General features: G+C 62.6%; 102 protein-coding genes, 1 tRNA gene, 1 pseudogene and 1 riboswitch (2 of these 105 running past the window's edge). Of the genes and pseudogenes, 56 read left to right on the top strand and 48 right to left on the bottom strand.

Annotated elements, in window-relative coordinates:
- The 9 genes from nusA to NKI52_RS12755 all read left to right on the top strand — a co-directional run.
- Nucleotides 1-1,355 carry the 3' portion of a transcription termination factor NusA gene (gene nusA, locus NKI52_RS12795; protein ID WP_023676901.1) on the top strand. Its footprint begins 241 nt before the window's first position, so only the last 1,355 of its 1,596 coding nucleotides appear in the window; the start codon falls outside the window, past its left edge; the stop codon is at nt 1,353-1,355.
- Nucleotides 1,356-1,393: 38 nt separating this feature from the next.
- Nucleotides 1,394-2,044, top strand: a complete 651-nt coding sequence (locus NKI52_RS12790; protein WP_352455116.1) for an RNA-binding protein — start codon at nt 1,394-1,396, stop codon at nt 2,042-2,044.
- Nucleotides 2,041-4,608, top strand: a complete 2,568-nt coding sequence (infB, locus tag NKI52_RS12785) for a translation initiation factor IF-2 (RefSeq protein WP_352570339.1) — start codon at nt 2,041-2,043, stop codon at nt 4,606-4,608. The genes NKI52_RS12790 and infB overlap by 4 nt, the downstream gene beginning before the upstream one ends.
- Before the next feature lie 123 nt (nt 4,609-4,731).
- Complete coding sequence (rbfA, locus tag NKI52_RS12780) at nt 4,732-5,157, top strand: 30S ribosome-binding factor RbfA (RefSeq protein WP_023676904.1); 426 nt, start codon at nt 4,732-4,734, stop codon at nt 5,155-5,157.
- On the top strand, nt 5,157-6,110 hold the full coding sequence (gene truB, locus NKI52_RS12775) for a tRNA pseudouridine(55) synthase TruB (RefSeq protein WP_352455118.1): 954 nt from the start codon (nt 5,157-5,159) through the stop codon (nt 6,108-6,110). The genes rbfA and truB overlap by 1 nt, the downstream gene beginning before the upstream one ends.
- Nucleotides 6,111-6,243: 133 nt before the next feature.
- Complete coding sequence (gene corA, locus NKI52_RS12770) at nt 6,244-7,338, top strand: magnesium/cobalt transporter CorA (protein ID WP_023676906.1); 1,095 nt, start codon at nt 6,244-6,246, stop codon at nt 7,336-7,338.
- Between the two features lie 140 nt (nt 7,339-7,478).
- Nucleotides 7,479-7,790: a 30S ribosomal protein S15 gene (gene rpsO / locus NKI52_RS12765; RefSeq protein WP_352698258.1), complete on the top strand. Its 312-nt coding sequence runs from the start codon at nt 7,479-7,481 to the stop codon at nt 7,788-7,790.
- Nucleotides 7,791-8,208: 418 nt separating this feature from the next.
- Nucleotides 8,209-10,356, top strand: coding sequence for a polyribonucleotide nucleotidyltransferase (gene pnp, locus NKI52_RS12760; protein ID WP_292654001.1), 2,148 nt, complete (start codon nt 8,209-8,211; stop codon nt 10,354-10,356).
- A gap of 89 nt (nt 10,357-10,445) precedes the next feature.
- A complete protein-coding gene (locus tag NKI52_RS12755; protein WP_352455121.1) occupies nt 10,446-11,459 on the top strand; it encodes a class I SAM-dependent methyltransferase in 1,014 nt (337 codons plus the stop codon).
- 36 nt (nt 11,460-11,495) lie between these two features.
- Here the strand turns inward: NKI52_RS12755 and fabI are convergent, their stop codons facing one another.
- From fabI to fabA, 3 genes are all read right to left on the bottom strand, one after another.
- Nucleotides 11,496-12,308, bottom strand: coding sequence for an enoyl-ACP reductase FabI (gene fabI / locus NKI52_RS12750; protein ID WP_023676910.1), 813 nt, complete (start codon nt 12,306-12,308; stop codon nt 11,496-11,498).
- Between the two features lie 13 nt (nt 12,309-12,321).
- Nucleotides 12,322-13,542, bottom strand: coding sequence for a beta-ketoacyl-ACP synthase I (gene fabB / locus NKI52_RS12745; RefSeq protein ID WP_352570342.1), 1,221 nt, complete (start codon nt 13,540-13,542; stop codon nt 12,322-12,324).
- Between the two features lie 122 nt (nt 13,543-13,664).
- Nucleotides 13,665-14,183, bottom strand: coding sequence for a 3-hydroxyacyl-[acyl-carrier-protein] dehydratase FabA (gene fabA / locus NKI52_RS12740; protein ID WP_023676912.1), 519 nt, complete (start codon nt 14,181-14,183; stop codon nt 13,665-13,667).
- A gap of 240 nt (nt 14,184-14,423) precedes the next feature.
- Here fabA and irrA point away from each other — a divergent pair, with 240 nt between their 5' ends.
- Together irrA and NKI52_RS12730 are read left to right on the top strand one after the other, a co-directional pair.
- Nucleotides 14,424-14,855, top strand: coding sequence for an iron response transcriptional regulator IrrA (gene irrA / locus NKI52_RS12735; protein WP_023676913.1), 432 nt, complete (start codon nt 14,424-14,426; stop codon nt 14,853-14,855).
- Between the two features lie 10 nt (nt 14,856-14,865).
- The gene (locus NKI52_RS12730; protein WP_023676914.1) at nt 14,866-15,225 is read left to right on the top strand and encodes a DUF4260 domain-containing protein; all 360 of its coding nucleotides are present in this window, start codon (nt 14,866-14,868) and stop codon (nt 15,223-15,225) included.
- 80 nt (nt 15,226-15,305) lie between these two features.
- Here NKI52_RS12730 and NKI52_RS12725 read toward each other — a convergent pair whose 3' ends face one another.
- Nucleotides 15,306-15,863 carry an SH3 domain-containing protein gene (locus NKI52_RS12725; RefSeq protein ID WP_023676915.1) on the bottom strand — a complete coding sequence of 186 codons (558 nt, stop codon included), beginning with the start codon at nt 15,861-15,863 and terminating at the stop codon, nt 15,306-15,308.
- A 157-nt stretch (nt 15,864-16,020) separates the two neighbouring features.
- On the opposite strand from NKI52_RS12725, the gene NKI52_RS12720 reads away from it, so the two are divergent.
- A complete protein-coding gene (locus tag NKI52_RS12720) occupies nt 16,021-17,022 on the top strand; it encodes a 2-hydroxyacid dehydrogenase (RefSeq protein WP_023676916.1) in 1,002 nt (333 codons plus the stop codon).
- Between the two features lie 64 nt (nt 17,023-17,086).
- Here NKI52_RS12720 and NKI52_RS12715 read toward each other — a convergent pair whose 3' ends face one another.
- The 9 genes from NKI52_RS12715 to NKI52_RS12675 form a co-directional block, all read right to left on the bottom strand.
- Entirely contained in the window at nt 17,087-17,575 is a 489-nt protein-coding gene (locus NKI52_RS12715) for a GNAT family N-acetyltransferase (RefSeq protein ID WP_023676917.1), read from the bottom strand.
- Nucleotides 17,572-18,333, bottom strand: a complete 762-nt coding sequence (locus NKI52_RS12710) for a molybdopterin-synthase adenylyltransferase MoeB (RefSeq protein ID WP_031211813.1) — start codon at nt 18,331-18,333, stop codon at nt 17,572-17,574. Before NKI52_RS12710 ends, NKI52_RS12715 begins: the two co-directional genes overlap by 4 nt.
- 76 nt (nt 18,334-18,409) lie before the next feature.
- Nucleotides 18,410-19,558 carry a DNA replication/repair protein RecF gene (gene recF / locus NKI52_RS12705; protein WP_023676919.1) on the bottom strand — a complete coding sequence of 383 codons (1,149 nt, stop codon included), beginning with the start codon at nt 19,556-19,558 and terminating at the stop codon, nt 18,410-18,412.
- A 26-nt stretch (nt 19,559-19,584) separates the two neighbouring features.
- Entirely contained in the window at nt 19,585-20,703 is a 1,119-nt protein-coding gene (gene dnaN / locus NKI52_RS12700; protein ID WP_023676920.1) for a DNA polymerase III subunit beta, read from the bottom strand.
- Between the two features lie 199 nt (nt 20,704-20,902).
- Nucleotides 20,903-22,375 (bottom strand): chromosomal replication initiator protein DnaA, encoded by a 1,473-nt coding sequence (gene dnaA / locus NKI52_RS12695; protein ID WP_352698153.1) that lies wholly within the window; start codon nt 22,373-22,375, stop codon nt 20,903-20,905.
- Nucleotides 22,376-23,290: 915 nt separating this feature from the next.
- Nucleotides 23,291-23,557 (bottom strand): 30S ribosomal protein S20, encoded by a 267-nt coding sequence (rpsT, locus tag NKI52_RS12690; protein WP_023676922.1) that lies wholly within the window; start codon nt 23,555-23,557, stop codon nt 23,291-23,293.
- A 160-nt stretch (nt 23,558-23,717) separates the two neighbouring features.
- Nucleotides 23,718-24,491 carry an enoyl-CoA hydratase gene (locus tag NKI52_RS12685; RefSeq protein ID WP_023676923.1) on the bottom strand — a complete coding sequence of 258 codons (774 nt, stop codon included), beginning with the start codon at nt 24,489-24,491 and terminating at the stop codon, nt 23,718-23,720.
- A gap of 24 nt (nt 24,492-24,515) precedes the next feature.
- Entirely contained in the window at nt 24,516-25,406 is an 891-nt protein-coding gene (gene mutM, locus NKI52_RS12680; protein ID WP_352698151.1) for a bifunctional DNA-formamidopyrimidine glycosylase/DNA-(apurinic or apyrimidinic site) lyase, read from the bottom strand.
- On the bottom strand, nt 25,399-26,640 hold the full coding sequence (locus NKI52_RS12675; protein WP_352570350.1) for a phosphopentomutase: 1,242 nt from the start codon (nt 26,638-26,640) through the stop codon (nt 25,399-25,401). The genes mutM and NKI52_RS12675 overlap by 8 nt, the downstream gene beginning before the upstream one ends.
- A 159-nt stretch (nt 26,641-26,799) precedes the next feature.
- Here NKI52_RS12675 and NKI52_RS32730 point away from each other — a divergent pair.
- Nucleotides 26,800-26,928, top strand: a pseudogene (locus NKI52_RS32730) (phosphate/phosphite/phosphonate ABC transporter substrate-binding protein); the annotation flags it as partial.
- 102 nt (nt 26,929-27,030) lie between these two features.
- On the opposite strand, the gene NKI52_RS12670 reads toward NKI52_RS32730, so the two are convergent.
- From NKI52_RS12670 to NKI52_RS12660, 3 genes are all read right to left on the bottom strand, one after another.
- Nucleotides 27,031-27,651: a TadE/TadG family type IV pilus assembly protein gene (locus tag NKI52_RS12670; protein ID WP_023676926.1), complete on the bottom strand. Its 621-nt coding sequence runs from the start codon at nt 27,649-27,651 to the stop codon at nt 27,031-27,033.
- 30 nt (nt 27,652-27,681) lie between these two features.
- Nucleotides 27,682-28,242 carry a TadE/TadG family type IV pilus assembly protein gene (locus NKI52_RS12665; RefSeq protein ID WP_352455127.1) on the bottom strand — a complete coding sequence of 187 codons (561 nt, stop codon included), beginning with the start codon at nt 28,240-28,242 and terminating at the stop codon, nt 27,682-27,684.
- Between the two features lie 152 nt (nt 28,243-28,394).
- Nucleotides 28,395-28,817, bottom strand: a complete 423-nt coding sequence (locus NKI52_RS12660) for a pilus assembly protein N-terminal domain-containing protein (protein WP_352455128.1) — start codon at nt 28,815-28,817, stop codon at nt 28,395-28,397.
- Between the two features lie 343 nt (nt 28,818-29,160).
- On the opposite strand from NKI52_RS12660, the gene NKI52_RS12655 reads away from it, so the two are divergent.
- The 9 genes from NKI52_RS12655 to NKI52_RS12615 all read left to right on the top strand — a co-directional run bounded on the left by NKI52_RS12655 (nt 29,161) and on the right by NKI52_RS12615 (nt 38,224).
- Nucleotides 29,161-29,331, top strand: a complete 171-nt coding sequence (locus NKI52_RS12655; protein ID WP_023676929.1) for a Flp family type IVb pilin — start codon at nt 29,161-29,163, stop codon at nt 29,329-29,331.
- A gap of 148 nt (nt 29,332-29,479) precedes the next feature.
- A complete protein-coding gene (locus NKI52_RS12650) occupies nt 29,480-29,998 on the top strand; it encodes an A24 family peptidase (protein WP_023676930.1) in 519 nt (172 codons plus the stop codon).
- A 189-nt stretch (nt 29,999-30,187) separates the two neighbouring features.
- Complete coding sequence (gene cpaB / locus NKI52_RS12645; protein WP_023676931.1) at nt 30,188-31,003, top strand: Flp pilus assembly protein CpaB; 816 nt, start codon at nt 30,188-30,190, stop codon at nt 31,001-31,003.
- Complete coding sequence (locus NKI52_RS12640) at nt 31,000-32,529, top strand: type II and III secretion system protein family protein (RefSeq protein WP_352589099.1); 1,530 nt, start codon at nt 31,000-31,002, stop codon at nt 32,527-32,529. The genes cpaB and NKI52_RS12640 overlap by 4 nt, the downstream gene beginning before the upstream one ends.
- Nucleotides 32,530-32,543: 14 nt before the next feature.
- Entirely contained in the window at nt 32,544-33,278 is a 735-nt protein-coding gene (locus NKI52_RS12635) for a CpaD family pilus assembly protein (RefSeq protein WP_352589101.1), read from the top strand.
- Between the two features lie 55 nt (nt 33,279-33,333).
- Entirely contained in the window at nt 33,334-34,617 is a 1,284-nt protein-coding gene (locus tag NKI52_RS12630; RefSeq protein ID WP_352621909.1) for a CpaE/TadZ family protein, read from the top strand.
- A 29-nt stretch (nt 34,618-34,646) separates the two neighbouring features.
- Entirely contained in the window at nt 34,647-36,155 is a 1,509-nt protein-coding gene (locus tag NKI52_RS12625; RefSeq protein WP_352455132.1) for a TadA family conjugal transfer-associated ATPase, read from the top strand.
- Between the two features lie 29 nt (nt 36,156-36,184).
- Nucleotides 36,185-37,198 (top strand): type II secretion system F family protein, encoded by a 1,014-nt coding sequence (locus tag NKI52_RS12620; RefSeq protein ID WP_023676935.1) that lies wholly within the window; start codon nt 36,185-36,187, stop codon nt 37,196-37,198.
- Nucleotides 37,199-37,207: 9 nt separating this feature from the next.
- The gene (locus NKI52_RS12615) at nt 37,208-38,224 is read left to right on the top strand and encodes a type II secretion system F family protein (protein WP_352698149.1); all 1,017 of its coding nucleotides are present in this window, start codon (nt 37,208-37,210) and stop codon (nt 38,222-38,224) included.
- Between the two features lie 116 nt (nt 38,225-38,340).
- Here NKI52_RS12615 and NKI52_RS12610 read toward each other — a convergent pair whose 3' ends face one another.
- Nucleotides 38,341-39,162: a tetratricopeptide repeat protein gene (locus NKI52_RS12610; protein WP_023676937.1), complete on the bottom strand. Its 822-nt coding sequence runs from the start codon at nt 39,160-39,162 to the stop codon at nt 38,341-38,343.
- A gap of 122 nt (nt 39,163-39,284) precedes the next feature.
- Here NKI52_RS12610 and NKI52_RS12605 point away from each other — a divergent pair, with 122 nt between their 5' ends.
- The 5 genes from NKI52_RS12605 to pdeM all read left to right on the top strand — a co-directional run bounded on the left by NKI52_RS12605 (nt 39,285) and on the right by pdeM (nt 45,246).
- On the top strand, nt 39,285-40,649 hold the full coding sequence (locus tag NKI52_RS12605; protein WP_023676938.1) for a leucyl aminopeptidase family protein: 1,365 nt from the start codon (nt 39,285-39,287) through the stop codon (nt 40,647-40,649).
- A gap of 69 nt (nt 40,650-40,718) precedes the next feature.
- Entirely contained in the window at nt 40,719-41,069 is a 351-nt protein-coding gene (locus NKI52_RS12600; RefSeq protein WP_023676939.1) for a MarR family winged helix-turn-helix transcriptional regulator, read from the top strand.
- Nucleotides 41,032-41,943: a C40 family peptidase gene (locus NKI52_RS12595; protein ID WP_084641121.1), complete on the top strand. Its 912-nt coding sequence runs from the start codon at nt 41,032-41,034 to the stop codon at nt 41,941-41,943. The genes NKI52_RS12600 and NKI52_RS12595 overlap by 38 nt, the downstream gene beginning before the upstream one ends.
- Nucleotides 41,944-42,010: 67 nt before the next feature.
- Nucleotides 42,011-44,533: a ligase-associated DNA damage response DEXH box helicase gene (locus tag NKI52_RS12590; RefSeq protein WP_023676941.1), complete on the top strand. Its 2,523-nt coding sequence runs from the start codon at nt 42,011-42,013 to the stop codon at nt 44,531-44,533.
- Nucleotides 44,530-45,246, top strand: coding sequence for a ligase-associated DNA damage response endonuclease PdeM (pdeM, locus tag NKI52_RS12585; protein WP_352680465.1), 717 nt, complete (start codon nt 44,530-44,532; stop codon nt 45,244-45,246). Before NKI52_RS12590 ends, pdeM begins: the two co-directional genes overlap by 4 nt.
- Nucleotides 45,247-45,248: 2 nt before the next feature.
- Here pdeM and NKI52_RS12580 read toward each other — a convergent pair whose 3' ends face one another.
- The 3 genes from NKI52_RS12580 to NKI52_RS12570 are packed head-to-tail and all read right to left on the bottom strand — an operon-like array spanning nt 45,249 to nt 49,857.
- Complete coding sequence (locus NKI52_RS12580) at nt 45,249-46,184, bottom strand: dimethyl sulfoxide reductase anchor subunit family protein (protein ID WP_023676943.1); 936 nt, start codon at nt 46,182-46,184, stop codon at nt 45,249-45,251.
- 11 nt (nt 46,185-46,195) lie between these two features.
- Nucleotides 46,196-46,930 (bottom strand): 4Fe-4S dicluster domain-containing protein, encoded by a 735-nt coding sequence (locus NKI52_RS12575; protein WP_352455137.1) that lies wholly within the window; start codon nt 46,928-46,930, stop codon nt 46,196-46,198.
- Nucleotides 46,927-49,857, bottom strand: a complete 2,931-nt coding sequence (locus NKI52_RS12570; RefSeq protein ID WP_352698146.1) for a molybdopterin oxidoreductase family protein — start codon at nt 49,855-49,857, stop codon at nt 46,927-46,929. The genes NKI52_RS12575 and NKI52_RS12570 overlap by 4 nt, the downstream gene beginning before the upstream one ends.
- 282 nt (nt 49,858-50,139) lie before the next feature.
- Here NKI52_RS12570 and NKI52_RS12565 point away from each other — a divergent pair, with 282 nt between their 5' ends.
- Nucleotides 50,140-51,042, top strand: a complete 903-nt coding sequence (locus NKI52_RS12565) for a LysR substrate-binding domain-containing protein (protein ID WP_352698144.1) — start codon at nt 50,140-50,142, stop codon at nt 51,040-51,042.
- A 5-nt stretch (nt 51,043-51,047) separates the two neighbouring features.
- On the opposite strand, the gene NKI52_RS12560 is transcribed toward NKI52_RS12565, so the two are convergent.
- From NKI52_RS12560 to NKI52_RS12545, 4 genes are all read right to left on the bottom strand, one after another.
- Nucleotides 51,048-52,304, bottom strand: coding sequence for an Hsp70 family protein (locus NKI52_RS12560; protein ID WP_023676947.1), 1,257 nt, complete (start codon nt 52,302-52,304; stop codon nt 51,048-51,050).
- Nucleotides 52,305-52,412: 108 nt separating this feature from the next.
- Nucleotides 52,413-53,204, bottom strand: coding sequence for a TIGR02186 family protein (locus NKI52_RS12555; RefSeq protein WP_352589111.1), 792 nt, complete (start codon nt 53,202-53,204; stop codon nt 52,413-52,415).
- Entirely contained in the window at nt 53,204-54,127 is a 924-nt protein-coding gene (locus tag NKI52_RS12550; protein WP_023676949.1) for a sulfite exporter TauE/SafE family protein, read from the bottom strand. Before NKI52_RS12550 ends, NKI52_RS12555 begins: the two co-directional genes overlap by 1 nt.
- 192 nt (nt 54,128-54,319) lie before the next feature.
- A complete protein-coding gene (locus NKI52_RS12545; RefSeq protein ID WP_352646410.1) occupies nt 54,320-58,180 on the bottom strand; it encodes a peptidoglycan-binding protein in 3,861 nt (1,286 codons plus the stop codon).
- Between the two features lie 552 nt (nt 58,181-58,732).
- On the opposite strand from NKI52_RS12545, the gene NKI52_RS12540 reads away from it, so the two are divergent.
- From NKI52_RS12540 to NKI52_RS12510, 7 genes are all read left to right on the top strand, one after another.
- Nucleotides 58,733-59,194: a MerR family transcriptional regulator gene (locus NKI52_RS12540; RefSeq protein WP_023677331.1), complete on the top strand. Its 462-nt coding sequence runs from the start codon at nt 58,733-58,735 to the stop codon at nt 59,192-59,194.
- 237 nt (nt 59,195-59,431) lie between these two features.
- Nucleotides 59,432-61,228, top strand: a complete 1,797-nt coding sequence (locus NKI52_RS12535; protein ID WP_352589117.1) for an acyl-CoA dehydrogenase — start codon at nt 59,432-59,434, stop codon at nt 61,226-61,228.
- 238 nt (nt 61,229-61,466) lie between these two features.
- Nucleotides 61,467-62,636 (top strand): acyl-CoA dehydrogenase family protein, encoded by a 1,170-nt coding sequence (locus NKI52_RS12530; protein WP_023677334.1) that lies wholly within the window; start codon nt 61,467-61,469, stop codon nt 62,634-62,636.
- Between the two features lie 31 nt (nt 62,637-62,667).
- Nucleotides 62,668-63,876: an acetyl-CoA C-acetyltransferase gene (locus tag NKI52_RS12525; RefSeq protein ID WP_352589120.1), complete on the top strand. Its 1,209-nt coding sequence runs from the start codon at nt 62,668-62,670 to the stop codon at nt 63,874-63,876.
- Nucleotides 63,877-63,888: 12 nt separating this feature from the next.
- Nucleotides 63,889-66,108 carry a 3-hydroxyacyl-CoA dehydrogenase NAD-binding domain-containing protein gene (locus NKI52_RS12520; RefSeq protein ID WP_352698142.1) on the top strand — a complete coding sequence of 740 codons (2,220 nt, stop codon included), beginning with the start codon at nt 63,889-63,891 and terminating at the stop codon, nt 66,106-66,108.
- Between the two features lie 82 nt (nt 66,109-66,190).
- Complete coding sequence (locus NKI52_RS12515) at nt 66,191-66,835, top strand: S24 family peptidase (RefSeq protein ID WP_352448637.1); 645 nt, start codon at nt 66,191-66,193, stop codon at nt 66,833-66,835.
- 11 nt (nt 66,836-66,846) lie between these two features.
- Nucleotides 66,847-67,686 (top strand): thermonuclease family protein, encoded by an 840-nt coding sequence (locus NKI52_RS12510; RefSeq protein ID WP_352621877.1) that lies wholly within the window; start codon nt 66,847-66,849, stop codon nt 67,684-67,686.
- Here NKI52_RS12510 and NKI52_RS12505 read toward each other — a convergent pair.
- On the bottom strand, nt 67,649-69,304 hold the full coding sequence (locus tag NKI52_RS12505) for a lysine--tRNA ligase (protein WP_352576974.1): 1,656 nt from the start codon (nt 69,302-69,304) through the stop codon (nt 67,649-67,651). The two genes, NKI52_RS12510 and NKI52_RS12505, sit on opposite strands and share 38 nt — an antisense overlap.
- Nucleotides 69,305-69,550: 246 nt before the next feature.
- Here NKI52_RS12505 and NKI52_RS12500 point away from each other — a divergent pair, with 246 nt between their 5' ends.
- Nucleotides 69,551-69,961, top strand: coding sequence for a tellurite resistance TerB family protein (locus NKI52_RS12500; RefSeq protein ID WP_352576976.1), 411 nt, complete (start codon nt 69,551-69,553; stop codon nt 69,959-69,961).
- Between the two features lie 14 nt (nt 69,962-69,975).
- Here the strand turns inward: NKI52_RS12500 and NKI52_RS12495 are convergent, their stop codons facing one another.
- Entirely contained in the window at nt 69,976-70,827 is an 852-nt protein-coding gene (locus NKI52_RS12495) for an ABC transporter substrate-binding protein (protein WP_352576977.1), read from the bottom strand.
- Between the two features lie 271 nt (nt 70,828-71,098).
- Here NKI52_RS12495 and NKI52_RS12490 point away from each other — a divergent pair, with 271 nt between their 5' ends.
- The 3 genes from NKI52_RS12490 (at nt 71,099) to NKI52_RS12480 (ending at nt 73,331) form a co-directional block, all read left to right on the top strand.
- Nucleotides 71,099-71,830: a helix-turn-helix transcriptional regulator gene (locus NKI52_RS12490; protein WP_023677341.1), complete on the top strand. Its 732-nt coding sequence runs from the start codon at nt 71,099-71,101 to the stop codon at nt 71,828-71,830.
- Between the two features lie 97 nt (nt 71,831-71,927).
- Nucleotides 71,928-72,566, top strand: coding sequence for an acyl-homoserine-lactone synthase (locus NKI52_RS12485; RefSeq protein WP_023677342.1), 639 nt, complete (start codon nt 71,928-71,930; stop codon nt 72,564-72,566).
- Between the two features lie 15 nt (nt 72,567-72,581).
- Entirely contained in the window at nt 72,582-73,331 is a 750-nt protein-coding gene (locus tag NKI52_RS12480; protein WP_023677343.1) for an enoyl-CoA hydratase-related protein, read from the top strand.
- A 24-nt stretch (nt 73,332-73,355) separates the two neighbouring features.
- Here NKI52_RS12480 and ppk2 read toward each other — a convergent pair whose 3' ends face one another.
- A complete protein-coding gene (gene ppk2, locus NKI52_RS12475; RefSeq protein ID WP_352698139.1) occupies nt 73,356-74,258 on the bottom strand; it encodes a polyphosphate kinase 2 in 903 nt (300 codons plus the stop codon).
- A gap of 197 nt (nt 74,259-74,455) precedes the next feature.
- Here ppk2 and NKI52_RS12470 point away from each other — a divergent pair, with 197 nt between their 5' ends.
- The 3 genes from NKI52_RS12470 to NKI52_RS12460 all read left to right on the top strand — a co-directional run bounded on the left by NKI52_RS12470 (nt 74,456) and on the right by NKI52_RS12460 (nt 77,687).
- On the top strand, nt 74,456-75,718 hold the full coding sequence (locus tag NKI52_RS12470) for a sensor histidine kinase (RefSeq protein ID WP_352589135.1): 1,263 nt from the start codon (nt 74,456-74,458) through the stop codon (nt 75,716-75,718).
- Between the two features lie 118 nt (nt 75,719-75,836).
- Entirely contained in the window at nt 75,837-76,562 is a 726-nt protein-coding gene (phoU, locus tag NKI52_RS12465) for a phosphate signaling complex protein PhoU (RefSeq protein WP_352589138.1), read from the top strand.
- A 117-nt stretch (nt 76,563-76,679) separates the two neighbouring features.
- Complete coding sequence (locus NKI52_RS12460; protein ID WP_352621868.1) at nt 76,680-77,687, top strand: magnesium and cobalt transport protein CorA; 1,008 nt, start codon at nt 76,680-76,682, stop codon at nt 77,685-77,687.
- Between the two features lie 83 nt (nt 77,688-77,770).
- On the opposite strand, the gene NKI52_RS12455 is transcribed toward NKI52_RS12460, so the two are convergent.
- Nucleotides 77,771-78,295, bottom strand: coding sequence for a GcrA family cell cycle regulator (locus NKI52_RS12455; protein ID WP_023677348.1), 525 nt, complete (start codon nt 78,293-78,295; stop codon nt 77,771-77,773).
- A 355-nt stretch (nt 78,296-78,650) separates the two neighbouring features.
- Between NKI52_RS12455 and NKI52_RS12450 the strand changes: the two genes are divergently transcribed.
- The 3 genes from NKI52_RS12450 (at nt 78,651) to NKI52_RS12440 (ending at nt 81,949) form a co-directional block, all read left to right on the top strand.
- On the top strand, nt 78,651-79,850 hold the full coding sequence (locus NKI52_RS12450) for an aspartate aminotransferase family protein (RefSeq protein WP_023677349.1): 1,200 nt from the start codon (nt 78,651-78,653) through the stop codon (nt 79,848-79,850).
- Nucleotides 79,851-79,864: 14 nt separating this feature from the next.
- On the top strand, nt 79,865-80,776 hold the full coding sequence (argF, locus tag NKI52_RS12445) for an ornithine carbamoyltransferase (protein ID WP_031211966.1): 912 nt from the start codon (nt 79,865-79,867) through the stop codon (nt 80,774-80,776).
- 162 nt (nt 80,777-80,938) lie between these two features.
- Nucleotides 80,939-81,949: an Hsp33 family molecular chaperone gene (locus NKI52_RS12440; protein ID WP_023677351.1), complete on the top strand. Its 1,011-nt coding sequence runs from the start codon at nt 80,939-80,941 to the stop codon at nt 81,947-81,949.
- A 6-nt stretch (nt 81,950-81,955) separates the two neighbouring features.
- Here NKI52_RS12440 and apaG read toward each other — a convergent pair whose 3' ends face one another.
- The gene (apaG, locus tag NKI52_RS12435) at nt 81,956-82,348 is read right to left on the bottom strand and encodes a Co2+/Mg2+ efflux facilitator ApaG/CorD (RefSeq protein ID WP_023677352.1); all 393 of its coding nucleotides are present in this window, start codon (nt 82,346-82,348) and stop codon (nt 81,956-81,958) included.
- A 226-nt stretch (nt 82,349-82,574) separates the two neighbouring features.
- On the opposite strand from apaG, the gene NKI52_RS12430 reads away from it, so the two are divergent.
- The gene (locus tag NKI52_RS12430; protein WP_352621865.1) at nt 82,575-83,729 is read left to right on the top strand and encodes a glycosyltransferase; all 1,155 of its coding nucleotides are present in this window, start codon (nt 82,575-82,577) and stop codon (nt 83,727-83,729) included.
- A gap of 36 nt (nt 83,730-83,765) precedes the next feature.
- Here NKI52_RS12430 and NKI52_RS12425 read toward each other — a convergent pair whose 3' ends face one another.
- Entirely contained in the window at nt 83,766-84,956 is a 1,191-nt protein-coding gene (locus NKI52_RS12425) for an O-succinylhomoserine sulfhydrylase (protein ID WP_352457731.1), read from the bottom strand.
- Nucleotides 84,957-85,025: 69 nt separating this feature from the next.
- Nucleotides 85,026-85,103, bottom strand: a riboswitch (SAM riboswitch).
- A 135-nt stretch (nt 85,104-85,238) separates the two neighbouring features.
- On the opposite strand from NKI52_RS12425, the gene NKI52_RS12420 reads away from it, so the two are divergent.
- Nucleotides 85,239-86,333, top strand: coding sequence for a 2'-deoxycytidine 5'-triphosphate deaminase (locus NKI52_RS12420; RefSeq protein ID WP_352698137.1), 1,095 nt, complete (start codon nt 85,239-85,241; stop codon nt 86,331-86,333).
- A 16-nt stretch (nt 86,334-86,349) separates the two neighbouring features.
- Here NKI52_RS12420 and NKI52_RS12415 read toward each other — a convergent pair whose 3' ends face one another.
- The 5 genes from NKI52_RS12415 to chvE form a co-directional block, all read right to left on the bottom strand.
- A complete protein-coding gene (locus NKI52_RS12415; protein WP_352698135.1) occupies nt 86,350-86,802 on the bottom strand; it encodes a hypothetical protein in 453 nt (150 codons plus the stop codon).
- 27 nt (nt 86,803-86,829) lie between these two features.
- On the bottom strand, nt 86,830-87,822 hold the full coding sequence (gene araD1 / locus NKI52_RS12410; RefSeq protein WP_292659523.1) for an AraD1 family protein: 993 nt from the start codon (nt 87,820-87,822) through the stop codon (nt 86,830-86,832).
- 191 nt (nt 87,823-88,013) lie between these two features.
- Entirely contained in the window at nt 88,014-89,306 is a 1,293-nt protein-coding gene (gene mmsB / locus NKI52_RS12405; RefSeq protein ID WP_352576990.1) for a multiple monosaccharide ABC transporter permease, read from the bottom strand.
- Nucleotides 89,303-90,835 carry a multiple monosaccharide ABC transporter ATP-binding protein gene (gene mmsA, locus NKI52_RS12400; RefSeq protein WP_023677359.1) on the bottom strand — a complete coding sequence of 511 codons (1,533 nt, stop codon included), beginning with the start codon at nt 90,833-90,835 and terminating at the stop codon, nt 89,303-89,305. The genes mmsB and mmsA overlap by 4 nt, the downstream gene beginning before the upstream one ends.
- A 99-nt stretch (nt 90,836-90,934) precedes the next feature.
- Nucleotides 90,935-91,999, bottom strand: a complete 1,065-nt coding sequence (gene chvE / locus NKI52_RS12395) for a multiple monosaccharide ABC transporter substrate-binding protein (protein WP_023677360.1) — start codon at nt 91,997-91,999, stop codon at nt 90,935-90,937.
- A 316-nt stretch (nt 92,000-92,315) separates the two neighbouring features.
- Here chvE and NKI52_RS12390 point away from each other — a divergent pair, with 316 nt between their 5' ends.
- Nucleotides 92,316-93,305, top strand: coding sequence for a LysR family transcriptional regulator (locus tag NKI52_RS12390; protein WP_352448650.1), 990 nt, complete (start codon nt 92,316-92,318; stop codon nt 93,303-93,305).
- 312 nt (nt 93,306-93,617) lie between these two features.
- Here the strand turns inward: NKI52_RS12390 and NKI52_RS12385 are convergent.
- Nucleotides 93,618-93,691, bottom strand: a tRNA-Gly gene (locus NKI52_RS12385).
- Nucleotides 93,692-93,821: 130 nt separating this feature from the next.
- Here NKI52_RS12385 and NKI52_RS12380 point away from each other — a divergent pair.
- On the top strand, nt 93,822-94,085 hold the full coding sequence (locus NKI52_RS12380; protein WP_023677362.1) for a DUF6460 domain-containing protein: 264 nt from the start codon (nt 93,822-93,824) through the stop codon (nt 94,083-94,085).
- A gap of 4 nt (nt 94,086-94,089) precedes the next feature.
- Here the strand turns inward: NKI52_RS12380 and NKI52_RS12375 are convergent, their stop codons facing one another.
- Nucleotides 94,090-94,992 (bottom strand): histone deacetylase family protein, encoded by a 903-nt coding sequence (locus NKI52_RS12375; RefSeq protein ID WP_352698132.1) that lies wholly within the window; start codon nt 94,990-94,992, stop codon nt 94,090-94,092.
- 50 nt (nt 94,993-95,042) lie between these two features.
- Here NKI52_RS12375 and NKI52_RS12370 point away from each other — a divergent pair, with 50 nt between their 5' ends.
- Nucleotides 95,043-96,467, top strand: coding sequence for an MATE family efflux transporter (locus NKI52_RS12370; RefSeq protein ID WP_352698256.1), 1,425 nt, complete (start codon nt 95,043-95,045; stop codon nt 96,465-96,467).
- A 3-nt stretch (nt 96,468-96,470) separates the two neighbouring features.
- On the opposite strand, the gene NKI52_RS12365 is transcribed toward NKI52_RS12370, so the two are convergent.
- Together NKI52_RS12365 and NKI52_RS12360 are read right to left on the bottom strand one after the other, a co-directional pair.
- Nucleotides 96,471-97,547: a quinone-dependent dihydroorotate dehydrogenase gene (locus NKI52_RS12365; RefSeq protein ID WP_352698130.1), complete on the bottom strand. Its 1,077-nt coding sequence runs from the start codon at nt 97,545-97,547 to the stop codon at nt 96,471-96,473.
- Nucleotides 97,544-97,894: a DUF952 domain-containing protein gene (locus NKI52_RS12360; protein ID WP_352698129.1), complete on the bottom strand. Its 351-nt coding sequence runs from the start codon at nt 97,892-97,894 to the stop codon at nt 97,544-97,546. The genes NKI52_RS12365 and NKI52_RS12360 overlap by 4 nt, the downstream gene beginning before the upstream one ends.
- A 126-nt stretch (nt 97,895-98,020) precedes the next feature.
- Here NKI52_RS12360 and NKI52_RS12355 point away from each other — a divergent pair, with 126 nt between their 5' ends.
- Nucleotides 98,021-98,452 (top strand): hypothetical protein, encoded by a 432-nt coding sequence (locus NKI52_RS12355; RefSeq protein WP_023677367.1) that lies wholly within the window; start codon nt 98,021-98,023, stop codon nt 98,450-98,452.
- Nucleotides 98,453-98,570: 118 nt separating this feature from the next.
- Nucleotides 98,571-99,233 (top strand): response regulator transcription factor, encoded by a 663-nt coding sequence (locus tag NKI52_RS12350; RefSeq protein WP_031211969.1) that lies wholly within the window; start codon nt 98,571-98,573, stop codon nt 99,231-99,233.
- A gap of 3 nt (nt 99,234-99,236) precedes the next feature.
- On the opposite strand, the gene NKI52_RS12345 is transcribed toward NKI52_RS12350, so the two are convergent.
- The gene (locus NKI52_RS12345) at nt 99,237-102,725 is read right to left on the bottom strand and encodes a PAS domain-containing hybrid sensor histidine kinase/response regulator (RefSeq protein ID WP_352698127.1); all 3,489 of its coding nucleotides are present in this window, start codon (nt 102,723-102,725) and stop codon (nt 99,237-99,239) included.
- A gap of 234 nt (nt 102,726-102,959) precedes the next feature.
- On the opposite strand from NKI52_RS12345, the gene mscL reads away from it, so the two are divergent.
- A complete protein-coding gene (mscL, locus tag NKI52_RS12340; RefSeq protein ID WP_352635705.1) occupies nt 102,960-103,382 on the top strand; it encodes a large conductance mechanosensitive channel protein MscL in 423 nt (140 codons plus the stop codon).
- A 111-nt stretch (nt 103,383-103,493) separates the two neighbouring features.
- Nucleotides 103,494-104,660, top strand: a complete 1,167-nt coding sequence (locus NKI52_RS12335) for a pyridoxal phosphate-dependent aminotransferase (RefSeq protein WP_352698125.1) — start codon at nt 103,494-103,496, stop codon at nt 104,658-104,660.
- A gap of 53 nt (nt 104,661-104,713) precedes the next feature.
- Here the strand turns inward: NKI52_RS12335 and hemA are convergent, their stop codons facing one another.
- Nucleotides 104,714-105,991: a 5-aminolevulinate synthase gene (gene hemA / locus NKI52_RS12330; RefSeq protein WP_352448656.1), complete on the bottom strand. Its 1,278-nt coding sequence runs from the start codon at nt 105,989-105,991 to the stop codon at nt 104,714-104,716.
- A gap of 265 nt (nt 105,992-106,256) precedes the next feature.
- Here hemA and galE point away from each other — a divergent pair, with 265 nt between their 5' ends.
- Nucleotides 106,257-107,252 carry a UDP-glucose 4-epimerase GalE gene (gene galE, locus NKI52_RS12325; protein WP_352572219.1) on the top strand — a complete coding sequence of 332 codons (996 nt, stop codon included), beginning with the start codon at nt 106,257-106,259 and terminating at the stop codon, nt 107,250-107,252.
- Between the two features lie 43 nt (nt 107,253-107,295).
- Nucleotides 107,296-108,546: a D-amino acid dehydrogenase gene (locus NKI52_RS12320; protein WP_352572218.1), complete on the top strand. Its 1,251-nt coding sequence runs from the start codon at nt 107,296-107,298 to the stop codon at nt 108,544-108,546.
- A gap of 36 nt (nt 108,547-108,582) precedes the next feature.
- On the opposite strand, the gene NKI52_RS12315 is transcribed toward NKI52_RS12320, so the two are convergent.
- The 7 genes from NKI52_RS12315 to NKI52_RS12285 all read right to left on the bottom strand — a co-directional run.
- Nucleotides 108,583-109,953, bottom strand: a complete 1,371-nt coding sequence (locus NKI52_RS12315; protein WP_352572217.1) for an FGGY-family carbohydrate kinase — start codon at nt 109,951-109,953, stop codon at nt 108,583-108,585.
- On the bottom strand, nt 109,950-110,267 hold the full coding sequence (gene rhaM, locus NKI52_RS12310) for an L-rhamnose mutarotase (RefSeq protein ID WP_352448660.1): 318 nt from the start codon (nt 110,265-110,267) through the stop codon (nt 109,950-109,952). The genes NKI52_RS12315 and rhaM overlap by 4 nt, the downstream gene beginning before the upstream one ends.
- Nucleotides 110,267-111,268, bottom strand: coding sequence for an ABC transporter permease (locus NKI52_RS12305; RefSeq protein WP_352448661.1), 1,002 nt, complete (start codon nt 111,266-111,268; stop codon nt 110,267-110,269). Before NKI52_RS12305 ends, rhaM begins: the two co-directional genes overlap by 1 nt.
- The gene (locus NKI52_RS12300; RefSeq protein WP_352572216.1) at nt 111,265-112,242 is read right to left on the bottom strand and encodes an ABC transporter permease; all 978 of its coding nucleotides are present in this window, start codon (nt 112,240-112,242) and stop codon (nt 111,265-111,267) included. The genes NKI52_RS12305 and NKI52_RS12300 overlap by 4 nt, the downstream gene beginning before the upstream one ends.
- Nucleotides 112,239-113,780 carry a sugar ABC transporter ATP-binding protein gene (locus NKI52_RS12295; protein ID WP_352541323.1) on the bottom strand — a complete coding sequence of 514 codons (1,542 nt, stop codon included), beginning with the start codon at nt 113,778-113,780 and terminating at the stop codon, nt 112,239-112,241. Before NKI52_RS12295 ends, NKI52_RS12300 begins: the two co-directional genes overlap by 4 nt.
- Before the next feature lie 83 nt (nt 113,781-113,863).
- Nucleotides 113,864-114,859: a rhamnose ABC transporter substrate-binding protein gene (gene rhaS, locus NKI52_RS12290; RefSeq protein WP_352448664.1), complete on the bottom strand. Its 996-nt coding sequence runs from the start codon at nt 114,857-114,859 to the stop codon at nt 113,864-113,866.
- Nucleotides 114,860-114,914: 55 nt separating this feature from the next.
- A protein-coding gene (locus NKI52_RS12285) for a DeoR/GlpR family DNA-binding transcription regulator (protein WP_352572215.1) crosses the window boundary here: on the bottom strand, nt 114,915-115,343 show its 3' portion. It continues 381 nt past the right edge of the window; only the last 429 of its 810 coding nucleotides appear in the window; its start codon lies beyond the right edge, outside the window; it ends in the stop codon at nt 114,915-114,917.

Raw genomic sequence — 115,343 nt, 5'->3', positions numbered from 1 at the left:
CCATTTCCTCGGCGCGCGAGCGCAATCCGGACGCCCAGCTCGGCGATTTCATTGCCGAACAGCTACCGCCGATGGATTTTGGCCGCATCGCCGCCCAGTCCGCCAAGCAGGTCATCGTGCAGAAGGTGCGCGAGGCCGAGCGCGACCGGCAATATGATGAATACAAGGACCGTATCGGCGAGATCGTCAACGGTACCGTCAAGCGCGTCGAATACGGCAACGTCATCGTCGATCTCGGCCGCGGCGAAGCGATCATCCGCCGCGACGAGCTGATTCCGCGCGAAAACTACAAGTATGGCGATCGCGTCCGTGCCTATGTCTATGACGTACGCCGCGAACAGCGCGGCCCGCAGATATTCCTGTCGCGCACCCATCCGCAGTTCATGGCGAAGCTGTTCACCATGGAAGTGCCGGAAATCTACGACGGCATCATCGAGATCAAGTCGGTCGCCCGCGATCCGGGTTCGCGCGCCAAGATCGCTGTCATCTCGCGCGACAGCTCCATCGATCCGGTCGGTGCCTGCGTCGGTATGCGCGGCAGCCGCGTCCAGGCGGTCGTCGGTGAATTGCAGGGCGAGAAGATCGACATCATTCCGTGGTCGCCATCGGCGGCGTCCTTCATTGTCAATGCATTGCAGCCGGCGGAAGTCGCCAAGGTCGTGCTCGACGAGGATGCCGAGCGCATCGAGGTCGTCGTTCCCGACGATCAGCTGTCGCTGGCCATCGGCCGCCGCGGCCAGAACGTCCGTCTTGCCTCGCAGCTGACCGGCTGGGATATCGACATCCTGACCGAGCAGGAAGAGAGCGAACGCCGCCAGAAGGAATTCGTCGAACGGTCGTCGCTGTTCATGGAAGCCCTCGACGTCGACGAGATGGTCGGCCAGGTGCTCGCTTCTGAAGGCTTCACCAGCGTCGAGGAGGTCGCGTATGTCGACTCCGGCGAAATCGCGTCGATCGACGGCTTCGACGAGGACACGGCTTCGGAAATCCAGACTCGCGCCCGCGAATATCTGGAGAAGATCGAAGCCGAGCATGACGAGAAGCGCAAGGCGCTCGGCGTCAAGGACGAGCTGCGCGAGATTCCCGGCATCACCACCGCCATGATGGTGACGCTCGGCGAGGACGGCGTGAAGACGATTGAGGATTTCGCCGGCTACGCCGCCGACGACCTGACCGGTTGGAAGGAACGCAAGGACGGCGAGACGAAGGTATTCCCGGGTGTGCTCGCCAACCACGGCGTATCACGCGCCGATGCCGAGCAGATGGTCCTGGCCGCTCGCCTGAAGGCTGGCTGGATCACCGAAGACGAGCTTGCCGCCGAGGGCGTGCCGGCTGACGAAACCGTCGGTGCGTGAGGTGAAACCGCATCGCACCGAACCCGCCCTTGGACGAGATGAACGATCGCACCTGCATCGTCACCCGCAGGCAAGCCGAACCGGATGAACTGATCCGTTTCGTCGTCGGCCCGGATTCGGCCGTCGTTCCGGACATCAAGAGAAACCTGCCCGGCCGCGGTTGCTGGGTGACGGCCGACCGCCTACATATAGAAAAGGCAGCGGCCAAAAACCTGTTTGCCCGTGCTTTTAAGGCGCAGGTGAGCGTGCCGGCCGATCTTGGCGGCATGGTCGACGCGCTGCTTTCCAGGTCCGCTCTGGGCATGCTTGGCCTGGCCCGCAAGGCGGGCGCCATAGCGCTCGGAGCGACCAAGGTCGAGAGCGCCGTGCGCGGCGGACTTGCACTTTTCGTGCTCCACGCGACCGAGGCTTCCGACGATGGCGTCCGCAAGATAAGCCAGGCGCGACGGGCAACCGTCCACCTCGGCGGGCCTGCGATCCGCGCTTACAAACTTTTCTCCGAGGCCGAGTTGAGCTTGGCATTGGGGGGTACAAATGTGATACATGCTGCCGTTCTCGCGGGAGACGCGGGCAGGGCGGTCCAGAAGCGCATGGTTGCGCTCGACCGATATCGGGGCGGTTCCCCGGACGATCTGGCAATGCTTGCGGCCGTTGCTGACGAAGATGATGCCGCAGAGGATATGGAATGAGCGATACGAAATCGGGCGACGACAAGACGCTGAGTGTTACGCCGAAGAAGACCTTGACGCTGAAGCGCCCCGGTATGGAACAGGGCACGGTGCGCCAGAACTTCTCACACGGCCGCACCAAGTCGGTGGTCGTCGAGACCAAGAAGCGCAAGTTCTCGCTGCCCGGCGACAAGCCGGAGCCGGCGGCAGCGCCTGTGTCCGTCTTCACGCCGAAGCCGGTCGCGGCAGCGCCCGCCGTGCAGGAAGCTCCCAAGGCGCCTCCCCCTCCGCCGCCGGTCGAACGCGGCGGCATGGTGCTGAACGAGTTGTCGCGCCAGGAAATGGAAGCACGCCGCCGGGCTCTCGAGGGCTCGAAGGTCCGCGATGTCGAGGATCGCCAGCGCGCCATCGAGGAAGCCAAGCGCCGCAGCGAGGACGAAGAGCGCCGCCGCCGCGAGCGCGAGGAATCGGCTCGCCGTCAGGCCGAGGAAGAGGCACGGCTGCAAGCCGAGGCCGAATCCCGCCGCCGTGCCGAGGAAGAGGCGCGCCGCCGTGCGCCGCTCGCCGCCGAACTGGCAACAGTCGATGACGAGGAAGAGGTCAAACCGAAGCGGGCCGGTGCCGGCGCACCAGTGCGCCGTCTGGTCACGCCGGAAGTGGCGCGTCCGGCCAAACCGACCAAGGGCGAGGAAGACCGCCGCCGCGGCAAGCTGACGCTGAATTCGGCGCTTTCCGACGAGGATGCGCGCGCCCGCTCGCTCTCGTCGATGCGCCGCCGTCAGGAGAAATTCAAGCGCGCGTTGCATAACGAGCCACGCGAGAAAGTCATGCGTGAAGTGATCCTGCCCGAAACCATCACCATCCAGGAGCTGGCGCAGCGCATGTCCGAGCGCGCTGTCGACGTGGTCAAGTTCTTCATGAAGCAGGGCCAGATCCTGAAGCCTGGTGACGTCATCGACGCCGACACGGCCGAACTCGTCGCCACCGAATTTGGCCACACGGTCCGCCGCGTCGCCGAGTCCGACATCGAAGAGGGCTTGTTCAACATCGCCGATCGTCCCGAGGACCTGCAGCCGCGTCCGCCGGTGGTAACGATCATGGGTCATGTCGATCACGGCAAGACCTCGTTGCTCGATGCCATCCGCAATGCCAACGTCGTCTCCGGCGAGGCCGGCGGCATTACCCAGCATATCGGCGCCTATCAGGTCGAGAAGAACGGTCACAAGGTTACCTTCATCGACACGCCCGGCCACGCCGCCTTCACGGCGATGCGTGCCCGCGGTGCCCAGGCGACCGATATCGCCATCCTCGTGGTGGCAGCTGACGACAGCGTCATGCCGCAGACGATCGAATCGATCAATCACGCCAAGGCGGCCGGCGTTCCGATCATTGTGGCGATCAACAAGATCGACAAGCATGACGCCGACCCGCAGAAGGTGCGTTCGGAACTGCTGCGCCACGAGGTGTTCGTCGAATCCATGGGCGGTGAGGTGCTGGATGTCGAGGTGTCGGCGACCAAGGGCATCAATCTCGACAAGTTGCTCGAAGCGATCCTGCTGCAGGCCGAAATCCTCGACCTGAAGGCCAATCCGGACCGCACCGCCGAAGGCGTGGTCATCGAAGCCCAGCTCGACAAGGGCCGCGGCCCAGTCGCTACCGTGCTGGTGCAGACCGGCACGTTGATGCCGGGCGACATTCTCGTCGCCGGCAACGAATGGGGCCGGGTACGCGCGCTCGTCAATGATCGCGGCGAGCAGGTCAAGGAAGCGCCGCCGGCAATGCCGGTGGAGGTGCTCGGCCTGCAAGGCACGCCGCAGGCCGGCGACCGCTTCGCCGTGGTCAACAACGAGGCCCGCGCCCGCGAGATCACCGAATACCGCCAGCGTCTGGCACGCGAGAAGGCGGTTGCCAGGCATGCCGGCCAGCGCGGTTCGCTGGAGCAGATGATGTCGCAGTTGCAGACCAGCGGACTGAAAGAATTCCCGCTGGTTATCAAGGGCGACGTGCAGGGTTCGATCGAGGCGATCAACGCGGCGCTGGACAATCTCGGCACCGACGAGGTGCGTGCGCGCATCGTCCATGCGGGAGCCGGCGGTATCACCGAAAGCGACGTGTCGCTGGCGGAGACCTCGGGGGCCGCGATCATCGGCTTCAACGTTCGCGCCAATGTGCAGGCGCGTGCGGCAGCGGCCGCGGCAGGCATCGAGATCCGCTACTACTCCATCATCTACAATCTCGTGGATGACGTGAAGGCGGCGCTCTCCGGCCTGCTCTCGCCGGAGCGTCGCGAGACCTTCATCGGCAATGCCGAGATCCTCGAGATCTTCGACATCACCAAGGTCGGCAAGATCGCCGGCTGCCGTGTCACCGAAGGCAAGGTCGAGCGTGGTGCGGGCGTGCGCCTGATCCGCGACAACGTCGTCATCCACGAAGGCACGCTGAAGACCCTGAAGCGCTTCAAGGACGAGGTTTCGGAAGTTCCGGGCGGCCAGGAATGCGGCATGGCCTTCCAGAACTACGAGGACATGCGCGTCGGTGACGTCATCGAGTGCTTCCGCGTCGAGATGGTGACCAGGACGCTCTGAGCTCGAACGTTCGAGTTCGGGCATCCATCGAGACCGGGCGGTGGTCGAAAGACCGCCGCCCAAACCATATGAGACATGTGGTGCGGTCCTATCCCGCGCCCCACGATTTCAGGATAGAGAAAAATGCCCCGTTCAATCACATCAGGCCCATCCCAGCGCATGCTTCGCGTAGGCGAGCAGGTGCGCCATGCTCTGTCGGAAACCTTGCAGCGCGGCGAGATCCTCGATCCGCTGATCGAGAACACGGTGGTTTCGGTCTCGGAAGTGCGCATGTCGCCCGATCTCAAGATCGCCACCGCCTTCGTTTCGCCGCTCGGCGCCAAGGATGCCGGGGCGGTGATCGAGGCGCTCAACAAGCATGCGAAGTTCGTGCGCGGCCGCGTCTCCGGCGCGCTGCGCCAGATGAAGTACATGCCGGAATTCCGCTTCCGGCTCGACACCAGCTACGACAATTTCCAGAAGATAAACGAGTTGCTGCACTCGCCCGAAGTGGCGCGCGATCTCAGCGCCGACGACAAAGACAAAGACGACCGGAAGGACAGCGAATAGTGGCGCGTCGCGGCAAGAAGAAGGGCCGGCCGATCTCGGGCTGGCTGGTACTGGACAAGCCGGTCGGCATGGGCTCGACTGAAGCCGTCTCCAAGATCAAATGGCTGTTCCAGGCGGAAAAGGCCGGCCATGCCGGCACGCTCGACCCGCTGGCGTCCGGCATGCTGCCGATCGCGCTCGGCGAAGCGACCAAGACCGTGCCATACGTCCAGGACGGCGCCAAGGTCTACCGCTTCACGGTTGCCTGGGGCGAGGAGCGTTCGACCGACGACCTCGAAGGCCCGGCGACCAAAAGCTCGGACCGCCGTCCGGCGGAAGCCGACGTACGGGCGCTGCTTTCGAAATATACCGGCGTCATCATGCAGACGCCGCCGCAATTTTCGGCGATCAAGATCGCCGGCGAGCGCGCCTACGACCTTGCCCGCGATGGCGAGACGATCGACATTCCGGCACGCGAGGTCGAGATCGGCCGGCTCGATCTGGTCGAGCACATGGCCGATCGCACCATCTTCGAGGTCGAATGCGGCAAGGGCACCTATGTCCGCTCGCTGGCGCGCGACATGGGCCGCGACCTTGGCTGCTTTGGTCACATCGCCGAGCTGCGGCGGGTCGAGGTCGAGCCGTTCACGCAGGAAGATTTCGTTACCCTGGCCGAGCTGGAAGCCGCCCGCTTCGGCGAGCAGGGCGAGCCGCAAGAAGCAGACGCCCCGATCGACTTCGGTGCCATCGATGCACTTCTGGTCGACACCGCCGCCGCGCTCGAATGCCTGCCGCAGGTCGCGATCAGCGATGATGCGGCAACCAAAATCCGCCTCGGCAATCCGGTCATCATTCGCGGCCGTGACGCGCCGGTAGAAGCGGAGGAGGCCTGCGCCACCGCGCGCGGCAAGCTGGTCGCCATCGGCGCCATCGAGCAAGGCATGTTCAAGCCAAAGCGGGTCTTTATCGGGTAACAGCTGTCTCTCGGCGCATGATCTCCAACCGGATTCTATTTTGGGAAAGGATCATGCGCTAAATCAACAGGGCGACGGCGTCGTTTGCCGTCCGAAGGGATGCGCGGCACCGACGCTGCATTCGAGGGGGCACATGGCAAAGGCTGAGACGGGCAGGAAGCGGGCGGTGCTCAACACACGGCGGCCGCCCGTCGGGGCTTCGCCCGGCACGCTGATCGCCGACCCGGCGGCACGCCGTTCCGAGCTTAGGCTGACATTGATCTCGCCCGAAAAGTTCAAGACCATCGACAATGCCAGCATCGACGACGTCAACACCCATTGCCACAATTGGCCGGTTATCTGGCTCGATTGCACAGGCCTCGCCAACATCCAGCTGATCGAGGAGATCGGCCGGATCTTCAACCTGCATCCGTTGGCGCTGGAAGATGTCGTCAACACCGGCCAGCGGCCGAAGGTGGATTTCTTCGAGGACCATGCCTTTGTCGTCGTCAGGATGATCGACGATGTCACCGCGCATCGCTACGAACAGATCGCCGTCTTCTTCGGCAGGAACTTCGTCGTCACCTTCCAGGAACGCGAAGGCGACCCGTTCGATCCCGTGCGCAAGCGGATCGCAAGCTCGGTGCCCAACCGCTTGCGCTCGCGCGGCGCCGACTATCTCGCCTATGCTTTGATCGACGCCATCGTTGACAGCTATTTCCCGCCGATCGAGGCTGCCGGCGAATTGGTCGACAGCATTGAGGACCAGATGCTGAACCAGGCGCACAAGCATCAGATGCGGCAGCTTCACGAATTGCGGCGCGATGCCAATGTGCTGAAGGGCGTGCTTTGGCCGATGCGCGACGCGCTGGCGACCATGATCCGCAACGACGTCTCTTATGTGAAGGCCGAAACCAAGATATTTCTGAACGACACGCTCGATCATTCGCTGCGATTGATCGAACTGGTCGAAACCCAGCGCGACATGCTGACCGGCCTGATCGAGATGCACTTGTCGCTCAGCCAGGCGCGCACCAACGACGTCATCAGCTATCTGACGATCGTCTCGGTGATCTTCATGCCGCTTACCTTTCTCGTCGGCGTATGGGGCATGAATTTCGACCCCGACACCTCGCCCTGGAACATGCCGGAGCTGAAAGCCTATTACGGCTATCCCCTGTCGCTCGTCTTCATGGCGCTTGTTGCGGTCGGGCTCTTTGCGTACTTCAAATGGAAGAAATGGCTCTGACTAGGCGGAAGTGCCCGTTTATGCAGCAAAAAGCCGGCTTGTGAATTAGGCTGGCCTTTTTGTCGGAATTGCACTATATGCGCCGCAGCCTCGCGCTTTGACGCGTTGCTTGCACCGGCCCCTGCTGGACGACATCCCGGCTGAGGGCGTCCCGTTTCCTCAAACAGACAAGGAAAAACACGATGTCGATTACTGCCGAACGCAAGAAGGAATTGATGGGCGAATTCGCAACCGCCAAGGGCGATACCGGGTCTCCGGAAGTCCAGGTGGCCATCCTTTCGGAGCGCATCAAGAACCTGACCGACCATTTCAAGGACCACAAGAAGGATAGCCATTCCCGCCGTGGTCTGCTCGCTCTCGTTTCCCAGCGCCGCAGCCTGCTTGATTATCTCAAGCGCAAGGACGACGCGCGCTATCAGACGCTGATCGAGAAGCTCGGTCTGCGCCGTTGACGAATTGACCGGCGGGTTCTTTCGAGAGCCCGCCGGTCGCGCATTGGAGCATCGGGTCATCCAAGGCTCCATGAAGGAAGTAGGAAGGAAGTAGAGCGCCGCGCATCGGTTTGGATGCGCAAAGGACGCTCTGAAGTTTAGATTTGCGCAGGATATTTTCCGAAAACCTGGTTTTCGGGTTCACGCGCAAGGCCACTCGGATCGATTGGCCAACCCGGTTTCGAAACAGCAGAGGGCCGCTCGAAACCGCCCATGGACGGTCATGGGGCAGGATTGCAGGACGCTCGTGCGGCACCGCGCCGAATAAGCCGAGCCTCCCGTTGTCTTGCCCGTGGCTGCCCGAGAAAGGAAGCCAAGGGAAAGGGGCATCCGCGCACGCTGAAACGGCGCGGCCCTTTCCGCATACGAAGGACAAGACATGTTCAATTACCACAAAGTGGAAATCGAATGGGGCGGCCGCCCGCTCATTCTCGAAACCGGCAAGATCGCGCGTCAGGCTGATGGCGCGGTGCTGGCCACCTACGGCGAAACCAAGGTTCTCGCCACCGTCGTCTCGATGAAAGAGCCGAAACCCGGCCTCGATTTCTTCCCGCTGACGGTCAACTACCAGGAAAAGACTTACGCCGCCGGCAAGATCCCGGGTGGTTATTTCAAGCGTGAAGGCCGTCCGAGCGAGAAGGAAACGCTGGTTTCCCGCCTGATCGACCGCCCGATCCGCCCGCTCTTCGCCGAAGGCTACAAGAACGACACCCAGATCGTCGTCACCGTCGTCCAGCACGATCTCGAAAATGACCCGGACATCCTGTCGATCGTCGCCACCTCCGCCGCCCTGACCTTGTCCGGCGTGCCGTTCATGGGCCCGGTTGGCGGCGCCCGCGTCGGCTACATCAACGGCGAATATGTGCTCAACCCGCATGTCGACGAGATGCAGGAATCGAAGCTCGACCTGGTCGTCGCCGGCACCGCCGACGCCGTGCTGATGGTCGAGTCCGAAGCCAAGGAACTCGGCGAGGACCTTATGCTTGGCGCCGTCATGTTCGGCCACAGGGGCTTCCAGCCGGTGATCGACGCGATCATCAAGCTGGCTGAAGTCGCGGCCAAGGACCCGCGCGACTTCACCGCGCCGGACTATTCCGCACTTGAAGCCGAGATGCTCAAGATCGTCGAAGGCGAGCTTCGCGACGCCTACAAGATCACCGACAAGCAGAAGCGCTATGCCGCCGTCGACGCCGTCAAGGCGAAGGTCAAGGCCGCGTTCGCGCCGGCAGAAGGCGAAGAGGCCAAATACACGTCCGAACAGATCGGCACCGTGTTCAAGGAGCTCCAGGCCAAGGTCGTGCGCTGGAACATCCTCGACACCGGCTCGCGCATCGACGGCCGCGACCTGAAGACGGTCCGCAAGATCGTCTCGGAAGTCGGCGTCCTGCCGCGCACGCACGGCTCGGCGCTGTTCACTCGCGGCGAGACCCAGGCACTGGTTGTCGCCACGCTCGGCACCGGCGAGGACGAGCAGTATGTCGATTCGTTGACCGGCATGTACAAGGAGAAGTTCCTCCTGCACTACAACTTCCCTCCCTATTCGGTCGGTGAAACCGGCCGCATGGGTTCGCCGGGCCGCCGCGAAATCGGCCATGGCAAGCTCGCCTGGCGCGCCATCCGGCCGATGCTTCCGACCGCCGACCAGTTCCCCTATACGTTGCGCGTCGTTTCGGAGATCACCGAGTCCAACGGCTCGTCGTCAATGGCTACCGTCTGCGGCACCTCGCTGGCTCTGATGGATGCCGGCGTGCCGCTTGCCAAGCCGGTCGCCGGCATTGCGATGGGCCTGATCAAGGAAGGCGAGCGCTTCGCCGTGCTCTCCGACATCCTTGGCGACGAGGACCACCTCGGCGACATGGACTTCAAGGTTGCCGGCACCGCCTACGGCATCACCTCGCTGCAGATGGACATCAAGATCGAGGGCATCACCGAGGAGATCATGAAGATCGCCCTCGACCAGGCCAAGGATGGCCGTCAGCACATTCTCGGCGAAATGGCCCACGCGCTGTCCGGCGCACGTGCCGAGCTCGGCGAGTTCGCGCCGCGCATCGAGGTCATGCACATCCCGACCGACAAGATCCGCGACGTGATCGGCTCGGGCGGCAAGGTCATCCGCGAGATCGTCGAAAAGACCGGCGCCAAAATCAACATCGAGGACGACGGCACCGTCAAGATCGCCTCGGCCAATGCCAAGGAGATCGAGGCGGCGAAGAAGTGGATACACACCATCGTCGCCGAGCCGGAAGTCGGTGAAATCTACGAAGGCACGGTCGTCAAGACCGCCGACTTCGGCGCCTTCGTCAATTTCTTCGGTCCGCGTGACGGCCTCGTCCACATCTCGCAACTCGCCAATGACCGCGTTGCCAAGACCTCCGATGTGGTCAAGGAAGGCGACAAGGTCTGGGTCAAGCTGATGGGCTTCGACGAGCGCGGCAAGGTCCGCCTGTCGATGAAGGTCGTCGACCAGGCCACCGGCAAGGAAATCGTGCGCGACAAGAAGAGCGAAGGCGAAGAAAACGCCGCCTAAGCTGATCTAACTATGCAATCGAAGCGGGCGCGCCGGAAGGTCGCGCCCGTTTGCGTTTCAACAACAGCCTTGCAGTTCAAGAGTGGTGAATGTCCGCCGAGCCGCTGAAAACGCTTTTCCATCCGTTCGAGGCCGGTGCTGTTTCCCTGCCACGAAAGGATGAACGCATACTCTTTCTCGGTGCCGAGCCCGGCTTTCGCTTGCCGGAAGGGTTTGATGCCAAGCTTCATCTTGTCCAAGGCTTCAGGCCGCACTTTCGCGCCTTGCAGGCGTCCGGCTTCGCGGTCACGCCGCAGGTCGAAGGCGAGGCTTTCGACGCGGCATTTGTGCTCGCTGGCCGCCATCGCGGCCAAAACGAGTTGCGCGTTGCCGAAGCGGTCGAACGCGCAGCACCAGGCGGGTTGATCGTCGTCGCCGGCAGCAAGGACGATGGAATCGCCAGCCTGCGCAAGCATGTCGGCGCCCTTGTGCCGCTCGAAGGCCACCTGCCGAAGCATCACGGCATTGCCTTCTGGTTTCGCCGGCCGGCCGATACCGTTGCCGCGGCAACGCTTCGCGCCGCCAATCCGGACTTGGTGGTCGAGGACCGCTTCCGCACGGCCCCAGGCATGTTTTCCTTCGACAAGATCGATGCCGGATCGAAGCTGCTGGTCGAAAATCTGCCCAACGATCTGCGTGGCAGCGTTGCGGATTTCTGTGCCGGTTGGGGCTATGTCGCCGCCGAAGTCGCCGCCCGCTCACCCGGCATATCGGCGCTTGACCTTTACGAAGCGGATTTCGAGGCGCTGGAGGCGGCCAAGGCCAATGTCGGCAACACAGGCGTGGAGCCACGTTTCTTCTGGATAGATCTTTTGAGCGAACCGGTCGAGCGCCGCTACGACGTGGTCGTCATGAACCCGCCCTTTCACCGCAGCCGGGCGACTGAGCCGGAAATCGGTGCCGGCATGATCCGCGCGGCAGGCAAGGCGCTGAAGCCCGGCGGCCGGCTGTTCATGGTGGCAAACCGTCAGCTTCCCTACGAACCGGTGCTGGCGGCCGCCTTCTCCAGCCATGCGGAGCTCGCCCGCGACGGCATGTTCAAGGTCTTATCGGCGCGACGCTGAAATCCTGCGGGGCAAGCCGGCGATACGTCGCTCGCGCTATTCCCGCCCGCCGTCGGTCTGCTTCAATTCGTCAAGCGTCGGCATGGAAACGATGTGATAGCCGGAATCGACATAGTGGATTTCGCCGGTGACGCCGGAGGACAGGTCGGACAGCAAATAGAGCGCGGAGCCGCCGACTTCGTCGATCGTCACTGTACGACGTAGCGGCGAGTTGCGCTGCTGGTAGGAGAACATGTGGCGTGCGTCGGAAATCCCAGCGCCCGCAAGCGTCCGTACCGGTCCCGCCGATATGCCGTTCACCCTGATGCCGCGCGGGCCGTAGTCGTTGGCGAGATAGCGGACGCTGGCCTCCAGCCCCGCCTTGGCGACACCCATAACGTTGTAGTTCGGCATGACACGGACCGAACCGGCATAGGTCAGCGTGATCATCGAACCGCTATCCTTCATCAATGTGGCGGCGTGACGGGCGATCTCGGTGAAGGAGTAGCAGGAGATCACCATTGTGCGGATGAAGTTGTCGCGGCTCGTGTCGGCGTAGAGGCCTTTCAGCTCGTTCTTGTCGGAAAAGCCGATTGCATGGACGACGAAATCCAGCCCGCCCCACGCCTTCCCCAAAGTCTCGAAAGTCGCGGCGACCGACACGCTGTCCTCGACGTCGCAAGGCACCACCAGGGATGCGCCCAATTTCTCGGCGAGCGGCTTGACCCGGCGCCCGAAGGCCTCGCCCTGATAGGTGAAGGCGAGGTCCGCGCCATGTTCGGACAGTTTGCGGGCGATACCCCAGGCGATCGAATGATCGTTGGCAACACCCATGACAAGCCCGCGCTTGCCCTTCATCAATCCGTCCATGGTCGGCAAATCCTTATGCGGAATAGCGCTGGAAAATCAGCGTTGCGTTGGTGCCACCGAAACCGAACGAATTGGACAAAACGGTGTCGATCCTTGCATCGTCGATGCGCTTGCGCACGATCGGCATGCCCTCGAATTCCGGATCGAGGTTCTCAATGTGGGCGCTCTCGCCGATGAAGCCGCCTTGCATCATCAGGATCGAGTAGATCGATTCCTGCACGCCGGCGGCGCCCAGAGAATGGCCGGTTAGCGATTTGGTCGACGTGATGAAAGGCATCTTCTCGCCGAACACCTCGCGGATGGCGCCCATTTCCTTGGAGTCGCCGACCGGCGTCGAGGTGCCGTGCGTATTGATGTAGTCGACCGGCGAGGACACCGTTGCGAGCGCCTGCTTCATGCAGCGCGCCGCGCCTTCGCCCGACGGCGCCACCATGTCGTAGCCGTCCGATGTCGCGCCATAGCCGACGATCTCGGCATAGATCTTGGCGCCGCGTGCCTTGGCATGCCCGAGCTCTTCAAGAATCAGCACGCCGGCGCCGCCGGCAATGACGAAACCGTCGCGATCGACGTCGTAGGCGCGTGAGGCGACCGATGCCCTGTCGTTGAACTTGGACGACATGGCGCCCATGGCATCGAAGAGATCCGACATCGTCCAGTCGAGATCCTCATGGCCGCCGGCGAAGACGATGTCCTGCTTGCCCCACTGGATCAGCTCGTAGCCATTGCCGATGCAATGCGCAGACGTCGAGCAGGCCGATGAGATCGAATAGTTGACACCGTGGATCTTGAACCAGGTGGCAAGCGTCGCCGACGCGGTCGACGACATCGCTTTTGGCACCGCGAACGGCCCGATCCGCTTGGGGCTGCCGTTTTTGATCGTGGTCTCGGCCGCCTCGACGATTGCACGGGTCGACGGTCCGCCGGAGCCCATCACGATACCGGTGCGCTCGTTGGTGATGTCGGCCCCGTCGAGGCCGGCGTCTGCGATCGCCTGGTCCATTGCGACATGGTTCCAGGCAGCACCCTGCGACAGGAAGCGCATGGCGCGACGGTCGATCATGCCCGATGGGTCCAGCGTCGGCGCACCCCACACCCGGCAACGGAAGCCATGCTCGGCGAAAGAGTCGGAGAAGCTGATGCCGGATCTGGCATCGTGCAGCGAGGTCTGCACCTCGTTGGCATTGTTGCCTATCGACGACACGATGCCGAGACCTGTGACTACGACCCGTCTCATTCGCAACTCCTTCCAGCGCGGACCCCGAACCTGAAATCAATTTCCGGAATGGAACCATGCGCAAAATTAAAGTGCTACAGCGTTCATCAGACGTCCAAGACGTCGTACTGTAGGGTCTTCGTTCAGACGGCGGCCGATTGCTTGGACAGACCGACCTTCAGATCCGTTGCCGCGTATATGGGCTCGCCATCTGCCTTCAGCCAGCCATCGGCGATGCCAAGCACAAGCCGACCGCGCATCACTCGCTTGAAGTCGACGCCATACTCCACCTTCTTGACCGAAGGCGTGACCATGCCTTTGAACCTCACCTCACCGGTCGACAGCGCCATCCCCTTGCCGGGTTCACCGAGCCATCCGAGATAGAACCCCGTCAACTGCCACATGGCGTCCAGGCCTAGGCATCCTGGCATGATCGGATTACCGATGAAATGGCAGGCGAAAAACCACAAATCCGGCTTGATATCGAATTCCGCGCGGATGAAACCCTTGTCGAACGCACCGCCGGTCTCGCTGATCTCGGTGATGCGGTCGAACATCAGCATCGGCGGATAGGGCAGCTGCGCATTTCCCGGTCCGAACAGCTCGCCGCGGGCGCAGGCAAGCAATTCCTCGTAACCGTAGCTGGATTTCGAACCCGCCATCAATCTCGTCCCCGTGATCGTCCCGGGCGATAGGCGCCCTTGTCGGTGGTTTCCTAACACAATCTGTTTCAGGCCGGAAACCGGCGCTTGCGCTTAACCTGCCCGTCTGCCCGGGTCAATGCGCGCTATTGATCGCATTCGGTCGACAGAATATATGTCAGGACACGTCCAGTTTCGGCAGATGCTCAATTTCTGCCATTTTGGACCTGTCTGAGGCGGAACTGTGAGCGCGACGGATAGATGGATCTGGGTTGCCGGAAGGATAATGTCGCTGTGGACAAGCGGGTTCGCGAGGCCGGTCTGAGGCCGACACGCCAGCGCATCGCGCTGGCCGATCTGCTTTTCGCCAAGGGCGACCGCCATCTTTCGGCCGAGGAACTGCACGAGGAGGCGCTTGCCGCCGGCGTGCCGGTGTCTCTGGCCACCGTCTACAATGCTCTGCACCAGTTTACCCAGGCCGGTCTTCTGCGCATCCTTGCCGTCGAGGGATCGAAGACTTATTTCGACACCAACACCTCCGATCACCATCATTTCTATATCGAGGGCGAAAACAGGATCTTCGATATCGACAGCGGCCCGGTGACGGTTTCCAACCTGCCGGAACCGCCGGAGGGCATGGAGATCGCCAATGTCGATATCGTGGTGAGACTGCGTCCGAAACGCTGCGACTGACCGGCGCCTTATGAAATTCCTGGATTTGACGCTCCGGCTCGAATGGGTCGCCGTCGCGGTGGCGGCTCTTGTCTTCTATGCAATCGCCGGTGTTTCCTGGTGGCTGTTTGCCGTGCTCATTCTGGCGCCCGACCTGTCGATGCTGGGTTACATGGCCGGGCCGCGCGTCGGGGCCGTCGCCTACAACGCCTTGCACATACTGATCTTGCCCGTTCTGCTGGCGCTTGTCGGCAGCGTCTTTGACAATGCAATGGCGATAGCTGTCGCGCTGATCTGGATCGCCCACATCGCCATCGACCGCGCTCTGGGCTATGGTTTGAAGCTGTCGAGCAGTTTCCAGGATACCCATCTCGGCCGCATCGGCCGCTAAACCATCCCCGAACCGAAGATCAGCGAAACAAATGCCGATCCGGTGCTTGCAGCGCTGGCCTGACCTCCGGTTCGGAAAGGTCAGTTCTTGACCTTTTCGCCGGGATAGGCACCCCAGACGAGCGACTGTGCGAGCCAGCCGGTATGGCCGTCGAAGGTCATTTCGCACCATTGGCCATCGCAGGACTTGATCGTGCCCATTACCCCCGGTTCGAGGATCGCGATGACGCCTGCATCTTTTGCCGGGTCGTCAAGGAGGTTGACGCGAGCGTCCTTGCCGCGCTGCCAGGGGGCGACGATCGCCGTGCGACGGCCCGAAAGCAGCGACTGATTGATCCAGCCTTCCGAGCCGTCGGCATCACGCACACGGCGCCACGTATCGAACTCCTGGATGATCTCCATCGGCAGGCCTGGCTTCATATACATCCAGTCGACGGAATAATTGACGCCCGGCCCAACGCGCGAGTTGACGCGGCCGGATTTCAGGCTGACGAAGCGCGGCAGCGGCAAGCCGCTTGGTCCGAGCGTGACGCTCTGGGCGGGTGCGGCGGCACTTTGCGCCATCACCAGTGGGCTATGGATGAGAGCGCCGAGGAATGCTGCACTGAGGGTCAGGCGGAGCGACGCGAAACCAGACACTTTCGTTCCTTTCGGCGCCCACCCATCGGCCTTCGCGCCCATTTTTCTTTGTCTTCGGCGGAACCGCTTGTTACATGGATGACCGGTACCGCGATCGGCTCTCAGTTTCGCCGTTCTTGGTTAAAGAGGTCTCAACGAGATCGAGTTCGAGGAAACAATGGCAGGCAAAAAGAAGCCCCTCGTCGTCATCACGCGCAAGTTGCCCGACCTAGTCGAGACCCGCATGCGCGAGTTGTTCGACGCCCGCTTGAATGTGGAGGACAGGCCGATGACGCAGCCGGAACTGGTGGCGGCGGTCAAGGAGGCCGACGTGCTGGTGCCGACTGTGACCGACAATATCGACGCGGCGCTGATTGCCCAGGCCGGCGACAACCTCAAGCTGATCGCCAACTTCGGCAATGGCGTCGACAAGATCGACGTTGCGGCAGCGGCCAAGAAAGGCATCACCGTCACCAACACGCCGAACGTGTTGACCGAAGATACGGCCGACATGACCATGGCGCTGATGCTGGCCGTACCGCGGCGGCTGGCCGAAGGCGCCAACGTGCTGACCGGCGATAAGAAATGGGCGGGCTGGTCGCCGACCTGGATGCTCGGCCGTCGCATCTGGGGCAAACGGCTCGGCATTGTCGGCATGGGTCGCATCGGCACTGCCGTCGCCAGGCGCGCCAAGGCCTTTGGCCTCTCGATCCACTACCACAACCGCCACCGCGTGCTGCCGGCAATCGAGGAGGAGTTGGAAGCCACGTATTGGGAAAGCCTCGACCAGATGCTTGCCCGTATGGACATTATCTCGGTCAATTGCCCATCGACACCGGCAACTTTCCATCTGCTTTCGGCACGGCGGCTGGCGCTTCTGCAACCGTCCGCTTACATAGTCAACACCGCGCGCGGAGATATCATCGATGAGGAATCGCTGATCAAGCTCATCCATGACGGCAAGATCGCCGGCGCCGGCCTCGACGTCTACGAGCACGAGCCGGCGCTGAACAGCAAGCTGCTGAAGCTTGCCCACAAAGGCAAGGTCGTGCTGTTGCCGCATATGGGTTCGGCGACGCTCGAAGGCCGTATCGACATGGGCGAGAAGGTGATCATCAATATCCGCGCCTTCTTCGATGGTCATCGCCCGCCCGACCGCGTGCTGCCGTTGAGGGCGTGACCTGCCGTCACGCCGACACGGTCTTGCCGCGGCAACCGCGCGTTCGTCGTTGGATAGCGTTGGCTTACGAAAACGCCTTGCGCATGGTGATTGAGGTCGGCCGCTCGTAGCCCTTGTGCGCTGTCCGTTCGGTTTCACGAAAACCGAGGCGGGCAAAGGCTGCGTGATTTCCGGTCAGCTCGATCCGGGTCTGGAGCTCGATGGCGGTCCTGTTGTGGCTGCGGGCAAGATCTTCGACGGCCTGCATCAGCTGTTTTCCAATGCCTTGTCCCTGAAGAACCGGCTCGACCGCGAGCTTTCCAACATAGAGCTCGTCTGCGCGCTTCAGGATGAAGACGCAACCGACGATCTCGTTTTCCTTCAGCGCCAGGAATGCTGTCTCCTCCAGCGCTCTAGCCCTGAGATTTTCAACGGTGAGCCGATGCGCCGAGGACGGCGGGTCAATAACCCCGTCCATAAAGGCGAAGGCCCGCATGACCAGCGCCAGCACCTCGTCCCAACGGTCGAAATCGGCCGCAAGCTGCACGGTGGAAACGTCGGCAGGCAGGCTCACGGGCTGGTTCGCTTGTAGCGGATCGTGTCGAAGCGTGCCGCCAGCGCATCGTAGAGCAGCAGTCGTCCGACCAGCGGCTCGCCAATCCCGGTGATCAGCTTGATCGCTTCCATGGCTTGCAGCGTGCCGATGACCCCGGTCAGCGCGCCGACAATGCCGGCCACCGCGCAGGATGGCACCAGTCCCGGCGGCGGCGCCTCGGGAAAGAGATCGCGGTAGCTTGGGTTCAACTTGCCGTCCGGGCCGGTTTCGAATGGCTTCAGTACGGTGACCGAGCCGTCGAAGCGGCCAACGGCGGCATGCACGAGCGGCCGGCTTTCCGCGGCGCAGGCGTCGGCCACCGCGTAGCGTGTCTCGAAATTGTCGGAGCCGTCAACGACGATGTCATAACGGGCAATGAGGGTAGGGGCGTTGTCCACGGTCAGCCTGAAATTGTGCTCTTCCACGACGACGTTTGGATTGATGCGGATGATCGCCGCTCTGGCGCTGTCGGTTTTCGCCACCCCGACATCGCCCGTGGCGTGGATCACTTGTCGTTGCAGGTTGGAAAGCGAAACGATGTCGTCGTCGACGATACCGAGAGTGCCAATCCCTGCGGCGGCGAGATATTCGAGCACCGGCGCTCCCAATCCGCCGGCGCCAATGACGAGCACCCGCGCCCGCTTCAGCCGCTGCTGGCCGGCGCCGCCGATCTCGGGCAGCACGATGTGGCGGGCGTAGCGTTCGAGCTCTTCATCGGTGAGGGCGGCTGTGATCATCGCCGGACCATATAACGGAGGAAAAAGCTTGTCAGGCGTCAATGCATGCAGCTCAGAAATGCGCCATGGACGAAATTCAAATGGTCGGCCCGACCTTGCCGTGATCGACGGTCAGGAATTGCGCGCGTCCCTTGAGGCTGTCAAACAACGCGGCATCGGTCCCGGTCATGAAGGCCTGGCAGTTTAGTTCCTCCAGGATCGAGAACAAGGCCGCCCGTCGACCGCCGTCGAGATGGGCGGCGATCTCGTCGAGCAGCAGGATCGGTGTCATGCCCGACATCTCGCCGGTTAGCCGCGCATGCGACAAGACAATGCCGACCAGCAGCGCCTTCTGCTCGCCGGTCGAACAGAGCTCGGCCGGCATCGCCTTGGGCCGGTGGCGCACCACGAGGTCGGAACGGTGCGGTCCGTCGAGCGTGCGTCCGGCGGTGCGGTCGCGGTCGCGCCCCTGGGCAAGCGCACGACGGAACCGTTCCTCTACGTCGACGGCCGGCAAAATACCGAGTTCGCCTTCCAGTTCGCCAGAGATGCCGATGTCGGCTTGCGGAAACGGTCCGTCGCCGGGCAGCCGGTCGATCATGGCGGCGAGCAGGCGCACCAGTTCGGCACGCGCCGCGGCAATCGCCACGCCGGTCTCGGCCATTTGCATCTCGATCGCATCGAACCAGGCACCGTCGCGTGAACCGTCGGCGAGCAGTCTGTTGCGGCCGCGCATTGCCTTTTCGTAGTCAAGCGCGCGCTGGCCGTGGCCAGGATCGATCGCCAGCACCAGCCGGTCTAGGAAGCGCCGGCGGTCGGCAGCCGGCCCGGGGAACAGGCCGTCCATCGCCGGTGTCAGCCAGACCACGCGCAGCCATTCCAGCATGTCTTCGGCTGAGCGTGCCGTCGCGCCGTTGATCCGCACCCGCCGGCCGGCTTCGCCGTCGCTGCCCGATATTCCGGTACCGATCTCGACCTGGCCTTCCGGCCCGTCAAGCCGGGCATGCAGCGCAAAGCCACCGTCGCCGCCTTCGCGCGCCACCTCGGAATAGGGTGCGCGGCGCAGGCCGCGGCCCGGCGTGAGCAGCGAGATCGCTTCAAGCAGATTGGTCTTGCCGGCGCCATTGTCGCCGGAGAAAACCACAGCGCCGGGATCAAGGTCGATTGCCAACGCCGCATAGTTGCGGAAATTCGTAAGTGTGAGCTTACTTATGTACGTCTGCTGCGGTTTTGCAGATCTGGTCACGACAGCAAGATGGCCCCGTTCGGGCCCTACACCCGCATCGGCATCAGCACGTAGAGCGCGGTCTCGTCGGCCATGTCGTGGATCAGCGTCGGGGAACCGGCATCCGCCAGCATGAACTTCGCCTCCGTGCCGGTCAGTTGCGCGGCAACGTCGAGCAGGTATTTGGCGTTGAAGCCGATTTCGATCGGATCGGAGGAATAGTCGGCCGCCAGTTCCTCGGTGGCACTGCCCGAATCCGGGTTGTTGACCGCAAGCGTGACCTGCCCTTCGGCGATCGAAAGCTTCACCGCCCGGCCGCGTTCGGACGAAATGGTCGAAACGCGATCGACGGCAGCGGCGAAACTCTGGCGATCGATAATCAGCTTCTTGTCGTTGCCGGTCGGAATGACGCGCTGGTAGTCCGGGAAAGTGCCGTCGATCAGCTTGGAGGTCAAGATAACGCTGCCGATGGTGAAACGGATCTTGGTGTCGGACAACTCGGTGGTGACTGCAACATCGGGATCGTCGACCAGCTTTTGCAGCTCGCTGACCGTCTTTCGCGGGATTATGACGCCAGGCATGCCCTCAGAGCCTGCCGGCGCATCGATCTCGGCGCGCGCCAGCCGGTGGCCGTCGGTCGCGACAGAGCGCAGCTTCAGCTTGCCGCCGGCCTCGTGCGTGTGCAGATAAATGCCGTTCAGATAATAGCGCGTCTCCTCGGTCGAGATGGCGAACTGGGTCTTTTCGATGAGGCCCTTTAGTCCGACGGAATCGAGCCGGAAAATATGCGAGAACGACCCGGCTGAAAGCTCGGGAAAGTCGGACTGCGGCAGGCATTGCAGGCGGAAGCTCGAGCGCCCCGACGTCACCGTCATGGCGTTGCCGTCTTCGTCGGTCTTCAGCGCCACCTCCGCGCCGTCGGCAAGCTTGCGCACGATGTCATAGAGCAGATGTGCCGGGACCGTCGTCGCCCCGCCACGTTCGACCTTTGCCGGCGTTGCTTCGGTCACCTCCAGGTCGAGGTCGGTCGCCTTCATTTCAAGGCTGGCCCCCTCGGCGCTGAGCAGCACGTTCGACAGGATCGGAATGGTATTGCGCCGCTCGACCACGCGGTGAACATGGTTGAGCGACTTCAGGAGATTTGACCGTTCCAGGATAACACGCATGACGAAACAGGCTCGCTTGAATGAATGAACGGGTCTCCGGCAAGCGGCGCCCCGCGAAAGGTCTGAACAGGCTCAGAATCTGCGTAAACTGACAGGAAAAACCCGGCAAACGCAAGCCCGCGCCACCGGTTCGGACCGGCTGCACGGGCTTTCTGGGGATAAAAAGGCCGGAGTCCGCGAGCCGGCGTTTTTCGGGCCGTCAGGCCTGGTCGTTGATCAGCCTTCTCAGCAATTCGAGTTCCTGCGCCAGTGTGTTGTCGGCACCGGAAAGATCCTCGATCTTGCGCACCGCATGCAGCACGGTCGTATGGTCACGACCGCCGAACCGCCGCCCGATCTCCGGCAGCGAGCGCGGCGTCATCACCTTCGACAGATACATGGCGACCTGCCGTGGCTTGACGATGGTGCGTGTGCGCCGGTTGGACAGAAGTTCGGTCTTCGACACGTTGTAGTGGCGCGCGACGATGCGTTGGATGTCCTCGATACGCACCCGCTTGGGTTCGCCCGAACGATAGATGTGGCCAAGGATCTCGTCGATGCGGTCGATGGTGATCTGCGGTTCGAAGGATTGGCGAAACAAAAGCTGGTTGAAGGCACCTTCGAGCTCGCGTCCGCTGCCGGTCACCGTGCGGGCGACGTGGTTGAGGATCTCTTCGGAAATATCGAGCGACGCATCGTCGAGCTTGGCGGTGGCAAGCCTGAGCTTGAGCATACCGATACGCATGGCGAAATCCGGGGCTGACATTTCCAGCGCGACGCCGCCGTTGAGGCGCGAGCGGACGCGTGGCTCCAGCGACTCCAATTCCGACGGCGGCCGGTCGGCAGCGACCACCACTTGCTTGGCGCTGTCGAGCAGCATGTTGATCAAATGGCAGAATTCGTGCTGGATCGACTTGCCCTGCAGGAACTGCATGTCGTCGATGATGAGGAGGTCGATGTCGCGCAGCTGTTCTTTCAGCGTCAGTGCGTTGTTGTCGCGGATCGCGGTGGCGAACCGCCACATGAAATACTCAGCCGTCAGATAGACGACCCGCGATTTCGGATTCTGCTTCAGCGATTCTGCGGCGATCGCCTGCAACAGGTGCGTTTTGCCCAGCCCGACCGTCGCGTGAAGAAAGAGCGGATTGAAACGCACCGCGCTCGACTGCGATTCCGCGACCGCCTTGGCGGCGGCAAAAGCCACTCGGTTCGATTGTCCTTCGATGAAGGAGGTGAAAGTATAGCGTGGATCGAGTGGCGAACCGAGAACATTGTGCCGGAACTCGGTTTCTGCCGGCATCCCCGGGCGGGGTACCGGGACCCGTTCGACCCTGCTGGGGCTCGCCGTGCCCGCAGAGAGCGCGGTTTGCGTCTGCCTGGTCATCTTGCGCGCCGGGGCCACTTCTGGCTCGACGCTGTTGCGGCCCTGCCGTGTGGCGGTGCGAACCACTATCTCGATCTTGAGGATCTCCGGATCCTCGTGCTTCCACAACTCGGTGATGAGATCGAGATAGTGGCCGTTGATCCATGAACGCAGGAATGCGGTTGGCACTGAGATGCGGACAATGCCCTTAGAGGATTCAGCGACCTTCATGCGCCCGAACCAGCTCGAATAGACCTCGGTTCCCAGACGCGCCTTCAACTGGGCCTTGACCCGATCGAACTTCTGTTCAGCTTCATTGGAAGCCGCCATGTCGTTCCTTCCGATTAACGTTCCAGGAAATGGGAGGTCGCCTGTAAGCTCCCTTTCGATGCCGCCGCTCTGCATGATCGAGTTCCTTGTCTCTTGTACCTGTTTTCCGCCGGGGATGCGCCTCCTGCATCCATGTTTCCGGCGACCGTGTCTTCGCTGCGACACCATCGCCGCCGCCGGCTGATGAATCGCCTCGTTGTCGGTCCGGCGCCGAAGAGCCGATCCGCTTTGGTCATGTCAGGGCAACAAAATGCCGTCCGGCGAAAAACCGCCGGCGCACCGTCGACCTGCCATGTACAATTACGCCAGTCCCCTACCGTATCGAAAAGACAAACCAACCCCGTCCGCGGAGTTGAATCCGCGGTGTAAACTCTGCCAATTTGAGCTGGCCGGTTTCAGGCTGGTCAAGGGCCAAGGGCCCGTCCCTTCGATGGACAGACATTACCGAAATCGCTGTGGATAGGGCAAGGCCACCCCTAACGGATTTTTAAGGAATCTGACTAGCAAGGGACGTTTCGAACGCCATGCTGCAACAGTTGATTTTGACAAAGCCATTGTGATTCAAACCCTTTTCCGGCGAATATGAAAAAGGCCACACAACGCGAAATTTTCTGAAATAATTCACTTGACAGCCAATTGCCGCCTATCGGCCACAGCCGATGTGAACAAGCTGTGGATCACCATCGGTAAGCCTCTGAAAAAAAACAGTAATCTGTGACGTTCGGAAATTTTCGCATTGGCGGTTTCGAAGGCTGCGAATATCAGCAGGCATGTATATGCCGGCAAAGCATTTCGAACTTTGAAATGCCCGCGGAGCGCCATTTTGCGGGCTTTCTTTTAAGTACTTGCCGGCAAACGAAAAAAACCCGGCGCGATTGGCCGGGTTTGAAGAAGCGCAGTTCAGGAAAAGGTATATTAGGCCGACAGCACCTTGACCCGTTGGGCCAGCCGCGACACCTTGCGCGATGCCGTGTTCTTGTGCACCACGCCCTTGGTCGCGGCGCGCATCAATTCCGGCTCGGCCACCTTGAAGGCAGCCTGTGCGGCCGCCTTGTCGCCAGCTGCGAGCGCCTCTTCGACCTGGCGGATGTAGGTCCGGACGCGGGAGCGGCGGTTCTTGTTGATCGCTGCGCGACGGGCGATCTTGCGCGTTGCCTTTTTGGCCGAGGAGGTATTGGCCATGGTGCCTCTCTTCTGATCTGGTGGGCGCTTGCGGGATACCGCAGGGCGCAAAAAACAAACGGGCAGCCACAGGGCCGCCTCGATTGGTGCGGCTTATAGTTCAGCTTTTCCGGCGCGTCAACGCTGCAGCGCTTTCTTTTTGACCGGCGCCTTCGTCATCTCATCGGTTCGTGAAATTCGGCTTCCGCTTGCCGGTGAAGGCCGCCATGCCTTCCTTCTGGTCATCCAGCGCAAACAGCGAATGAAACAGCCGGCGCTCGAACCGCAGACCCTCGGTGAGCGTCGTCTCATAGGCGCGGTTGACGGCCTCCTTTGCCATCATCACCGACGGCAAGGAAAAACCAGCGATCTTGGACGCTGCCTTAAGCGCTTCCTCGATCAACTCGCCGGCTGGCACCACGCGCGAGACAAGGCCGGAACGCTCGGCCTCGGCTGCGTCCATCATTCGACCCGTCAGGCACATATCCATCGCCTTTGACTTGCCGACAAAGCGGGTCAGGCGCTGCGATCCGCCCATGCCGGGCATGACGCCCAGCGTGATCTCGGGTTGGCCAAACTTGGCGGTGTCGGCGGCGATGATGAAGTCGCACATCATCGCCAGTTCGCAGCCGCCCCCCAGCGCATAGCCCGCCACCGCCGCGATGATCGGCTTTCGTGCCCGCGTAAATTCTTCCCAGCCGACGAAGAAATCCTGCAGATAGGCATCCACATAGGAGATGGACTGCATTTCCTTGATATCGGCACCTGCCGCGAAAGCCTTTTCCGAACCAGTGATGACCATGGCGCCGATGTCGGCATTGGCGCCCATGCTATTCACCGACGCGACCAGTTCCGCCAGCACTTGTGAATTCAGCGCGTTGAGCGCCTGCGGCCGGTTCAGCGTAATCAGCCCGACCTTGCCGCGGGTTTCGACGATGATGGTTTCATAGCCCATGCTTTGCTCCTCCTCGCTTCTGGTTCAAGCCTGACAGGCCCGGCAGTGGAAAGTCGAACGACCGCTTTGCACGATACGCTCGATGTGGCCGCCACAACCAGGCTTGGAGCAGGCTTCCCCCTCGCGATCGTAAACCGCGAAGGAATGCTGGAAGTAGCCCAGCGATCCATCGGTCTGCATATAATCGCGCAACGACGAGCCGCCGGCGGCGATCGCATCGGCGACGACCGAGCGGATTGCTGCGGCCAGGCGTTCGCTCTGCTCTTTGGCTTTCTTGCCGGCTCTCGCGAGGGTGCCCGCTTCGCGCAGCGGCGACAGGCCGGCCCGCCAAAGCGCTTCCGAGACGTAGATATTGCCTAGCCCGGCAATCAGCCTCTGGTCCAGAAGTGCCGCTTTCAGCGGTGACTTGCGACCTTTCAGCAACGAAGCGAGCAGCGCGCCGTCCAGTGCGTTGCCTGTAGGCTCGACGCCTAATCCCGCCAGCATCGGATGCATGTCGGGCTCGCCTTCCGAAAACAGCATGAACCCGAAGCGGCGCGGGTCGTTGAAGATCACGCGAGAGCGGACGCCGGCAGGGGATGCGATGTCGAAGACGACGTGATCGTGAGCAGTGTTTTTCGAACGTTCGTGGTGGAACGCGCCGGGCGTTGCGCTCTCGTCGGCCGTTTCGATGCGAAACGAACCCGACATGCCGAGATGGCAGATCAGAACCGGGCCGTTGTCCATGTGCATTGTCAGATATTTGGCACGGCGGCCGAGCGCCGCAATCGTCTTGCCGGTCAGCCGCTCCGAAAATCTCTCGGGGAACGGAAACCGCAAATCCGGCCGGCGTGCCTCGACACCGACAATGCGGGCACCTTCAAGGGCCGGCTGCAGACCGCGCCTGACTGTCTCTACCTCCGGCAGCTCAGGCATGGCCACCTATCGTGGCATGGAAGGAGGTGCCGTGACGGCCGCGCGCCAGCCCGAGATGTTCGGCCACGGTTTCGCCGATGTCGGCAAATGTTGTCCTCAGTCCGATCTCTGCGCCTTTGAAACCCGGCCGTGTCCCGATAATCGGAATACGCTCGCGCGTGTGGTCGGTGCCGCGCCACGTCGGATCGTTGCCGTGATCGGCGGTCAAAATGAGCAGATCGCCTGGCCTCAGCCGTGCGAATGCCTCGGGCAGGCGCCGGTCGAAAGCTTCGAGTGCGGCGGCATATCCCGCAACGTCGCGCCGATGCCCGAACTCGGTGTCGAAGTCGACAAAGTTCGCGAAGACGAGGTCGCCGTCGCGGGCGTCTTCCATGGCACCAAGCGTTTTGTCGAACATCGCCATGTTGCCGGCAGCCTTGCGGACTTCCGAGATCCCCCGATGGGCGAAAATGTCGCCGATCTTGCCGATCGCGATAACCCGGCTGCCGCGCGCCGTCAGCCGATCGAGCAGCGTCGGTTCCGGCGGCGGTACGGCATAGTCGCGACGATTATGCGTTCGCTCGAACGTGGCGGCGGTTTCACCGATAAACGGCCTCGCGATGACGCGGCCGATATTCAGCGGATCGACGAGCCTGCGCACCACTTTGCAGAACTCGTAAAGCCGTTCCAGGCCGAAATGAACCTCATGCGCGGCGATCTGCAGGACGGAGTCGATCGAGGTGTAGCAGATCGGCTTGCCGGTGCGGATATGGCCTTCGCCGAACCGTTCGATAATCTCGGTGCCCGGAGCATGGCAATTGCCGAGGATGCCAGGCACCTTCCCTTCACGCACCATTGCGTCGGTCAACTCGGCCGGAAAGGCGGGAATCTTGTCTGGGAAGTAACCCCAGTCGAAACGGACCGGCAGGCCGGCTATTTCCCAATGGCCCGATGGCGTGTCCTTGCCGCTCGAAACCTCTTGGGCCGCGCCGTGAAAGGCGGCGGCAAGCGGCGCACTGCCGGCATTCTCGAACCTGAAACCCGTCGCCGTTGCCGCGGCCTGGCCGAGGCCGAGCGCGAGCATGTTTGGTACAAGAAGGGGTCCGGCACGCAGGCTTTCGCGATCGGCGCGGCCTTCTGCGCAGGCCCGCGCGATGTGTGCGAACGTATTAGAGCCGGTGTCGCCATAACGTTCGGCATCGGCCGCGCCGCCGATGCCGAAGGAGTCGAGGACAAAAAGGAAGGCGCGTGCCATCGAAAGGTTCATCATTGCCTGTGTGTTGGCTCAGACATAGGGTTCCGCGCCGCCATTGGCAATTCGGAAACCCAACGGCACGGCTTGGCGTGCTGGTCCCGGAGAGACGAATCGCGGCATGGTCGATCTGCGGATGGAAATGCGCGGCGCGGAGCTCGCATGAGGCTTGCCCTGACGGCATTCGCCGCCGTACTGGCTTTGCTGCTGGATGCGTCTTGCACAAACCTGGCGCGAGCCGATTGGCGCGATGTTATCGGAACGTTCCGTATCGGTATCGTCGCCGAACCGTTGCCGGTCCGAGGGACTATGTGCTGGCTGCAGCCATCGTGCGTCTAGTCTCGGCCCGCGGTCGCAAGCAATAGCAACAGACCGGTTAGCGGGCTTCAGGCGTCAGCAATCGCTGCACGGAATGGTCGGGCTCCTGCGCGGCCGCAGATAATAAGTTTCCGCCATCGATATCGAATTGAAGACCGAGCTCAACCCGAACCGGCTTTGGCCGTCCGCCGACCAGGTGATGATTGGCTTGTAGGCGAGATCGCTTTCGACCCGAATGAGGAACGTGCCTTTGATCTTGAGCGCGCTCGGGACCGTTGTGGTGGAATCCTTGACAGCGTCGACGCTAGAGACGCCATCGACCAGTTTGCGCGACCACACGACCAGGACTTTCGGCGTCGTCTCGTTCGTCACCTGTATCGCCGTGATAATGATCTTCGGTTTCGAGCGGTTGTAGGGCTGGAGCGTGGAACTGCCGATCGCCATGATGGCATCGACATCGGCCGCCTTGACGGTCTGCTGCTGCGTGACGAGGTCCGCTACCATGCTGCCGATGCGGCTGACCTTCTTGCTGGTCTCGATGGCTTGCGAGGCCTCCATTGTCATAAAGTACATGATCAACAGGACAGGCACGATGAGGGCAAACTCGACAGCCGCAATACCGCGGCGGTCCGAGCAAAGCCGGACTGCTCTTGTACAAATCCCTGCGATGCCCAGCTGTGCCCCCGCACGAATCATGGCTTTGCCCTTTTCAAGCGACTACGTGGTTCAGTTGTCGAACGGCTCGTTCTGCCAAGTGATCGAAGCAAAATGCAGCGTTTTGCCGTCCTTCAGGTTGGCCATCGATTTGGCCATGAAGTCGGTCATCACCGGCCATTTGTAAAAAACACGCAGCATGTTTCTCGACTCCGCCAGGCCAGGTGCGACGGTGAAGGTCTGTGTGCTCGTGCCCTTGGTCAGCACGACATCGCCATCCTGAATCTTGAAACCGGCCAGCGCCGCATCGGCGAAGGTCGGATATTCCCGCAAGTCCACCAGCAATCCGGGACAGGTCTTGGCGACCATGATCTCCAATTTGGTGCAGATCATATCCCGCAGCTTGGTCCCGGACACATCGGCCGGTCTTAGTTGGCCGGTACGCAGCTGGCGCGCGATGTCGTCGGTGGCGTTTGCCATCACTTCCTGTGCGGCAAAAGAAATGCAGCTCTCCAGGATGGCGAAGACAAGAAGCGCGAAAGGAATTGCAAGCATGGCGAATTCGATCGCCGTGCTTCCGCGGCGGTCGCCCAAAAACCGTCTTGGAGAACCTGCTCGTCCTGCCTTGTTCATGTCCTCTGCCCGCCGATGCCGCTTCTGTATCGGTCCCACCCTTAGTCGGAACCGATTGAAGTCCGGTTGGAATGACCGTTAAATTCAACGGGAAGGCCTTAACCCGGCGATAACCGAAGCACGTTCCCGCCAAAGGCGGACACGTCGGCTAGCTAATGCCCGGCGCTCATTTCGGCTTCAGAGGCCTTCTCGGCATCGCTCTTATACGAGCTTTCGCAATATGGCGCGCAGGACATGGTCTGTACTTCGGAACGCCGATAGATGCGCACCGACGACGCTGCCTGGCGCACGACGGTTATTTGCTCATCGACGATCGGGTTACCCTCCTGGTCGAGGACGACGAGATTGGTGACGCCAAATCCCTTGCCGGTCAGTACGATCGTCGATGCGTCCTGCACGGAGGCGTCGGCGATCGCCGGATTGCCGACGACAATCGTATCGGCGGCGCGCGACAATTTGATGATCTTTGCCTGGTTCATCGTCACCTCGATGCCGGCGCCGGCCTTGGCTGGAAAGGCGAAAGCCGCTGCGGCAAAAAGCACGGCAACTGGAAATGATGATCTCGGCCCGGCCATTGAGGCGCCCCCTGGCAAACTGTTCAACGGAACATGAACGAGATTGGTGAACCAACCGTTAAGCGGCTGGAGTTCAGGATCAAGCCGGAACCGGCATTGGGCCTAGCCGGCACGGCTGGAACGTCTTTGCCGAATTGCGCCTTTTGCGCCTTTTGTCAGCCCGGGCGCCTAGCGGCGGGTATTTTAGTTCTGGGTTAACCACGCAATCTCGTCGAAGCGGGAAAGGAATCGGTAAGCCTGTTTATTAAGCCGATTGAAACAGCTTCTCCTTAGATTCGCAGTATCCGATCAGCCACCAAGAGAAGTTGACGGAAGTGCTGTAACAATTGGAGTAGGAGCTCGAATGTCTAACCTCATCGCACGTTTTGTGAAGGACGAATCCGGCGCGACCGCTATCGAATACGGTCTGATCGCCGCTCTTATCGCACTCGCCATCATGGTCGGCGCCGGCCAGCTCGGCAACTCGCTGAACGCCAAGTTCACCGCCATCTCCACTAAGGTGAACGGTAGCTGACCGTAACGGGTTCGGTTGTTCTGAAATAAGGGCCGCCGCACTGGCGGCCCTTATTTAGTCCTGGTATGATTTGAAATTTAGGCCTCATCAGTCGTTAATCGAATAGGATTAGGCTGGGGCCAGATGCAATTGGGTCATAGGCGCGCCGATGCTTGAAGCCGTGATCTTCGTCGTGTTTCCGTTCTGCATGCTTTTTGCCGCGATCTCCGACATGCTTTCGATGACGATCGCCAATCGCGTGCCGGTGTTGCTTGTGGTTGTCTTCGCCTTGGTTGCGCCTTTGACCGGCATGGACTGGGCCACCTATGGCTGGCATTTCGCCGCCGCCGGCCTGGTTCTCGCGGTGACGTTCGGCCTGTTCGCGCTGGGCGGCATGGGCGGCGGCGACGCCAAGCTTCTGGCTGCCACTGCCATGTGGATGGGACTGAACATCCATCTCATCGAATACCTCGTCGCCTCGACATTCATCGGCGGCCTGCTGACGCTAGCCATCCTCGCCTATCGAAAATCGCCGCTTGCCGCCGTCACAAGCCACAATCCGTTCCTGCGCCATTTCGCCGATGAGGCGACCGGCGTTCCGTACGGCATTGCGCTTGGCATTGGCGGTCTGCTCACCTATTCCGACTCGCCGTTGATGGCCTGGGCACTTACCAGGCTGGCGGGCTGAATTTCGCTTTACGCCATTGGCGCCGAGCAGGCGAGTTGGCCACGTTTTCCTTCGGGCCGGGCTTGTCGGTCCAATTTATGTAAACGTTAAATTAATCACGATCGTAAGTATAACATTAACCTTGTTTTGACGATTGCCGCTGCAAAGTCCCGCTTGGCTACGTGGTTTGCCAAGGCGAGGTTCGGACAGATGCCAGCATCCCGATTGATTATTCTGAGCGTGGCGATAGCCGCGGCCGGTGGTGCAGGCTATGTCGCGAAGAACATGGTCGTGGCTCCGCCGCCTCCGGTTGTCGATTCCGGTCCTCAGGCGCCGGCGATCGCGCTGCAGGATGTGCTTGTTCTTTCCGGCGACGTTCCGATGGGCAGTCCGCTTGAAAACAACATTTCCTGGGAGTCATGGCCGTCCGCAGGCATCAACGCAAATTTCATCACCCGCGCCGCCGAGCCTGAAGCGCTGGACAAGCTGAAGGGCGCCGTCGCTCGCGTGGCGCTCTACGCCGGCGAGCCGCTGCGGCGCTCGAAGCTGATCGGTGAAGGGCAAAGCTTCATGTCGTCGATCCTGCCCTCCGGCATGCGGGCCGTTGCCACAAGCATCTCGGCCGACACCTCGGCCGGTGGCTTTATTCTTCCCAACGATTTCGTCGACGTCATCATGACCCGCAGAGCCGATCCCGCCAATGGCGGTGGTCCGGGCTTCACGACCGAAACTATCCTGAAGAACATTCGCGTCCTGGCGATCGACCAGACCATTCAGGAGGACGAGGAAGGTAAGAAGACCAGGGTTGGCCAGACCGCCACCCTGGAACTGACGCCGCAGCAGTCCGAGATCATCACCGTCGCACAGCAGATGGCGGATCGCCTGACATTGGCGCTGCGCTCGATCAAGGACAGTCAGGACAAGAATGTGGGCGAAGCCGATTACCTGGTTTCCGGCAATGGCCGGCGCGGAACCGTGCGGTTGATCAAGTCGGGCGAAGTTTCCGAAGTGGGGGCGAGGAAATGAGGCTAAAAACCAAATTGCCGGTCACGCTGGCTGCGGCGATCGGCCTGCTTTTCCTTGGAACGAATGCATATGGCGTTCTCTGTGCCAGCGCAGCAGGCGACAACGCCAGGGTCACGGCTTCGACCGCCACCCAGCGGGTCAAGCTCGGACTGAACAAATCGGTGGTCATCGACCTGCCGAGCGATGCCTACGATATTCTCGTCGCCAACCCAGCTGTAGCCGACGCGGTGACCCGCACTGCCAGGCGCATCTATCTGTTCGGAAAGGCGGTCGGCGAGACCAACATCTTCGTCTTTGGCCCGAATGGCGAGCAGATCGTCAGCCTTGATCTGGCGGTCGAACGCGATGTTGCCGGGCTGGAGGACTATATCAGGCGCTTCATCCCGTCATCGACCGTCAAAGTCGAACTCCTGAACGACAATGTCGTTCTGACCGGAACCGTGGACACGCCCCTGGATGCCAAGCGGGCGGAACAGCTGGCCACCATCTTCGTGTCGGGCGGTGAAGCGACCACGGGACAATATTCGCAGACTGCCGCCGGCGGTTCGGCCGAGGCTGGCGTCGCCATTGACAACCCGGATGCCGAGCGTCGCGTCAGCCAGATCGTCAACCTGCTGCAGATCATCGGCGACGACCAGGTCACGCTGAAGGTGACGGTTGCGGAAGTCAGCCGCTCGGTGATGAAGCAGCTCGGCGTCAATATGATGGGCAGCGGCAGCAGCAACGGTATCAGCTGGGGTGCGGTAAGCGACAATTTCACCGGTTTGGGCAAGTCGCTGTCGAACTCGGGCCTCGCCATCGGCAGCTCGACGCTGCAGGCCTACATCAACGCCATGGAACAGTCAGGCGTCATGAAAACCCTGGCCGAGCCAACACTGACAGCGGTATCCGGCGAGAAGGCGACCTTCAAGGTCGGCGGTGAATACAATATGGTGACCAGCGTTTCCCAAGCCGTATCCAACGATAACCAGACAGGTCTGAAGACCTATTCAATCGAGAAGATCGAATATGGCATTGGCCTGGAATTCCAGCCGGTGGTGCTGTCTCCCGGCCGCATCAGCCTGAAGGTCAGGACCTCGGTCTCCGAGCCGACAACGGAGGGATCAGTATCTTTGTCCGAAGGCGTAACAAGCCCCGGCATGAACGCCCTGTCGCTCCGCAAGCGCTTGGCCGACACAACAGTGGAACTGCCTTCGGGCGGCTCGATGATGATTGCCGGCCTTGTCCGCGATGATCTCAGGCAAGCCGTCAACGGCTTGCCCGGTCTGACAAAGATTCCAGTGCTTGGCGCGCTGTTCCGCAGCAGGGATTTCGTTCGCAACGAGACCGAGCTCGTCATCATCATTACGCCGTATCTGGTGAAGCCGGTGGCGCGCAACGATCTTGCCAAGCCGGATGACAATTTCAACGCCGCCAGCGATGGTGCCGGCATTTTCCTTGGCCGCGTCAACCGTGTCTACGGCACCATGCAGACCGACAAGCCCAACGGCCGTTACCACGGCGTTGTCGGCTTCATCTACAAGTAAGCGGGGAAGCGGTCATGTCTAAGGCAGCATCGAAGGCACGGGCGATCACCGCGACGCGGTCGGTCCATTCGCGAATCTGGCGGCCGGCCGTTCCCATTATGGCGATCGCGGTGGCGGCATTGCTGGCCGGCTGCGCCAATCGCGACAGCGTCACGGTGGGTGCCATACCGGACGATTATCGCACCACCCATCCGATCGTCATAGCCGAGAAGATACAGAAGATCGACCTTCCGGTCGGCGCCGGCGACCGTGGCATGACCAGATCCCAGCGCGACACGCTCCTGGGCTTCCTGGACGGATACGACAGGAGCGCGGCTCCGGTGCTGACGATCGAGATTCCGAGCGGTTCGGCCAACGAAATCGCGGCGGCCGCCGCCGGCCGCGATTTCGCCAGGCTTGCCATGGCCAGCGGCATCAGCCGGAAGCGGATCGCCATGCGGTCCTATCAATCCGGTTCGGTCGAAGCGTCCGCCCCGGTCCGTGTCGCCTACGTCTCGGTGAAGGCTCAGACGGATAAATGCGGGCGCTGGCCCGAAGACCTGCTGGAGACTTCGGAAAACAAGCACTATGCCGATTTCGGCTGTTCGTACCAAAACAACCTTGCCGCCCAGATGGCCAATCCGGTCGATCTGATCGGACCGCGCAAACAGACACCCATCGACGCGGCAAATCGGAGCGCGGTGATCGACGTCTATCGTGACAGAGGTATTTCGGACGAATTCCTCGGCAATTCGGAAGTCGAATATTAACGAGTGTTGAGGCTCAACAAACCCTAAGCCGCGCAAGTCACGGAAAGTGATGACAATGAGCAATCTTGCCTACGACACAGAGGTACCGGGCGGCGAAACCTCGGAGCAGGATATTGCCGCGATGCAGGCGTTGCGGCCGATCCCGCGCATTTCGATCCAGGCATTTTGCGAGACCGAAGGCGTAGCCAATCCGGTCGAGCGCGCCGGCGAGGATCGCCGCATGGCCAAGGCCCATCTGAAAGTGCATATGGGGGGCATCCCTACCGCTATCGAATTCTATCAGTCGGCGCCGACACCGAACCTGATCCTGCTTGAATCGCGCAGCGAGCCGAAGCTGTTGCTGGAACAACTCGCCCAGCTCTCCGAGCATTGTGACCCGACCTCCAAGGTGGTGGTTGTCGGCCACTACAACGATGTCGGCTTGTACCGCGAACTCATCCGTTCGGGCATTTCCGAGTATGTCATCGCGCCCGTATCGATGGCCGACATCGTCAGCGTGGTGTCTTCGATCTTCGTTGATCCGGAAGCTGAGCCGATCGGCCGCTCGATTGCCTTCATCGGCGCCAAAGGCGGCGTCGGCTCCTCGACCATAGCCCATAATGTGGCCTGGGCCATGTCGTCCCTTTTCAAATCCGAAGTGGTTGTCGCCGATCTCGACCTCGCCTTCGGAACGGCCAATATCAATTTCGACCAGGATCCGGCGCAAGGCATTGCCGAGGCAGTCTTCTCGCCGGAACGCGTCGACGAGGTCTATCTCGACCGGCTGCTCGCCCAATGCGCCGAGCACCTGTCGCTGCTTGCGGCCCCTTCGACGCTGGAGCGGGTCTACGATTTCGATCCCGACGCCTTCACCCAGCTTATCGACATAGCCCAGCGTAGCGCGCCGCTCCTCGTGCTCGATGTTCCCCACGTGTGGGCCGGCTGGACCAAGAACACGCTGGTCAAGGCCGACGAGATCGTCATCACGGCGACGCCCGAACTGGCCAATCTGCGCAACACGAAGAACCTGGTCGACATGCTGAAGCGGCTTCGTCCGAACGATCCCGCGCCAAAGCTTGTGATCAACCAGGCCGGTGTGCCGAAACGTCCTGAGATTACGCCGTCCGACTTCTCCGAATCGCTCGGCCTTTCGCCGATGTCGGTCATCCCGTTCGAGCCGCTTTTGTTCGGAAATGCTGCCAACAACGGACGTATGCTCGGTGAGATGGATGCCAAGAGTCCGGTTGTCGCCACGATCAACGAGATCGCCCATGTGCTGACAGGGCGCAGCGAAATCAAAGTGAAGAAAAAGGCTGGCCTCGGCAATCTGATCGGCAAGCTTTCGCGCAACAAGAAGTGATGCCTCAGCGGTGGAATTGGTAAGCGATCATGTTTGGTAAAAGAGGCAGCGACGACGGCAACCGGACCATTCCGGAATTCCGTCAGCCAGCACCCGCACCTGCTGCGCCGGCGGCCGCGAACCCTGTGGAAGCGGCTGTAACTGCCAGGTCGGCGGCGCTGCCGCCATCCGGCGCGCCTGCCGCGCCGGCGGTTCGCCGTGCGGTCGAGCCGCCGCCATTGGCCCCGGAGCCGAAAAGTATCCAGCGCCAAAAGAGCGAAACCTACTACGACACCAAAAGCCAGGTCTTCGCCGCACTCATCGATACGATAGATCTGTCGCAGCTCGCCAAACTCGATCCCGAAAGCGCGCGCGAGGAAATCCGCGACATTGTCAACGACATCATCGCGATCAAGAATTTCGCGATGTCCATCGCCGAGCAGGAAGAGCTTCTCGAGGATATCTGCAACGACGTTTTGGGCTACGGGCCGCTGGAGCCACTGCTTGCCCGCGACGATATTGCCGACATCATGGTCAATGGCTCCAAGAACGTCTACATCGAAGTCAACGGCAAGGTCGAGCAGACCGGCATCCGTTTCCGCGACAACCAGCAGCTCCTCAACATCTGCCAGCGTATCGTCAGCCAGGTTGGCCGCCGCGTCGATGAATCAAGCCCGATCTGCGATGCGCGTCTTCCTGATGGCTCCCGTGTCAACGTCATCGCACCGCCCCTGGCTATCGACGGCACCGCACTTACCATCCGCAAGTTCAAGAAGGACAAGCTGACGCTCGACCAGCTGGTCAAGTTCGGCTCGATTTCTCCGCAAGGGGCCGAGATTCTCAAGATCATCGGGCGTGTCCGCTGCAACATTGTCATCTCGGGCGGTACCGGCTCAGGCAAGACGACGCTGCTCAATTGCCTGACCAACTATATCGACCGCGAAGAACGCGTCATCACCTGCGAGGACTCAGCTGAGCTGCAATTGCAGCAGCCGCATGTGGTGCGTCTCGAAACCCGTCCGCCCAACCTCGAAGGCGAGGGCGAAGTGACCATGCGCGACCTGGTCAAGAACTGTCTGCGCATGCGCCCCGAACGTATTATCGTCGGCGAAGTGCGCGGACCCGAAGTGTTCGACCTGCTGCAGGCGATGAACACCGGCCATGACGGCTCGATGGGAACGATCCACTCGAACAGCCCGCGCGAATGCCTCAACCGTATAGAGTCGATGATCGCCATGGGCGGCTATACGCTGCCGCAAAAAACCGTGCGCGAAATCGTCGTCGGCTCCGTCGACGTGATCATACAGGCTGCACGCCTGCGCGACGGATCGCGGCGTATCACCCACATCACCGAGGTGATCGGCATGGAAGGTGACGTCATCATCACCCAGGACATCGTTCTCTATAACATCAAGGGCGAGGACGCGAACGGCAGGCTGCTGGGCGAGCACGTGTCGACTGGGATCGGCCGTCCGCATTTCTGGGAGCGCGCCCGCTACTACGGTGAGGAGCAGCGCCTCGCGGTTGCGCTCGAGGCGATGGAGAAACGCGCTGATTGATCCGTCTGGAAGCGTGGGGGCCAGGGTCGATGTTCGGAATTGACGGCACCGTATTGGCATTCGTTGTGCTCGCCGGCTTCAGCGCCGGCGCTGTGGCCTATGCTTTCCTGTTCAACCGGATCAGCACCGAGAAGCAGGTCGGCAAGCGGCTTGAATCGATCAAGACCGCCGAGACGGATCGATCCGTCGTCAAGGCGTCGCGCGATCGCGTGGCGGAAGCGGCCAAGCGTCGCAAGTCCGTCCAGGATTCGCTGAAGGATCTCGATCAAAAGCAAAAGTCCAATCAGAGCCTGGTCAAGAAACCACCGCTGAAGATCCAAATCCGTCAGGCCGGCATGAAGATCTCGCTCGAGCGCTTCTATGTCTACTCGGCGGTCTGCGGCGTCGTCTTGACGGCTCTTGTTTATTTCATCGGCGCACCGCTGCTGGTCTTGCCGGCTGCGCTGCTGGTCGGCGTCTTGGGTCTGCCCCGCTGGTTCGTCTCGTTTCGCCGCGCGCACCGCGTCAAGGCGTTCCTCAACGAATTTCCGAACGCGCTCGATATCATCGTGCGTGCGGTAAAATCCGGCCTGCCGCTGAACGACGCCGTGCGCCTGATCGCCAACGAATCCCCCGAGCCGGTCAAGACCGAGTTCCGCCGCATAGTCGATTCGCAGCAAATGGGTTTGTCGATCCCCGACGCGGCCATGCGCATGCCAGAAACGATGCCGTGCACCGAGGCGAGCTTCTTCGGCATCGTCATCCAGATCCAGTCTCAGGCCGGCGGCAATCTTTCCGAAGCGCTGGGCAATCTTTCGCGCGTGCTTCGCGACCGCAAGAAAATGAAAGCCAAGGTCCAGGCATTGTCCATGGAAGCCAAGGCATCCGCCGTGATCATCGGCGCGTTGCCTTTCGTCGTCGCCTTTCTCGTCTATTTGACGAGCCCGAACTACATCATGCCCCTCTTCATCACCAGCACCGGCCATCTGATCCTCGGTTGTTCCGGCATCTGGATGTCGATGGGCGTCCTGGTAATGCGCAAGATGATGAATTTCGAAGTCTAGGACTCGCGTATGACCGATCACGTCATCAGAACTCTCACCGACCCGTCCCTGCTGATCGCACTGCTGGTCGGCATCGCGGTGTTTGCGACCGTCTTCACGCTGCTGCCCGCTTTTGGCGGGAACCAGCTCAAGGCGCGCATGAAATCCGTAGCGCTGGAGCGCGATGAGCTGCGCGCCAAGCAGCGCGCGCGGCTGGCAGTCGAAGCCGACCGCCGCCGCAGGGGCCTGCGCGAAGAACAGTCGGTCGGCATGCGCAATATTGTCGATCGCCTGGATCTCAGGCGTGCGCTGGCGGATGAAGGTACCTTGCAGAAATTGAAAGTGGCAGGTTTTCGCGGGCAAAATCCGCTGACGCGCTTCCTTTTCTTCCGTCTCGTCCTGCCCTTCATCGGCTTTGCATTGGCGGCGATGTATCTGTTCGTGCTCGGCGGATTGCCCGAGCAGCCGCTTTTCGTGAAGCTGTTCGTGTGCATCGTGGTAGCCTATGCGGGATTCTACGCGCCGGTGCTCTACGTCAACAACCGCGCTACCAAGCGCAAGCAATCGATTCAGATGGCGTGGCCGGACGCGCTCGACCTGTTGCTGATATGCGTCGAGTCCGGCATGTCGGTGGAAGCGGCGCTTCGCAAGGTCGCCGATGAGATCGGCGCGCAATCGGTGGCATTGGCGGAAGAATTCATCCTGACAAACGCCGAGCTTTCCTATCTGCAGGAGCGCAAGCAGGCCTATGAGAACCTTGCAAGCCGAACTGGCCTGGAATCCGTCAGGTCGGTGTCCCAGGCGTTGGTTCAGGCCGAGCGCTACGGCACGCCCGTGGCGCATGCGTTGCGGGTGCTTGCCAGTGAGAGCCGCGACATGCGCATGAATGCCGCCGAGAAGAAGGCGGCCGCGCTGCCGCCGAAGCTCACCGTGCCGATGATCCTGTTCTTCCTGCCGGTGCTGTTCGCCATCATTCTGGGTCCCGCCGGCATCCAGGTGAGCCAGCGCGGCATCTTTGGCGACCAGCCGAAATCCAGCAGCGAGTAGCGCCAGCGGCGTTGCCAGAAACGCTGATACGATTCAGAGCCACGCTGCCGGTGCAGCGCGGCTCTTTGCGTTAGACATGTTGCGGAATTCGCGCGCCGGTTCGGCGCTCGAAGCGGTCAGTTGGTGGCGGGCTTTGCCTTGTCCTGGTCCTTGAGCTGGCTCCAGGCATTCTGCTGCGCCAGCATCTGGCGAAGGTAAGCGACGTTAGCCTGCGCCTGATCCTGCGACAGCTCTTGCGAGGCGATCTTCTCAGCCTCGTCGAAACGGCCTTGCAGACCGACGACCAGCGCAAGGTTCTGGCGGACGCGGCTATCTGCATTCGGCTGCTGGGCGGCTGAGCGCATATAGGTTTCGGCCGTGCGCAAATCACCTTCCAGCACGTACGACATGCCGAGATTGGAAAGGATCGACGGTTCGTTCGGCCTGAGGTCAAGCGCCTTGCGATAGCCTTGGCGCGCCTCGTCCTTCTGGCCGAGCTGGTCGAGAATAGCAGCTTCCGCCGATACCAGTTTCCAGTCAGGATATTCGGGCGTCTGGGCGCGGCGCACGGCATCGAGAGCCGGTTCGAACTGTCCGTTGGCGGCAAGCGCCTTGCCATAGGCGGCGAGCACGTCGCGGTCCTTCGGCAGGGCGATCGCCAGCTTGCGCATCACCGCAAGCGATTGGTCTGCGTCGCCGTCCATCTGCAGCGCCGCGGCATAATTTGTCGCGATCCGCTTGTCGCTGGGGTTTTTCGAATAGGACTGGCCGAGCGCCATCGTAGCGTTGTGCAGTTCGCCCGCCGACATTGTTTCCAGCGGCTTGCCGCTTGGACGAGAAATCGAGCCAGTCGTCAATTTGCTGGTTCCGCAGCCGGCGACGCCTGCGGCAAGCGCCATCATCAACGCCGTGCTGATCAGCCTATTTGCGCTGGCGTTCATCCTGCGGTTGGTCGGCATCGGCACCAGGGCTCCGTTCATGCGCGTGACCATTTGCGAGGTCATCTTTCCTCCCGCAGAAATATTCTGTTAACCCTAACGGAGAGTTAAGAAACGCCGACTCGGAAGCCGGAGGCCAGCGAATGCCTGTCGAACTCGTCGAGAAAGAATTGAGCAATGCGCTGCCGGTCCATCTGGTGGCGAAGGATGCTCTGGCGGCGGCGGGCCTTGCGCCATCGTCGGTCGCCTGGGCCAAGGCCAACGGCTTTTCCGGCGAGGCTGGCAGGACGCTGATCGTGCCTGGCGACAACGGCGCGATTGCCGGAGCCCTGTTCGGCACCGGTGATGGCGAGGGCGCACTGGCCATCGGCGCACTAGCGAGAGCCTTGCCCGAAGGCGAGTGGCATTTTGCGTCCGCACCGGCCAAGCCGGAGCTTACGGCACTCGCCGTAGCGCTCGGCGGCTATGTCTTCACCCGCTACGGCAAGAAGCCAGGCAAGACGCTTCGCCTCGCGCTGCCGGCAGGCACCGACATTGCCCGCATCCGCCGCATCGCCAATGGAGTTTTCCTGGCGCGCGATCTGGTCAACACGCCGACCAGCGATATGGGCCCCGATCAGCTGGAAAAAGCCGCCCGAACCTTGGCCGCGACGCACAAGGCCGAATTATCGGTGACCAAAGGCGACGATCTTCTTACCGCCAACTTTCCGATGATCCACGCCGTCGGTCGGGCTTCTGCCGACGCGCCGCGCCTGATCGACATGATTTGGGGGCCGAACAATGCCCCCAGGATAACGCTGGTCGGCAAGGGCGTCTGCTTCGATACAGGCGGTCTCGACATCAAGCCGTCCTCGGGCATGCTTTTGATGAAGAAGGACATGGGCGGCGCTGCCAACGTGCTGGGCCTCGCTTCCATGATCATGGCCACCGGGCTGAAGGTCCGGCTTCGCGTGCTCATCCCGGCTGTCGAGAATTCGATAGCCGGCAACGCCTTCCGGCCAGGCGACGTGCTGGTGAGCCGCAAGGGCATCACCGTCGAAATCGGCAACACCGACGCCGAAGGACGGCTGGTGCTCGCCGATGCCTTGGCCTTGGCCGACGACGAAGAGCCGCAGATGCTGGTCGATATGGCGACGCTGACAGGCGCTGCCCGTGTTGCGCTCGGTCCCGACCTGCCGCCGTTCTACACCGGTGACGAGGCGCTTGCATCCGAGCTGGCGGACGCCTCCGTTGCGGTCGAGGATCCGCTATGGCGCATGCCGTTGTGGAAGCCCTATGACGCCAAGCTGGCGTCGAAGGTGGCCAACATCAACAACGTCACGTCGGACGGTTTCGCCGGCTCGATCACCGCGGCGCTTTTCCTGAAGCGCTTCGTGGAAAAGACCGCCGGCTGGGCGCATGTCGACATCTTCGCCTGGAACCCGTTCGACCGCCCGCACGGCCTTGCCGGTGGCGAAGCGCAAGGCATCCGGGCGCTGGAGCAGGTCATTTCGAACCGCTACGGCTGATTCTCGGGCATAGCCGACGAAGGTATTGACTGAAACGGAACCGAAACAATTTTCCGTCATGCTGGACGGATGTCGATTATCATGCGTCCAAGCCAGGCCTTGCGACTATGGCAACAGGTGGTGTTATCCGAGGTGCGTGACGACGCGCCCGATCTCACTATGCGCCAGACGGCGATCCTGTTCACCATCTATCTCGATCCGCCGCCGCACACGGTGCGGGGGTTAGCCGCCCGACTCAACGTCACCAAGCCGGTGATCACCCGTGCGCTCGATACGATGGGGGCGCTGAAACTGGTGTCGCGCCACCGCGACGAGCTCGACAAGCGCAACGTGCTGGTCAGGCGCACAGTCGAAGGCGCGCTCTTTGTCGAGCGCTTTGGCGATGTTATCATTGCCAGAGCCCAAGAGTTGCCCATTTGAACGAGTTGCCGATTTGACCGCCAGGGATGCCCGCCTCCATGCCTTCCGCTCCGATCTCGCCGACGCCAGGCTGACAGGCGAGGTCGCCGCCGACCGTTTCGTCGCCGGCCGGCCGGCTCGCATATCAGCCTCCGCGGCCGATGTCCGCAAGGCTCCGCGCCCGGATGCCGGCGTCGATACCCAGCTTCTGTTCGGCGAAGACGTCCTCGTCTTCGAGGACGTTGAGGGCTGGGCCTGGATACAGGCCGAGCGCGACGGCTATGTCGGCTATGTCGCCGACACTGTGCTGGGCGGTCGGGACCATGCACCCACGCATGTTGTCTCGGTGCCGCGCACTTTCCTCTATCCGGGACCGGATTTGCGGTTCCCGGTGAGCGGGGAGCTCTCGATGGGGTCAGCGGTAACAGTGAAAGGCGCGGCTGAAACACGCCGCACGTACTATGCTCTGCTGCCATCCGGCGAGGCGGTCATATCTGACCATCTCAGGCCTGTCGCCGAGGTTGCCCCCGACTACGTCGCGGTCGCCGAGGCGTTTCTCGGCACGCCCTATCTATGGGGCGGCGTTTCCGGCTTCGGCATCGATTGTTCCGGTCTCGTGCAACTTGCAATGCACATGGCTGGCAGGCAAGTGCTGCGCGACACCGACATGCAGGCGGCGACCGTCGGTGAACCGCTCGACCTCGGGCCGGATTTTGCCGGGTTGCGGCGCGGCGACCTGGTCTTCTGGAAAGGCCACGTCGCGATCATGACGGATCCGGAGACCATGATCCACGCCAACGGCCACACCATGCTGGTGTCGCGTGAAGGACTGAGGGAGGCGGTCGCCCGTATCGGCTATCTCTATGGCGGACCGACCGGGTTTCGCCGGCCGTAACGCGAATCGATCACCTTTTGTTCTGATTCTGCTTGGCGATTGCGCGCCGCCGCGCTACGTCTGGCGCGTGACAGAGCAGCCGCGCCTTGCCGAACAGAATGCCGCCGTCGTCCTGCCCGAGCCATTTGTCAAATGGTTTGAAGAAAAGGGCTGGTCGCCGCGCGCCCACCAGATCGATTTGCTGGCCAAAGCCCAGGGCGGCCGGTCGGTATTACTAATCGCCCCGACCGGCGCCGGCAAGACGCTGGCCGGGTTCTTGCCATCGCTGACCGAACTGGCCGGCCGGCCGAGGAGAAGGCCGGGGCAGGCGCATCGAGGCATCCACACACTCTACATCTCGCCGCTGAAGGCGCTGGCCGTCGACATCGAGCGCAATCTCGGCAAACCCGTCGCAGAAATCGGGCTGCCGGTCACCGTCGAGACGCGCACCGGCGACACGCCCGCACACAAGCGCCAGCGGCAGAAGCTGGCGCCGCCCGACATTCTCCTGACCACGCCCGAGCAATTGGCGCTGCTGATTGCCGCGCCCGATGCCAGGCGCTTCTTCGAGGACCTGCGCTATGTCGTGCTCGACGAATTGCATTCGCTGGTGACCTCGAAGCGCGGGCATCTCCTGTCGCTCGGGCTGGCCCGGCTGCGCTCGTTTATGCCCGCCCTGCAGACGATAGGCCTGTCGGCGACGGTCGCCGAGCCTGACGAATTGCGGCGCTGGCTGGTCAGCCAGAATCCACCGGGGCCGATGGCCGAACTGATCGTCGTCACTGGCGGCGCCAAGCCCGACATCTCCATTCTCGATTCGGAGGAGCGCGTGCCGTGGGCGGGACATTCGGCCCGCTACGCAACGCCGGAAATCTACAACGAGATCAAGCGCCACAAGACAACCCTGCTGTTCGTCAACACGCGCAGCCAGGCGGAGTTGCTGTTCCAGGAGTTGTGGCGGGTCAACGAGGAGACCTTGCCGATCGCGCTGCATCACGGCTCCCTCGACGTCGCGCAGCGCCGGCGTGTCGAAAAGGCAATGGGCGAGAACGCCCTGCGCGCCATCGTCGCCACGTCGACGCTCGACCTCGGCATCGACTGGGGCGATGTCGACCTGGTCGTCCATGTCGGCGCGCCGAAAGGTGCCAGCCGGCTGGCGCAGCGCATCGGCCGTGCCAACCACCGTATGGACGAGCCGTCCAAGGCGATCCTGATACCGGCCAACCGCTTCGAGGTGCTGGAATGCAGGGCGGCGCTCGACGCCAATTATCTCGGTGCCCAGGATACGCCGCCGCTGGTCGATGGCGGGCTCGACGTCCTGGCGCAGCACGTGCTGGGCTGTGCCTGCGGTGCGCCGTTCCATGCCGATGCGCTGTTCGAGGAGGTGCGGACGGCAGCACCCTATGCCGATCTCGATCGCCCGACATTCGATCGCGTCATCGATTTCGTCGCCACTGGCGGCTATGCGCTAAAGAACTACGAGCGCTATGCCCGCATCCGGTTGAACAAGGACGGACTGTGGCGGGTCTCAAATCCTCGCGTCGCCCAGCAATACCGGCTCAACGTCGGCACCATCATCGAAGTGCCGGCGCTCAACGTCCGCTACGTCCAGGCCGGCAGCAGAGGCGCGGCTTCGCGTGGCGGCCGGGTTCTGGGCAAGATCGAGGAGGCGTTCCTCGAAACGCTGACGCATGGCGACACCTTCATGTTCGCCGGCAAGGTGCTGCGCTTCGAAGGTATCCGCGAGAATGAGTGCTTTGTCTCGAATGCACCCGGCAGCGACGCCAAGGTGCCGTATTACGGTGGTGGCAAATTCCCGCTTTCGACGTACCTGGCCGAACAGGTCCGCGCCATGCTGGACGATCCGCAGCGCTGGAAGAAGCTGCCGGAGCAGGTCGCCGACTGGCTACGCTTCCAGGCCGACAAGTCGGTGCTGCCGAAACGCGACGATCTGCTGATCGAGACCTTTCAGCGCGGCAACCGCCACTATCTGGTGGCCTATCCGTTCGAGGGCAGGCTGGCGCACCAGACGCTCGGCATGCTGCTCACCCGCCGCCTCGACAGGGGGGGAGCCAAGCCGCTCGGCTTCGTCGCCACCGACTATGCGCTTGCCATATGGTCGCTGGCCGATATGGGCCATATGTTCAGGGCGAAGAAACCGTCGCTGGCTGCGCTATTCGATCAGGACATGCTGGGCGACGACCTCGAAGCCTGGCTCGCAGGCAGTTGGTTGTTGAAGCGCACCTTTCGCAATTGCGCGCTGATCTCGGGATTGATCGAGAAACGCCACCCGGGGCAGGAGAAGAGCGGCCGCCAGGTAACCGTGTCGACGGATCTCATCTACGACGTGCTGCGCAGCCACGAGCCCGACCATATCCTTTTGCAGGCGACGCGTGCCGATGCCGCGACCGGTCTCTTGGATGTCAGCAGACTTGCCGAGATGCTCTCGCGCGTCCAAGGTCGAATCATGCATAAGAACCTCGAGCAGATATCGCCGCTCGCCGTGCCGATCATGCTCGAGATCGGCAAAATGCCGGTGCACGGCGAGGCCGATGACACGCTGCTGATGGATGCAGCCACACTGGTCGAGGAGGCCATGGGGACGAAATGACTGTCGCGCTCGCCATGGCTGCGCCTCTGGCGGATGCGCGCGCTGTCCGTATCGCCGGCGAACGCGCGATCTGCGACCGTCGCGGCGTGCTCTATTTTCCCGAATTCCGGCTTCTGACCGTATCCGACCTGCATCTGGAAAAAGGCTCATCACTGGCCAGGCGCGGCACGCTGGTCCCACCTTACGACACCGGTGCGACGTTGCTCCGGCTACAGGCGGTGATCGCCGATTATCAGCCTGCGATCGTTATCAGCCTGGGCGACAGTTTTCACGATGGCGGCGGCGCCGCACGTATGCACGCGAGCTTTCGCCAAAGGCTGGAAGGGCTGATGGTCGGGCGCGACTGGTTCTGGGTCGCCGGCAATCATGATCCAGAAGCGCCGGCCGACTTGCCAGGCGAGACCGTGCGCGAGCTGGCCATAGGCTCGCTACTCTTCCGGCACGAGCCTTCGGCGGTGAGAGTGGAAGGCGAGATATCAGGCCACCTGCATCCTTGCGCCCGCATCGTGCAGCAAGGCCGTTCGGTGCGGCGTCGTTGCTTTGCCGGCGATGGCGGCCGCATGATCATGCCGGCTTTCGGCGCCTATACCGGCTCGCTCAACGTGCTCGATCGCGCCTATGCCGGGCTGTTCCGCCGCGAAACGCTGATGGCCTATATGCTTGGCACAGAGCGCATTTTCGCGATTTCCCACGCGATGCTCAGGCCGGGCTGAACCTACCTGCCGTAGTACAAAGTGACCGTGTGCTTGGCCTCGGCGAAGAACAGCCAGCGCTCGACCAGCATTCCGGCGAGTTGGGCGATTGCGGCGAGTATCGACAGTGCTGCCGCATAGGGCCACGGCAAGGCGAACGCCGCGACCAGCAGCAACGCGGGCAAAGCAAAGGCCAGCACCTGCGTGATCTGGCGGAGTTTAGCGCTGTGCTTGCGCGCAATGCGAAAGCCCATCTCCTTGAGCAGATAGTTTTCCTCGGTATGCGGCCATTCCAGCGACCGCACCGTGCCGCCGGAAAGCCCGGTTGCGGTGTTGGCATTGGTCGGGATCTCCAGCCTGTCATTGTATCGCCAGGTCGCCAGCTTCAAACCCCAGCCGAGCGCGGTCAGCAACAGGGCAGCCGCCAGAAGCATATTCGAGCCTGCGGCAAATCCCTGCAGCAGGGCGTTGAGCAGTACGCTGCCGGTCATCGCCGAAAAGACCAGGTAGGCGGGCAGGGTGAAGCGGCTGTGCCACTGGGCAATCGGCTTCAACGACGCGTAGATCATGCCGGTGGTGCAGACGGTTGCGACCGCGCCGATGGCAGCGAGCAGCCCGGCGACAGCCGCCCAGCCGCTCGTACGGCCGAGGACCACCCAGCCAATACCGAACAACCCCGCCGGCACGAAGGTGGCGACCGAGGCAACACCTTCGCGCGACAGCCATGAGCTACGCCATTGCGAGAAGGCACGCCAGGCGCGTTCGGGCCGGCCGAGATGGCCGGCCGACGACAGCAGGCCTGTCGAGATCAGGCCAAGCGCCAGCCCCATGCCGGTGAGGCCAAGCCAGAAATCGGGCGGGATAAAGCCCTGTCCGGCGAGCACGCCAAGCAGCGCGAGCAGGCCGTAACCGGCGCCCGTGGCCGTGGTGAAAAAGACGACGGAGAAGGCTGGATGCATGAAGGCACGGGTCAGTTCGAAAGCATGCGGTCGACCCAGCCGAGGAAGCCGCCTTCGGCCCGCACCGCTTCAAGCGCTGGCGCCGGCACCGATGCGGCGCGGGTGGTGTGGGCACGTGGCGGCAGATATTTGTTGGTCGGCTTATAGCCCATTTCCGGCATCAGATCGACACCGCCGCGCTCGGCCACCAGTTGCGAGATAGCGGATGCCGGATCGCCCAGATCGCCAAAATGCCGCGCGCTGGTCGGGCAAGCAGCGACGCAGGCCGGCACGCGATCTTCTTCCGCCAGATTGTCGTTGTAGATGCGGTCGACGCACAACGTGCATTTCTTCATCACGCCGACATTGGTGTCGAATTCGCGCGCTCCGTAGGGACAGGCCCAGCTGCACAGTTTGCAGCCGATGCATTTGTCCTCGTCGACCAGCACGATGCCATCCGACGCCCGCTTGTAGGAGGCGCCGGTCGGGCAGACCGTGACGCACGCCGGCGTCTCGCAGTGCAGGCAGGAGCGTGGGAAATTGACCGTGCGCCCACCCATCTCGGTCATGTGCTCATAACTGTGCACGCGGTTGAACCAGACGCCGTCGACATTGCCGCCATAGGGGTCGATGTCGGTTAGCGGCGCCATATGGCCGCCGGTGTTCCATTCTTTGCAGGCGGTAACGCAGGCCTGGCAGCCGACGCAGGTGTCGAGATCGATGACAAGGCCGAGCTTCTTGTCGGTATGGGTGGGAAGGCAAGTCATTTGGCAGCTTCTCTTTCCCGACGGAATTCGGCGCCGAAACTAAGCTTATCGGGCGGGGGCTCAAAATGCGGGGGCTGTCGGAACCGCTCGAACTGCGGTTCGGTGAAGCCTGCTTCCTCGTCTGCGCATTTGACGATGCGCACGCGCAGGTCGAACCATGCCGCCTGGCCGGTGACAGGATCGGAATTCGAATAGTGTTTGCCATTCGCATCGGCAGAGGTCTGGTCGCCGATGATGTGGTTGAGTAGAAAGCCGCGATTGGATTCGGCCGCATCATCCTTCAGCCCCCAGCTGCCGCGACGCTTGCCGATCGCATTCCACGTCCACACCGTATTGGCGTTGACGCCGTCGACCAGCTTGATCTGTCCTTTGACCTTGCCGTTGATGCTCTCGATCCACACCCAGTCGTCATCGACAAGCCCGAGGCTGGCGGCGGTCCGATCGTGCACGAACAGCCGGTTCTGGCTGGTGATCTGCCTTAGCCAGGCATTCTGCCCGCCCCAGGAATGGTACATGTGCATCGGCCGCTGCGTCAGCGCGTGCAGCGGATAGGCTTGGCTGTCGACCGCAGCCTCTTCGAAGGGCGCATACCAGAATGGCAGCGGATCCATATAGGTCTCGATGCGGCTGCGCTCCGCCTCCGGCGGCAGCACCCGGCCATGGCCGCGCGCCGCAAGGCGGAAGCGCTGCATCGGCTCCGAATAGAGTTGGAACACGATCGGCTCGGCTTTCGGGATGAAGCCCATGTTCTCGGCGAAGTCGAGATAGGAGCGGTTGGCCATCTTGTAGTAGCGCTGATCGGCGGCGAAGTCCTGGTGCCAGAAGCCGCCATTGTCGATGTAGCGCTGCAACTGGTCGGGATTGACGTCGCCCTTCCCGACCGAGGTCCCGTCCTCGCCGCGCCAGCCGGCGAGCGGACCGACACCTGGCGTGCGCTCGTGATTGACGATGTAGTCGGCATAGTCGCGGTATTTGGCGGAGCCGTCGTCGTCAACGAAGCCGGGCAGGCTGAGCCGCGCGCCGAGTTCGATCAGCACCGTCTGGAACGGCCTGACGTCGCGGTCCGGCTCGACGACGGGATGGCGGATGGCGTCGCCCGGCCCGTCGGCGTGGCTGATCGGCCGGTCGAGCAGACTGATACAGTCATGACGCTCGAGATAGGTCGTGTCCGGCAGCACCAGATCGGCAAAAGGCACGGTCTCGGAATAATAAGCGTCGGAATAGATGATGAACGGGATCTTGTATTCGCCCGATATGTCCGCGTCGGTCAGCATCGCCATCGTCTCGACGGTGTTCATCGACGAGTTCCAGGCCATGTTGGACATGTACATGAACAGCGTGTCGATCGTGTAGGGATCGCCGGCCCAGGCGTTACGAATGACCGTGTGCATGAGTCCGTGTGCGGCCAGCGGCGCATCCCAGGAATAGGCCTTGTCGATACGGATCGGTTTGCCGCCTCCGTCGATCAGCAGGTCTTCCGGCCCGCAGACGAAGCCGAGCGGCATGCCTTCGAGTGGTGTCATCGGCTTCACATTCTTGCCGGCGGGCTTTGGACCCGGCGGCGCGGACCGCGGATAAGGCGGTTTGAAGCGGAAGCCGCCCGGCACGTCCACCGTGCCGAGAAGCACCTGAAGCAGATGAATGGCGCGGCAAGTGTGAAATCCGTTCGAATGGGCCGAGATGCCGCGCATCGCATGCATCGACACCGGCCGACCCTTGATGGTCTCGTGCCGGCGGCCGGCCCAGTCCGTCCAGGCCACCGGCAGTTCGATTTGCTGTTCGAAGGCGACATGAGCGAGTTCTGCAGCAATGCGTCGGATGGTGTCGGCGGAGATGCCGCACCGGTCAGCGACGGCGTCGGGCGAATAGCACTCGTCCAGATAGCGGTCGGCGACGAGTTGGAAGACCGGCACGCATCGGCGGCCGTCGACGAGAACGCTGCCGGTCAGTGCGGGCTTTGCGTCGGTATCGCCGGCGTCGACAGGCATCTTCGCCACCCTGTCCCAAGCCAGCGGATTGCCGTCGCCATTGCGCATGAACAGCCCGTCATCGACAGCTCCAGGCTCCTGAACGACCAGGATGTGGGCATTGGTGTAGCGCAAGAGGTACTCGAGATCGATGCGGCCTGCCTTCAGCAATTCATGGATGAGGGCGAATACGAACAGGCCGTCGGTGCCGGGCCGGATGCCGATCCAGTCGTCGGCAATTGCATTATAGCCGGTGCGGCAGGGATTGATTGAAACCACCTTGGCGCCGCGCGCCTTGAGCTTGCCGAGGCCGATCTTGATCGGATTGGAATCATGGTCTTCGGCAACCCCGAACAGCATGAAATATTTGGTGTTGTCCCAGTCGGGCTCGCCGAACTCCCAGAACGAACCGCCAATCGTGTAGAGGCCGCCGGCCGCCATATTGACCGAGCAGAAGCCGCCATGGGCGGCAAAATTCGGCGTGCCGAACTGGCTCGCCCACCAGCCGGTCAGCGATTGCGACTGGTCGCGCCCGGTGAAGAAGGCAAGTTTCTTCGGATCGGTTCGGCGGATGTTCGAAAGCCGTTCTGTCGCGATCGACAAGGCTTCCTCCCACTCGATTTCGCGGAACTCACCCGAGCCGCGCGGGCCGGTTCGCAGTAGCGGCTTCTTCAGCCGGGCCGGGCTGTAATGCTGCATGATGCCGGCGCTGCCCTTGCCGCACAGCACACCGCGGTTGACCGGGTGATCCTTGTTGCCGTTGATGTAGCGGACCTTGCCGTCCTTGATATGGACGTCGATGCCGCAGCGGCAGGCGCACATATAGCAAGTCGTCTTGGCGACGCTGTCGGAGACATCGGGCGACGTATCGACGCCGTCGCCTTCAGCGGGCGGGCGGGTATCGGCGAGCGGCCGTTGGGATGGTGCTGAGTTGGCGCCGCGCAGCGGTCTGTTGGTCATGATCCGGCGATGTTTTTGCGTTCGGCGGCCTTGGCTCTCGTCTTCGGACCTGGGCCGCGCATGTAATGTTGTTCCGGACGATAGCGTTCACCGACGAGCCGCCACCGCAGGCTGCGGGACCAATGCGTGAACACCGATTTGAACAGCCTCACCAAATCTCTACCCTCGACTGTTCTGGCGCGACTTTTTTCCAATTTCGAGCCAAAATTTAGAACAAAGCAATCAATCTGTCTAACAAATTGCTCTTGTAATTCTAATCGGAGTTGCTTCTTAATTGCTGGCATGACTCTGGACCAATTGCGGATCTTCGTCGCCGTCGCCGAACGGGCGCACATGACCAAAGCGGCCGAGTTGCTGGGCATCTCACAGTCGGCCGCATCCGCCGCGATCCGCTCGCTCGAACTGCAGCATGGCGTCCAGTTGTTCAACCGCGTCGGCCGCAACATCGAGCTCGCCGAGACCGGACGCCGATTCTTGCCCGAAGCCAAGGCGGTCCTCGAGCGGGCTGCGGCGGCCCACAATGTGCTGGAGCATGTCTCGCAGACGATATCAGGCAGTCTCTCGATAGCTGCCAGCCAGACCATCGCCAGCTATTGGCTGCCGCGCCGGCTCGCCTCTTTCCACGAAGCCTATCCTGCCGTCAGGCTGAGTGTGAGCATTGGCAACACCAGGCAGGTCGAGACCAATGTACTTGATGGCGCAGCCGATTTTGGCCTGGTCGAGGGGCGCACCGAATCCGACATTTTGCGGCGTGCCAAGGTCGATATCGATCGCATGATGCTGGTCGTGGCGCGCTCGCACCCTGAGATCGCGGAAGTTTCGCCTGGACATCCCGACCTTGGCGGGCTTCGCTGGATCATTCGCGAAGGCGGGTCGGGCACACGCGAGGCGCTGGAGGACCTTGCCCGACGCGACGGGGTTTCGTTCGCGGACCTGCAGATATTCCTGGTATTGCCGAGCAATGAGGCTATTCGCCAGGCGGTCGAGGCCGGCGCCGGCGCCAGCATCATCTCGGAACTCGTCGTCGCCCGCGCGGTCGCCGAAGGCAGCCTGCGTTCTGTGCCGGTCGATCTGCCGAAGCGCGAATTTGCCATGATCACGCATCGCGACCGGCAGCCAAGCCTGGCCCAGATGGCGCTCAAGGCGCATCTTGGCGGCAAAGCTGAGAGATCCGCGCCGCTTTAAGCCGATCAGCCGAACTTCCGCTGCGCGTCGAGCGCCAGTCCAAGCCCGACCGAGCCGAACACATCGCCTTCGATTACCGACGCCTGCGGCACCAGCGCCAGGATCTGCTGCCTGGCCAGCGGGATCGCGGTCGATCCGCCGGTCAGGAACACCGCGGTGATGTCCGAGGCCTTCACCTGTGCGTCGCGGATGGTCTGCTCGACCGTAGCCGCAACACGCTCAATGTCCCTGACTATGGTGGCTTCGAGACCCTTGCGCGTGATTTCTGCCGTGAACCTCACCTCGGGCAGCGCGACCTCGACATCGGCCGACGATCGGTCCGTCAGCTCGATCTTGGCCTTTTCGACCAGCGCCGCCAGCGCATGGCCGTAACGATGCTCGACGATGTGGATGAAGCGCTCGACCAGGTCCGGGCGCTCCGCCTCGTAGCGGATCTGGCGCAGATGCGTCATCGCCCTCGCTGTGTAGACCAGGTTGATGCGCTGCCATGTCGCCAGCTCGATGAAGTAGCTCGCCGGCAGATTGCGCTTGCCGTCCTTGGTTGGCGTCAAATAACCGAGCTGCGGCATTACATGGGCGATGCTCAGCAGCCGGTCGAAATCGGTGCCGCCGATGTGGATGCCGCGGCTGGCCAGTATGTCGTCCTTGCGGTCGAGCGAGCGGGCGCGCTCGGGCGAGACCCGCACGATCGAGAAGTCGGACGTGCCGCCGCCCATGTCGACGATCAGCGCCAGTTCCTCGCGCGTCACCTTCTGTTCGTAATCGAGTGCCGCCGCGATCGGCTCGAATTGGAAGGCGATATGTTTGAAGCCTTGGGCGCGAGCGGCGTTTTCGAGTTGGTGCTCCGCCTTCGCATCGGCCTCGGCATCGTCGTCGACGAACTGCACGGGCCGTCCCAGCACGACGCTGTCGACCGCGTCATGGGCTTCTTCTTCCAGCTTCTTTTTCAGGTGGCCGACAAATAGGCCGACAATTTCCATGAAGCCGATCGAGCGCACCTTGATGCGCGTCTTTTCGTGAGCGAGCGAGCTGCCGAGCACGCTCTTCAGCGAGCGCATCAGGCGGCCTTCGATACTGTCCGTATAGTTGGCAATGGCGCGTCGCCCGAAATAGGTGAGGTTGTCCTCGAAATTGAAGAATACCGCACTGGGCAGCGTGACCTGGCCGTCTTCCAACGCCACCAGCCGCGGCTGCCCGTTCCTGACCACGCTCACGGTGGAATTCGAAGTGCCGAAGTCGATACCGGCAAATGCTGGTCGCATCGTGCGTTCCTGTAGTTCTGATTTGGGGAGCAGCAGCTCGTATCCGGTCGGGCCGGGGGTCGCGGTCTAACCCATACCCTCGGAAAGGGAAACCACTTTTACGAGAGTTCAGTCTTTCCTGAACACCAGTCTTCCGAGCCAGCCGGTCAGCATGGCCAGCGATACGGCAAAGACACCATAGAGGAAGGAATAGTCGTGCGCGACGCGGAAGATCGACTGTTCGAAACCGGACTTGCGGATTTCGAGCTGGGCGGAGCTTTCCTTGATGAACAAGCCGCTCTTGAACAGGAAGGCGCGGGCCTTATGGGTGCCGACCGGAACGTTTGGGGCGAGCCTGACGGTGGCGCGGAACAGGTTCTGCGACAGAAACTGCACACCGCCGACATTCTCGCTGTAGAGGCCGGTCGCCGCCTTGCGTTCGCGCAGCGCGGCGGTGAACTCCTCGATTGTCGCCGGGCTGTCCTCCGCGTCGGCGGGCTGCAAATAGAGGTTGGAGGCGCCAAGCGACAGCTGCTTGTAGCTGTTCGGATCGGTGACGTCCTGCAGCGGCCGCGTCGTCGCCACCGAATAGGAGACAGGTACGTTTTTGAAGGTCTCCGACTCCAGATTGACCCAGACGCCGAGCACCCGGTCCTTGCGGCGCACGACGACCGGCCGAGCCGGGCCTTCCAGCACGACGATCACGTCGTAGCGCCCTTGCCGCGCGACAAGCGGATCGGCATTTTCCAGCGAGCCGAAAATGGTCAGGTCGGCGCCGGAAAAGCCGGCGGTAATCGAGACATTGTCGGTGGAAAGGCCGATCTGGATGTTTTCGGTTAGTGGCGCCTGCGCCTTCGCCGATGGCGCAGCAGCCAGCAGCGACAGCAAGGCGGCGGCCGCGAGCGTCCTTAGGCCGGCCATCAGCTCAGGCCCACGCCGGACAGAGAATAGAGATTGGGCGGCGTGACGAAAAGATCGATGGCAAGCCGGATGGCTACCGCCAGCACGAGCAGCGCCAGCAGCGCCCTGAGTTGCTCGCCCCGCAGCCTCTGACCAGCCTTGGCGCCATATTGCGCGCCGGCGACGCCGCCTGCCATCAACAGGAAGGCGAGCATGACGTCGACCGTCTGGTTGGTGGTGGCGTGGACCAGCGTGGTGTAAGCCGAGGTGAAGATGATCTGGAACAGCGAGGTGCCGATGACGACGTTGGTCGGCACCTTCAAAAGGTAGATCAGGGCCGGCACCATGATGAAGCCGCCGCCGACGCCCATGATCGAGGACAGGAAGCCAATCGCCGCGCCCAGCCCAAGCACCGGAATGACGCTGACGAAGAGCTTCGAGGCCCTGAACCGCATCTTCAGCGGCAGGCGGTGGATCCAATTATGCTGGCCGGATTTCTTCAACACCGGTGCGGCGCCGCTGCGAGTGGCGCGCAGCGCATTGACGCTCTCGACCAGCATCAGTCCGCCGACGGTGCCGAGCAGCACGACGTAGAGCAGCGAGATGAACAGGTCGAGCTGGCCGAGCCGGCGCAGGAGCGCAAAGACATAGATACCACCGGTCGAGCCGACGATGCCGCCGGCTAAAAGCACGCCGCCGAGCTTGAAATCGAGCGTGCCGCGCTTCATGTGCGACAGGGCGCCGGAGAAGGAGGAAGCGATGACCTGGTTGGCGCCGGTGGCGACCGCGATTGCCGGCGGTATGTTGTAGAAGATCAGCAGCGGCGTAATGAGAAAGCCGCCGCCCACGCCGAACATGCCCGACAGGAAACCCACCGCCGCACCCATGGCCAGCAGCACGAAGATGTTGACGGAAATTTCCGCGATCGGGAGATAGATGCCCACCCGTCAGTCTCGATCAGTTTGCCTCCTGGCGAATGCAACCGTTGCGGGCATTTTTGCGTCAGAAGGCTATCTCGTTCTTGCGCCGGCCGGGCCGTGAAGTCAAACTTCGCAGCACCGCCGAAACAAAAAACAACTCAATCAGTTAACAGGCAAATCTGTGGCAAAGGCGTCGCGGAAACGACGCATCCGCCGTTATTTACGCGCAAGCAGCGCCTTGACCAGCTTTTCGTCGATCGCGCCGGTTGCCTTCATATCGTTGTCGGCCTGGAAGGCCATGATCGCGTTCTTGGTTTTCTGGCCCATCATGCCGTCGGGATTGCCGGCCTCGTAGCCGTTCTTGTTGAGAATGCGCTGGATGTTCTGGACCGCTTTCTTCATGTCGATGCCGGCGGTCGTCTGCGGTGTGCCGTCCTGCCACGATTCAGGAACGTCGGCCGAATTGGCGGCTGGATCGAGCGGCTTGGCCTTCCACAGTTCAGCCGCGGCCCGCGCACGCTCCAGCTGGTCGGGCCTCAGCGCCTTGGCGATCTCGTCGCGCTTGGCCGCCGCATCCTTGTCGCCGGTCTTGGCGACGAGTGCGAACCATTTGTAGCTCTCCTCGAGGTTCTGCTTCATGCCGACGCCCTTCGCCGCGAGGATGCCGAGATTGAACTGGCTATCCTTGACACCGAGATCCGCCGCCGCCTGGAACCAGCGCGCTGCCGATTCATTGTCGGTCACGCCATCCGTCGCCATCGCAAACAGCACGGCAAGATTGTGCATCGCGCTGGCATTGCCCTGCGCTGCGGCAAGCTGGTACCAGGTTTTCGCTTTCTTGATGTCGCGTGCGACGCCGACGCCCTTCTCGTAGAAATTGCCGATGCGGTATTCTGCCGGTACGAAACCGAGTTCGGCAGCTTTCTCATACCATTTGGCCGCCGCCGCCATGTCTTCTTTGACGCCGCGAGACTCGGCGTAGCGCGAGCCGATCTCGAACAGCGCCTTGGCGTCGCCGCCGGCCGCTGCATCGCGCAGGGCGGCCGGACCCGCATCGGCCGGAACGTCGATCTTGGCAACGCCTGCCGCGGCAGCATCCGCCGGCGGCACCGTGCCGGTCGTGTCCTGCGTCGCAGTGGTGGCTATAGCAGGCGCGGCAGCCATTGGCTCGGCGTCGCTGGCCGTCGCCGCTGCCGGCGCGGGCACTGCGGCCGCGGTGTCTTGCGCCGCCAGGTCAGCAGGCGCCGCGGAAGCCGAGGGCGCCGTCGATGTCTCGGCTGCCGGTGTAGCGGGGCCGGTTTGCGCCGCCGTGTCGTCCTTGGTCATCGATGCGGATGGCTCTGCCTGCCTGACGGTGGGCGACGGCGCGCTCTCCTGTGTTGTCGTCTGCGCGTCCGCCTTCGGCTCGCTGGCAACGCTGGCCAAAGCGGTTTCCACCGGCTGTACGGCCACGGCCGGTGCCGCCTCATTGTTGGTGACTTCGACCGGGTCGGAGAAGAAGGCTTTGCCCAGTTGCAGGCCGGCAAGCGCCAGCATGATGGCGATTGCCCCCATCAGGATCGGCTTGCGCCGCGCCTTGAGCAGGTCGCCGATCCTGAGTGCCTTGACCGGGCCTTTCATCGTCGACTGGCGCTTGAGGGCGTCCGCCTCGGCGGCCGCCGCTTGCGCAGCCCGTCTGGCTGCCGCGATGAAGTCCGATTTCGCCGCCTCAGCGCCGCCTTCCCGGGTCGGCTGCCCGCGCTCGTCGCGCACGCGCTTCATGATGGCGCTGAGGTCGGGTGCGCCGGAGCCGGGTTCCAGTGGCCGGTTGGCGAGCTTGGGGTCGAGGGGCTCGTCGAGATCGACGCTCGGTATCTCGGCGCTCTGCGCCGAGCCTGCAAGCGGCGGCATCTCGGCGTCCTTCTTGCCCTTCAAGGCGCGCGCCAGCCCGCCTAACATCGATTTCCTGCCGCCGCCTTGCTCGGTTTTTTCACGCGTCGTGTCTGAACCGAGAGCCGCCAGGGCTGCTGCGGCGGCGGCCTCGGCTGGCGTACGCGGACCTGGCTCGTCGCGCACGAGCGCCGCGGCGCGGCCGTCGAGATCGGCCATGCTGCCCGTCAACGGCAGCGGCTGGTCGAGGTCCATCGACGGTGCGTCCTGCACCGAGATCTTGGATGGCCGGCCGAAACGCTTGCTCAACTCCGCGCTTGCCGGTTCGCCCGTCTCCAATGAACCAAGCCTGTCAACGATCTTGAGCAGCGTATCGTGGATAGCCTCGAACGTTCTCGAATTGCGCTCGTCCGAACGGCGCGTCAGTGCCTCGAGCGTCTTCAGGTCCTGGGCGAGGCCGGTAACGGCCGCCGTGTTGGCGCTTGATCCGGCCAGTGAGCGGACGGCGCTCTCAGCCGCCTCGCGCGCCGCGCCGAGGATGGAATCGCGGGTTCCGGCCAGCGACTTCTCGATTTCGTTGAGACGCGGGCTGATGTCGTCGAATTCCGGCAGCGGCGTGCCGGGCTTGGAAAGATGCGCCGTCAGGCCGGCGACCTGCGCTTCAAGGCTGCGGATCAACGCCGGGTCGATGCTGGCGACCTGCGCCGCGGACGAATCCAGCCGGCTTGAGATGTCTTCGAGCCGGCTCTCCAGGCCACGGATCGCCGCCTCGTTGGCGGGATCTGGAACGCGCGTCTCAATCCGCTTGGCCAGCGCGGTGAAGCGGGCGTCGATAGCATCCATAATGCCGGCGCTATCGACCTGCGGCATGCGCTGGTCCAGCCTGTCGGCGACCTCGTCCAACCGGCGCTCAAGGTCGCGAAACAGCATGTTGCCTTGTTCGATTGCGTCGCCCTGGCGACGTTCCATCATGCTGGACAGCACGTCGAAGCGCTGCTCGAGCCCCTGGAAGATGTAGTCGGCGTCGGGCATGGCAGGCGCGTGGTCGATCTTGTCGGCAATAAGCGCGACTTGCCTGGCAAGGCGCTCCATCGCCTGTTCCGGCAGATTGGCTCGGCCGGCCAGTTCATCCACGCGGCTCGACAATGTGTTGAGACGGTCGATGACCTCCCGACCCGGACGATCCTGCGACACTTCTTCGATTTGCTGGGCCAGTGAATCGATCCGCTTCTCGATGCGTTCGAAGGGCTCGGGGTCGAACGAATTGGCTTGCGCGGCAACCGTCGAGGCGACGATCGCGCGGGAAATCTCGTCGAGCCGCTCGTCGATCTGACTGAATGTGTCGCCGCCGCGATTGTCCTGCTGGCGGGCGAAATGGTCGACCGCTCCGGCAAGCGTGCGGACCTTTTCCTCGAGCGAGCGCAGCGACAGCGATTCCGGCAGATTGCTGACGGCATTGCTGATCTGTTCGAGCCGCTCCGTCAGCGCCGACAGGCCGGGTGCATCGGAACGCTTGCGCTGATCGGCCTCGACGCGATCCTCGAAAGCGTTCCAGCGGCGGTCGAAATCGTCCCAGCGGCGTCCGACCGCCTGCACGCTCTCCTCGCGCGCCAGCGTATCGAGCGCGGCTTTGACCTGCTCAAGCTCGAGCCGCAGCATATTGACGCTTCTGTCGTCGCTTTTTTCGGCCAGTGTCTGGATGGCGCCGGAAAGCCGCTCGAATTCGACGCTGAGTTCGGCGCTGCCTTTGCCGCCGCCATTTGACTGGAAGGCTCGCCCAATATTCTTGCGCAGTACCTCGAACTCGCGTTGCAGGCCGGAGGTCATCTGCTGGCGCAAGTCTTCGCGCAGGCCGCGCAATTCCCCGGCGATCTTGCCGGCTAGGGCGACGCTGTCCTCCTGGCCGCGTACCCGGTCGATATCGCGGGCGATCGCCTGGTAATTCTGGTCGAAAGCCGCTGCTGGACCTTTCGGCCGCTGCGCGCGTGGATCCTCATACCGGCGCTGCTGGCCATAGGGTTGGGCGCTGGGATAGCGTGGTTCTGCCGCTGGTCGGCGCGGATCGGGGTGGCTTGCCGTCTCCTCGCGCGTCCGCTCCAGCCGCTGCTCCAGAGTTTCCAGGGAGCGGTTGAGCTCTTCAAGCGTCGTGTGCGGCCGGCGTTGCCTGCCGGCGTTGAGTGTATCGAGGTAGGACCGCTTGCTGTTCATCAATGCGCCCGTTTCAGAATTGCTGGCTTTCACCAGGTTCCCAAAGTCCTGCCGGGACGAAGGCGACTGCTTGGCTTGTTGCAGTGGAAGACGAGCTTCCCGGGTCTCATCCGCGCTCCGAAAAACCGTGAAAAATTCAGTACAGGATAGACACGGGTAACCGACATGCGCACATTTCGCCCCAACGTGGTAAACAACGCGTTAACCAAGCTTAAGAAGTTGCAACTTTGTCGGCTGGCCGCCGACGGCGCCGGGTGTCTTTTTTGGACGCGCAAAAGACGTTGTAGAATTTTGATCAGCCGCATGATCGCTCCCGAAATCGGCAACGACCTTTTAGGTTGTCCGCTGGTGCTGCGGCATAAAGTTGCAAGACCAGAACGCTCTTGCGTGGTGAGGCGGCTATCGATATAGAATTGACGTAAACGTAAATGAGCGGATTACGCCGTTTGCGATTTGTTTGTTGAAACCACGAGTGGAAGTACGCCCCCGCTTTCACTCAGGCGACGCAAGGTCCGCGACCGCGACGCCACCAGACGGGGAAAGCCAGTGACCATGAAACTTATTTCGCCCGGCCAAGCCGCGGCCAACACCAACGATATGTCGAGCGAAGCCGGTGAAGAGCTTGTCCGCATCGGCGAAATGGCCAAGAAATACGGAGTGACGCTGCGTACGCTGCGTTTCTATGAGGACAAGGGTCTGCTCAACCCGCAGCGCGACGGCTCGACCCGTCTCTATACACGCCGCGACAGGGCCCGGCTGAAGCTGATCCTGCTTGGCCGCAAGGTCGGGTTCTCGCTGCGCGACGTCAAGCAGATGATGGACCTCTATGATCCGAACGGCTCCAACACCAAGCAATTGCGGCTGGCGCTCGACAAGTCGGAGAAGCAGCTTGCCCGTCTGCAGAAGCAGCGGGCGCTGATCGACGACGCCATCAGCGAACTGAGTGCTTCGATGTCGACCGTCCGGCAAATGCTGATCGAGCGCTCGACGCCGCAGGCCAGCGTAGCGAGCTAAACTAAGCTTTCGATTTGTGACGAATAAGAGCCGCGTGGCTTTCGCTGCGCGGTTCTTCGTCGTTTGCCGTGCTTTGTCGTTTGTCGTCCTGGCGCGCGGGGGAAAATTTGACGCACCGCCGAATTGACGTTTACGCAAACGTCAATATTTGTTATCTCGACCACAACGTTGGTCCGTCTGCCATCCTCATATGCTGGGGCTGATTTCGGGGCCAAGACCGCATGGTGGAGGAAACGCATGCCGATCTACAGAGCGCCGGTCCGGGACACGCTGTTCGTGCTGAACGAAGTGCTGGGATATCGGCGTTATTCCAATCTTCCCGGATTTTCCGACGCGACGCCGGATGTGCTCGAGGCCATCCTTGCCGAGGGCGCGAAGCTCGCCGAAAACGTGATGCAGCCGCTGAACCGCGTTGGCGACGTGGAAGGCTGCATGCGCCATGACGACGGTTCGGTAACGACGCCGAAAGGCTTCAAGGAAGCTTTCGACCAGTATCGCGAAGGCGGCTGGATGGGGCTCGCGGCACCTGTCGAGTTTGGCGGGCAAGGCTTGCCCTACGCGGTGCACACTGCGGTTGCCGAATACATGGTGTCGGCCAATATGTCGCTGATGATGTATGCCGGCCTGACGCAAGGCGCGATCGCTGCGATCATCACCCATGGCACCAAAGAGCAGAAGGCAACATGGTTGCCGAAGCTGGTCGAGGGCGCCTGGACCGGCACCATGAACCTGACCGAGCCACACTGCGGAACCGATCTTGGCTTGCTGCGCACCAAGGCCGTCCCAAATGGCGACGGCACCTACAGGATCTCCGGTCAGAAGATCTTCATCTCGGCCGGCGAGCATGACATGTCGGACAATATCGTCCACCTGGTGCTGGCCCGTATCGAGGGCGCGCCGGATGGCGTGAAGGGCATCTCGCTGTTCATCGTGCCGAAGCTCAAGCTCGATGCCTCAGGCAATCCGGGCGAGAAGAACACCGTCTCCTGTGGCTCGATCGAGGAGAAGATGGGTATCCATGGCAACTCGACCTGCGTCATGAATTACGACGACGCTGAAGGCACGCTGCTCGGCGAGGCCAATGGCGGGCTGAAAGCAATGTTCACCATGATGAATGAGGCGCGGCTTGGCGTCGCCCTGCAGGGACTTTCGCTATCTGAGGTTGCCTACCAGAATGCGGTTTCCTACGCCAAGGATCGTCTGCAGGGCCGCTCGCTGTCAGGGCCGAAGGCGCCGGACAGGAAGGCCGATCCGATCATCGTCCATCCGGACATCCGCCGCAGCCTGATGACCATGAAGGCTTTCAACGAGGCCGGCCGCGCGCTGGCGCTGTGGACGGCGATCAAGTCCGACATCGCTCACCGCTCCGGTGACGACAAAGATCGCCAGGTCGCAGACGACTACACCGGCCTGATGACGCCGGTGGTCAAAGGCGTGCTCACCGACAAGGGGTTCGATCATGCGGTAATGGCGCAGCAGGTCTTCGGCGGCCACGGCTATATAGAAGAGCACGGCATGAGCCAGTTCGTCCGCGATGCGCGCATCGCCATGATCTATGAGGGTGCCAACGGCATCCAGGCGCTCGACCTCGTCGGCCGCAAGCTGGCCTTGAATGGCGGCCGCGCGGTCCAGGCTTTCTTTAAGGAAGTCGGAGAGTTCTGCGAGGAAAACCGCACCGACGAGACGATGGCGCCCTTCACCAAGGCGCTGAAGAAGGGCCTCAACGATCTGCAGACGGCGACGATGTGGCTGGTGCAGAACGGCATGGCCAAGCCCGATAACGCCGGTGCCGCCTCGACCGATTACATGCATCTCTTCGGCCTGGTGGCGCTGGGCTATATGTGGGCGCAGATGGCCAAGGTGGCCGCAGCGAAATTGGCGAACGGCGCCGACGGCGCTTCGTCCTTCTACGACAACAAGCTGGTGACGGCGCACTTCTTCATGGAGCGGATCATGCCGGAGACGTCGGCGCATCTTGCCCGCATCTCCAGCGGCGCCGACACATTGATGGCACTGCCGGCGGAAGCGTTCTAGGTTCGGCGTCTCCCTCCCGCTCGAGGGGATGGTGGCCCGAAGGGCCGGGAGGGGTCCTGCGTGCAGTGCGCCGACCTCCATTCTGGTGCATGCCTTGGAGGAAAATGATCGCAATGCCGTGGCACATGGCGCAGGTTGTAAAAGGTAAGGTCGAGCAAGTCATCGGCGACCCCACCCGGCCGCTTCGCGGCCACCCTCCCCTCGAGGGGGAGGGGAACGTCGGCGCGAGGGAGAAACCATGACCCACCCCGCCGAAATCCTTGGCCTTCCCAAGCCCGCCTGGGCGGCGGACGAGGTCGGCATGCTTTACGACATGGCGCACCGCTTCATGTCGGAAGAGATCGCGCCGCGTTACGACGAGTTCGAGAAGAACGAAATGGTCGACCGCGAGAGCTGGCTGAAGGCGGGTGCTGCCGGCCTGCTCTGCGCCTCTATGCCGGAGGAATATGGCGGATCGGGCGGCACCTTCGCGCATGAGAGCGCCATCATCGAGGCGATCGGCCATGTCGGCGTCGACGGGTTCGGCATTGGCCTGCACAATTCGATCGTTGCCCCCTACATCCTCCATTACGGCTCGGACGAGCAGAAGAAGAAATGGCTGCCGAGGCTGGCGACCGGCGAGCTGATCGGCGCCATCGCCATGACCGAGCCCGGTGCGGGCTCCGACCTTCAGAGCGTCAAGACGCGCGCCGAAAAGGACGGCAACCAGTACAAGCTCAACGGCTCGAAGACCTTTATCACCAACGGCCAGCTCGCCAATTTCATCATCGTCGTTGCCAAGACCGATCCTGAGAAGGGCGCCAAGGGCATCTCGCTGATCGTCGTCGAGACTGACGAGGTGGAAGGTTTCGAGCGCGGCCGCAACCTCGACAAGATCGGCCTCAAGGCCAACGACACGTCGGAACTGTTCTTCAACGACGTACGTGTGCCGACCTCGAACCTGCTCGGCAACGACGAAGGCCAGGGCTTCGTCCAGTTGATGCAACAATTGCCGCAGGAGCGGCTGCAGATCGGCACCACTGCTATCGCCATGGTCGAGCGGGCCTTGGCGCTTACCATCGACTACGTCAAGGAGCGCAAGGCCTTCGGCAAGCCCATCATCGAATTCCAGAACACCCAGTTCAAGCTTGCCGAATTGAAGACCGAGGCGACCATCGGCCGCGTCTTCTACAATGACTGCGTTGCCCGTCACATTAACGGCGGCCTCGACCCGGTGACCGCGTCTATGGCCAAATACTGGCTGTCGGACCTGCAAGGAAAAGTCGTCGACGAATGCCTTCAATTGCATGGCGGCTATGGCTACATGAATGAATATCCGATTGCGCGCATGTTCCGCGACGCCCGCGTCCAGCGCATCTACGGCGGCACCAACGAGATCATGAAATTGCTGATCGGGCGCTCGCTCTGAGCGAGTTTCAGCAAACCCAAGGAGCAGGAAAATGGCCGAAGCTTATGTCTATGATGCCGTGCGCACGCCGCGCGGCAGGGGCAAGAAGGATGGCTCGCTGCACGAAGTGCCGGCGGTGCGGCTCGGCGCCAAGGTGCTCGAGGCCATCCGCGACCGCAACGGGCTGGACACCGGCACCGTCGACGACATCATCTTCGGTTGTGTCGATCCGGTTGGCGAGGCGGGTGCGGTCATTCCACGTGCCGCCGCTTTCGAGGCCGGCTACGACACCAAGGCGCCTGGCATGCAGATATCGCGCTTCTGCGCCTCGGGCCTCGACGCCATCAATTTCGGCGCCGCCAAGATCGCGCAGGGCGCCGACGAGATCGTCATTGCCGGTGGCGTCGAATCGATGTCGCGCGTCGGCATGGGCGCCTCCGGCGGCGCCTGGTTCATGGACCCATCGGTCGGCCTGCCCGGCTGGTTCGTGCCGCAAGGAATCTCGGCCGACCTGATCGCCACCAAATACGGCTTTTCGCGCGACGACGTCGATGCCTACGCGGTCGAAAGCCAGAAGCGTGCCGCCAAGGCGTGGGGCGAGGGCCGCTTCAAGAATTCGGTGATCTCGGTCAAGGACCAGAACGGCCTGACCATCCTCGACCATGACGAACATATGCGGCCCTCGACCGACATGCAGTCGCTGGCCGCGCTCAACCCGTCCTTCGTCATGCCCGGCGAAATGGGCGGCTTCGACGCCGTCGCCGTGCAGAAGCATCCCGAGGTGGAACAGGTCAACCACGTCCACCATGCCGGCAATTCCTCCGGCATCGTCGATGGCGCGGCGGCCGTGCTGCTCGGCTCGAAAAAGGCGGGAAAGACGCTCGGCCTCAAGCCGCGCGCACGCATCCGTGCGTTCGCCAACATCGGCTCCGAACCGGTGCTGATGCTGACCGGCCCCGTCGACGTCACCGAGAAGCTGTTGAAGCGGGCGAAGATGAAGCTGTCGGACATCGACCTGTTCGAGCTCAACGAGGCCTTCGCTTCGGTGGTGCTGCGCTACATGCAGGCTTTCGACATTCCGCATGACCGGATCAACGTCAATGGTGGGGCCATCGCCATGGGCCATCCGCTCGGCGCCACCGGTGCGATGATCTTCGGTACGGTGCTGGACGAATTGGAACGCCGCGACCTCAACACCGCGCTGGTGACGCTTTGCATCGGCGCCGGCATGGGCACTGCAACGATCATCGAACGCGTCTGACGGAGAGAGATGATGAGCTACACCAATTTCACCCTCGACATCGACGCCGACGGCATTGCGCTGGTCACCTGGGACATGCCGGACCGTTCGATGAACGTCTTCACCGAAGAGGTGATGCTCGAACTGAATACCATCGTCGACAAAGTGGCGAGCGATGCAGCGATAAAGGGCGCGGTGATCACCTCCGGCAAGGATACGTTCTCGGGCGGCGCCGACATCACCATGCTGCAGAAGATGCTGGCGACCTTCGCCGCCGACAAGGCGAAGGACCCGGAGAAGGCGACCAAGGCGCTGTTCGACAATGCGGGCACCATGAACGGCCTGTTCCGTAAGCTGGAAACTTCGGGAAAGCCATGGGTTTCGGCGATCAACGGCACATGCATGGGTGGCGCGTTCGAATTGTCGCTCGCCTGCCATGGCCGTGTCGCGGCCGATTCAGACAAAGTGAGGATGGCGCTTCCCGAAGTGAAGATCGGCATTTTTCCGGGGGCCGGCGGCACCCAGCGCGTGCCACGGCTGACCGACCAGCAGCAGGCGCTGCAAATGCTGACGTCCGGCCAGACGCTGTCGCCTCAGAAGGCCAAGTCGATGGGCCTGATCCATGAGATTGCCGAGCCGGACAAGCTGGTCGAAACCGCCAAGGCGATGATCAGGAACGGCTTGAAACCGGTGGCGCCATGGGATGAAAAGGGCTTCAAGCTGCCCGGCGCCCCGATCTATTCGGTGGCCGGTGCCAATCTGTGGCCGCCGGCCATCGCCATTCTGCGCCGAGAGACCTATGGCAATTATCCCGCCGCTGCCGCCATCCTGAAATGCGTCTATGAGGGCCTGTTGGTACCGTTCGACACCGCCTTGCGGATCGAGCAACGCTATTTCACCGAGATTATGCAGACCAGGGAAGCGGCAGCGATGATCCGTTCGCTGTTCGTGTCGCTCCAGGAACTGAACAAGGGCGCGCGCCGCCCGGCCGGTGTGCCGGAAACGAAGTTCAAGAAGATCGGCGTACTCGGCGCCGGCTTCATGGGCGCTGGCATTGCCTATGTGACGGCCAAGGCCGGCATTCCGGTGGTGCTGCTCGACCGTGACATGGAGTCTGCCGCCAAGGGCAAGGCGCATTCCGAGACCCTGATCTCGGATCAGGTGAAGAAGGGCCGTGCCAAGCCGCAGGACAAGGATCGGTTGCTGTCGCTGATCACGCCAACGGCCGATTACGCGGATCTCGCCGGCTGCGATCTCGTGGTCGAGGCGGTATTCGAGGATTCGGCCGTAAAGAAGGGTGCCACCGAACAGGCCGAGGCTGTGCTCAAGCCGTCGGCGATCTTCGCCTCGAATACGTCGACCATACCGATTACATCGCTGGCCAGGAATTCGGCGCGGCCGAAGAATTTCATCGGCATCCATTTCTTCTCGCCGGTCGACAAGATGATGCTGGTCGAGATCATCCTCGGCAAGAAGACCGGCGACAAGGCGCTGGCAACCGCGATCGACTTTGTCCGTGCCATCAAGAAAACGCCGATTGTCGTCAACGATACGCGCGGTTTCTATGTCAATCGCTGCGTACTGCGCTACATGTCGGAAGCCTACAAGATGCTGATCGAAGGTGTTCCGGCGCCGATGATCGAGAATGCGGCGAAAGCCGCCGGCATGCCGGTCGGTCCTCTGGCGTTGACCGACGAGACGGCGATCGACCTTGCCCAGAAGATCATGAAGCAGACCATGCGCGACCTCGGCGACAAGGCGGTCGATCCGAAGCAGATGGCGCTGATCAACACGATGGTCGACACGCATGGTCGCTTGGGCCGCAAGAACGGCAAGGGCTTCTATGACTATCCGGCAAAACCGGCCAAGAAGAAGCTGTGGCCAGGCCTCAGGGATCTCTACCCGCAGCTGGCGCCGGAGCAGGTCGATTATGAGGAACTGAAGCAGCGGCTGCTGGTCACCATCGCGCTGGAGGCGGTACGGGTGATGGAAGAGGGCATCGTTACCGACCCACGCGAGGCTGATGTCGGCTCGATCCTGGCCTTCGGCTTCGCGCCCTATACAGGCGGTGCACTGTCCTACATCGACGGCATCGGCGCGAAGAAATTCGTCAAACTCGCCAAGCGCCTGCAGAAGAAATACGGCACCGAGTTCAAGGCGCCGAAGCTGCTGCTTGATATGGCCGAGAAGGGCGAGACCTTCTACGAGCGCTTCGATCCCTATACCAGGGACGAGGCCAAGGAGGCAGCCTGACGCCGTCTTCGGCGGTGGACAAGATGGCGGCCAAGGGTTAGAACAGGGAAGGTATTTTTTCCTGTTTCGAAGGAAGAGCAAGGTGCTCTCGCACGACCGCGTTTGGGCCGCCATCGACGCTCTTGCCGAGCGTTATTCGCTTTCGGCCTCTGGACTGGCCAGGCGCGCTGGCCTCGACTCGACCGCCTTCAACAAATCGAAGCGGCTGTCCTCAGATGGACGGCCGCGCTGGCCGTCGACCGAATCGCTGGCCAAGATCATCGAGGCGACCGGCGCCTCGCTGGATGAATTTGCGGGGCTGGTCGAGGGTCGGGGTAATTCCGACGCACTACCCGTGCAGAGATCGTCGGTGCCGCTGCTCGGCTTCGCCCAGGCGGGCGCCGGTGGCTTCTTCGACGACGCCGGGTTTCCAGCGGGGCAGGGATGGGACCTGATCGAGCTTCCGGCACGGGCAACCGAAACCTCCTATGCCTTGAAGGTCCAGGGCGATTCCATGCTGCCGCTCTATCGCAATGGCGATGTCCTGATCGTCGAGCCAGGGGCTACCATACGAAAGGGTGATCGCGTCGTCGTCAAGACCAATGCCGGCGAGGTGATGGCCAAGGTGCTCGACCGCCAGACACCGAGGTCGATCGCGCTGGTCTCCCTCAATCCCGATCACCCGGACCGCGACATCCCCATGCGCGATGTCGAATGGGTGGCGCGGATTGTCTGGGCAAGCCAGTAGGCGCGGGGCCGGTGCGTCTACCTCACCTTGCCTTGGCTGTTCTGGCGATCCCGGCGATGGCCACGGCAATTGTCGCCGGCGGCCGCGCCGTCCAGAGCGAAAGCGGCGGCCCCTGGGAGCAAATCCAGGTCGGCGCTGAACCGCAGCCCGCCGCGCCGGCTACGTCGGCCATCCCGAAATCAATGCCGGCCAAGCAGGCGGCGCATTCGAGGGCAATCGATCCAGAAATCGTGGTGCCGCCGCAGCTCGGTTCCAACGAGCTTGAACGGATAGAGCCGCGCGCCCCGTTGAGCGATCTGGCATTGGCCGGACCGCCCAAGCCGCCAAAAACGAAAATGCCCGACGACTGGAAAGGCACGAAACTATTCCAGCCCGTCGCGTCGGCCGCCGGGGTCATCGAAGCAAAGGGCTATTCGATTGCGGTTTCCGGTATCGACATCGTCAAGCAGGAGGAGACTTGCACCGACGGCGGCGAGTCCTGGAATTGCGGCATTCGGGCGCGAACGGCCTTCCGCGCCTTTCTCCGCAGTCGTGCGGTGGTCTGTGCCGTGCCGCCCGAAGGCGGTCGTGATCTGATCGCCGCCGAGTGCCGGATCGGCAATCAGGATATCGGCCAATGGCTGGTCGAAAATGGCTGGGCGCGCGCCGCCAAGGGCGGCCCTTACGTAGAAGCCGGCGAGAAGGCGCGTGCAGCAAAAAAAGGCGTCTTCGGGCCGGCGCCGAGCGTTTCAGGCCTGCCGCCGCTCCCGGCTGCTGCGTCGCGATCCGCGCCTGTAGCGCCTAGCTCGATCCTGGAGGAGCAAGACGGCGTCCTCATGCCGCCAGCTGACCAGCCAGCGCCCGCTGAATGAGCTCGCGCGTTTCGGCGATGCCGTAGAGCGCGGCGAAGGAGCCGAAGCGCGGCCCGCGTTCCTGACCTATCAGCACCTGATAGATCATCTGGAAGAAGGCGACGGAGACACCGGGTCCGCCCTCCGGGCTCTGCTTGGAATGATCCTGGTAGCGCTCGATCTTGCGCGCAACATTGAGGGCAGCGTTCTGGATTGCCTCGCTGTCGGCATCAGCCGGCAGCGCGGCGAGCGCTTCCGAAAGCTTGGTCAGCGCCTCGCGCTCGACCGCGTCGGCAGCACGGTACACTTTCGCCGGCTTCACGAAATCGTCGAAATAGCGGATGGCATATTCGGCCAGCCGGTCGAGCTCGGGATGGGTTGTCGGCGTCACACCCGGCGCGTGGCGCGAAATGAAACCCCACAGCACGTCCCTGTTCTGCGCATTCGAGGCGCTGACCAGGTTGAGCAGCAGCGAGAACGGAACCGGCAGGTCGACTGCCGGGGGATTGCCGTCATGCATGTGCCAGACCGGATTGCCCAGCCGCTCCTTCCAGTCCTGCCTCTGATAGGCAGAGAGGAACGTGTAATATTCGTCTACCGCCTTCGGGATGACGTCGAAATAAAGCTTCTTCGCGGTTCGCGGGCGCTGGAACATATAAAGGCTAAGGCTCTCGGTCGGCGCGTAAGTCAGCCACTCGTCGATGGTCAGCCCATTGCCCTTCGACTTCGAGATCTTCTGGCCGTTCTCATCGAGGAACAGCTCATAATTGAAGCCCTCGGGTGCCGGAGCATCGAGCGCGCGGCAAATCTGCCCGGCGAGCTTGACGGAATCGATCAGATCCTTGCCGGACATCTCGTAATCGACGCCGAGTGCTGCCCAGCGCATCGCCCAATCTGGCTTCCATTGCAGCTTGGCATGACCGCCGGTCACCGGCGTCTCGAAGCGCTCGCCGGTGTCCGGGTCGCGCCACACGATGGTGCCGGCGTCGAGCTTGCGCTCGTCGATCGCGACTTGCATGACGATGCCGGTCTTGGGATGGATCGGCAGGAAGGGCGAATAGCTCAGCGCCCGCTCCTCGCGCAGCGACGGCAGCATAATTGCCATCACCTTATCGAAGCGCTCGAGCATCTTGAGCAGCGTCGCGTCGAAGCGGCCGGAAGTATAATAGTCGGTCGAGGAAGCGAATTCGTAATCGAAGCCGAAACGGTCGAGGAAAGCGCGCAGCCGTGCGTTATTGGCGGCGCCGAAGGACGGATACTGATTGGAGAACGGGTCCGGTATCCTGGTCAGCGGCTTGCCGAGATAGGCGCGCAGCATGTCCTTGTTAGGCACATTGTCCGGCACCTTGCGCAATCCGTCCATGTCGTCGGAGAAGCACAGCAGCCGCGTCTTGACCTTGTCTTCAGTCAGCACGCGGAAGGCGTGGCGCACCATAGATGTGCGCGCCACCTCGCCGAACGTGCCGATGTGCGGCAGGCCGGACGGGCCGTAGCCGGTCTCGAACAGCACCGTTTCCGGGTAGCCGCTGCTCGCGTAGCGGGCGACGATCTTTTTCGCTTCCTCGAATGGCCACGCCTTGCTTTCGGCGGCGGCGGCGAGGACTTCCGGGCTGAGATCGATCGGCTGTTGTTCGGCCATGATGCTATTCCTGCAACTTTGCCAGCATCCATGCCGGCAGCCGCATGCTCTAGACCATGATCCCGAAAAGTGGAACCCGGTTTTCGGGCAGGACCGTGATCAGGCAAGAAGATTAAGAGCCCCCGTCCCGATAGTCAGGATGGATCAAGTTCCAAGGCGTGATCGGAGCGCCAACGATCGCGGCTGTTTTTCCTTGCGGCGCCGGTCCCTCGTTCCTAACTTCGGGACCATCTCAAGGAGTTGTAAATGCCATTGTCGCCACACGAAGCCATGATCTACCTGATGGTCATCACCTCGGCGTCAGACCGCGACATGACCGACGTCGAACTGGCGCGGATCGGCGACGTCGTTCGATCCTGGCCGGTGTTTGAGGATTTCAACCAGGAGCGGCTGGTCGAGGTCGCCCAGGCCTGCCAGAAAATGCTGCATGAAAAGGATGGGCTGGAGGGCGTCCTGGCGCGCGTCGCCGAGGCGCTGCCCGAACGCCTGCGTGACACCGCCTATGCCGCCGCCTTCGAGGTCGCAGCTGTCGATCTCGAAATGCGCCTGGAGGAGGTGCGCGTCCTGCAGCTCGTCCGCCGGGAACTCGACCTCGATGCGCTGACGGTCGCCGCCGTTGCGCGAGCCGCCAAGGCCCGCCTTCGCACGCTGACCTGAGCCGGCGGCCAAGCTCAGAAAAAACTGACGGGAAAATAGCGCAGATAGAACTCGGCGAACGTGCCTTTCACCGAGATTTCCTGCAGCGCGTAGTCGAAAGCGGCGGCCAGTGCCGGATCGTCGGCCCTAGTGGCGATTGCCATGCCTGAGCCGAGATATTCGGGCGCCAGATAGGGGCCGCCGGCAAAGCGGCAGCAGCCCGCTGCATCCGAACCGCCGAGCCAGAAGGCGAAACGCATGCCGTCGCCGAAGGCGGCGTCGATCTTGCCGGCTTTCAGCTCGCCATAAAGCTCCTCCGGCTTTGCGAACGGGACGATTTGGACGTCGCCGAAATAATCGCGCAGCATCCGCTCGTGCGCGGAGCCGGCGATCACGCCGACACGCTTGCTGCGCAGCTTGTCGAACATTGGTTCGGTCAGCGCCTGTGTCTTCAGCATGATGAAGCGTGCCGGAAATTGCAGGTAGGAGCGTGAAAATGCGTATTTCGACCGCGACTCCGGCGTCGCGGCGATGCCGGCAATGATCGCTTCGCCCTCGCCTTTCCCGAGCGCACCTTCGAGCTCGGCCCAGGGCAGCGACTGGATCTGGCATTTTTCGGCAATGCCGAGCTCGGCGCAGATGGCGCGCGCCAGGTCGACATGGAAGCCCGACAGCCGGCCTGCCCCATCGAGGAAATTGAACGGCGGGAAATCCGTGGTGGTCAGGAATCGCAGCCGCGGCAGCATCGAAAGGTCCGGCTTTGGCAGCCGCTCCTTGGCGTCCCAGAACACCGGCACCTGCGGCTCCGCGGCGAGCGCAGCAGCCGCAAGCGATTGCGCTCCGATCAATATCAAGATCAATGAAATGGATATGCGCCGAAACGCCACGCGACGACTCCGTCCGGTCTTGCCCCGCCTTTCGTACGAAATAACACAGGTTTTTGTACGAAAAAAACACAGGTACGACGGTTTTTGGTTTCATCATTGCAATTTAGGGATATTGTTTAGTGAGTTTGCAAGTGACTGCGTGATGCCGGCTGAAGAGGAGCAGTAGGACGCACAGGGGAGGCAGCTTTGCAGTCCGGGGTTGATGGCGTGGTGCGGGTTGATCACTGCCATTGGCCTCAAGAGCGGAAGGCAACATGGGGTAGATGTTGCGATGGGTCATTTCGATCGTACGCTGGAGTTGATAGATCAGTTGCAGCACGCCGGCACAGCCGCCGCCGTCTGCGAAAAGCTGCTGGGGGTAACAAGCGGGTTCGGGCTGACGGCGCTGATGGCCGGGACGGTTCCGCAACCTGGCACGCCGAGAAACCAGCAAAAGGACCATGTGCTGCTCTGCGACTGGCCGGCTGAATGGCTTGAGCGCTACGTCGCGCGCAACTACGTCGATCACGACCCCGTCGTCAGCCACATGAAGCAGCTTCAAGCGCCATTCCAGTGGCGGGAAGCATCTCAGGGCATCCGCATCGGCAAGAGCGGCGGCGAGGTGATGGGCGATGCCGGCGAATTCAAGCTGCGCGACGGGTTGGCCTTCCCGCTAATCACGCTCGATGGCCAGATCGTCATGGTGTCGCTAGGCGGCGAGGCTGTCGAATTGTCGAGCGCCGAGTTCGGGTTGGTGTCGCTGGTCTCGACTTATGCGATTGGCCGCGCAATGCAGCTCCACACCATGGCGGGCAAAACCATCGATCATGTCGAATTAACGCCGCGTGAGCGCGAATGCCTGCAATGGGCTGCTGTTGGCAAGTCCGAATGGGAGATTTCACAAATTCTCGGCATTTCGGAACACACGTCAGAGAAACACCTTCTTAACGCCAAAAGCAAACTCGGTGCCGTCAACCGGGTCCAGGCCGTCGCGGAAGCGATAAGGCGCGGCTATATTAACTAGGTCGGCCGCGCCGGCCTAGAAATTCTTGCTTGCGTGATCGCGTAATTTTTTTGGGAAAGCACGGCCGTATCTTCCTATTGAAACTAGGAGACGGCAAATGCTTTTTTCCCTCACGACCCAGGAATTGATGGAACGGCCCGACCTCTGGGAGGCAGTTCATCGTTTGCGTTACAGAGTTTTCGTCGAAGAGATGGGATGGACCGATCTGCAGCGCCCTGATGGCCTCGAGATCGATCAATTCGACCACGACGAGGCAGTGCACCAGATCGTCATCCGCAATGGCGAGCTCGCCGGTTATCAGCGGATGCTGCCGACGACCCGGGCACATCTTCTAACCGATGTGCTGGCGGACCTTTATGAGGGAACCCCACCGTCGGGCCCGAATGTCTATGAACTGACCCGCTATGCGGTTGCGCCGGGATTCCGCGACGGTCGGCGCGGCGTGTCGACGGTCGGCACCGAGCTGATCGCCGGCTTCGTCGAGTGGGGTCTGAAGCGCAACGTCAACCAGGTGATCATCGAATTCGAGCCGATGTGGGTGCTTCGCGCGCTGCAGCTGCATTTCCTGGCAACGCCGCTCGGTTACCAGCGTACCTATGGCAACCAGCAGGTGGTTGCCACACTGCTCACCTTCAACGAGCACACGCTCGACGTGGTGCGTTCGCGCCGCAACCATTTTGCGCCGGTGCTGGCCAGAGGGTACCCGGACATGCTCGGACAGAGACGCGCCTCGTGAGATTGGAGAGAGGCCATGAACGTTCACTCAAAAGCAGAATTCCGCAATCACACGCTGATCGTCACGGTATCGTCGGGTGACGGCCGCCCGGTGCTGGACAGGCGGGCCTATGAAAGCCTGGCCAGGACATTCCACGAAGCCGCTGTCGACGACGACGTCCGCGTCGTGGTCCTGCGCGGCTTGGCCGGGTGCTTCTGCCTCGGTGCCGATTTCTCCGAATTTCTCGACGCCACCAAACATCGGCGACTGATCGCCGCCGTCACCGATATGTTCCGCACGCTGGCGACGTTCCCGAAACCGGTCCTTGCCTGTGTCGACGGCGACGCCGTCGGCGTCGGTTGCACCATCCTGTTCCACTGCGACATGGTGATCGCCTCGAGCAAGAGCACGTTTCGGGTGCCGTTCGTCGATTTCGGCCTGGTGCCGGACGCGGCGACCAGCATTCTGGCGCCGCAGAAGCTCGGCTATGCCGGGGCGTTCCGCTTCTTCTGCCTGGGCGACACGCTCGCCGCCGAAGATGCCAGGGCACTGGGCCTTGTCGGCGAGATCGTGACGGACGGCAGCGTCGAGGAAGCCACGTTGGCAAGAGCCAGGCAACTCGCCAAGAAGCCTGTCGCGGCGCTGCTACAGACGCGCGACCTGCTTAGGGGCGACACCGGCGCGCTCTGCGACCGCATCGACCAGGAGATCTCGCTTTTCCAGCAGGCGCTGCAGGACGACACCACGCTGAAGCGACTGCAGCGGATTGCCCGGCTGGCGGCATGAGAGCCGCGTATCGATGAGGTGAGCTTATTTTTCGAGGAAAGTCGGCCCTTCGCCGATGATCTTCTTGTCCTCCTTGCCGATGACGTCGAGGTCGCGGCCGTCATAGGGAAGCGAAAGGAGAATGCGCTGCATGACGGCCAGCCGCGCGCGCCGTTTGTCGTTCGCCCGCACAATGATCCAGGGCGCGAACTCCTTGTGCGTGCGCTCGACCATCAGGTCGCGCGCTTTGGTGTATTCGTCCCATTTGGTGATGCCGGCGATGTCGATTGGCGAAAACTTCCAGCTCTTCAGCGGGCTCCAGCGGCGGTCGTGGAATCGCTCGAGCTGCGTTTCCCGGCCGATGTTCAGCCAGAATTTGAAGAAATGTATGCCCTCGTTGCGGATCATCCGCTCGAAATGCGGAACCTCGTCCAGAAATTGCTTGTGCTGCTCGGGCGTGCAGAATCCCATCACCGGTTCAACGCCGGCGCGGTTATACCAGGAGCGGTCGAAGGTGACGAATTCGCCCGACGTCGGGAAGTGGTCGACGTAGCGCTGGAAGTACCATTGTCCAAGCTCGGTGGGCGTTGGCTTGGTCAGCGCCACGTTGCGCGCCGTGCGAGGGTTCAGATACTGGCGCAAAACGAAGATAGTGCCGCCCTTGCCGGCAGCGTCGCGCCCCTCGAACAGCGACATTACCCGCTTGCCCGTCGACTGCAGCCACGCCTGCGCCTTGACCAGCTCGATCTGCAGCTTCTCTAGCCTCTCGCCATACTCCTCGCTCTTCATCTTCTTGTCGTAAGGGTAACCGCCGGCGGTGAGCTTGCGGTCCTCGACCCAGTCGGGAAGCGCGGGGGCCTCGATGTCGAACGCTCTCTCCTTGCCGTCGATCATGATCTTCAGCGGCCCCGATGAGGGTGCGGCGGGGCTTTCCTTAGCGTTTTTCATCGAGGCGAACCTTTCCAGCTTCCGGACTCGTGCTATTGGGAGCCTTACTGCATCGGCCCGAAAATCGGAATCGATTTTCGGAAAGAACGATGCAGCAGATAAAGTGGTAGAGCGTCCTTTGTGCGTCCAATTGGACGCACTGCGCTCTAGCGCCGGTCCAGCAAGAAGTTCTTGAAGTGGCCGCAGACGGAGCGCAAATGGCCGACATCGGCACAGAGCGGAGAGGCAGGGCGCAAGCCGTCGCCATGCGGCTGTGGAACAGCCGCTGGCTGCTGGCGGCCGGCCTCGTTGCGGTTCTGATGGTCTATGGTTTTGCCGGCATGTCTGGCTATGTGGTGCTGCTGGCTGGCGCCGTGCTGGTTGCCGCTGCGATGCTGCCGGCCGGCATCGCCCGCCAATCGACCGAAAATGCCGCGGCCATCGAGTCGAGCGTGCAACAACTTTCCGGCGAATATCTCGCGGCGGCGGTTGCCGATCCGCTGATCATTTTCGATCGCTCCGCCGCCATCGTCCACGCCAACGCCGCTGCCTTTGCCGCCTTCGGCGGGATTGCCCCCGGCATGTCGCTGTCGCTGAAATTCCGCGCGCCGGAAATGCAGGGCTTGCTGGATAGTATCTTGGCGGGCAACGTCGCTTCGGACAGCGTCGACTACATAGAAAAGCTGCCGGTCGAACGAGCCTATCGGGTGAGCGCGTCTTCAGTCGGCCATGCCACGGATCTCTACGTACTGGTGTTCAAGGACCAGAGTGAGGCGCGCCGGATCGACAGAATGCGTGCCGACTTCATTGCCAATGCCAGCCACGAGCTGCGCACGCCTCTCGCCTCGATCGCCGGTTTCATCGAGACGCTGCGCGGGCCGGCCCGCAACGACCCCGCGGCGCGCGAGCAGTTCCTGCAGATCATGCAGAACCAGACCAGCCGCATGGCGCGCCTCATCGACGACCTTCTGTCGCTGTCGCGCCTGGAGATGAAGCCTTATCTCAAGCCGGGAACCGAGGTCGACCTGCGCCAGGCCATCGACAGCGTCATCGATTCGCTTGGGCCGCTCGCAAAGGAAAACGGCGTCGTCATCGAGCGTGATTTCGCGGAAGGGCCGCTCGACGTGCCCGGCGATCGGGACGAGCTTTTCCAGGTCTTCGAAAACCTGCTGGAAAACGCCTGCAAATATGGTCAGTCGGGCGGACGCGTCGTGGTGTCGATCATACGCAGCGACAGCGATCCCGAACCGGGCATCGACGTCACCATCAGGGATTTTGGCCCCGGCATCCCCGAAGAGCACATCCCGCGCATCACCGAGCGCTTCTACCGCGTCGACGTCGAGAACAGCCGAACCCAGAAGGGCACCGGCCTTGGCCTGTCCATCGTCAAGCATATCCTGACCCGCCACAACGCCAGACTCTCCATCAGGTCGGAGGTCGGCAAGGGTGCGGCGTTCACGGTCCATTTGCCGGCTCGCTAACGTAGTACTATCTCTAGCACATAATGGGCCGTTTCTTTTTTCTGTCATCCGGCTAGCGTATCAGCGGGGATTCGAGGGAACGACTCAACCACGAGATCCCGGGAAAGGCATTTCGTCCATGCAGTCCGTGCATATCGTCAGCGCCTATGACGAGGAGCTGAAATATCTGTCGAAGCGCATCGCGGCGATGGGCGGGCATGCCGAGCGCATGGTCGAGCAGGCGGTCGCGGCGCTGGTCAATGCGGATCCGGGGCTTGCCCAGAAAGTCATTCGGGACGACCTGGTTCTGGATGAGGGACAGCGCGAGATCGACGACAAGGCGATCATCATCATCGCTAAACGCCAGCCGATGGCGACGGATCTGCGCGAGATCGTCGGCGCGATCCGCATCTCGGCTGACCTCGAACGGATAGGCGACCTCGGCAAGAACGTCGCCAAGCGGGTGGTTGCCGTCGCAGACGGGCGCCAGCCGAACAGCCTGTTCCGCGGCCTCGAGGCTTTGGCCAATCTGGCACTGACCCAGCTCAAGGAAGTACTCGACGTCTATGCGTCGCGGTCGGTGGAGAAAATCGGTTTCGTGCGCGACCGCGACGACCAGATCGACGCCATGTACACCTCTCTGTTTCGCGAATTGCTGACCTACATGATGGAAGACCCACGCAACATCACGCCCTGCACACATCTCCTGTTTTGCGCCAAGAACATCGAGCGCATCGGCGACCACGCTACCAACATCGCCGAGACGATCTACTATATCGTCACCGGCGATCAGATGCCGGCCGATCGTCCGAAGGGCGACAAGACGGACAAGATTATTCTTCCCGCAACCCAACCAGCGAAGTGAGTTCTCTCAGCACTGATGCGAATTTCGGATTCGCCACCTGACAGAAAATTGCGCTAAGCTTTCGACGCGCCGACTTCTCAGTTCCGCGATGAAGGCCCCGCCCTTCAGGAGGCTGCGATGGAATACGTCCGCGAGTTTGCTCCTGCGCCGCCGATGTCGGGTATAATCGCTTGCGGCGTCTATACGGCTGGGCGGCGCATCGCCGACATTCCGATCGAGGAAGCCGGCGAATGGGCCGGGAAGCCGGGTCACGTGGTCTGGATCGGACTGCTGGAGCCCGACCGCAATTTGCTGCTGCGCGTCCAGGCGCAATTCCATCTGCATGAGCTGGCGATCGAGGACGCCGAGCATCCGCACCAGCGACCGAAGATCGAGCAATATGGTGATGCCCTGTTCATAGTTGCCCGCACGGCGCAGCTGATCGAGAGCCGCGTCACCTTCGGCGAGACGCATCTGTTCGTCGGCGCGGGCTACATTGTCAGCGTCAGGCATGGCCCGTCGACCTCCTACGCCGCCGTTCGGCAGCATTGGGAAAGCTGCCCGCATTCCCTTGCCAAGGGCGAGGATTTCGTCCTCTACGCCATTCTCGATTTCATCGTCGACAACTATATGCCGGTGCTTGAGCAGATCGAAAACGAGGTCGAGGCGATCGAGGACAAGGTTCTGCTGAAACCGATGACCGGCTCCGATATCGAACGGCTTTATATGCTGCGCCGCGATCTCTTGCGCCTGCGTAATGCGGCCCTGCCGCTGGTGGAGGTCTGCCGGCGGCTCACCAGCGCCGATCTGCCGCAAATCCACACAGCCATGCACCCGCTGTTTCGCGACGTCACCGACCACATCCGCACTGTCCAGGAAAAGATCGACAGCCTGCGTGAGGTTCTCGCCTTCGCCTTCGAGGCGAGCCTTCTGGTCGGTCAAAGCCAGGAGACGGCGATCTCCAAGAAGCTTGCCTCATGGGCCGCAATCTTGGCCGTGCCGACGGCATTCGCCGGCATTTACGGCATGAATTTCAGCGACATGCCGGAACTGAGGATGGAATATGGTTACCCGGCCGTCCTGGCGGCAATTGCCCTGATCTGCACGTTTCTTTACTGGCGGTTTCGCAAGAATGGGTGGCTATGAAGTGGGTGAATGGTGAATAGGGCTAGACAAGAGCCTTGCTTTCTTACTCCAAGCTCAGCCCGCCACCATTCACCATTCACCATTCACCTGCTCCGCCGCCGCTCCGATGCCGGCTGGAACGCCACGCGGGCGTGGTACTTGCAGTAGGGGCCGGTTTCGGCTGCGTCGTTGCCGCAGAAATGGAAGTCTTCCGAAAGCGGATCGCCGTTCGGCCATTTGCAAGTGCGCTCGTTGAGTTCGACAAGTTGCAGATGCCGCGAGATCGGCACGACGACGTTCTCGACCGGGCGGATATAGTGGCGCGCCACCGGTTCGGCATCGAACTGCGCCTTGAGCGCGGTCGCACCGATCGACATCGAGGTGGTGGCATGGCGCGTGGCGCTTGCTGCCCGGGACACCGATTTCTGGATCGTCGATCCCTGCACCGTCTTCTTCTGGCGTGCCGGTGAGGCGGTCGTGCGTCCGCGACCGGACAGTTTCAGCCGGTGCACTTTGCCGATGACCGCATTGCGGCTGACCCCGCCAAGCTGTGCGGCGATCTGGCTGGCGCTGAGGCCCTCCGACCACAATTTTCTGAGAAGTTCGACTCGCTCGTCAGTCCAGTTCATGAGACCGCGCTCCTGCTGAAACGTGCGGCAATCGGAATCCATTCCCGACCCGGCTTCTGCCGGGCAGACACCACATATATCGGGTGATTAGGTCCGCCGCACGAAATCTAGTTATTTCTCTACTACAATTACCTTATGCGCTGACTCGGTGACAAGAGTCCCAAGGCCAACACGAATCGGTTTTTTCGGTTTTCCCCAACTTGCCCGGTCGCTTATGAGCCGGCGTTATGCTGGGGGGCTTGCCGCGCGACCTTGCGCGACCTTTTCGTTGACTTCACGGCCGAAAAACACGATAAGCCACAAGGGCCGCCGCTTTGGCGGCTTTTTGATTTTTCCGGTTCCGGAGACGCATATAATGAGCGGTTCGGCGCTTTTCGAGACCTTTGTTCGCGCACCCCTGGCTTTCGACCACGGTGAAGGCACCTGGCTGGTCACCGACAAGGGCGAGCGATATCTCGATTTCGCCGGCGGCATCGCCGTGAATTCGTTGGGCTACAGCCATCCGCATCTGGTCGCGGCCCTCACCGAGCAGGCCGCCAAGCTCTGGCACGTCTCCAATCTGTACGAGATTCCTGGACAGAGCCGGCTCGGCGAGCGGCTGGCCGACGCAAGCTTCGCCGACAAGGTGTTCTTCACCAATTCCGGCGCAGAGGCGCTCGAATGCGCCATCAAGACGGCGCGGCGCTACCACTTCGTCAAGGGCCATCCCGAGCGCTACCGCACAATCACCTTCGAAGGCGCCTTCCACGGCCGCACCCTGGCGACCATCGCCGCCGGCGGCCAGTACAAGTATCTGGAAGGTTTCGGCCCCAAGGTCGACGGCTTCGACCAGGTCGGCTTCGACGATGTGGATGCCGCCGAGAAGGCGATCACGCCTGAAACCGCGGCGATCCTGATCGAGCCGGTGCAAGGGGAGGGCGGCATCAGGCAAGTGCCGACGCAATCGCTGAAGCGGCTCAGGCAGCTCTGCGATCAGCACGGACTGCTCCTGATTTTCGACGAGGTCCAATGCGGCGTCGGCCGCACCGGAAAGCTGTTCGCGCATGAGTGGGCGGGTGTCACACCCGACCTCATGGCGGTGGCCAAAGGCATCGGCGGCGGCTTTCCGATGGGTGCCTGCCTCGCCACCGACGAGGCAGCGGTCGGCATGACCGCCGGCGTGCACGGCACCACCTTCGGCGGCAATCCGCTGGCAATGGCGGTCGGCAACGCCGTGCTCGACGTGGTGCTGGAAGACGGCTTTCTCGAAGACGTCCGGCGCAAGGCACTGCTGTTGAAGCAGGGGCTCGCTGGCGTCGCCGACGAATTTCCGGATGTTATCGAAAGCATCAGGGGCACCGGCCTGATGCTCGGGCTTAAATGCGCGATGCCCAACACCAAGGTCACGGTGGCACTGCGTGACCAGCATCTCTTGACGGTTCCGGCCGGCGACAACGTTATCCGCCTGCTACCGCCTCTCACCGTCACCGACGCCGAGATCCACGAAGCGCTCGAGCGCATTCGTGCCGGCGCCAAGAGCCTGGCAGATGCCATCGTCGCTGCCGCTGCGAAGTAATCCTGGAATTTCTGATGTCCCTTCGCCATTTCACCGATCTTTCCGCCGTTTCCGAAGGCGATCTGCGCTTCATGCTCGACGACGCAGCGGTGCGAAAGGCAAGGCTCAAGGCCGGCGAACGCAGCAAGCCGCTCGAAGGCAAGGTGCTGGCGATGATCTTCGACAAGCCGTCGACGCGCACGCGCGTGTCGTTCGACGTCGGTATGCGGCAGTTGGGTGGCGAGACGATCATGCTGACCGGCACCGAGATGCAGCTTGGCCGCTCGGAGACCATTGCCGACACGGCCAAGGTGCTGTCGCGCTATGTCGATGCCATCATGATCCGCACCACCTCGCATGACCGGCTGCTGGAACTGACGGAAAACGCTACGGTCCCCGTCATCAACGGGCTGACCGACGAGACCCATCCCTGCCAGCTGATGGCCGACATCATGACCTTCGAAGAGCACCGCGGTCCGGTGGCCGGTAAAACGATCGCCTGGACCGGCGACGGCAACAACGTGCTGCATTCGCTGCTGGAGGCATCCGCGCGGTTCCATTTCAAGCTGAACGTCGCCGTGCCCGAGGGCAGCGAACCGGCCCAGAAGCATGTCGACTGGTCGAAAGCCAATGGCGGCAAGCTGAAATTCAGCCGTTCGCCCGAGGAGGCCGTTCACGAGGCCGACTGCATCGTCACCGACTGCTGGGTGTCGATGGGCCAGGAGCACCGTGCCCGCGGCCACAATGTCTTCCTGCCCTATCAGGTCAATGCGGCACTGATGGCGAAAGCCAAGCCGGACGCGCTGTTCATGCACTGTCTACCGGCGCATCGCGGTGAGGAGGTTACCGACGAGGTCATCGACGGACCGCATTCGGTGGTGTTCGATGAGGCCGAGAACCGGCTCCATGCCCAGAAGGCGGTCTTGGCCTGGTGCCTGGGCGCTTGATACGAGCCGCGGTGATCCGGGCCGGCCTGATCTGCGCCGCCTTGATCTGGGCCGCCTTGATCCGGGAGTTGGTGGTGCCTATCTCAGGCGCATCACGCAAATCGAGCGCGTCTCGTCGCATGCGCCCCGGAGGGCGGCATCGCCGCGCCCCGGAGCTTTGTCATGTTGGAAACTCATCAATTGGCTGAACATAAACCCAAGCTCGGCGAATTCGGCTACGCCGGCGACGACCATGTCGTGCCGTTCGAGGTCGGCCCGCTCGACGTGCGCGGTCGCACCGTCCAGCTCGGGCCGATGCTCGATGCTATTCTCAGCCGCCACGACTATCCCGAGCCGGTCGCCCGGCTCCTGGCTGAAGCCTGTGTGTTGACGGTATTGCTCGGAACTTCGCTGAAGTTCGAGGGCAAGTTCATTCTGCAGACCCGCACCGACGGGCCGGTCGACATGCTGGTCGCGGATTTCTCCACGCCGCACGCGCTGCGCGCTTATGCCCGCTTCGATGCCGACCGGCTGCAGGCTTTGACTTCTGCCGGCGAGACGTCACCGCAGACGCTGCTCGGCAGCGGCGTCCTGGCGCTGACCATCGACCAGGGCGCTCACACACAACGCTACCAGGGCATCGTCCAGCTCGACGGCGTCACACTGGAAGATGCCGCACGCACTTATTTCCGCCAGTCGGAGCAGATTCCGACCGACCTCCGGCTTTCGGTTGCCAAGCTTCTGACGCCCGGCGTCGGCGGTGCCCGCGAGCAATGGCGGGCCGGTGGCCTGCTGGCACAATTCCTGCCGCAGTCGGCGGAGCGCATGCGCGTACCCGACCTTCCCGGTGGCGACGGCGATCCGCGTGAGGAAATCCACGACCCGACCGACAATTCCTGGCAGGAGCTGCTGGCGCTGGTTGGTACTATTGAACCGACCGAGCTGATCGATCCGACGATCGGCGCCGAACGGCTGCTTTACCGGCTTTTCCACGAGCATGGCGTCCGCGTGTTCGGCGGGGTGCCGGTCGCCGACCAGTGCTCATGCTCGAGGGAGAAGATCCACGGCATCCTCGAAGGCTTTTCCGCCGAGGAGATCAGGGACAGCACCGAGGATGGCAGCATTCACGTCGCCTGCGAATTCTGCTCGAAGCAATATGACTTCGACCCGGCGGAGTTTGCAGCGGCCGGATGACGGCCGTCAATTGACGGTGCGCCGCATTCCCGGCAAGTCGAGCGAGAAGGCGGGGATGGCGACGTCGAACGTCTCGCCCCGCTTGTTGCGCATGGTGTAGTGCCCGACCATGATGCCGGACGGCGTCGAGAGCGGGCATCCAGACGTATACTGATAGCTGTCGCCGGGGTTGAGTCCGGGTTGCTCGCCGACGACCCCGGGGCCGCGCACTTCCTCGACCTTGCCGGTGCCGTCGGTAATGTGCCAGTAGCGCGACAGAAGCTGCACGAACTCATCCGACTGATTGTCGATGGTCACCTGATATCCCCAGACATAGCGGTTTTGCGGCGGGTCGGAGTGATCCTCCAGATAGAACGGCCTGACCTGCACTTCGATGTTGCGGGTGACGGCGCTGTACATAAACTGCTCCAAAGCAATGTAGATGGAACTTCGACGCTCAGCGCAGTTTGATCAACGATGCGCGTCATCTCCTTGCCCGACTCGAGCGCAGGTGCCGAAAAACAATGTCATTTAAGTGACACATGACAATGATGGTGTGCAGGCTTGTGCCGGGCGACTCAGCGTTCTGTCGAATTGTTGAAAACGGCCGTCATGCGGCCGGCACTTCTGGAGTGACCAGATCTCGATGGAACCGACATTCGCAGCCGCCCTCCTTTCCATAGCCCTCCTTCTTTCAAATCTCGCCAGCATCCTGTTAGCTTCGCTGAAGCTGAAGCGACCAGGCAGGATCGCACCGCCCGCGGCCAACGCGCCGCCGGTATCGATCGTCATCCCGGCGCGCGGCGTCGAGCCGTTTGCCGAAGAGACGCTGGAGCGCGCCTTCTCACTCGACTGGCCGCGCTACGAACTCATCTTCTGCGTTGCCCATGCCGACGACCCGGTGGTCAAGCCGATCACCGCCGCAATGGCGCGCTTTCCAGCTATTCGCGCCCGCCTTCTAGTCGGTGACGACCGCATCAGCGGCAATCCAAAACTCAACAATTGCGTGAAGGGTTGGGAAGCGGCGCATTATAGCTGGGTCATCCTTGCCGATTCCAACGTGCTTATGCCGAGCGATTACGTCCAGCACCTGATGGCGGCGTGGCGGCACGACACTGGCCTCGTCTGCTCGACGCCGATCGGCTCGCGGCCGGACGGCTTCTGGGGGGAGGTCGAATGCGCCTTTCTCAACACGCTGCAGGCACGCTGGCAGTACGCCGGAGAGGCGCTCGGCCTCGGCTTCGCGCAGGGCAAGAGCATGTTGTGGAATAAGCCGATGCTCGACGCCAATGGCGGCATCTGCGCGCTTGCTGCCGAGATCGCCGAAGACGCCGCCGCGACCAAGCTGGTCAACGGGTTCGGACTGCGGGTCAATCTTGTCGCCTCGCCCTTCGAACAGCCGCTCGGCCGGCGCACGTTTGGCGAGATCTGGTCGCGGCAGGCGCGCTGGGCGCGGCTGCGCCGCGTCACCTTCGCGCTGTTCTTCGCCCCCGAGATCCTGATCGGCGCAGCGCCGCCGCTGGTGCTTGCGCTGATCGCGGCGGCTGACGCCGGCGTCAGCCTGCCGGCAACCGCCATCGCCGTGCTGGTCGCGGCCTACCTGCCGGAATGCGCCTTGGCCTCGGCCAAGGGATGGCACCTGTCGCTGCGCACCATCCTGGCGATGATGGCGCGAGACCTGATGCTTCCCGCCATTTGGGCGCGCGGATGGCTGAGCGGCGCCGTCGACTGGCGCGGCAATGTGATGACTATCCAGACCAAGGCCGTCGCGGAGCTGGAAGAGACCCCGTCCGGCGCCTGATCGGCGCGTCCCCGCTCGCCTCTGTTCGGCCAGCCCTTATCCGGCAACTCTCAGTGCCTGCTCGATGTCTTCGAGCAGGTCGTCGGCGTCCTCAAGGCCGACTGACAGCCTGAGCGTTCCCGGTCCGATGCCGAGCTCGGCGCGGGCTTCATCGGTCAGGTTCTTGTGTGTGGTCGTCGCCGGATGGGTGATCAGGCTCTTGGCGTCGCCGAGATTGTTGGAAATCAGCACGACGTCGAGTGCGTTCTGGAAGGCAAAGGCCGCCTGCTTGCCGCCCTTCACATCGAGGCAAATCAGCGTCGAGCCGCCCGACATCTGCTTCTGGACCACGGCCGCTTGCGGGTGGTCGGCGCGGCCGGGATAGATGACGCGGGCGATTTGCGGGCGCTCGGCCAGGAAATCCGCGATGCGGCCGGCACTTTCCGTCTGCTGGCGTACGCGTAGCGGCAGCGTCTCCAGGCCTTTCAGCAGCGTCCAGGCATTGAAGGGCGAGAGGCTTGGGCCGGTGTGGCGGAAATAGTCATGCAGGTTCTCGTCGATCCATTTCTTGTCCGACAGAACGATGCCGCCAAGACAGCGCCCCTGGCCGTCAATATGCTTCGTGGCCGAATAGACGACGATGTGGGCGCCGAGCTGCAGGGGTTTCTGCTGCAAGGGCGTAGCGAAGACATTGTCGACGATCAGCCTGGCGCCGATCGAATTGGCAAGTGCCGCGACGGCGGCAATGTCGACTACCTCCAGCGTTGGATTGGTAGGGCTTTCCAGGAAAAACAGTTTGGTGTTGGGCTTGACCGCCTTTTCCCAATTGGCGATGTCGGTGCCGTCGACCAGCGTTGCCTCAATGCCGTATTTCGGCGCCAGCGTCTCGACCACCCAGCGGCAGGAGCCGAACAGCGCGCGCGCCGCGACGATATGGTCGCCCGCCTTGGCGCTGCACAGCAGTGCTGCCGTCACCGCCGCCATGCCGGATGCCGTGGCGCGCGCGTCCTCGGCTCCTTCCAGCGCGCACATGCGTTTCTCAAACATGTCGACCGTCGGATTGGCATAGCGCGAATAGATGAAGCCCGGCTCCTCGCCCTTGAAGCGGGCCTCCGCCGCTTGCGCTGTCTCGTAGACATAGCCTTGGGTGAGATACATCGCCTCGGAGGTCTCGCCGAAGCCGGAACGCAGCGTCCCGGCATGCACGAGTGCGGTCTGAGGCTTCCAGTCGCGCTTCTTGGTCATCATTCCATCCAACACCAAAATTGGTCCAAACAACAAAAAACCGGTCGCGAAAGTCGCAACCGGTCCATATGGCCTTGCGGCCCGACGGTCCTTTAGCGACTTGTTTAACGTGGCTGCAAGCCGACCGGCCAAATCACCACGGGATAACGAGCTTTAGACCCGCGCCACGCTTGCGTCAATTGCCGGCATGATTAAGAGGGTTGTACCAAGCAGGTGCCAAAGGCGTCCACGGTCGGACCTGCGACAGAACAAGACCTCGCCCGGCGTTCGAACGGAGCCAGACCCTTGCGGCAGACAGGCATTCTTCCCGATCAGGATATTTCCGCGCTGTTCCAGACGGGCGCGCTGAAATCGCCGCGCACGCTCGATGCCGATCAGATCCAGCCGGCCAGCCTTGACCTCAGGCTCGGCGACAAGGCCTGGCGGGTGCGTGCTTCCTTCTTGCCCGGCCCGGACTACAGGGTTGTCGACAAGCTCGACCGGCTGAAGCTGCACGAGATCAACCTCGCCGAAGGTGCCGTGCTGGAAACCGGCTGCGTCTACATCGTGCCGCTGCTCGAAAGCCTGGCGCTGCCCGCGCATATTTCCGCCTCCGCCAACCCGAAAAGCTCGACCGGACGGCTCGATATCTTCACCCGGGTAATGACCGACCGTGGCCACGAGTTCGACAAGATCGCCGCCGGCTATGAAGGCCCGCTCTATCTGGAGGTCAGCCCGCGCACTTTCCCGATCGTCGTGCGGACCGGCTCGCGGCTGTCGCAGATCAGGTTCCGCACCGGCAATGCGCTCTTGTCGGAAAACGAGCTGCACGAGTTGCACCGCGCCGAAATGTTGGTCGCCACCGAACCACCCAACATCTCAGGCGGGGGCATCGCGCTATCGATCGACCTCGACGGCGACAAGGACGGGCTGGTCGGCTATCGCGGCAAGCACCACACCGGCCTGGTCGACGTCGACAAGCGCGCCGCGCAGGATGTCGTCGATTTCTGGGAGCCGCTCTACAAGAGCGGTGCCGGCGAGCTGGTGCTCGATCCGGACGAATTCTATATCCTGGTGTCGCGCGAGGCGGTGCATGTGCCGCCGCTCTACGCGGCCGAAATGACGCCCTTCGATCCGCTGGTCGGCGAGTTCCGCGTCCATTATGCCGGTTTCTTCGACCCGGGTTTCGGCCATTCGGCGTCGGGCGGCACCGGCAGCCGGGCGGTGCTCGAGGTGCGTAGCCACGAAGTGCCGTTCATCCTCGACCACGGCCAGATCGTCGGACGGTTGGTCTACGAGCACATGCTGAAACGGCCGCAGGCACTCTACGGAACAGATCTAGGCTCGAACTATCAGGCGCAGGGTCTGAAATTGTCCAAGCATTTCCGCGCCGCGCGCTGAGGTTGTTCGCAAGCCGTCAGCCGCGAAACAGATATTCTTTCGCGGCGCCAAGGCAGCCATGAAACTGACCGACAAAGAGCAGTTCTCGCACTGCCAATCGCTTCTTCCCCCAAAATCCTCTGGTTTGCTTCTCGTCGTCAAGTGAGGCGCTTGAGGTGGACTGCAAGGGGAACAACTGCTTGTCGATACATCCCAGCACATGGGCTCTGGCGGAGTCGACACCGCAGGCTCTGCCATTGTCGTTCAGTCTGTCAGCGCGGAGTGCGGACGTCATGCGATCCGCGTTGCGCATCAGAAAGCTCACTTGCGATTTCGAATAGCCGGTGGCCAGAAGCCGGTTAGTCATCGACATCCGGGCCTCGCGATAGGATTTTGCGCTGCATTGTCCGGCGCTGTAAGCCGCTGGGGAGAAATAGGCGAGGAACAGGACTAAACTTACGAACACGGTGCCAATCCGCAGGCCGTTCATTTCTCGCCCCTGAATTATGTCACCAGTTTACAACGCCTTCACCGCCACCTTCACCGGCTGCTCGATTTCAAGCGGGTTGCGCAGAGGCAGGCCGAAATCCTGCGCCTCGATTTCGAATACGTCGCCGGCCTCGGTCCTGATGCCGTCGGCGAAGGACAGCGTCGCCGTGCCGAACATGTGCACATGCACGTCGCCCGGCTGGCGGAAGGCCGAGTATTTGAAGTGGTGATGCTCGAGATTGCCAATGGTGTGCGACATGTTCGCCTCGCCCGACAGGAACGGCTTTTCCCAAAGCAGCTTGCCGTCGCGCAGGATGCGTGAAGCGCCGCGGATGTCGGACGGCAGGTCGCCGATCAGGATCTCCGGCCCGAACGAGGCGTTGCGCAGCTTGGAATGGGCGAGGAAGAGGTAGTTCACACGCTCGGTGACGTGGTCGGAAAACTCGTTCGACAGGGTGAAGCCGACACGGAACGGGGCGCCGTCGTCACCGATCACATAGATGCCGGCAATTTCCGGCTCCTCGCCGGCATCCTGAGCGAAGGCGGGCGACATAAGCGCCGCCCCGGGCGCTACTGCCATGGTGCCGTTGCCCTTGTAGAACCATTCCGGCTGCACGCCGGTCTGGCCTTTCGCCGGCTTGCCGCCCTCAAGCCCCATGCGGAACATCTTCATGGAATCGGTCAGCTGTTCCTCGCCGTCCGTGCTGAGCTTCTTGTGCATGGAATCGCGGGTCGCGGCGGAGCCGAGATGCGTCAGCCCGGTGCCGGTGAGATGGAGATGCGCCGGATCGGGATGGTTGATCGGCGACAGCAGCCGGCCCTTCTTGTAGGCTGCGTCGAGATCGACGGTTTCGCCGAAGCCCTTGCGCTCGATCAGGGCGACAAGCCCGCTGCCGGTACGCGCGGCTTCCATCGCCAGCGAATAGACGCTGCGGGCGCCGTTGATGACGCGGGTCTTGCCGCCGTTGCGGGCAACGACGCGGATCGTCTCGGCGTCGTCGAGGATTTGTGAGATCAGCATGGTAACCCTCTCTGAATTGTGGGCTGGCCTGCCCTTTCTCGGCAAACCCTGCCCCGCGCGGCCCGGACCCTGTCCGCGCCTCGGTTGAAATTCTTCGTCCGGATTGCGCTCGCGGATCAGGTCCCTCGGGGGGACTTCTTTGCGCCGCCCGGCAGCGCCGCGATGTGACCCGTATGCCTCCTGGTTGCCTCTCAAGCCTTGTTCTTATTGTAGACGTCGAAGACGACGGCGCCGAGCAGCACCAGGCCTTTGACCACCTGCTGCCAATCGACATTGACGCCCATGATCGACATGCCGTTGTTCATGACGCCCATGATGAAGCCGCCGACCACCGCGCCGATCACCTGGCCGACGCCGCCCATCGCCGAAGCGCCACCGATGAACACCGCGGCGATGACGTCGAGCTCGCTGCCGAGGCCGGCCGCCGGCACAGCCTGCCCCAGGCGCGCTGCGATAATCAGGCCGCCGAGTGCCGACAGCACGCCCATATTGACGAACACCATCAACGTCAGCCGTTCGGTCTTGATGCCCGATAGCTGGGCTGCCTTGGCATTGCCGCCCATCGCATAGATGCGACGGCCGATCGTCATGCGTTTGGTAACGAAGACGAACAACGCGATCAGCACGCCCATCACCATGAGAACGATGGGGAGGCCCCTATAGGTGGCGAATTGGTAGACGAGAAACAGCGCCAGCGCGCTGATCACCAGGGTCTTGACGACGAACAGCGAGAAGGGCTCGGCTTCGTAGCCATGCTTTTCGCGGGTGCGCCGTGCCCTGAGCCCGAAATAGGCATAGGCGAGCACGGCGACGAGGCCGATCACGATCGTCGTCAGGTGCAGCGTCAGGCCGCTGCCGACAATGGTTTTGCCGGCGGCGTTCACGGTTGGCGGTATCAGCGTCAATGGGCCGATCAGGTCCGGAATGAAGCCGGAACTGAGCGCCTTGAAGCCGACGGGAAGCGGCCCTACGGAAGACCCGCCACCCAGCAGCGCCTGGCAGATGCCGCGGAAGATCAGCATGCCCGCCAGCGTGACGATAAAGCTCGGTATTCGGTGATAGGCAATCCAGTAGCCTTGTGCCGCGCCGATCGCACCACCGACGATCAGGCAGATGATCGACACCACCAGCGGATTGCTCAATGGGCCAAGCGGCCAGATGACCATCATCATCGCCGCCAGTGCGCCGATGAAGCCGGCGACGGAGCCGACGCTGAGATCGATGTGACCCGAAACGATCACCAGAAGCATGCCCAGCGCCATCACGATGATGAAGCTGTTCTGCTGCACGAGATTGCTGAGGTTCACCGGCTTGAACAGCGTTCCGGACGTGGTGAACTGGAAGAACACCATGATTGCGATCAACGCCAGCACCAACCCGTATTCGCGCAGGTTGGTGACCAGCGCCGAGACGGCAATGCGAGGTCCCTGTTGTAGATCCTGGGCAACGCCGGTCTGCGGCCCGGGAGCGCTTTCGGTGCTCATGATGCTTTTCCTTCTCCGCGGACGATGGCGCGCATTATCTTTTCCTGGCTGGCGTCGCTTGCCGCCATTTCGCCGACGATGCGTCCTTCGTTCATGACGTAGATGCGGTCGGTGATGCCGAGCAGTTCGGGCATTTCCGACGAGATGACGATGATTGCCTTACCCTCGGAGGCGAGACGCGCGATGATCGTATAGATTTCATACTTGGCGCCGACGTCGATACCGCGTGTCGGCTCGTCGAGGATCAGCACTTCCGGATTGGCGAACAGCCATTTCGACAGCACCACCTTCTGCTGATTGCCGCCAGAAAGGTTGCCGGTCATCTGGTAGACGCTCGAGGCGCGGATATTGGTCCTGCCGCGATAATCGTTGGCGACCGAAAGCTCGCGCAAATCGTCGATCACGCCGTGGCGCGACACGCCGGGCAGGTTGGCCAGCGTGATGTTGTGCTTGATGTGGTCGATCAAGTTGAGACCGTAGGTCTTGCGGTCCTCGGTAACGTAGGCGATGCCGTGTTCCACCGCCTTGCTCACCGAAGAGACGTCGATCGGCTTGCCGTTGAGGAACACCTCGCCGGTGATGCGACGGCCATAGGAGCGGCCGAACAGGCTCATGGCAAACTCGGTCCGGCCGGCGCCCATGAGCCCGGCAATGCCGACCACTTCGCCCTTGCGGGCGTTGAGGTTGATACCCTTGATGACCTGCCGCTCGGCATGGATGGGGTGGTAGACCGACCAGTTTTTCACTTCGAGAACGGTCTCGCCGATCTTCGGCTCGCGCGGCGGATAGCGGTCGTCGAGCGAACGGCCGACCATCGAGGTAATGATGCGGTCCTCCGAGATGTCCTTCTTGGCCAGCGTCTCGATGGTCCGCCCGTCACGGATGATGGTGACCTTGTCGGCGACCCGGTTCACCTCGTTGAGCTTGTGCGAGATCAGGATCGAAGTGATGCCTTGCCGCTTGAATTCGAGCAGCAGATCGAGCAGCGCCTGGCTGTCCTTTTCGGACAGGCTCGCGGTCGGCTCGTCGAGAATGAGCAACTTCACTTCCTTGCTGAGCGCCTTGGCGATCTCGACCAGCTGCTGCTTGCCGACGCCGATATTGGTGATCAGCGTGTTGGGGTCTTCCTTGAGGCCGACCTTCTTGAGCAGGGCGCTGGTGCGCGCCTCATTGGCATTCCAGTCGATGACGCCGTATCTGGCGTGCTCGTTGCCGAGAAAGATGTTTTCGGCGATCGACAGCATCGGCACCAGCGCAAGCTCCTGGTGGATGATGACGATGCCCTTGCGCTCGCTGTCATGGATGCCTTTGAAATGGCACTCATCGCCGCGATAGATGATCTGGCCGTCATAGGTGCCGGACGGATACACACCCGACAGCACCTTCATCAGCGTCGACTTGCCGGCGCCGTTCTCGCCGACCACGGCATGGATCTCGCCTTCCTCGACCATGAGCTTGACGTTCGACAGCGCCTTGACGCCGGGAAACGTCTTGGTGATGTCGCGCATCTCCAAAATCGTCGATGCCATTGAGAATACCACTCCTGCGAGGTCCGCAAACAATACCGGGCTGGCTCGCCAACGAAAAGGGGCCCTGCCTGCGCAGGACCCCAGGCTTTGTAACCGCGATTACTTCAGCTCTTCGGCCTTGATGTAGCCGGAGTCGACCACCAGGGCCTGATAGTTCGACTTGTCGACGTCGTGCGGTGTCAACAGGATCGAGGGAACGACCTTGACGTCGTTGTTGTAGGTCGTGGTGTCGAGGCCTTCCGGCTTGCCGCCCGAGAGCACCTTGTCGACGAGTTCGACCGTCGCCTTGGCGAGTTCGCGGGTGTCCTTGAACACGGTCGAATACTGTTCGCCGGCGATGATCGCCTTGACCGAAGCGGTCTCGGCGTCCTGTCCGGTGACGATCGGCCATGGCTGATCGGCGGTGCCGTAGCCTACGGCGCGCAGCGAAGCGATGATGCCGCGCGACAGGCCGTCATAGGGCGAGAGCACGCCATCGACGCGGCTGCCGTCCGAGTAGTTGGCGGAGAGCAGATTGTCCATGCGGGCCTGGGCGGTTGCCGCCAACCAGCGCAGCGTGCCGACCTTGTCCATGCCCATCTGGCCGGACTTCACGACGAGGGTCTTGTCGTCGATCAGCGGCTGAAGAACCGACATGGCGCCGTTATAGAAGAAGAACGCATTGTTGTCGTCCGGCGAACCGCCGAACAGCTCGATGTTGAACGGGCCCTTCTTCTCGGGATAACCGAGACCCTTGAGCAGCGATTTGGCCTGGATGACGCCGACGCCGAAATTGTCGAAGGTGGTGTAGTAGTCGACATTTGGCGTCTTCTTGATCAGGCGGTCGTAAGCGACGACGACAACGCCGGCGTCATTCGCCTTCTGCAGCGCATCGCCCATCGTGGTGCCGTCGATCGAAGCGATGATCAGCGCCTTCGGGCCCTTGGTGATCTCGTTTTCCAGCTGGCTGAGCTGGTTCGGAATGTCGTCCTGCGCGTACTGCAGGTCGACAGTGTAGCCCAGAGCCTCGAGCTGGGACTTGACGGCGTCGCCGTCGTTGATCCAGCGCTGCGAGGTCTTGGTGGGCATCAGCACGCCGATCAGGCCTTCGCCCGCCTGCGCCGGCAGCGTCATGGCCGCGATGCCTAGGGCCGCGACGGCGGCCAGTGTCTTGACAATCTTCACATTAACTCTCCCTGGTTGATGGACGCGTACCCTTGGGTTTCGTGGGCCGCGCAATCGTGCAGGAGCGCCAAACGCGCCGCTGCCGTCAATCGATCTCCGGTATCCTCCCAATCGGCCCCGAGACTCTGGTTTCATCGATACGAGTTTTCCCTCGTCACCGACCGTCAAGCCTCAGGACGCGCGAAGGGTGTGTCGCTTTGCCATAACTGTCAAATGCGATCTTTGATGGTTGCTATATCGAGACTGATATGGCTTAGGCTAGTGACGACGCTGCCGGATTTTGCCGGGGCGCCGGGCGTAAGAGTAGGGAAGAATCATGGCGGCGCTGCGAAATCCTGACGGAATATCAGCCAGTTACGATGAAATTCCGGGTGATGGCGGAACCTTGCTGCGCAGCGGCTTGAGCCTGCGTCACATGCGCATGATCGCAGCCCTCGACGAGCACGGCCGGGTGAGCGCCGCGGCCCAGGTCATGAACATCTCGCAGCCGGCGGCCTCGCGCATGATCGCCGAGATGGAGGCCGTGCTCGACGTCAAGCTCTGCGAAAGGCTGCCGCGCGGCATCACGCTGACACCCTATGGCAAGGCGTTGGCACGGCGCGCGCGATCGATCCTGCTCGAGATGCGCGAGGTCGACCGCGAGATTTTCGAGCTCAAGGCGGGCAAAGGCGGCTCGGTGTTCCTGGGCGCGGTGACAGCACCGGCGATCGAGCTGGCGGTGCCGGCGATCCGCGAAATCCGGCGCCTTTATCCGCGCATCGAAATCACCATGCAGGTCGAGACCTCGAACGTCCTGGCGCGCGAGCTGATCGCCTCGCGCCACGATTTCATCATCGCCCGCATCCCCGACGACCTCAATCCGCGGCTGTTCGAAGCGCGCGTCATCGGCGTCGAGAAAGCCTGCCTGATCGTGCGCCGCGGCCACCCGCTGACCAAGGGCAAGGCGGTGCGGCTGGAAGACACCGCCGCCTATGACTGGGTTTTCCAGTCGGGCGGCTCGCCGCTGCGCCAGGCGATGGAGAGTAATTTCCTGAACCGAAACATCGCGCTGCCGGACCGCATCCTCAACACCAGCTCGCTGCTATTGACTCTGGTCATGGTCGCGCAATCCGACGCCATCGCGCCGGTGTCGATCCAGGTCGCGAAGTTCATCCAGAACCCCGAAGGCCTGGCCGGCGCTATCGATGTCGTCCAGACTGAATTCGACATCGAGGTCAGGCCCTACAGCCTGATCACGGTGAAGAACCGCGCGCTGTCACCGGCAGCCAAGATGCTGCACGATTTTATTTTGCGAGAGGTGGGCTGAGGGTTGGAGCGGGTAGCGGGCGCATCCCGTGGCCGGCCAGACGACCGGACAGGCCCGCCAGCAGCGGCGCCGATGCACGTCGGCCACTACTGCCTGATGCTCAAAAAAGCCCGCCAGCAGAAGCCAGCGGGCAAAGGGTAGACTTTCCGGTTGGGGTCATTCGAGGCCCCGCCGACCCTCAATGTGAGATATTCCACGAACTGGCACATCGGCCAAACAAATGAAAGACGGCCAGCCGGGCTGTAAAACTGCCTATAAATCCGCTGGTTTTCAGCTTGGCCAGAACAAGTGCAATGCACCGGGGCCAAAAGCTGGAGCGGGTAGCGGGAATCGAACCCGCGCGTTCAGCTTGGGAAGCTGACAAGCTACCATTACATCATACCCGCGCTGGTTCCTCCGATATCATGGCCCGGCGCCGATGCGCAATCCGATTTGAGGGCGCGGCTTGATGCAGCGCGACCAACTGCGTATTTCTGGGCATGTGCCGAATCGTGGCACCCGACCGTGGAGACAGGCTTGTCCGCACTGAACCGCTTTCTCGGCGATACGCCGCTCCGGGTGATCCTGAAGCTGCTTGTGGTGTCGTTCCTCGTCGGGCTGGTCATGAATGCCTTCGGCTGGTCGCCGATGGATGTGCTTTATGGCATTCGCAAATTCTTCATCGACCTGTGGAATTTGGGCTTCCACGCCATCGACCGCTTTCTCGGCTACATCCTGCTCGGTGCCGCGATCGTCGTGCCGGCCTTCATCCTGCTCAGGATCGCTAACTACCGGAAGTGAATTTTCAGGCGTAGCCCGCCGCCACCTCGAACAGGATGGCGTGCCGTGCAGCAAGTGCTGCGACATCCGTCGAATAGCCTCCGCCGATAACGCCGCATACCGGTATGCCAAGCGTGCGGAAATGGCGGATCACCATATCGTCGCGGGCGCGCAGCCCGTCATCCGTGAGCGACAACCTGCCGAGCCGGTCCTCGACATGGACATCGACGCCGGCATTGTAGAAGACGAGGTCCCAGCGCCTTCGCGCCGACAGCTCCGGCAGGATGGCGTCCAGCCGCTCCAGATAGGCTGCATCGCCGGCGCCGTCGGGCAGGGCGACATCGAAATCGGAGGCGATCTTGCGCGCGGGGTAGTTGCGGTCGCCATGCATGGAGAAGGTAAACACGCGCGGCTCGTCGTTCAGGATATCCGCCGTGCCGTCGCCCTGATGCACGTCGAGGTCGACGACCAGGATGTTTTGGACAGCAGCTTCGGCGAGCAGCACCAGCGCGGCAACGGCTACGTCGTTGAAGGTGCAGAAGCCGGCGCCTTGCGCGCGCCGTGCATGATGGCTGCCGCCGGCGGTGTTGCAGGCGATGCCGCTCAGCAACGCCAGCCGCGCTGCCAGCACCGTGCCGGCCGTTGCGAGCTGCGCCCTCAGCGAAACCCGCGGCCCCACGGGAAAGCCGATCTCGCGCTCGATCGCCACCGGCACTTCGCAGGCAAGCACCTGGTCGACATAGTCGACCGCGTGGGCAAGCTTCAGCCATGATGGCCGCGCCGCCTCCGGCATGTTGAGCGCTTCGGGCTGCGCCAGGCCGCGTGCCCGCAAGGCGTCCATCAGCAGCGGATATTTGCTCATCGGGAAGCGGTGGTTGACGGCGAAGCCGGCGTCGTAGTCGGGATGATGAACGATCTGCAAGGGCATGGGGCGGCCGGTGCGCCAGAGGCGGGTTTCGGTTGACCATAACGGGGTGGATGGTTGCGCGAGGTCCGCAAACTGGGGCACATCGGCTGGCCGATCAAGCCGCAACGGAAAGCAACACGCGTTTGGAGCAGGCTTTACCCACGGAAGCCCACGCCACCGAAGCCAGGGCCTTTGTCGTCACCAACCGCTCGGTGCTCGCCATCGCCGTGCCGATGACGCTTGCCTATCTGACGACACCGTTGCTCGGAATTGTCGACACGGCGGTGGTTGGGCAGTTCGGCGACGCCGCCCTTCTCGGCGGCCTGGCGGCCGGCGCCCTGATCTTCGACGTCGTTTTCACCACCTTCAATTTCCTGCGCTCCGGCACCACCGGCCTCGTCGCCCAGGCCTTCGGGCGCGGCGATGCGCTGGAGGAGCAGGCGGTGTTCTGGCGCGCCGTGCTGATCGCGGTCGTCGCCGGCGTCGTGCTTGCCGCGCTTGCGCCGCTGGTCTCCACCGCCGGGCAACGGTTCATAGGCGCCGAGCCGCGCGTCAGCGCGGCGATGGACGTCTATATCCGCATCAGGATGCTCGCAGCACCGTTCTCGCTGATCAATTACGCCATCCTTGGTTACGTGCTTGGGCGCGGCGAGGGCGGGCTCGGGCTGATGCTGCAGTTGATACTGAACGGCATCAACATCGCCCTCTGCTTCCTGCTTGGCCTGGAGCTCGGCTGGGGCGTCGCCGGCGTCGCCTGGGCGACGCTCACCGGCGAATTCGTCGCCATGCTGCTGGGTCTCGCCATCGTCGGCCGGCGCTTCTGGGCGGCGCCCAGGCTGCCGCGCCACCGCGTCCTCGATTTGCCGGCATTCCTGCGCATGATGTCGCTCAATCGCGATATCATGATCCGCTCCTTTTCGCTGCTCGCCGCCTTTGCGCTGTTCACGCGCCAAGGCGCGCAGTTCGGCACGCTGACGCTGGCCGCCAACGCCGTGCTGATGAACCTCTTCCTGGTTGCCGGCTATTTCCTCGATGGTTTCGCCACAGCCGCCGAGCAGCTCGCCGGCCGCGCCATCGGAGCGCGCGCCGCCACCGCCTTTAACCAGGCGGTGCGGCTAACGCTGCTTTGGGGGCTCGGGCTGGCGGGCGCGGCGACGCTCTTCTTCCTGCTGGAGGGCACCGATCTCGTCGCCCTGATCACAACCTCGACGGACGTCCGCGCCATTGCCAACATCTACCTGCCCTGGGCGGCGTTCACCGCGCTCAGCGGCGTGCTGGCTTTCCAGATGGACGGTGTCTTCATCGGCGCAACATGGTCGCGCGACATGCGCAACATGATGCTGTTGTCATTCCTGGCGTTCAGCGCCGCGCTGGTGATCCTGGCGCCGGCCTTCGGCAATCACGGCCTGTGGGCGGCGTTGCATGTCTTCCTGCTGGTACGCGGCTTCAGCCTGCTCGCCATATTGCGGCTGCGGGTGCGCACAGCCTTTAACTGAACGCTAAAGCGGTTTCGCCGCCCATTGATCGAGGCGGCTGTCGCGAAGCTCGCGCAGCGACTTCAGCCGTTGACTGTCCATGAAACGGACCATGCCGGAAAGAATACGCCCCGGCAGCGCAGGCCCGGCATAGATCATGCCGGTGTAGAGCTGCACGAGGTCGGCGCCGGCACGGATCTTTTCCAGCGCCGTCTCGGCGGAATCGACGCCGCCGACGCCGATGATGGTGGGATCCGGGCCAAGCAGTTTTCGCATCTTAGCCAGCATGATCGTCGAGCGTTCGAACAAGGGTTTCCCCGAAAGCCCGCCGGTCTCGCCGGCAAAGCCGGCGCTGCTCAGGCCGGCTCGCGCGATCGTGGTGTTGGAGACGATGACGCCGTCCATTTGCTTGTCGGTGATCTCGGCGGCGATGTCCTCAAGCTCGGGCTCGACCAGGTCCGGAGCGATCTTGAGGAAGACGGGCGGTTTTGCCGGTGTCGCCGCACGCGCAGCCATGACCCGCGACAGGAGCTCTCCAAGCTGGTCGCGCGCCTGCATGTTGCGCAGGCCCGGCGTGTTCGGCGAGGAGATATTGATCGTCAGATAGCCGGCATATCGCGCGAACCGGATCACGCCGCGCTCATAATCACTGACGCGGTCGGCGCTGTCCTTGTTGGCGCCGATGTTGATCCCGACGATGCCGGGGCGGCCCTTGCGGGCGGCAAGGCGCTTCTCCGCGGCGGCGTGGCCCTCATTGTTGAAGCCCAGCCGATTGATCACCGCCCCCTCCGAAGGCAGCCGGAAGATGCGTGGCTTTGGATTGCCCGTCTGCGGCAGCGGCGTGATCGTGCCGACCTCGGCGAAGCCGAAGCCGAGGCCGAGCAGCGCGTCCGGCACTTCGGCATTCTTGTCGTAACCCGCGGCCATGCCGAGCGGGTTCGGGAAATCGAGCCCGCAACGGCTGATCTTTAACCTGTTGTCCTGCGGCGGACGACCGGCGACCGGCAGCCCGCATCTCAGCGCGGCGATCGACAGTCCATGCGCGGTTTCCGGATCGAGCGTGAACAGCAGTTTCTGGCCGATCCGGTCGAACGCGCTCATTCGGCCTCCAGCGCCGGGAATTCATGCCGGCCGTCAACGCCGAGCGGCAATGCCTGCACCGAAACGACCGCATCGAGGCCGAGCCCGCCATAGAGATGCGGGAACAGGGCGCCGCCGCGCGAGACCTCATATTTCAGCGCATCGCCGAGGCGCCCGCTATCGACGGCGACCAGCAGCAACCGGCTTTGGCCGGCGAAATGTTTGACCGCCGTTTCCCGAACCTGCCCGGCGGTAGACAAATGGATGAAGCCGTCGGCGACGTCGATCGGCGCGCCGGTGAAGCCGCCTTCTCTTTCAGCCTCGCGCCACAGCGCCTCGGGAACTATCTTGTAGATGATCTCGGACATCGTTGCGCTATAGTCCGAACCGACCACGCGGGGAAGGGCAGGCCCGTGTTCTTCCCCATTTCAGGTTCATCCCCATTTCAGGCGCAAACTGTGATAGATTGCGCTGACTGGCTCATGGAGGAAAACATGCGTCTGAAACACGTCTTGATCCCCGCAGCACTGGTGTCGCTTGTCGCGGCGTCGGCCTTTTCCGAGGAAGCCGATCGCTACCGGTTGGAGAAATCGGCCAATGGCTATGTCCGCATGGATACGCAAACCGGCGCCATGTCGCTCTGCGAGGAACGCTCCGGCCAGCTCGTCTGCAAGACGGCGGCCGACGAACGTGCCGCCCTACAAGATGAGGTCGACCGGCTGCAAAGTTCGGTGAAGGCGCTCGACGAACGCGTCGCCAAGCTCGAAAATTCGCTTGCCGCCCGTTTCGAATCGACTTTGCCCAGCGAGGAGGATTTCAACAAGACGATGGGCTACATGGAGCGCTTCCTGCGCAGCTTCATGGATATCGTCAAGGACATGGACAAGGACGACGACGGCGCCAAGCTCAATTCGCAAAAGACCTAGGCAATTCGCAAAAGACCTGGGGCGGGAATAGCAAGCCGCCCACGCCGGACGGCAGGCGTAGCGTTACAATCGTTCAGATCCTGCAAGGCGGAACATCGCCAACGGGATTCGGGGAGGGATATCACCGTTGGGCTACACATTCGTCATTGCCGATGATCACCCGCTTTTTCGCGGTGCATTGAGGGAGGCACTCGCGGGTATCGGAGATGTTGCCGCCATTCACGAGGCTGGCGATTTCGAAAGCGCCAAGGCGCTTGTCCTGGCCAATGAGGATGTCGATCTGGTGCTGCTCGATCTCTCGATGCCGGGGGCAAGCGGTCTTTCCGGCCTGATTTCGCTGCGCGGCATCCATCCGGCGGTGCCGATGATGGTGGTCTCGGCGCATGACGATCCGGTGACGATCCGGCGCGCGCTCGATCTCGGCGCCTCCGGCTTCATCTCCAAATCGGCCAGCATGGAGGAGATCCGCAATGCGGTGCAGTCGGTGCTCGCAGGCGATATCGCGGCTCCCGTCGGCATCGATCTCGGCGTCGAGCGCGATCCCGAGATTTCCGACCTGATCAAGCGGCTGCAGGCGCTGACCCCGCAGCAGACGCGCGTGCTCGGCATGCTGGCTGAGGGACTGCTCAACAAGCAGATCGCCTATGAGCTCGGGGTCTCCGAAGCGACGATCAAAGCGCATGTCTCGGCCATCCTGCAGAAGCTCGGCGTCGACAGCCGCACGCAGGCGGTCATCCTTTTGTCCAAAATCGGCAGCGACCCGCTGCAGACGGCCGGCTGATTCCTATTCGGCCGCCGGCGCCAGCGGCCTGACCCTGGCCATCATCGAGCGCAGCATCGCCGGTTTCAGTGGTTTGCTGATCACCGGCACGTCGAGCCTGCCGGCGGCGGCGCGAACCTCGCTGGAGCGGTCGGCGGTGACCAGCACGGCCGGCAGGTCCTCGCCATGGATCGCACGCAACTGGGCGATCAATTCGAGGCCGGTCCTGTTGTCGAGATGATAGTCGGCAAGCACGATGTCCGGCCGATGCATGCCGGATCTGTCGAGATCCTCCGCGCCGGAAAGCGTGTCGACGCTGCAGCCCCAGCCCTCGAGCAGCAGCCGCATGCCGTCGAGGATGCGGGCGTCGTTGTCGATGCAGAGCACATGGAGCCCGGCAAGCGAGGCCGCGGCACGGGCAGGCGGCTTCGCCTCGGCCTCGCGCCGCGGTGCCTGCACGGCCACCACCGGCAGCAACACGGAAAAGCGTGTGCCCTTGCCTGGGTTGGAGAAGATCCGGATTTCGAGGCGCAGGACGCGGGCGATGCGGTCGACAATGGAGAGCCCAAGGCCGAGGCCTTCCGCCTCGCGTGCGCCCTCGTCGAGCCGGGTGAATTCACGGAACACGGTGTTGAGCTCGTCGCCGGCAATGCCGATGCCGGTGTCGATAACCTGGATCTCGGCCAGTTCGCCGCGCCGCCGCACGCCGACCAGGATGCGGCCACGGCGCGTATACTTGATGGCGTTGGAAACCAGGTTCTGGATCAGCCGGCGCAGCAGATTGCGGTCCGTCATGACGCTGAGCGACGACGGCATGATCGAGAGTTCGAGCTTCTTTTCGGCGGCAAGCGGCCGGAAGTCGTTGCCGATCTGGCGCAGCAGCCCGTCGAGGCCGAAGCTCGTATCGTCCGGCTTCATCGCGCCGGCATCGAGGCGCGAAATGTCGAGCACCGCGCCGAGGATGGTCTCGACCGATTCCAGCGACGATTCGATGTTCATCGCCGCCTTGCCGGCAGGTCCCTTGCCGGTCTTCTCGATCAGCGACGAGCAATAGAGGCGGGCGGCGTTCAGCGGCTGCAGGATGTCGTGGCCGGCGGCAGCGAGGAAGCGGGTCTTGCCGAGATTGGCCTCCTCGGCCAGCATCTGCGCCTGAGCCAGCTCCTCATTGACGCGGGTGAGCTCGGCGGTGCGGCTCTTCACTCGCTGTTCCAGGGATTCGTTGGCGCGCTTCAGCGCCAGATCCTGCTCGACACGTCCGGAAATGTCGGCGTAGGTGGCGACGATGCCGCCGTCCGGCATCGGATTGGAGCGCAATTCCAGGATGCGCCCGCTTGTCTTCAGCTCCATCTGCCATGGACTGACGAAGCTGGTCAGGCGGTTGAGCATGGTGACGCGCTGGTCTGCCGGTATGTCACCGCGCTCGGCAAGGTGGCGCAGGATACGATCGAGTGAGACGCCGACCTGGCCCATCTCGTCGGGCAGGTCGAACAGCGCCCGGTACTGGCGGTTCCAGCAAATCAACCGGAAATCGCGGTCGAAGACAGTGATGCCCTGTTCCATCTGGTCGAGTGCGATCTGCAGCAGATCGCGATTGTGCTGCAGCGCCTCGGTGGCATCGTCGAGCAGGCGGAAGGCGTCCTTGGATTCGCGGTCGTTGCGGCGCAGCAGCAGCGACAGGATCAGCCGCGCCGAGGATGAGCCGACGGCACTGGCCAGAAGCTGCTCGGAGAAGCGGATGACATCCATGCTGGCCTGTTCGTTGCCGAGCAGTGAAGTGCCGCTGCTCTTTTCGAACGACTGAAAGGACCGCTCGGTCCGTTCGACACCGAGATAGCGCGCGATCGTGTCCTTGAGGTCGTTGACGGTAATGGTGGTGCGGAAGCGGCGCAGGCTGGGCAGCGGACCCGCTTCGCGCGGCACGAAGATCGACGCCTGGATGCGTTCCAGCGGCACAGAGGCGCGCGACAGCGAGCCGAACACAAAAAAGAGCGTGTTGATCGATAGGCTCCACAGCACGCCATGGTTCAGCGGCTCGGCGACGGTGCCGAAAAGAGCCTGCGGCCGCAATGCATCGAAGCCGAACAGGCCGTGGACGAGGATGCCGGTATCGGGCGCGACGAGCGAGGGAAGCAGCAGCGTATAGCTCCAGACGACGATGCCGGCGACCATGCCAAGCGCCGCACCCCGGCCGTTGGCGCCGCGCCAGACCAGGCCGCCGATCATTGCCGGCGCGAACTGTGCGATCGCGGCGAACGACATCAGGCCGATCGAGGACAGCCGCGCGCTGTTGGTGCTCTCGCGGTAGTAGAGAAAGGCGATGAACAGCATGATGAAGATCGCCGCCCGCCGTACATTGAGGATGAGCGTCGACCAGTCCTCGTTCTCGGATGTCGTGGTCCGCAGAAGCCGGCGCACGAACAGCGGAATGACCAGGTCGTTGGAGATCATGATCGACAGCGCGACGCTTTCGACGATCACCATTGCGGTCGCCGCCGACAGCCCGCCGATGAAGGCGGCCATGGCCAGCACGTCGTGGCCGCTGAACAGCGGCAGCGACAGCACGTAAAGGTCGCTGCTGGTCCTGGGGCCGACCAGTTCCAGGCCGGCCAATGCGATCGGCAGCACGAACAGGTTGATTGCCACCAGATAGAGCGGAAACACCCATGTCGCGGTGCGCAGCTCGGCCTCGCTGCGGTTTTCGACGATGGTGACGTAGAACTGGCGCGGCAGCATGAGGATGGCAAAGCCGCTCAGGCATGTCAGCACCAGCCAGGTGGCGAGCGAGGTGTTGTAGCCCATCGCCTGGCGCACCTGCGTGTTTTCGGCGAGCTGGTCGAACATATCGCCTGGCCCGCCGAAGATCAGGAACGTGACCATCAGGCCGATCGCCAGGAAGGCGGCGAGCTTGACCACGGTCTCGACCGCCACAGCCAGCACCAGCCCGTCCTGGTGCTCGGTGGCATCGGCATGGCGCGTGCCGAACAGCACCGCAAACAGCGCCAGCAGCATGGCCACGACCAGCGAGATGTCACTGACGAACGGATCGAAGGACGGCGGCGAGCCGGTATAGTGCTCGACCATCAGGCTGACCGAGCCGGAGATCGCCTTCAATTGCAGCGCGATGTAGGGCACGGCGCCGATGGTCGCGATCAGCGTAGCGATCGCCGCAACAGCGAAGCTCTTGCCGTAGCGGGCACCGAGAAAGTCGGCGATCGAGGTGATCTTCTCGGTCTTGGCCAGCCTGACGATGCGCTGCAGCAGCGGAAAGCCGAACACGAACACCAGAACAGGCCCGATATAGATGCCGAGGAACTCCAGGCCGCGCTCGGAGGACAGCCCGACCGAGCCGAAGAAAGTCCAGGAGGTGCAGTAGATGGCGAGGCTGAGCGCATAGATGAAGGGCCGGGCGCGGCCAGGCCCCGATGACGTCGAGCGCCGGTCGCCCAGGCTGGCGATAGCAAACAGCAACGTCACATAGGCGATCGCGATGATGACGATGAACCAGCCCTGCACGCCTCGAACTTCCTCCCTGCGCCGGTTTTTTCATCCAGCCTTCCAGACGCAATCACAGCTTGGCGATCAAGTCCATCGCGGCTTTCGGCGTATTATATCGGCTGCGTCGGGCAATCGTGACCGGCTGAAACCAGCTTTTGATCCTGTTGCAACCGCAGGTTTTTGCTATTCTGCCCGCCGGTCGATGCCGAAGGGTGGACGGCAGCACGGCCGGTCAGGACAAGGAGGCGTCGAATGCTGAAAGAATTTCAGGAATTCATTTCCAGGGGCAATGTGATGGACCTGGCCGTCGCCGTCATCATTGGCGCTGCCTTCGGCAAGATCGTCACCTCGCTGGTCGACGACATCATCATGCCGGTCATCGGGGCGATTTTGGGCGGATTGGACTTCAACAACTACTTTCTGCCCTTGTCCTCGGCCGTTAACGCCACATCGCTGGCTGAGGCAAAGAAACAGGGCGCGGTCTTCGCCTATGGCAGCTTCATCACCGTGGCACTGAATTTTCTCATTCTCGCCTTCATCATCTTCCTGATGGTCAAGGCGGTGAACAATCTGCGCAAACGGCTAGAGCGTGAGAAGCCAGCTGCGCCGGCCGCTCCGCCACCGGCCGACGTCGCCCTCCTCACCGAAATTCGCGATCTCCTCGCCAGGAAATAGTTCGAAGACAGATTCCCTGGACCAAAACCCCGGCCGCAAGCGACCGGGGTTTTCTGTTTTCGTCCGCCCTGAAACACGCTAGCAGTCGAGCAAACGAAAACGGACCCATCCATGACCCTGATCGATACTCTGCGCGCCGAAGCGCGGGCGGCGCCTGAAAGCGGCATTGTCGCCGTCATGAACCGCGGCCGCGCCCGCGACGGCATGATCCCGCTCTGGGCCGGCGAGGGCGACCTGCCGACGCCTGCCTTCATCACCGATGCAGCCGCCAAGGCACTCGCCGGCGGCGAGACCTTCTACACCTGGCAGCGGGGCATTCCCGAACTCAGGCAGGCGCTCGCCCGCTACTACACCAGGCATTTCGGCAAGACTTTCGCCAACGAGGAATTCATCGTCACCGGCTCCGGCATGCACGCCATCCAGATGGCCATCGATGCGGTGGCCGGCAAGGGCGACGAACTCGTCTACCTGTCGCCGGCATGGCCGAACTTCGCCGCCGCCGCCGGCGTCGCGGGCGCTGTTCCAGTCGCGGTCACGCTCGACGAGTCGGGCAATGGCTGGTCTTGCGATGTCGACAAGATCGCAGCGGCGATCACGCCACGGACCAAGGCGCTGTTCGTCAACACGCCGTCCAACCCGACCGGCTGGACCGCCGACAAGGAGACGCTGCAGGCGATCCTCGATCTTGCCCGTGAAAGGGGCCTGTGGATCATCGCCGACGAGATCTACTCGCTGTTTCATTACGGCCATGGCCGCGCGCCGTCCTTCATCGACATCATGGCCGATGAGGACCGCATCCTGTTCGTCAATTCCTTTTCCAAGAACTGGGCGATGACCGGCTGGCGCATCGGCTGGATCAAGATTCATCCCGCCTTGCAGCAGGTGTTTGAGAACCTGGTCCAGTATTCGACTTCCGGCGTTGCGCAGTTCATGCAGCGCGGCGCCGTCGTTGCCCTGGATGAGGGCGACGCCTTCATCGTCGAGCAGGTGGAGCGGGCGAGGGCGGCACGCGACCTGGTCTGCGGCATTCTCGCCGAAACCGGCAGGGCGCGGTTCACCGTGCCGCAGGGCGCATTCTATCTGTTCTTCGCGGTCGATGGCATCTCCGATTCCCGCGCTGCCGCCTTCGACATGGTCGACCGCGCCAATGTCGGCCTGGCTCCCGGCACCGCCTTCGGCCCCGGCGGCGAAGCCTTCCTCAGGCTGTGCTTCCACCGCCGCCTCGACCAGCTCGAGGAAGCGGCAAATAGGCTGGCGAAATGGATGAAGACTGTCTGAGCGACTTCGCTCTGACGACCAAATGGTTCTCGGCGTAGAGTTTTAAACGACCTTCAGCCGCCCGACTTCGGCACCAGCAGCGGAATGACGCGGTCGCTCTTGGCGACCGACGGTCGGCCCGCCGAACCGTAGGGAATCCCCAACGCATCCCATGTCTCGACCAGCGCGTCCTGCAGGGACGCAATCAACGCGTCCGAATGGAACGGTGTAGGCGTGATGCGCAGCCGCTCGGTGCCGCGCGGCACTGTCGGGTAGTTGATCGGCTGGATGTAGATGCCGTGCACACCGAGCAGGCGGTCGCTGGCCATCTTGCAGAGCTCGGGATCGCCGACCAGAAGGGGCACGATGTGGGTAGGCGACTCCATCACCGGCAGGCCGGCCGCGGCCAGCACTTGCTTGGTCCGTGTCGCCTGACGCAGCTGCGCATCGCGCTCGGCCTGCGAGCGCTTGAGATGGCGGATCGAGGTGGTTGCCGCGGCGGCGATCGCCGGCGGCAACGCCGTGGTGAAGATGAAGCCCGGCGCATAGGAGCGCACCGCGTCGATCACCGCAGTGTTGCCGGCGATGTAGCCGCCAAGCGTGCCGAACGCCTTGGCCAGTGTGCCCTCGATGATGTCGATGCGGTCGGCCAGCCCTTCGCGCTCGGTGATGCCGCCGCCGCGCGGCCCGTACATGCCGACGGCGTGGACCTCGTCGATATAGGTCATGGCGTTGTAGCGCTCGGCGAGATCGACGATCTGCTTGATCGGCGCGATGTCGCCGTCCATTGAATAGACGCTCTCGAAGACAATCAGCTTGGCGCGCTCGCGGCCGGCTGTCTGCAGCAGGCTTTCGAGATGCGCGACGTCGTTATGGCGGAAGATCTTCTTCTCGGCGCCCGAGCGCCGCACGCCCTCGATCATCGAAGCGTGGTTGAGCTCGTCCGAGATGATCAGGCAATTGGGAAGCAGCTTTGCAATGGTCGAGATCGACGCCTCGTTGGAAACGAAGCCGGAGGTGAAAACCAGTGCGGCTTCCTTGTCGTGCAGGTCGGCCAGCTCCAGTTCGAGCTCGACCAGCGGGTTGCTGGTGCCGGAGATGTTGCGGGTGCCGCCGGCCCCCGACCCCATCTTGCCTGCCGCCTTCTGGAACGCGGCAATGACGTCGGGATGCTGGCCCATGCCGAGATAGTCGTTGGAGCACCAGACGGTGATTTCCTCGGCGCGGCCATTGGCGCGCCAGATGGCGCGCGGGAATTTCCCGACGATACGCTCAAGGTCGGCGAAGACGCGGTAGCGACGCTCCGCATGGAGCTGGTCGATCGCTTCCTCGAAAAACCGCTGATAGTTCATGTCGCCTTCCCAGTTTTGCGCGGGATCATAGTCATTGGCCCATTCGTCGTCCACCTGGCCTTTTTGGTCAAAATGCCACGCCCCGAGCCTGTTCCTAACGACCACGGAACGTGGCCTATTCCCTTGATGTGGATCAATCTTGTTTCACGACAATGCCACGCGCCGATGAGACCGGTTACCGCAGGTTCTAATGGCCTGGCGGCAGGTTTTCCAGTAAGGCGGCGTTTGAGACAGTTCCGACAAATCATGAATAGCGAGGATGCGGATGACGGTTTTGGTGACAGGCGGGGCCGGCTATATCGGTAGCCATATGGTCTGGGAATTGCTGGACACGGGCGACAACGTCGTCGTCCTCGACCGGCTTTCCACCGGCTTTGAATGGGCGGTGGCCCCGGAAGCAAAGCTCGTCGTCGGCGACGTCGCCGACAGGGAACTGGTCGCCTCGATCATTCGCGACAATAAGGTCGACGCGATCATCCATTTCGCCGGCTCGATCGTGGTCCCCGAATCGGTCGCCGACCCGCTTGCCTATTACGAGAACAACACCTGCAAGACGCGCACCTTGATCGAGACCGCGGTGCGCGAAGGCGTGCCCAATTTCATCTTTTCCTCGACCGCCGCCGTCTATGGCGGCGCCGGCCTGGAGCCGGTGCGCGAGGATGCCCGGCTTGCGCCGGAATCGCCCTATGGCCTGTCCAAGCTGATGAGCGAATGGATGCTGCGCGACGCGGCAATTGCCCATGGGTTGCGCTATACGGCGCTGCGCTATTTCAACGTCGCCGGCGCCGATCCGAAGGGCCGCACCGGCCAGTCGACGCCCGGTGCCACGCATCTGATCAAGGTCGCTTGCGAGACGGCGCTCGGCAAGCGCCCCTTCATGCAGGTGTTCGGCACCGACTATCCGACGCCGGACGGTACCTGCATGCGCGACTATATCCACGTCAGCGACCTGGCGGCGGCGCATCGGCTGGCGCTTCAGCGGCTGCGTGCCGGCGGATCGAGCCTGGTCGCCAATTGTGGTTACAGCCACGGCTATTCGGTGCTCGAGGTCATCGACAGCGTCCGCCGCGTCTTCGGCCATGATTTCGAGGTACGGATGGGCGATCGCCGCGCCGGCGACGCCGCCGCGGTCGTCGCCAATTCGGAGCTGGCGCGCGGCGAGCTCGGCTGGACCCCGCAGCGCGACAACCTCGACCGGATCGTTGCCGATGCGCTTGCCTGGGAGCGCATCCTGACCAGCAAGAATTCGGCTCTGGGGTGAAGTGGGCTCTCCGCAAAGGTTGGTTCAGCGCGCTGGGGGCGGAATGAAAATCCTGGTGCTTGGGGCCGGCGTCGTCGGTACGGCGGCGGCCTATTATCTGGCCAGCGACGGCCATGAGGTGACGGTGATCGAGCGCCATCCGGCGGCAGCACGCGGCACCAGCCGGTCGAATGCCGGCCTTGTGTCGCCCGGGGATGCCACCGCCTGGGCCTCGCCAGCCGCGCTGAAGACGTTCCTGCGCGGCCTCTACAACCACGATCTCGGCATCAAGGTGCGGCTGCGCTTCGATCCGTATTTTTTCGCCTGGAGCCTGCGCTTCCTGCGCCAGTGCACGCATAAGCGCATGCGCGCCAACACCGACGTCAAGCTGCGTCTGGCGCTCTATTCGCGCGACTGCATCAACGCCGTCTCCGCCGAAACCGGCATCCACTATGACGAGCGCAAGAAAGGCATTCTGTATTTCTTCCGCTCGCAGCAGAGCTTTGATACCGGCACCGACAATTATCGTTATCTCGGCGAACACGGCCTGCCGATCGAGATCGTCGGCCGCGACCGGCTGGTCGAGCTCGAACCCGGCCTTGCCGGCGCCAAGGACAAGATAGCCGGCGGCGTCTATTCGCCGATCGACCAGACCGGCGACTCCAGCCAATTCACGCAGCGCCTCGCTGCCTATGCCGCCGAGAAACTCGGCGTCCAATTCCTCTACGGCACCACGGTCGAAGGCCTCGACATCGACGGCGACCGGGTGCGCGCCGTGATGACCTCGGCCGGCCCGGCGGCCGGTGACGCGGTGGTCATTTCCATGGGGCCTGAGAGCGGTCTGCTCGGCCGCCGCTACGGCATCGACCTGCCCGTCTATCCCGTGAAGGGCTACACCGTGACTGTTCCGCTGGAAGATGAAAGCAAGGGGCCGATCATGGGCGGCGCCGACGAGGACCGGCTGATCGGCTATTCCAGGCTGGGAAATCGGCTGCGGATGTCCTCGACGGCGGAGTTCACCGGGTTCGACCGCACGTTCAAGCCACGCGATTTCAACTCGATCCTGAACACCGGCAAGGACCTGTTCCCCGGCGCTTTCGACGAGAGCAAGGCTGAGCTCTGGGCTGGACTTCGCCCGATGATGCCGAACTCCGTGCCGGTCATCGGACGGGCGCGGTACGACAATCTCTACCTCGACACCGGCCACGGCCATCTCGGCTGGACCATGGCCTGCGGTTCGGGAAAATTCCTTGCCGACATAGTTGCCGGCCGCAAGCCGGAGATCGATCCGCAAGGGCTGGTCTACAGGAACTAGGCATCTCCAGACATCAGGGCGCCATGAGCTCGGCGGTCAGGCTCGTTCGTCGACCGCCGCACGCCACGAGCGCGCGTAGTTCGCCCAACTCGGATCGGCCGACGGTTCGGTCCTTTCGCCTCTGCCTTGCGGTGTCCCCTGGTCCGACGCCAGCAAGGCGGCGCCGATGCTGGTGCCTGTCGCAGCCCCGGAGGCAATGACGGCGCGCGCCGCCGCCGCAGCCAGCATGCGGGTGAACAGCCGGTTGCGGGCGAAGGGTCCTTCGACGATGGTGGGACCGTCCGCGCCGATCAGGTCGAGGCAGGTCGCGGTCATCAGCGCCAGGTAGAACGAGATGGCGACAAAGCGCTGGCCGACGCTCATACCGTCCGCGTTAAGCCATGATGCGGTATGATGCGGAAACGGCCCCGAACCCTGTTGGGTCGAGGGCAATAGGGACGTCTTGCGCGCTAGCACCGTGGCAACATCGTCTTCCGTCCAGTTCTCCGATTGGCCCTCGGTCAGCACGGAAAACTCGCGGCCACCCATGAAGCGCGCCGAGGGCACGGGATCGCCGAGCGCGTTGACATTGACAAGCGTGTCGCGTGCCGGGTCGAGCGCGACCTTGTTGCCGCCAATCGCCATCGACACCACCCAGGTGCCCGTCGAGACGACGGAGAAAGGCGGCTTGTCGGACAGGAGATGCGGCAGCAGCGAGGCGTTGGAATCGTGCAGGCCGCAAAACACCGGCGTTTGCGGGTCGAGGCCGGTTTGTCGGGCAAGGGCGGGCAGGATCGGCCCCAGGCGGTCCTTGGCCTGCCGCACCGGCGCCATTAGCCGGCGCCATCCCAGCCGGTCGACCAGCGACGAAAAATCCGCTTTCCACGGGTTCCACAGATCGGTGTGGCAGCCGAGCGAAGTCACCTCGCCGGCGGCGACGCCGGTCAGGCGCAAGGCCCAGTATTGCGGATACATCAGGATCGCGGCGGTTCTGGCGAAATCCGCCGGAAAGCGCTTCTGCTGCCAGAACAGCTGCGCGCCGAGATTGAGGCCGGCCGGCAGGCGCGGCGTGCCGGTCTCGAAGAATGCCGGACGGATCGTGTCATAGTCCCCGGCAAGGGCATCCGGCCCGTCGAATTCGTAATCGAGCACCGGCAGCGCCAGTTCGCCTGATGCATCGACCAGCACTCCCGTCGCGCCATGGGTGGTGATCGATATCGCGTCGACGGAATGCTCTCGATCGATCTCGGCCAGGCTGCCGAGGATGAACGACCACAGAAGCTCGACGTCATGATGCGGGTACGGCCCTTGTCGAACGGGCGCGTTGGCCACGCGCCGCAGCGCGACTTCGCTTGCTGCGGCAAGATCGACCAGCGCCACCTTGGCGTTGGTCTTGCCGATATCGATGACGGCGACGTGACGGGTCATTCCATATGGAACATTGTTTCCAGCGGCACCGCCACCGGCTCGTTGTTCGGCTTGGTCTCCATGATGTCCGCCATCTCGGCCCACCAGCGCTGCATCACCGGATGCTTCGGCAATTCGTCCATGCCATGGTCGTCACGGCGCCACAGCACGCCGAACAAGGTGTTGGTCTCTTCGTCGAGATGGATCGAGTAATCGGAGATACCGGCCTGCTTGAGCAGCGCGACCAGCGACGGCCAGATGTCGTCGTGGCGCCTCTTGTATTCGGCCTTCATGCCCGGATTGAGCTTCATCTTGAACGCGTATTTCTCCGGCATCAGGCAAAGCGCTCCCGCCGTACTCGCCGCCACAGGATCGGCAGCGCGATGACGATGATCAGCAGCAGGCCGATGAAGATCGACATAACGATCCCCGGCACGTTGAGCAGGCCGAGGCCGAAGGTCACCAGTCCCATGATGAAGGCGGCCAGCACCACACCCAGAATGCTGCCGGCGCCGCCCAGGATGCTGACGCCGCCGAGCACCACCATGGTGATGACTTCCAGCTCGTAGCCCTGTGCGATGGACGGCCGGGTCGAGCCGAGCCGCGATGTGATCAGCACCGAGGCGATTCCCGCCATCAGGCCGGTCAGGCAAAACAGGATGAATTTGATACGGCCGACGCGTACGCCGGAAAACTGCGCCGCGACCGGGTTGTTACCGATGGCAAAGACCCGGCGGCCGAAGCTCGTCCGGTGCAGAAGGAACCAGTAGACGACTGCCGCGATCAGGAAAAGCGTCAGTTCGAACGACACCACCCACCAGACATAGCCCTGGCCGAAGAAGGCGAAGCTCGCGGGATAGCCCTTGTAGGCCTGGTCGCCGAGGATGATGAAGGCGATGCCGCGAAACAGGCTCATCGTACCGATGGTGACGACGATCGACGGCAAGCCGAGCCTGGTGACGAGCAGTCCGTTGAAGGCGCCGCAGCCGAGCCCGACGACGAGGCCGATTGCCACCAGTTCAGGCATGCCGGCGCCGGCCTGCACCGCCATGCCCATCATTGTTGACGCCAGCGCGATGATGGCGGCCACCGACAGGTCGATTTCACCGGAGATGATCAGCAGCGCCATGGCCAGCGCGATCAGCGCCTTTTCCGTGAAGTTGAAGGTTAGGTCCGACAACGACCACGCGTCGAGGAAGTAGGGCGAGGCAAAGCTGTTGACGGCAAAGATGGCAACCGCAACGACGACCAGCAGCGCCTCCCATGAGAAGATCGCCGACGTCAGCGGCTTGTCGAGCCGGTCGGGAATATGGCGTGGGGCAGGGGTGTCGGTCATGCCGCTTCCGCCTTCTTGAGGATGATGCGGCCTTGCCGGCGTTCGCCGCGCGCGTTGAGCACCACGGCCAGGATGATGGCGCTGCCTGAAATCGCCATCTGCCAGAAGGGTGAGATGTTGATCACCGGCAGCGCGTTGGAGATGATGCCGAGGAACAGCGCGCCGAGCACCGCGCCGCCGACCGAACCGATGCCGCCGGCAATCGAAATGCCGCCGATGACGCAGGCGGCGATGATATTGAGCTCATAGCCATTCGCGACCTCGACCGAGGCGATGACGTAGCGCGAAATCCAGAGATAGCCGCAGAGGCCGCCGATCATCCCCGAAATGCAGAAGACGGTGAATTTCGTCCGGCCGACATCGATGCCGGCATAGACCGATGCGGTCGGGTTGACGCCGATGGCATAGATCGAGCGGCCGAGCGCGGTGCGCGTCATCACGAGGAAGAACAGCGCAATAACCAGCACGGCGATCCACGACAGTACCGGAATGCCGAGGAAAGCCGCGCGCTGCAACCCGATGAAATCAGCGCTCATCTGGTCGGCGTTGACCCAGGCGCCGCCTGAAATGACGAACGTGGCGCCGCGGTAGATGGTGAGGGTGCCGAGCGTTACCACGATCGAGGGAATGTTCAGCCGCCATACCAGCAGGCCGTTGATGGCGCCGAGCACCAGGCCGACCAGAAGTGCGATGACGATCAGCAGCGGGATCGGGATCGCCGGATGCGCGGCGTTCAGCATTGCCACCACCATGCCGGTGAAGCAGAGATTTGAAGCCATCGACAGGTCGATCGAGCGGGTCAGGATGACGACCATCTGGCCGAGCGCCAGGATCATCAGGATCGACGTGTCGTTGAACACCTGGCGCAGGTTGGCCGGATCGGCAAAACCTGGAAACCGCGTGGAGATCAGCCCGATCAGCACGACGATTGCCGCCAGCAGCCAGACCTCGCGGTATTTGAGAAGAGCCTTCATGCCGCGATCCCCGCTGCCGTCCTGACCAAGGTTTCGGCGTCGAGCCCTTTATTGTCGTAGACCGCGGCAATGCGGCCCTCGCGCATAACGACGACGCGGTCCGACATGCCGAGGATTTCCGGCAATTCGGACGACACCATGATCACCGACAGGCCTTGCGCGACGAGCTCGGCCATGAAGCCGTGCACGGCGGCCTTCGAGCCGATGTCGATGCCCTTGGTCGGCTCGTCCAGGATGATCACCTTGGGCGCGGTCGCCAGCCATTTGGCGATGACGATCTTCTGCTGGTTGCCGCCCGACAGCGTGCCGACGTCCTGGCTGAGCGAGGAGGCGCGCAGATCGAGCCGCTCGGTGTAGGAGCGGGCCAGCGCGAACTCTTCGGCCAGCCGCAATATGCCGGATTTGGATGTCCGTTTGAGCGAGGGCAGCGAGACATTCTGGAAGATCGGCAGGCCGATCACCACGCCTTGCTTGCCGCGCTCCTCCGGCACATAGACGATGCCGGCGTCGATCGAATCCGCCGCCGATTTCGGCGCGATTGCCTTACCCTCCAGCGTGATCGTGCCGCCGCTGGTGCGGGTGATGCCTGATATCGCCTGCATCACCTCGCTGCGCCCGGCGCCGACAAGGCCGTAGAAGCCGAGGATTTCGCCCCTGTGCAGCTCGAAGCCTATGTCGTCGAACTCGGTCGGGTGCGACAGGCCGGAGACGGCCAGCACCGGCGCGCCGATCTCGGCCTTGCGCTGCGGAAAGATGTGATCGACCGAGCGGCCGACCATCATGCGCACGATCTGGCTCTGGCCGGCGTCCTTGATCAGGCCTTCGCCGACCATCTCGCCGTCGCGGAACACGGTATAGCGGTCGGCGATGCGGTAGATCTCATCGAATTTGTGGCTGATGAACAGGATCGCCTTGCCGTCGCTCTTGAGGAATTCGATCAGCAGGAAAAGCTCTTCGATCTCCTTCATCGAAAGCGCTGCCGTCGGCTCGTCCATGATGACGATCCGCGCGTCGATGGACATGGCGCGGGCAACCGCGACTAGGTGCTTGTTGGCAATGCCGAGATCCTTCAGCCTGGCGTCGGCGTCGATATGGCCGGCGCCCATCGTGTCGAGCACCTCGCGGGCATTCTTGCGCATGGTGCGCCAGTCGATGGTTTTGAAACGCGTGCGCGGCGCATGGCCGAGGAAGATGTTTTCGGCCACCGTCAGGTCGTCGAACAGCACGGTTTCCTGGTGGATGGCGGTGATGCCGTGCCCGAACGCGGCGTGGGCGCTGGGCAGTGTGACCGGCTGGCCGTCGATGCTGATCGTGCCAGCATCCGGCTGGTAGATGCCGGTCATGATCTTGACCAGCGTCGACTTGCCGGCACCGTTTTCGCCGATCAGCGCGGTTACCTGGCCGGGATAGAGCGACAGGCCGACATTGTGCAGCGCCCGCACGCCGGGAAAGCTTTTCGAGATGCCGGACAGCGTCAGGCGCGGTCCGGATGACAAAGGCGCTTCATTTGCCACTTCGTGCTGGGCTGTCGTGTCCATAATCGTATCAAGCCCTGTAGCAAGGTTCGTTTGAAAGCGCGGCGGAACCTGAGCCCCGCCGCACCGTTTCGAAGGTTCCAGGATCAATAGATCTTGGAGAACTTTTCGATGTTCGACTTGTCGAACTGGAATGGCGGAGCCATCGCAGCCGAGTTGGTGTCGTCGAGCGTGACCTTGCCGACGCGGCCGATCGACAGCGTAGCACCGGGCTTGGCCTCTTCCTTCTTCACCGCCAGGTCGTGGGCGAGGTAGACGGCGGAGTAGCCGAGATCGATCGGGTTCCACAGCGCAACCGCCTGGCTGGCGCCATTGTCGATGAACTTCTTGAACTCCGACGGCAGCGCCAGGCCGGTGACGTTGACCTTGCCGATCAGGCCTTCATCGGTCACCACCTGCGCGGCGGCAACGACGCCGACCGTGGTCGGTGCGATGATCGCCTTGAGGTTCGGATAGGACTTCAGCAGGCCCTTGGCTTCGTCCGTGCTCTTGGCCGAGTCGTCGTCGCCATAGACGGTGGCGACGAGCTTGATCTTGGGGAACTTCTCCGGCAGCACCTTCTTGGCCGCGTCGATCCAGGCATTCTGGTTGGTCGCGGTCGAAGAAGCCGACAGGATGGCGACATCGCCGCCTTCCGGCAGGTAGTCGGCGGCCAGCTTGATGATGGTCTCACCGATCAGGTTGGTATCGGAGGGGTTGAGGTGAAGCTGGCGTCCTTCCGGCGCGACGCCTGAATCCCACGAGATGACGGTAATGCCGCGCTGCATCGCCTTCTTCAGCACTGGCACCAGCGCGTCGGCGTCGTTCGCCGAAATGGCGATGGCATTGACCTTCTGGGCGATCAGCGAATTGACCACTTCGATCTGCGCTTCGGCGGTCGCCTTGGTCGGGCCGGTGTAGATGATGTCGACATCGCCGAGCTCCTTGGCCGCCTCTTCGGCGCCCTTGTTGGCGGCGTCGAAGAAGCCGTTGCCGAGCGACTTCACCACCAGCGCGATCTTGACGTTTTCGGCGTAGGCGGCATTCACGAACATGGCGGCGGAGAACGCCGCCGTAACCATCAATTTCTTCAGAAAGCTCATCGAATATCCTCCCTTGAGCGTTGCATTCCATCACCGCTGCGGGCGTGAGTGGTTCTCAGGCCTGCAGCGAAGATTCTTCCTTGTTGGTTGCCGTTGTGCGGGCGATGATCAGCGTCACGCCGGCGGTCTCCAGCATCTTGGCTTCGCGGTCCTCGATGCCGTCGTCGGTGATCACCGTGGCGATGCGCGACAGGCCGCACAGGATCAGGCTCGAGCGTTTGCGGAACTTCGAGGAATCGACCAGCACCACCAATTCGTCTGCCTGGTCGATCAGTTTCTGCTCGGCCTGGATCAGCAGCGGGTCGCCTTCCATAAGACCGAGCGGCCCCAGCCCTTGCGCGCCCATGAACATGCGGCGCGCGTAGAAATTGCGCGTCACGTCATTGTCGAACGGCGACAGGATGATGTTCTGCTCGCGGTAGATGGTGCCGCCCGACAGCATCACCGTGTTCTTGGAGTGCCTGAGCAGGTGCTCCGCGATCGG

It is taken from the genome of Mesorhizobium sp. M0590, assembly GCF_040320905.1.
GTDB lineage: Bacteria > Pseudomonadota > Alphaproteobacteria > Rhizobiales > Rhizobiaceae > Mesorhizobium.
Note: the sequence above shows the minus strand (reverse complement) of the source record. Positions and strands in the feature narration are given on the sequence as shown.

Coding starts and splice junctions, on each gene's coding strand:
- NKI52_RS12335 (WP_352698125.1), top strand. CDS start 103,494: ATGACCCTGATCGATACTCTGCGCGCCGAAGCGCGGGCGGCGCCTGAA.
- NKI52_RS12415 (WP_352698135.1), bottom strand. CDS start 86,802: ATGAACGGCCTGCGGATTGGCACCGTGTTCGTAAGTTTAGTCCTGTTC.
- NKI52_RS12660 (WP_352455128.1), bottom strand. CDS start 28,817: ATGGCCGGGCCGAGATCATCATTTCCAGTTGCCGTGCTTTTTGCCGCA.
- NKI52_RS12535 (WP_352589117.1), top strand. CDS start 59,432: ATGCCGATCTACAGAGCGCCGGTCCGGGACACGCTGTTCGTGCTGAAC.
- NKI52_RS12665 (WP_352455127.1), bottom strand. CDS start 28,242: ATGAACAAGGCAGGACGAGCAGGTTCTCCAAGACGGTTTTTGGGCGAC.
- mutM (WP_352698151.1), bottom strand. CDS start 25,406: ATGCCTGAGCTGCCGGAGGTAGAGACAGTCAGGCGCGGTCTGCAGCCG.
- NKI52_RS12570 (WP_352698146.1), bottom strand. CDS start 49,857: ATGACCAACAGACCGCTGCGCGGCGCCAACTCAGCACCATCCCAACGG.
- dnaA (WP_352698153.1), bottom strand. CDS start 22,375: ATGGCGGCTTCCAATGAAGCTGAACAGAAGTTCGATCGGGTCAAGGCC.
- NKI52_RS12365 (WP_352698130.1), bottom strand. CDS start 97,547: ATGAGCGCGTTCGACCGGATCGGCCAGAAACTGCTGTTCACGCTCGAT.
- fabI (WP_023676910.1), bottom strand. CDS start 12,308: ATGGACGGATTGATGAAGGGCAAGCGCGGGCTTGTCATGGGTGTTGCC.
- infB (WP_352570339.1), top strand. CDS start 2,041: ATGAGCGATACGAAATCGGGCGACGACAAGACGCTGAGTGTTACGCCG.
- NKI52_RS12545 (WP_352646410.1), bottom strand. CDS start 58,180: ATGAACAGCAAGCGGTCCTACCTCGATACACTCAACGCCGGCAGGCAA.
- NKI52_RS12565 (WP_352698144.1), top strand. CDS start 50,140: ATGACTCTGGACCAATTGCGGATCTTCGTCGCCGTCGCCGAACGGGCG.
- NKI52_RS12505 (WP_352576974.1), bottom strand. CDS start 69,304: ATGGCCGAACAACAGCCGATCGATCTCAGCCCGGAAGTCCTCGCCGCC.
- pdeM (WP_352680465.1), top strand. CDS start 44,530: ATGACTGTCGCGCTCGCCATGGCTGCGCCTCTGGCGGATGCGCGCGCT.
- NKI52_RS12540 (WP_023677331.1), top strand. CDS start 58,733: ATGAAACTTATTTCGCCCGGCCAAGCCGCGGCCAACACCAACGATATG.
- NKI52_RS12755 (WP_352455121.1), top strand. CDS start 10,446: ATGTCCGCCGAGCCGCTGAAAACGCTTTTCCATCCGTTCGAGGCCGGT.
- corA (WP_023676906.1), top strand. CDS start 6,244: ATGGCAAAGGCTGAGACGGGCAGGAAGCGGGCGGTGCTCAACACACGG.
- NKI52_RS12375 (WP_352698132.1), bottom strand. CDS start 94,992: ATGCCCTTGCAGATCGTTCATCATCCCGACTACGACGCCGGCTTCGCC.
- NKI52_RS12620 (WP_023676935.1), top strand. CDS start 36,185: ATGTTCGGAATTGACGGCACCGTATTGGCATTCGTTGTGCTCGCCGGC.
- mscL (WP_352635705.1), top strand. CDS start 102,960: ATGCTGAAAGAATTTCAGGAATTCATTTCCAGGGGCAATGTGATGGAC.
- apaG (WP_023677352.1), bottom strand. CDS start 82,348: ATGTACAGCGCCGTCACCCGCAACATCGAAGTGCAGGTCAGGCCGTTC.
- NKI52_RS12305 (WP_352448661.1), bottom strand. CDS start 111,268: ATGACCGACACCCCTGCCCCACGCCATATTCCCGACCGGCTCGACAAG.
- mmsB (WP_352576990.1), bottom strand. CDS start 89,306: ATGAGCACCGAAAGCGCTCCCGGGCCGCAGACCGGCGTTGCCCAGGAT.
- NKI52_RS12610 (WP_023676937.1), bottom strand. CDS start 39,162: ATGCCGACCAACCGCAGGATGAACGCCAGCGCAAATAGGCTGATCAGC.
- irrA (WP_023676913.1), top strand. CDS start 14,424: ATGGATCTGGGTTGCCGGAAGGATAATGTCGCTGTGGACAAGCGGGTT.
- dnaN (WP_023676920.1), bottom strand. CDS start 20,703: ATGCGTGTTATCCTGGAACGGTCAAATCTCCTGAAGTCGCTCAACCAT.
- NKI52_RS12390 (WP_352448650.1), top strand. CDS start 92,316: ATGGCGGCGCTGCGAAATCCTGACGGAATATCAGCCAGTTACGATGAA.
- NKI52_RS12650 (WP_023676930.1), top strand. CDS start 29,480: ATGCTTGAAGCCGTGATCTTCGTCGTGTTTCCGTTCTGCATGCTTTTT.
- fabA (WP_023676912.1), bottom strand. CDS start 14,183: ATGGCGGGTTCGAAATCCAGCTACGGTTACGAGGAATTGCTTGCCTGC.
- NKI52_RS12440 (WP_023677351.1), top strand. CDS start 80,939: ATGTTGGAAACTCATCAATTGGCTGAACATAAACCCAAGCTCGGCGAA.
- araD1 (WP_292659523.1), bottom strand. CDS start 87,822: ATGCTGATCTCACAAATCCTCGACGACGCCGAGACGATCCGCGTCGTT.
- NKI52_RS12460 (WP_352621868.1), top strand. CDS start 76,680: ATGGAATACGTCCGCGAGTTTGCTCCTGCGCCGCCGATGTCGGGTATA.
- NKI52_RS12635 (WP_352589101.1), top strand. CDS start 32,544: ATGTCTAAGGCAGCATCGAAGGCACGGGCGATCACCGCGACGCGGTCG.
- NKI52_RS12525 (WP_352589120.1), top strand. CDS start 62,668: ATGGCCGAAGCTTATGTCTATGATGCCGTGCGCACGCCGCGCGGCAGG.
- rhaS (WP_352448664.1), bottom strand. CDS start 114,859: ATGAGCTTTCTGAAGAAATTGATGGTTACGGCGGCGTTCTCCGCCGCC.
- NKI52_RS12640 (WP_352589099.1), top strand. CDS start 31,000: ATGAGGCTAAAAACCAAATTGCCGGTCACGCTGGCTGCGGCGATCGGC.
- hemA (WP_352448656.1), bottom strand. CDS start 105,991: ATGAACTATCAGCGGTTTTTCGAGGAAGCGATCGACCAGCTCCATGCG.
- NKI52_RS12355 (WP_023677367.1), top strand. CDS start 98,021: ATGCGTCTGAAACACGTCTTGATCCCCGCAGCACTGGTGTCGCTTGTC.
- NKI52_RS12450 (WP_023677349.1), top strand. CDS start 78,651: ATGAGCGGTTCGGCGCTTTTCGAGACCTTTGTTCGCGCACCCCTGGCT.
- NKI52_RS12490 (WP_023677341.1), top strand. CDS start 71,099: ATGGGTCATTTCGATCGTACGCTGGAGTTGATAGATCAGTTGCAGCAC.
- NKI52_RS12675 (WP_352570350.1), bottom strand. CDS start 26,640: ATGGCACGCGCCTTCCTTTTTGTCCTCGACTCCTTCGGCATCGGCGGC.
- NKI52_RS12685 (WP_023676923.1), bottom strand. CDS start 24,491: ATGGGCTATGAAACCATCATCGTCGAAACCCGCGGCAAGGTCGGGCTG.
- NKI52_RS12425 (WP_352457731.1), bottom strand. CDS start 84,956: ATGATGACCAAGAAGCGCGACTGGAAGCCTCAGACCGCACTCGTGCAT.
- NKI52_RS12360 (WP_352698129.1), bottom strand. CDS start 97,894: ATGTCCGAGATCATCTACAAGATAGTTCCCGAGGCGCTGTGGCGCGAG.
- NKI52_RS12530 (WP_023677334.1), top strand. CDS start 61,467: ATGACCCACCCCGCCGAAATCCTTGGCCTTCCCAAGCCCGCCTGGGCG.
- NKI52_RS12555 (WP_352589111.1), bottom strand. CDS start 53,204: ATGGCCGGCCTAAGGACGCTCGCGGCCGCCGCCTTGCTGTCGCTGCTG.
- NKI52_RS12480 (WP_023677343.1), top strand. CDS start 72,582: ATGAACGTTCACTCAAAAGCAGAATTCCGCAATCACACGCTGATCGTC.
- NKI52_RS12790 (WP_352455116.1), top strand. CDS start 1,394: ATGAACGATCGCACCTGCATCGTCACCCGCAGGCAAGCCGAACCGGAT.
- NKI52_RS12320 (WP_352572218.1), top strand. CDS start 107,296: ATGAAAATCCTGGTGCTTGGGGCCGGCGTCGTCGGTACGGCGGCGGCC.
- NKI52_RS12625 (WP_352455132.1), top strand. CDS start 34,647: ATGTTTGGTAAAAGAGGCAGCGACGACGGCAACCGGACCATTCCGGAA.
- NKI52_RS12730 (WP_023676914.1), top strand. CDS start 14,866: ATGAAATTCCTGGATTTGACGCTCCGGCTCGAATGGGTCGCCGTCGCG.
- galE (WP_352572219.1), top strand. CDS start 106,257: ATGACGGTTTTGGTGACAGGCGGGGCCGGCTATATCGGTAGCCATATG.
- cpaB (WP_023676931.1), top strand. CDS start 30,188: ATGCCAGCATCCCGATTGATTATTCTGAGCGTGGCGATAGCCGCGGCC.
- pnp (WP_292654001.1), top strand. CDS start 8,209: ATGTTCAATTACCACAAAGTGGAAATCGAATGGGGCGGCCGCCCGCTC.
- NKI52_RS12485 (WP_023677342.1), top strand. CDS start 71,928: ATGCTTTTTTCCCTCACGACCCAGGAATTGATGGAACGGCCCGACCTC.
- NKI52_RS12710 (WP_031211813.1), bottom strand. CDS start 18,333: ATGATCACAGCCGCCCTCACCGATGAAGAGCTCGAACGCTACGCCCGC.
- NKI52_RS12315 (WP_352572217.1), bottom strand. CDS start 109,953: ATGACCCGTCACGTCGCCGTCATCGATATCGGCAAGACCAACGCCAAG.
- rpsT (WP_023676922.1), bottom strand. CDS start 23,557: ATGGCCAATACCTCCTCGGCCAAAAAGGCAACGCGCAAGATCGCCCGT.
- NKI52_RS12370 (WP_352698256.1), top strand. CDS start 95,043: ATGGTTGCGCGAGGTCCGCAAACTGGGGCACATCGGCTGGCCGATCAA.
- NKI52_RS12605 (WP_023676938.1), top strand. CDS start 39,285: ATGCCTGTCGAACTCGTCGAGAAAGAATTGAGCAATGCGCTGCCGGTC.
- NKI52_RS12470 (WP_352589135.1), top strand. CDS start 74,456: ATGGCCGACATCGGCACAGAGCGGAGAGGCAGGGCGCAAGCCGTCGCC.
- NKI52_RS12295 (WP_352541323.1), bottom strand. CDS start 113,780: ATGGACACGACAGCCCAGCACGAAGTGGCAAATGAAGCGCCTTTGTCA.
- fabB (WP_352570342.1), bottom strand. CDS start 13,542: ATGAGACGGGTCGTAGTCACAGGTCTCGGCATCGTGTCGTCGATAGGC.
- rbfA (WP_023676904.1), top strand. CDS start 4,732: ATGCCCCGTTCAATCACATCAGGCCCATCCCAGCGCATGCTTCGCGTA.
- NKI52_RS12430 (WP_352621865.1), top strand. CDS start 82,575: ATGGAACCGACATTCGCAGCCGCCCTCCTTTCCATAGCCCTCCTTCTT.
- NKI52_RS12600 (WP_023676939.1), top strand. CDS start 40,719: ATGTCGATTATCATGCGTCCAAGCCAGGCCTTGCGACTATGGCAACAG.
- NKI52_RS12575 (WP_352455137.1), bottom strand. CDS start 46,930: ATGACTTGCCTTCCCACCCATACCGACAAGAAGCTCGGCCTTGTCATC.
- NKI52_RS12595 (WP_084641121.1), top strand. CDS start 41,032: ATGTTATCATTGCCAGAGCCCAAGAGTTGCCCATTTGAACGAGTTGCC.
- NKI52_RS12500 (WP_352576976.1), top strand. CDS start 69,551: ATGCCATTGTCGCCACACGAAGCCATGATCTACCTGATGGTCATCACC.
- NKI52_RS12630 (WP_352621909.1), top strand. CDS start 33,334: ATGAGCAATCTTGCCTACGACACAGAGGTACCGGGCGGCGAAACCTCG.
- argF (WP_031211966.1), top strand. CDS start 79,865: ATGTCCCTTCGCCATTTCACCGATCTTTCCGCCGTTTCCGAAGGCGAT.
- NKI52_RS12720 (WP_023676916.1), top strand. CDS start 16,021: ATGGCAGGCAAAAAGAAGCCCCTCGTCGTCATCACGCGCAAGTTGCCC.
- phoU (WP_352589138.1), top strand. CDS start 75,837: ATGCAGTCCGTGCATATCGTCAGCGCCTATGACGAGGAGCTGAAATAT.
- NKI52_RS12455 (WP_023677348.1), bottom strand. CDS start 78,295: ATGAACTGGACTGACGAGCGAGTCGAACTTCTCAGAAAATTGTGGTCG.
- NKI52_RS12655 (WP_023676929.1), top strand. CDS start 29,161: ATGTCTAACCTCATCGCACGTTTTGTGAAGGACGAATCCGGCGCGACC.
- NKI52_RS12300 (WP_352572216.1), bottom strand. CDS start 112,242: ATGAAGGCTCTTCTCAAATACCGCGAGGTCTGGCTGCTGGCGGCAATC.
- NKI52_RS12670 (WP_023676926.1), bottom strand. CDS start 27,651: ATGATTCGTGCGGGGGCACAGCTGGGCATCGCAGGGATTTGTACAAGA.
- NKI52_RS12520 (WP_352698142.1), top strand. CDS start 63,889: ATGAGCTACACCAATTTCACCCTCGACATCGACGCCGACGGCATTGCG.
- rhaM (WP_352448660.1), bottom strand. CDS start 110,267: ATGCCGGAGAAATACGCGTTCAAGATGAAGCTCAATCCGGGCATGAAG.
- ppk2 (WP_352698139.1), bottom strand. CDS start 74,258: ATGAAAAACGCTAAGGAAAGCCCCGCCGCACCCTCATCGGGGCCGCTG.
- mmsA (WP_023677359.1), bottom strand. CDS start 90,835: ATGGCATCGACGATTTTGGAGATGCGCGACATCACCAAGACGTTTCCC.
- NKI52_RS12615 (WP_352698149.1), top strand. CDS start 37,208: ATGACCGATCACGTCATCAGAACTCTCACCGACCCGTCCCTGCTGATC.
- NKI52_RS12580 (WP_023676943.1), bottom strand. CDS start 46,184: ATGCATCCAGCCTTCTCCGTCGTCTTTTTCACCACGGCCACGGGCGCC.
- NKI52_RS12560 (WP_023676947.1), bottom strand. CDS start 52,304: ATGCGACCAGCATTTGCCGGTATCGACTTCGGCACTTCGAATTCCACC.